The organism is Hylemonella sp. P2_B10 (assembly GCF_056404875.1).
In genome coordinates this window covers 56,384-169,779 of sequence record NZ_JBFUDE010000002.1, presented here as the reverse complement: position 1 = coordinate 169,779, position 113,396 = coordinate 56,384, and the positions used below count along the sequence as shown (strand labels likewise).

The window sequence follows — 113,396 nt, the reverse complement described above, 5'->3', positions numbered from 1 at the left end:
CGGTGAGCGAAATTGGTGCGCAGCTGGAACTGGCTGCCAACACGGTCAGCACCTACCGCGCGCGCATCCTGGAAAAAACCGGAACCAAGAACGATGTGGAGCTGGCCTTGTACGCGCAAAGGCACCCGGGCATGGCCTGATACGGCGGTTTTGTAGTGCTGGCCCTACACGGTCTGCACGAATGCTCAGTGATCTTCGGGCGCATGCCCCGGCCGGGCAAAACAGGCCCGGCCCTTGCGTTGCAGGGTGCATCCATTCACGAGGTGCCCCATGAGCAAACTGCCGCCGGCTGAAACAGTTTCCACGCACGACCCCTACAACGCGGACCGTCCGCTGATGCTGCGTTGCGGCTGTGGCCAGGACCATGCGCCCGCCGAACATGGTGCCGCCATGGCGCAGGCCGTACAGGATGAGGCCACCGCCTCGCGCGCTTTTGTCGAGGCCGCGCTGGTGAAGGCCTTGTTCCCGGTGGACGCCGTGCGCCGCAATTTCCTGCGTGCCGTGGGCGCCAACACCGCACGCGCGGCCATCGCCTCGCTGTTGCCGGTGGGCGCCCTGCAGGCCATGGCGCAGGAGCGCGGGCCGTTGGAGAAGAAGGACCTGAAGATTGGCTTCATTGCCATCACCTGCGCTTCGCCGCTGATCATGGCCGAACCGCTGGGCTTTTACCGCCAGCAGGGCCTGAATGTGCAGCTGAACAAGACCGCGGGCTGGGCGCTGATACGCGACAAGATGATCAACAAGGAGCACGACGCTTCGCATTTCCTGTCGCCCATGCCGCTGGCCATGAGCATGGGGCTGGGCTCCAACCCGGTGGCGATGAACGTGGCGGCGATACAGAACACCAACGGCCAGGCCATCACGCTGCACGTGAAGCACAAGGACAAGCGCGACCCGAAGCAGTGGAAGGGTTTCAAGTTCGCAGTGCCGTTCGAATACAGCATGCACAACTTCCTGCTGCGCTACTACCTGGCGGAAAACGGCATCAACCCGGACACCGACGTGCAGATCCGCGTCACGCCGCCGCCCGAGATGGTGGCCAACCTGCGCGCCGGCAACATCGACGGCTTCCTGGGGCCGGACCCGTTCAACCAGCGCGCGGTGTATGACGAGGTGGGTTTCATCCACATCCTGTCCAAGGAAATCTGGGACGGCCACCCTTGCTGTGCCTTCGGCGTCAGTGACGAGTTCATCCGCCAGAACCCCAACACCTTCGCCGCGCTGTACCGTGCCGTGCTGACAGCCTCGCAGATGGCCAGCGCGCCAAAGGACCGCGAGCTGATCGCCAAGGTGATCGCGCCCACCCAGTACCTGAACCAGCCCGAGGCGGTGCTGCAGCAGGTGCTGACCGGCAAGTTCGCCGACGGCCTGGGCAACATCAAGAATGTGCCGGACCGCGCCAATTTCGACCCCGTGCCCTGGCAGAGCATGGCGGTGTGGATGCTGACGCAGATGAAGCGCTGGGGCTATGTGAAGGGCGACGTCAACTACAAGCAGATCGCCGAGAAGGTGTTTCTGCTGACGGACGCCAAGAAGTACATGGCGCAGGTGGGCATGAAGCCACCGGAGGGGGCGTACAAGAAGTTCAAGGTGATGGGCAAGGAGTTTGACCCGGCCAAGCCCGAAGAGTACGCCAAGAGCTTTGCCATCAGCAAGATGGCCTGACCCGTCCACATGAAGTCCTTGAACGCCAAAGCGGCGCTGGTGTCGCTGCTGATCCTGCTGCTGCTCCTCGGCATCTGGCACGCTGCCACGCTGCCGGCGGCCGGCAGCGGGCCGGCATCGACCGCTGGCATGACGGCCGAGCAGATCGAGTACCAGAAGATGATGGGCAAGGACGTGGGCAGCGGCAAGACCACCGGCTTTCCCACGCTGGGCCAGATGGGCGCCACGATCTGGAAGCACGCCAGCAACCCGGTGTATGACAACGGGCCGAATGACAAGGGCATCCTGATCCAGTTGGCCTATTCGCTGGCGCGGGTGGCGTTGGGCTTTGGGTTGGCGGTGCTGGTGGCGGTGCCGCTGGGCTTTGTCATCGGCATGTCGCCGCTGCTGCGCCGTGCCTTCGACCCCTTCATCCAGATCTTGAAGCCCATCAGCCCGCTGGCCTGGATGCCGCTGGCGCTGTACACCATCAAGGACTCGACCATCAGCGGCATCTTCGTCATCTTCATCTGCTCGGTGTGGCCGATGTTGATCAACACCGCTTTCGGCGTCGCCTCGGTCAAGCGCGAGTGGCTGAACGTGGCGGCCACGCTGGAGGTGACACCGCTGCGCAAGGCCTTGCGCGTCATCCTGCCGGCGGCCGCGCCCACCATCCTGACCGGCATGCGCATCAGCATGGGCATTGCCTGGCTGGTCATCGTCGCGGCGGAGATGCTGGTGGGCGGCACCGGCATTGGCTACTTCGTGTGGAACGAGTGGAACAACCTGTCGCTGAGCAACGTGATCTTCGCCATCGGCGTCATCGGTGTCGTCGGCATGCTACTGGACATGGTGTTCGGCTACCTGCAACGGCTGGTCACCTACGCGGAATAGGGCGCTCAGGTATGCAAGACTTTCTCAAGGTAGAGCAGCTGGCCAAGGCCTTTGTGCCGGCCAAACCCGTGTTTGCCGATGTGTCGTTCACCATACAGCGTGGTGAATTCGTTTGCATCATTGGTCATTCGGGCTGTGGCAAGACCACCATCCTGAATGTGCTGGCCGGGCTGGACACGGCCAGCAGCGGCCACGTGATCATGGACGGCCGCGAGGTCCGCGGCCCCAGCCTGGAGCGCGGCGTGGTGTTCCAGAGCCACGCGCTGATGCCATGGCTCAGCGTGCGGCGCAACATCGCTTTTGCGGTGATTTCGCGCTGGTCAGAGTGGCCCGCGCCCAAGGTCAATGTGCACGTGGACAAGTTCATTGCGCTGGTGGGGCTGACGGCGGCGGCCGACAAGAAACCTGCCCAGTTGTCCGGCGGTATGAAGCAGCGGGTGGGCATTGCCCGCGCTTTCGCCACGCAGCCCAAGATGCTGCTGTTGGACGAGCCCTTCGGCGCGCTGGACGCGCTGACGCGCGGCACCATCCAGGACGAATTGATGGCCATCGTGCGCGACACCCAGCAAACGGTGTTCATGATCACCCACGACGTGGACGAGGCCATCCTGCTGGCCGACCGCATTGTGTTGATGGGCAACGGCGGTGAGACGGATGAGGGCTATGTACCCGGTGGTATCGCCGAGCTGGTGGTCAACCCCCTGCCCAAGAGCCGCAAGCGCGCCGAGCTGCACCACCTGGATGGTTACTACGCGCTGCGCAACCACATTGTCGATTTCCTAGTCAGCCGGGCGATGCCCGGACAGAACCAGGCGCATGCCTGAACACGCCTCAACCAACCACCCTTGCCAAGGAGCCAACATGAACCGCAACGACGTCACCGAAAAAATCATCACCGCCAAGGTGGCCAAAGGCATCACCTGGGAGTCAGTGGCCAAGAAGGTGGGCCAGTCCAAGGAATGGACCACCGCCGCCTGCCTGGGGCAGATGACCTTCACCGCCGCGCAAGCCAAGGTGGTGGGCAAGATTTTCGGCCTGAATGCCGAAGAACAGAAGTGGCTGCAGGTGGTGCCCTACAAGGGCTCGCTGCCCACCCCCGTGCCCACCGATCCGCTGATCTACCGCTGGTACGAGATCGTCAGCGTCTACGGCACGACGATCAAGGAACTGATCCACGAAGAGTTCGGCGACGGCATCATGAGCGCGATCGACTTCAGCATGGACATCCAGCGGCAGCCGGATCCGAAGGGGGATCGCGTCAATGTGGTGCTGTCGGGCAAGTTCCTTCCCTATAAGACCTACTGATACCCTACACAAGGGGAGCAGGTTCGCGGTGGCCAACGCCACTGGGGCGCATGGCTCCGTGAATGTCCTCCGGCCTGCGGCCTCCCCCTAATATTTCACTGCGCCATACGCCCCAGCGTCGTCGGCCGCGAGCTGGGCTGGCGTGCGCGATGTTGGCACGCCATGCTCTGCATCATGACGGTTTATTCAGCGTCAGATCGTTCCTCTTCTTTATTTGCTGCCGAAGATCGATGCGACCATTTTTTGCATCTTCAGCCGAGTTGAGGTTTCCATTGCCGCAAAACCAACCCTTGGAGAACCCCACGCTAAGAAGGTCCTCTGAATTCCACTGGAGAGCCTCGTCCACAGCCATCGCCCACTTCTTGTCGTCAGCCCGCATGAGCGTGCTGTCGCGCCCCTCCACAATCATGTACCAAACTATTCCGCGATCGCGGCGATTCTTGCAAGCCTCAATGTCAAGCATTAGCGCAATTCGGCCACTCGCATTCCATTTTCTGGCTTCGGCCAAATCAGTGTCCTTCAGTATCCACGACAAAAAGTAGCGCAAAGGAAATTCGGCTTTCGGCGCATTCGCCTTGAGCCAACTGAGGTTTTCTTCCTTGTATGAAGCACTCGTCAGTGTCGCAGGTGCTCCCTTGTATTCTGGAAACAGTTCATACATTATTTTTTCATAGTCATGTGCGGCCAGGAGTGAATCCAACCGTGCCACGCGGGGCGTTGTTTCTCCCGAAAAAGCACTGAAAGTACATAGGCCGCATACCAAGAAAAAGAAAGTGCGCAACAAGCGTTTCATTGAATTCTCTCCCTAGAAAAGTCGAATGTGTGAGGCTCGATGTTATCTGGAAGCATACTTCCCGTCGTCTGTGCGAACCTTGCCTGCGAGTCTGTGCAAGCGTCCTTCGTCAAATTCAGGACGAACGGAAGGGCTTGGCTGTCTGAAGTTGGTATTTTCGGTTTCACGAAAATCAGAAGCAGTGCGGTAGTTGGTGATTTGCGGAAGCGACCTGCATAGCGGGGAAGGAGCCAATCACCGGATGCCGCACTGCGTAGCCACGCAAAACGCAAACAAGAGCTAGATTGCCACCAACTCACGCACCCCATCCACGCGCATGTTCTTGCCCTGGCCAGCCGCGAGCACCGAGCCGCGCTCCATCACCACGTACTGGTCGGCCAGCTCCTCGGCGAAGTCGTAGTACTGCTCCACCAGCACGATGGCCATGTCGCCGCGGTTGGCGAGCATGCGGATCACCTTGCCGATGTCTTTGATGATGCTGGGCTGTATGCCCTCGGTGGGCTCGTCCAGCATCAGCAACTTGGGGCCGGCCGCCAGCGCGCGGGCGATGGCCAGTTGCTGCTGCTGGCCGCCCGACAGGTCGCCGCCGCGGCGTTTCAGCATTTGCTTCAGCACCGGGAACAGCTCGTACAGCTCTGCGGGGATGGGTGTAGCCGCGCTTTTGTAGGCCAGGCCCATCCGAAGGTTCTCTTCCACCGTCAGGCGGGCGAAGATCTCGCGGCCCTGCGGCACGAAGCCTATGCCGGCGCGGGCGCGCTCGTAGGGTGTGGCCTTGTGAATGGGGGCGCCATTGAATTCAATGCCGCCGCTTTTGATGGGCACCAGGCCCATCAGGGATTTCAGCAGCGTGGTCTTGCCGACGCCATTGCGGCCCAGCACCACGGTCACCTTGCCTGGCTCGGCGCGCAGGCTGACGTCGCGCAGGATGTGCGAGCCGCCGTAGTACTGGTTGATGTTCTTGACGTCCAACATGGCTTGTCTGCTCCGGGGCCTAGCGGCCCAGGTACACCTCGATCACGCGCTCGTCGGCCTGCACCTGGTCCAGCGTGCCCTGGGCCAGCACCGCGCCGTCGCACAGCACGGTGACAATTTCCGAGATGGTCTTGATGAAGCTCATGTCGTGTTCCACCACCATCAGCGAATGCTTGCCCTTCAGCGTCAGGAACAGCTCGGCGGTGCGCGCGGTCTCCTCGTCCGTCATGCCGGCCACCGGTTCGTCCAGCAGCAGCAGCTTCGGGTCCTGCATCAGCAGCATGCCGATCTCCAGCCATTGTTTCTGGCCGTGGCTCAACACGCCGGCCAGCGCGTTGACGCTGTCGCTCAGGTGGATGGTGTGCAGGATCTCGGCCAGGCGGTCGCTCTGCGCAGAATCCAGCTTGAAGAACATCGATGGCCGCACGGCCTTGTTGGTCTTCAGCGCCAGCTCCAGGTTTTCGAACACCGTCAGCTGCTCGAACACCGTGGGCTTCTGGAACTTGCGGCCTATGCCCATCTGGGCGATGTCGGCCTCCTTGTAGCGCAGCAGGTCGATGGTGCTGCCGAAGAACACGCTGCCGCTGTCGGGCCGCGTCTTGCCGGTGATGATGTCCATCATCGTCGTCTTGCCGGCGCCGTTGGGGCCGATGATGCAGCGCAACTCGCCAGGCGCAATGTCCAGCGACAGCTTGTTGATGGCCTTGAAGCCGTCGAAGCTGACGCTGACGTCTTCCAGGTACAGGATACGCCCGTGCGACACATCCACCTCGCCGGCATGGGCCACACGGCCATAGCCAGCAGCCCGGCCGCCTGATTCGGTTTTGCCCGTCTCGGCTTGCTCGTGCTGCGCCACGCGGCGCGCACCTTCCTCCATCAGCTCGGGCGTCATTTCTTGAGGCCCTTCAGCCGGCGAATCAACCCCACCACACCATCCGGCAGGAACAGCGTGACGGCGATGAACAGCGCACCGAGAAAATACAACCAGAACTCCGGCGCCACCACGGTCAGCCAACTCTTGGCGCCGTTGACGATGAAGGCGCCCACGATAGGCCCCACCAGCGTGGCGCGCCCGCCCACGGCCGCCCAGATGGCGATCTCGATGGAGCTGGCCGGGCTCATCTCGCCCGGGTTGATGATGCCCACCTGCGGTACATACAGCGCGCCGGCCACGCCGCACATCATGGCCGACAGGGTCCAGATGGTCAGCTTGTAGCCTATGGGGTTGTAGCCGCAGAACATCACCCGGCTTTCAGCGTCGCGTATGGCCTGCAGCACGCGGCCGAACTTGCTGGCCACCAGCCACTTGGCGGCCAGGAACAGGCCCAGCAGCACCAGCCCGGTCAGCACGAACAGCAGCATGCGCATGGCTGGCGTGGCGATCGGCACATTGAGTATCCGCTTGAAGTCGGTGAAGCCGTTGTTGCCACCAAAGCCAGTCTCGTTGCGGAAGAACAGCAGCATGGCGGCAAAGGTCAGCGCCTGCGTGATGATGGAAAAGTACACGCCCTTGATGCGCGAGCGGAAGGCGAAAAAGCCAAACACCAGCGCCACCAGCCCCGGCACCACCACGATCAGCAGCAGCGTGGCAATGAAGCTGTCGCTCAAGGCCCAGTGCCAGGGCAGGGTCTTCCAGTCCAGGAACACCATGAAGTCGGGCAGGTCGCTCTTGTAGTTGCCGTCGCGCCCGATCTGGCGCATCAGGTACATGCCCATGGCGTAGCCGCCCAGCGCGAAGAACACGCCATGGCCCAATGACAGGATGCCGGTGTAGCCCCAGATCAGGTCCATGGCCAGCGCGCAGATGGCGTAGCACATGATGCGCGCCAGCAGCGCCACCGCGTAGTCGCTCAGGTGCAGCACGCTGTCGGCTGGCACCACCAGGTTCAGCAGCGGCGCCAGGCCGCAGACGGTGATCAGCGCGATGGCAAAACCGGCCCAGCCGCTGCGGCTCATCAGCGGTTTGGGGGCGGGCAGAACGATGGGAGAAGGCGTGGCCGCTGCGGTATTCATGGTCATGCCTCCGCGCTGCGGCCCTTCATTGCGAAGATGCCTTGCGGGCGCTTCTGGATGAAGATGATGATCAGCACCAGCACCGCGATCTTGGCCAGCACGGCGCCGGCCCAGCCTTCGATGAACTTGTTCAGGATGCCCAGGCCCATGGCGGCATACACCGTGCCGGCCAGCTGGCCCACGCCGCCCAGCACCACCACCATGAACGAGTCCACGATGTAGCCCTGGCCCAGGTCCGGCCCGACGTTGCCGATCTGGCTCAAAGCGCAGCCGGCCAGGCCGGCGATGCCCGAGCCCAGCGCAAAGGCATAGGTGTCTATGCGCGCGGTGTTCACGCCCATGCAGGCGGCAATCGGCCGGTTTTGCGTCACGCCGCGCACGAACAGGCCCAACCGCGTCTTGGCGATCAGCCAGGCCACGCCCAGCAGCACCGCGAAGGCGAAGCCGACAATGACCAGCCGGTTGTAGGGCAGCGACAGGTTGCCCAGCACCTGCACGCCGCCGCTCATCCACACCGGGTTTTCCACGCTGACGTTCTGGGCGCCGAAGATGGAGCGCACCAGTTGCTGCAGCATCAGGCTGATGCCCCAGGTGGCCAGCAGGGTTTCCAGCGGCCGGCCATAAAGAAAACGGATCACGCTGCGCTCCAGCGCCGCGCCCATCAGCGCCGCTGCCAGGAAAGAGGCCGGCACCGCGCACACCAGGTACCAGCCGAAAGCGCTGGGAGGAAAGTATTTCTGAAACACGCCCTGCACCAGGTAGGTGGCGTAGGCGCCAATCATCATCAGCTCGCCATGGGCCATGTTGATGACGCCCATCAGCCCGTAGGTGATGGCCAGGCCCAGCGCCACCAGCAGCAGGATGGAGCCCAGGCTGATGCCGGAGAACACCGCACCCAGCTTGTCGCCCCAGGCCAAAGTGGCTTCCACATTGCGCAGCGTGGCTTCCATGGCGGACTTCACGTCGGGTTCGGTCTCCTGCTTCAGCCGCTCCAGCAATGCTGTCTTGGTGCTGGCGTTGCCGCTTTGCGCCAGCAGCTTGGCGGCTTCCAGCCGGCGCGTCTTGTCCGCGCTGTTGAGCAGGATGACGGCGCGCACCAGGCCCAGTTGCTCCTTCACCAGCGCGTCGTTTTCGGCCGCGTAGGCCTTCTCGATCAGCGGCAGCTTGGCCTCGTCGGTGTCGCTCTGCAGCGCCTTGATGGCCTCCAGGCGCGGCGCCTTGTCCTTGGAGAACAGCTTCAGCGCGGCCAGTGCCGAATCCAGTTCGCCGCGCATGCGGTTGTTGATGACCACGTCCTCGGCGTCGGCGGGCAGATTGACCGTGGCGCCGCTGACGGCGTCATAGGCCTTGTCGTCCTTGACGATCAGCACCTTGCCGTTTGCCAGCTTGACGGCGTCGTCAGCCAGCGCCTGGATGAAGGCGGCGGTGCGCTCGTCGGCGGTGGTGACGGCCTTGTTCAGCGCGGCGATGCGCGCGTCGGGCTCACCGGTGGCGATGGCCTGGGCCTCCTGCGGCGTCAGCGCCCGCACGGGTCCGGCCAGCAACAGCGTGGCTGCGGTCAGTGCGAGGGCAATGCGGCGTAACAGCATGGGCGGGGCAAGGAGGCCTTGGTGGGAAAGGTCGGCGTGAAGCCGTCGACAGGGTGGGCAAAGCCCGGCCCACCGGGCGGGCGCGCCGCCCGGCGCACCCAACCGGCAGGTGGATGGTGAGTTACTTCTTCACCGGCTCGTCAGGCTTCTTGTCGTTGCCTTCGATGTAGGGGCTCCACGGCTTGGCCTTGACCGGGCCGGGCGTCTTCCACACCACGTTGAACTGGCCGTCGGCCTTCACTTCGCCAATGAACACCGACTTGTGCAGGTGGTGGTTTTTCTCGTCCATCTTGGAGGTGATGCCCGAGGGTGCGGTGTAGGTCTGGCCGGCCATGGCGGCGATGACCTTGTCGACATCGGTGGACTTGGCCTTCTCCACCGCCTGCTTCCACATGTTGATGCCGATGTAGGTGGCTTCCATCGGGTCGTTGGTCAGCGGCTTGTCGGCGTTGGGCAGCTTCTTGGCCTTGGCGTAGTCGCTCCACTTCTTGATGAAGGCGGTGTTGGCCGGGCTCTTGATGGACATGAAGTAGTTCCACGCCGCCAGGTGGCCCACCAGCGGCTTGGTGTCCACGCCGCGCAGTTCTTCCTCACCCACCGAGAAGGCCACCACCGGCACGTCCTTGGCCTTCAGGCCGGCATTGCCCAGTTCCTTGTAGAAGGGCACATTGGAGTCGCCGTTGATGGTGGAGACCACCGCCGTCTTGCCGCCGGCCGAGAACTTCTTGATGTCGGCCACGATGGTCTGGTAATCGCTGTGGCCGAACGGGGTGTACTTCTCGTCGATGTCGGTGTCCTTCACGCCTTTGCTCTTCAGGTAGGCGCGCAGGATCTTGTTGGTGGTGCGGGGGTACACGTAGTCGGTGCCCAGCAGCACCCAGCGCTTGGCGCCGCCGCCTTCCTTGCTCATCAGGTAGTCCACCGCGGGGATGGCCTGCTGGTTGGGCGCCGCGCCGGTGTAGAACACGTTCTTGGACAGCTCTTCGCCCTCATACTGCACCGGGTAGAACAGCAGGCCGTTCAGCTCTTCCACCACCGGCAGCACCGATTTGCGCGAGACGGAGGTCCAGCAGCCGAAGATCACCGCCACCTTGTCCTGCGTCAGCAACTGCTTGGTCTTTTCGGCGAACAGCGGCCAGTTGGAGGCCGGATCCACCACCACGGCTTCCAGCTTCTTGCCCAGCACGCCGCCCTTGGCGTTGATTTCTTCAATGGCCATCAACACCGTGTCTTTCAGCACCGTCTCGGAAATGGCCATGGTGCCCGACAGGCTGTGGAGCACGCCCACTTTGATGGTGTCCTTGGCTTGGGCCCAGGCCCCGCCAACCATTCCAAAGCCCAAGGCCAGCGAGGCCGTGAGCGTCTTGATAGTGCCGCGACGATTCATGATGCGTTTTTCTCCAGGGTTATAACCGGATGGACACCGGGGATCACCCTGTAATGCAAAGGGCGTGCCAGTCGCTTCCATGGACCCTCCGCGCGGGTACCCGCCATCTTGTATGCAAGTTGGCGTACCAATGCGGCGTTGGCTTGAGGTGCCAACTCGGTGCATCATTGGGAACGACAATGCACCAACGATGGGCATTCTGGACAGTTGATAGCGCAGCAAGCTTGCTGGCCGCTGATGCCGCTGGTGCGCAGGCACGCCAGCTACATTCGCAAGATCAGGTCGTCATGGGATTCGGCGCAGCGGCAATCAGATGTATTCGAGCCCGCCTTGCAGGTACCCGGTCAGGTTGACATGGGTCTGGTTCTGCTGCGAAGCCGCCAACTGCGCCATCCACTGCGCTTGCGTGACGGTGTGGGCATCCAGCGGTGCCAGCAGGCTGGCCAGCGTGGCTGCATCGGGCAGGCTGCCGTACACGTTGTTGTAGACCCAGTTCACCAGCGACTTGTTGTCGGCGCCGCCGGCCAACGCGGACATGATGCCCACCGCGATCAGCAGGTTGGCGCCATCGGTCAGCGAAGCGCCGCTGTCAAAGAAGCCCAGGAACTTGCCGGCCCAGCCTTTGTCGCGCGGGAAGACCGGGCCCAGCGTGGCGGCCATCATCAGGATGGTCTCGCCGGCCGAGTCGCTGACGCCCAGGTCAAAGGCCAGCGTCTCATCGGCAAAGCGCAGGCGTTCGATGCTGAACAGGCTGTCGCTGCCATCTGGGCCCTTACCGTCGGCCACCGTGAAGCCGCCAGAGGTCTTGGTGATGGTGTAGCTGGCCTTGGCGCCGCTGTAGGCGGCGGTGTCCACGCCGCCACTGCCGTCCAGCGTGTCATTGCCCTGGCCGCCGGTGATCACGTTCTTCGCCGCGTTGCCTATCAAGGTGTCGTTGTACTTGGTGCCCAGCGCGTTTTCCAGCGTGGCGTCGAAGGCGATGGTCAGGTTGGCCAGCGCTTCGGCACCGCCTGCGGTCAGGCCCACATGGCTGTAGGCGCCGGGGCGCATGTCGGCGCGCACCGCGATGCTCAGCGCTGAAAAGTCCAGCGTGTCGGCGCCGCCATCGTCGACGATGTCTTGCACCACCTGGCCCGTGGCGTCGGTGAATTTGTAGGTGTTGTCCCCGGCCTGGTAGGCCTTGGTGCCGTACATGTAGCGCAGCGCCAGCATGTCATAGGGCATGAACCAGTTCTCGTTGATGTCCTGTACCGAGCCGCGGTAGCTCATGATGGAGTTGAAGAACCCGTCTTCGTTGACCCCCAGAAAATTGCCCACCGCCGCCGGGTTCGTGTTCTCTCCGGCGTTGTAGTTGCCCGGGTGTTGCAGACCCAGCGCATGCCCCAGCTCATGCACCAGGGTCTTCCATGCATAGGAGCCTGGCGTCTGGTTGTTGATGTAATTCAGCGCGATCCAGACGTCCGAGTCCTTGTCGTTGCCAGCGGCGTTCGGGTAGATTGCGTAGCCCGCGCTGTCCACCTGCTTGTTGTCGGAAAAGCGCATGTAGCCGGAAGCGTCCGACACTTCCTGGAAGGTGATGTTGACCTGCTGGGACAGCTGAGTCAGGATGGTCCGGGTCGCCGCCTTCTGTTCTTCGGTGAAGGGCTGCCACTGGCTGGCATCTTCGCCGGTGTACGAGTCCGGCTTGGTCTGCAGGAAGCTGTAGGTGACGGTGACGGATGAACCCGGCGCTGAACTGAAATTGAAACGGTTGTCAGCACCTCCCAGCAGCGCGTCGATGCGGTTGTCTCCGCTGTAGCGGCTGGCAATCACCGTATCGGCGTTGGCCGGCGGGTTCTGCTTGGCCACCAGGTCTGTGGTGGCGATGATGATGCTGATGCCGGTGGAGACCTGTACCGTGGTGGCCAGACGCGCGCTGATACCGCGGCCTGAGGCCGAGCTTTCCGCTTCCATGTTCGTCTCCGTTTGAAGTTGTATTCAGGGAGGCAATCAAACGGCAAAAGCCCTGCTTTGTCAATCGCGCCGACGCGGCGCCAGCGCGTGCACCAGAGCGGCCACCATGGCCAGGCTCCAGACGATCATGGCGCCTGAGGGCAGGTCCAGCGCCGAAGACAGCAGCAGGCCCAGTGCGTAGCCGCTGATGCCCACGCCATAGGCCAGCGCCAGACGGCGGCTGGTCGGGTGGTTGCGCGCACCCAGGCTGGGCACGATCAGCGTGGCAAACACCAGGTACACCCCCACCAACTGCACCGACACGGTGACCGCCAGCGCGAACAACAGATAAAAAGGCCGTGTGCCCAGCTGGCCACGCACCGCGAACCAGATGCCCAGGATGACCACGCTGACCGCCGCCGGTATCGCCAGCTGCGCATAGCTGACCCACAGAATCTGCCCGGCCAGCAGCTCGCGCAGGTGCTCGCCGCCGTGCGGGTTCTTGGCCAGCAGCAAGATGCCCAGCGTGGCCGCCAGCACGAAGACGACGCCGATCTGTGCCTCCTGCACCTCGGGCCATTTCTTCTCGGTCCAGCTCAGCAGCAGCGCGCCGGCCAGCGCTGCCAGGCCGGCAGCCAGCTGTATCTGCCAGCCGGTGGGGTCCACGTCCATCATGCCGGCGCCGATCACGCCCAGGGCTGCGATCTGCGCGATCGCCAGGTCGATGAAGACGATGCCCTTCCTGAGCACCTGTGCGCCCAGCGGCACGTGCGTGGCCAGCACCAGCAGGCCGGCCAGCATGGCGGGAGCGAGAATGCTCAGGTCGATGGCGTTCCAATTCACTTGGCGGCCTCCAGCAGCAAGGCCACGGTGGTGTCGAACAGGCCAAACAGGTCTAGCGTCTTGTCGCTGCCGCCGACCGTGAAGGGCAGGGCCACCGCCGTGATCTTGGCCTGGCCGGACAGCCATTGCGACGCGCGCGCGTCTTCATAGGCGGCGCGCACCACCAGCTTGGCCGGCTGCGCGGCCAGTTGGGCCTTCAGCTCGGTCAGGTGGCTCACGGTGGGCTCCACGCCCGGCTTGGCCTCCAGCGTGCCCACCTCTTTCACGCCCAGCCAGGACCACAGGTAGTCCATGTTCTTGTGGTGCGTCACCACCAGCATGCCCCGCAAGGGCTTGGCCTGTTGCTCCCACTTCTGCAGGGCGGCGCTCCAGCGGGTGGAGAACTGCGCCAGCCGATCCTGGTAGGTCTTGGCGTTGGCCGCATCCAGCTGGGCCAGGCGCGCGGCCATGGCGGTGGCCACCTTGGCGATGTTGCGCGGGTCTTGCTGGATGTGCGGGTTGCCCTGGGCGTGCACGTCGCCGTCGGCGCGGTCCAACCGGGTGGGCACTTCCAGCGCGGTGACGTAACGGCCGGCCTCGAAGTTGGCCGGTGCACCGGGCGCCAGCTTGGTGTTGCCCGATTGCTGGATCAGCACCGGCAACCAGCCGATTTCCAGCTCCATGCCGGTGCACACCAGCATGTCGGCATTGCGCACGCGGGCGATCAGGCTGGGGCGGGCCTCGATGCGGTGCGGGTCCTGCGCAGCTGTGGTGGCCGAGCTGGTGTTGACTTTGTCGCCGCCCAGTTCCTTGGCCAGTGCGGCCCATTCAGGTTCGCAGGCCACCACGTTGAGCGCCGCATGCGCGGGGGCCAGCACGGCCAACAGCAGCACCGGGAGCAGGTGTTTGATGGGTAGTTTGAAGGATGGGGTGTTCATCGCAGTGCCTTGTTTCAGAACGCATGGGCGCCGTGGGCGCCCAGGCTCATGATGTATTGCAGGTAGATCTGCCGGTCGCCACCGGCGGGGTTGCTCAGGTCATTGGCCCATTGCAGGCGAAAGCGGCTGAATTCGGAGGGCGAGTAGTCCAGCATCAGCGTGCTGCGCGTGGGCGTGGCGGCTTGCAGCAGTGGCAGGTCGGCAAACGAGAAGCCGGCCGCGCGGTCCAGCAGCGGCGTGCCGCTGCTGAGCCTGTCGTAGCGCGCGCCCACGCGCCACTGCGGCATGAACTGGTACACCGCCTGCAGGTACCAGCCGGTCTGCACGCTGTTGTAGCCGCTGTCCAGGTTGGCGCCGGCGGTATCAAAAGCCAGGCGGCCGTTTTCGGTGCGGCGGAAGTACTCGCCCTGCAGCTTGAAGTTGGTGCGCGTGCTGTTGCCGCCCGGCGCCCACTTGTAGACGCCGTCCACCGCCCAGATACTGCTGTCGCCGCTGAAGGCATTGGTCACCGGCTTGCCGGTCGCATCTGTATCGTCGTAGGGCCGGTCGTTCGCCGTGAAGCGCAGATAGGACAAGCCTACGCGGTAGCTGGCGTTGTCGCCAATGTCGTCCCCCAGGCGGGCGAACAGCGCGGTAGAGCCGGCGCTGTTGCGCCCGGTGTCACTGCCGGGGAAGCTGCGGCCGGAACCCATTTCCAGCCCCAGTTCGATGAACTTGTCGCTTGGCGCCAGCCAACGCAGTTGCACGCCATCGGTCTTGCTCTGGCCGCCGAAGAAGGCCTGGTAGGCCAGTGGCGCATCGACGAAATCCCAGGTGTGGGCGTGCTGGCTGTTCAGGTAGCCCCAGCCGGCCAGGAAGCGGCCGGCCTTCAGCGACAGGCCATTGGCCAGGCCCTGGCGCTCGATCACCGCTTCTTCCACGCTGACCTTGTCGTCGCCGGTCAGCGAAAACGTCAGGCGCCCCGAGAACGTGGGGTCGATGTTGGCCGACAGGCTGAGTTCGGACTCGCCCAACTGGAAGCCCCGGCTGCCCGGCCCGACCTCGCCGCCGGAGGGGATGAAACCCTGCAGTTTGTACTGCGCCGGATCGCGCGACAAGTTGGCAAAGCTGCCATTCAGGATCAGCGATATCGCCGGGTTGAAGGCGGCGATGCCCCCAGAAGCTGCCGCGCTTGCAGTTGGCGGGACGGACGGTTCGGTCGGAAATGCAGCTGCGGTGGCCGCTCTGGAAGCTGGAGCGGCGGCGGCCGGGGCCGGCGTTGCGGCCTGCATGTCCGCCAGGCGCTTTTCCAGCGCCTGGATGCGGGCTTCATAGGCCGCTTTGAGTTGCCGGATCTCTTGCTGGATCTGCTGCAGGTCGGGTGGCGCGTCGGCGGCATGGGCACTGTGGGCCGCAAGGCCTGCCAGGCCCAGCGCCAACATTGCAAAGGGGGAACGTTGCATGGGTATCCTGTTCGAAAAAGCTGACAAGCCGGCGCTTGAACGCCGGCGGAACAGGCCCGCCGTGCGGACCTGGCAAGGGGTCAGCTTCGGACAGGAGGGCCGCGCGCGAGGTGCGCGGCCAGGGATGCATCGGTCAGGTCAGTGGTGGATGCGACCAGCACCTCGCCGGCAAGGGGTGTCAGCAGCACCGCTGTGGCATGGCTGGGCGGCGCCGCGCCAAACTGGCTCAGCGACACGCACAGCTTGCACAACTGCTCGTGCATGGCCTTTTCCGGTTCGCCAGCCTGGCGGCTGGCCCCGGACTGGGCCTGCTGCTGGTGCACATAGCCGTGCACCAGCGCCAACTGCGTGGTCAGCAGCAGCGACCAGGCCAGCAACAGGGCGCGCAAGGGGCGTGTGAGCAGTTTCACGGCTGCTGAATTTAGCACAGCTGAGTATCCACTTCAGGGTATCCGCCGCAGGGGGTCAACTGCCACGCCGGTCCAGCACGGTCTGGATGGCCGTCCAGTCGTTGGCCAGCAGGTTCAGCTGGCTTGGCTTGTCCTGGTCCAGAACGCTGTAGTCCAGCGCCAGGAATTCCCGCACCAGGGCGTCATGGTTGTCCAGCAGGAACGTCGAACCAGGGTTCAGATGTTGCACCACCGCCAGGCCCGTGGGGGCGGTGGCGATGGTCTGGATGTCCAGATCCGGGCGGTGCTTCTTCAGCAGCAGGATCAACCGCCAGACATCACCACTCCAGTTGACGTCGCGCGGTTCGCGGCCGGCGGACTCGGCGTCCAGCGGGTAGCAGTCGTGGATCAGCAACACCGATTGGTCGAGGCAGCAGCGCTCCAGGTTGGCGAAGTCGCGCAGCGCGAATTCGAACTGGTGCATGCCGTCGATGAAACCCACATCCAGAGCCCGGTCGCCCAGGTCCGCCCGCAGGTCATGGGTGCTGAAGTAGTCGTCGCTGGTGGCTTTTACGACGCGCACGTGGGCGGGCAATTCGCCGCTGACCTTGGGGTCCGGGTCTATGCCCACGATGGCCTGCGCGGCGTTGGCCAGGCGCAGCGATTGTCCTTGAAAGATGCCGATCTCCACATAGGTGCGCGGCTTCAGGTACGCCAGCAGGCGCGACAGCACGGTGAAGTAATCGTCGCCGGGCAGTTCCAGCTGCGCGAGGACCTGGAAAACCGGCCCCGATGTCGGAGCGAGCTCCCTGGCCTTGATGCCATGTTGGCGCGCCCGTTCGGTGTCGCCCAGAGCCATCCAGCACAGGGTCAGCTCAAACTGGCACTCCACATCGTCAGGCAGCAGTGCGCTGGCCCGCTGCAGATCGGCGATGGCCAGGCGGGGGTGGTCCAGCAACCGGCGCGCTGCGCCGCGCAAACGCAGCACGGGAGCGTTGTTTGCATCGCGCGCCAGGGCGGCGTCCAGGATGCTCACCGCCTGCTCATACTGCGAGCCTGCCATCAACTGCTCCGCGAGCGCCAGGGCTTGCTGGCCCTGCCGGGCCTTGCCGCTGACGAGTGTTTTAAGCAGGTCAACGAGCATGCGTTCCTTGGCGGTGGCAAACGGCTTGCATCATACAAAGTCCGGTTGCCACGGGCATGCTTACTCGTAGTCGCTGACCGGCACGCAACTGCAGAACAGGTTGCGGTCGCCATACACGTTGTCCACCCGCCCCACAGGCGGCCAGTACTTCATCTGCTTCAGCGTCGCCAGCGGGAAGGCGCCGACTTCGCGTGTGTACGGCCGGTCCCAGGCATCGCCCAGCACGCTGGCCGCCGTGTGCGGCGCGTGCTTCAGCGGGTTGTTGTCCTGCGGCCATTCACCGCTTTCCACCTTGGCGATCTCGCCGCGGATGGCGATCATGGCGTTGATGAAGCGGTCCAGCTCGTCCAGCGTCTCGCTCTCGGTGGGCTCCACCATCAGCGTGCCGGGCACCGGGAAGCTCAGCGTGGGGGCGTGGAAGCCATAGTCCGCCAGCCGCTTGGCCACGTCCTCGGCGGAGATGCCATTGGCGCCGCCCGTGCTGTTCTTCAGCGGCCGCAGGTCCAGGATGCACTCGTGTGCCACGTGGCCATTCGCGCTGGCGTACAGCGTGGGGTAGTGGTCTTTCAGCCGCGCGGACACGTAGTTGGCAGCCAGGATGGCGGCTTCGGTGGCGCGCTGCAGGCCGTCGGCGCTCATCATGCGGCAGTACATCCAGCTGATGGGCAGCACCGCCGCGTTGCCCAGCGGCGCGGCCGACACCGCGCCCACGCGCTGGATGGTCTTGCCGTCGGCGCCGACGCCTTGCACCGCAATGCCGCCGGACGCATGGCCGGGCAGGAAGGGCACCAGGTCTTCCACCACACACACTGGGCCGACGCCGGGGCCGCCGCCGCCGTGCGGGATGCAGAAGGTCTTGTGCAGGTTCAGGTGGCTGACGTCGCCGCCGAACTCGCCGGGAGCTGCCACGCCCACCAGCGCGTTCATGTTGGCGCCGTCCACGTAAACGCGCCCGCCGTGGCTGTGTACCAACTGGCACAGTTCCTTGACCTGGGTTTCGAACACGCCGTGGGTGCTGGGGTAGGTGATCATCACCGCCGCCAGGTTGGCGCTGTGCTGTTCGCACTTGGCTTGCAGGTCGGCCAGGTCCACATTGCCCATGGCGTCGCAGGCCGTCACCACCACCTGCATGCCCACCATCTGCGCGCTGGCCGGGTTGGTGCCGTGCGCGCTGGAGGGGATCAAACAGATGTTGCGGTGGCCCTCGCCCTTGGACTGGTGGTAGGCCTGTATCACCAACAAGCCGGCGTACTCGCCCTGCGAGCCGGCATTGGGCTGCAGGCTGATGCCGGCGTAGCCTGTGGCCTGGCACAGCCAGGCGCGCAACTGCTCGTCCAGCAGTGCATAGCCTTCCAGCTGGTCGTGCGGGGCGAACGGGTGGATGTTGGCAAACTCGGGCCAGGTGATGGGGATCATCTCGCTGGTGGCGTTGAGCTTCATGGTGCAGCTGCCCAGCGGGATCATGCTGCGGTCCAGCGCCAGGTCCTTGTCGCTCAGGCGGCGGATGTAGCGCAGCATGCCGGTTTCACTGTGGTGCGTGTTGAACACCGGGTGCGTCAGGAAGGGGCTGGTGCGACGCAGGTGTTCGGGAATCAGGGGCTCCACGCCCTTGTCGAAATCGGCCACCTTGGGGATAGCCTGGCCGTACTTGGCGAAGAAACCCCACAGCTGCTCGATATCGGCGCGCGTGGTGGTCTCGTCCAGCGAGACCATCAGGTGGCCGGGGTAGCCGGTGTTCAGGTTCACATGCGCGGCGCGGGCATGGTCGGCTATTGCCGCGGTGCCGTCACCGGTCTTCACCGCCAGCGTGTCGAAGGCGCTGGGGCTGGCCAGCGTATAGCCCAGCTGTTGCAGGCCCTTGGCCAGGATGGCGGTGAAGCTGGCCACGCGCTGGGCAATGCGCGTCAGCCCCTGCGGGCCGTGGTAGACCGCGTACATGCTGGCCACCACGGCCGGCAGCACCTGGGCGGTGCAGATGTTGGAGGTGGCCTTCTCACGGCGAATGTGCTGCTCGCGCGTCTGCAAGGCGAGGCGATACGCCGGGTGGCCGTGTTCGTCGATGCTGACCCCCACCAGGCGACCGGGCAGCGAGCGCTTGAACTCATCGCGACAGGCCAGGTAGGCAGCGTGCGGACCGCCGTTGCACAGCGGCATGCCGAAGCGCTGCGTGGTGCCCAGCACAATGTCCGCGCCCCATTCACCCGGTGGCATCAGCAGCGTCAATGCCAACAGATCGGCGGCGACACACAGGGCGGCATTGTTCTTGTGGGCCTGCTCGGCCACTGCGCGCATGTCATGGATCATGCCGCTGGTGGACGGGTACTGGGCCAGCACGCCAAAGTAGTCGCCCTCGTTCATCAGGCCGGGGGCAAAGCCCACCTTGACCTCGATGCCCAGCGGCTTGGCGCGCGTCTGCACCACCTCGATGGTTTGCGGGTGGCAGTCACCGGCGACGATGAACACATTGCTCTTGCTCTTGACGCTGCGCTTGGCCAGCGTCATGGCCTCGGCGGCGGCGGTGGCCTCGTCCAGCATGGAGGCATTGGCAATCGGCATGCCGGTCAGATCGCACACCATGGTCTGGAAGTTCACCAGCGCCTCCATGCGGCCCTGGCTGATTTCGGCCTGGTAGGGCGTGTAGGCGGTGTACCAGGCAGGGTTTTCCAGGATGTTGCGCAGGATCACGCCAGGCGTGTGGGTGCCGTAGTAGCCCTGGCCGATGTAGCTCTTGAACACCTGGTTCTTGGCTGCAAGCGTCTTCAGTTCGGCCAGTGCGGCGGCCTCGGTCACGGCGGGCGGCAGGTCCATCTTGGCGGCGCGCGCAATGCTGCGCGGCACGATGCCGGCGATCAGCGCCTGGCGCGAGGCGGCGCCCACGGCTTTCAGCATCAGTTGCTCGTCGGCCTCGCTCAGGCCGATGTGGCGGGCGACGAATTCGTTGGCGTTTTCAAGCTCGGCCAGCGGCTTGGTGGAGGACATCAGCATGGTCTGTGACGAAAAAAGGTGGGGCGGAGGGAGGGCGTTTGCAAGGCCGGCGCAGCACAAGCCGCGCCCATGGCCGGTGTCAGACCGGGATCAGGAGTTCTTCTCGTATTCGGTATAGCGCGTCTCGTCCATCAGCGCCTCGGTCTCGGACGGGTTGGACAGCTTGACCTTGAAGAACCAGCCGGCACCCATGGGGTCGGAATTGGCCAGGCTGGGGTCGCTGCGCAGTGCCTCGTTGACCTCGGTCACCGTACCGGTGACGGGCATGTAGACGTCGGCGGCGGCCTTGACGGATTCCACCACGCCGGCCACATCCTTGGCCGCAAAGCTCTTGCCCACTTCGGGCAGGTCCACGAACACCACGTCGCCCAATGCATCCTGGGCGTGCTGGGTGATGCCCACGGTGGCGCTGTCGCCTTCAATCTTCAGCCATTCGTGGTCTTCGGTGAACTTGATCATGATGGGTGTGCTCCTTAGAAGAGGTGAAACAAAAGGGACGGATTAATGAATGCGGGCAGGGCTGGCTCAGCCCCGGTAATAGCGGGCGGGCAGGAAGGGCATGGCGGTCACTTCCATGGGCACGGGCTTGCCGCGCACGATGGCCATGACCTTGCTGCCCAGCGCGGCGAATTCCGGCGTCACATAGCCCATGGCCACCGGCTTGTCCACGCTGGGGCCCAGTAGGCCGCTGGTGACTTCACCGATGCGTTGGCCGTCCGGGCTCTGCAATTCGGTGTGGTCGCGCACCGGAATGCGCTCCAGCGCCACCAGGCCCACGCGTTTGCGCGGCAACGGCGCACCGTCCAGCTGGGCCAGCACCTTGGCCGCACCAGGGAAGCCGCCGGCACGTGCGCCACCGGTGCGGCGCACCTTTTGCATGGCCCAGTTCAGCGCGCCTTCCACCGGGGTTGTGGTGGTGTCGATGTCGTTGCCATACAGGCACAGGCCGGCTTCCAGCCGCAGTGAATTGCGCGCGCCCAGGCCTATGGGCTTGACTTCGGGCTGGGCCAGCAAGGCATTGGCCAGGGCCTCGGCATCGTCCTGGTGCACCGAGATCTCGAACCCATCTTCCCCGGTGTAGCCGCTGCGGGTGATGAAGCACGCAATCGGTGGCGCTGCGGCCACGGCAGCGTGGAAGGCGCCACCGGTCATGAACACCAGTTTTTCCACCCCGTGGCACAGACGCTGCAGCGCGGTGACCGCCTGCGGCCCCTGCAAGGCCAGCAGCGCCATCTCGGGCATGGGGATGACCTGGCAGCGCTGGCCGATGCGCTGCTGGATGTGTGCGATGTCCCCCACCTTGCAGGCGCCATTGACGATGACGAACAGGTCACCGCCGTTGGCGTAGTCGCGGTTGAAGAACATCAGGTCGTCGATGATGCCGCCGTCGTCGTTCAGCAGCAGGCCGTAGCGCTGCTTGCCGGGCGGCAGGTCGATCACGTCCACCGGGATCAGCGATTCCAGCGCGGCCGCCGCGTCCGCGCCCACCAGCCGCAGCTGGCCCATGTGCGAGACGTCAAACAGGCCGGCGGCCGCTCGGGTGTGCAGGTGTTCGGCCATCAGGCCGCTGGGGTATTGCACCGGCATGCTGTAGCCGGCAAAGGGCACCATGCGGGCGCCCAGCGACACATGCAGGTCGTGCAACGGGGTTTTCAGGAGGGTTTGTTGTTCGGTGGCGGACACGGGTGTGTGACTCCAGGGCAAGGGGCAGGCGAACCATCATGTTCCATGGCCGGCCAGTGTCCGCACCATGGGCTGCCCCCGCTGTCCGCTTTACCTGAGAGATTCGCCGCGCCGCCTTCAGCCGGCTGCGGTTTGCTCCTTCGGTGGACCAGATCGGGTCTGGCCTCTCTCCAGTGGGGAAACGTCGCCGGGCTCTCGCGCGGGGACGCTCGTCAGTCCTTTTGCCTGAGCGTTCAGACCGCTGCAATCAGCCGTCCTGCGCCTTCGGCGGCGGGTCCCCTGAGGGCCGCTCTCTCCTGACGGCATTCATTCTACATGCCGAGCCGCTGGCAGTCCTGAGCGAAGGTCGTGGGTGGACGACTTCACTGGGGTGGCCGGTCTGTGGTTGCCGACGCCGCTGGTGCGCGTGGCTACGCGGATGTCCCCCGGGCCTGCGGCCCTCCTCCTTGATTCCGCTCCGCCACACGCCCCAGCGACATCGGGGTCATCGGCTCGCGCAACGCTTGAATGCAGGAATACCGGCACGCAGACCAGGGTCCGAAGGATCAGGTCGTCATGGCGTTCAGCGTAGCGGCATCAAGGGGGAGGCCGAAGGCCGGAGGACAGCCGCGGAGCTGAGCGCCGTGGCGGCCTGATCAGCGAGGAAGGGCCAGTTCGGGTCGGCATGCTGCGGAGCCTCGTCGTGCAAGAAGCTTTACATGCTCCTGTTGCGATTTTCCCAACAAACCGGGGAAACCCCTGATGCAGATCGGAATTACGGTAGTTAATACTATTATTTGATCCGTCAGCAAGACGGGCACATCAACAGTGGTTCAGAGGAGGGGTGACATGGGCGGCACAAGCGGTATTTCCGGTGGCTGGGCGCTGGGCGCCATGGTGGTGGCGTTGGCGCTGGCGGGTTGCGGTAAGAAGGAAGAGCCCCCCGCCGCAGTCGACACCGCCTTCCAGAAGAAGCTGCAGGAACAGTTGCTGGATGCCAAACCCGGCAGCGTGGTGGACATCCCCGCCGGCACCTACCGGCTGGACCGCGGGCTTTCGCTGCGCGTCAACGGCGTCACAGTGCGTGGCGCCGGCATGGACAAGACCATCCTGTCGTTCAAGGGCCAGGTGGCCGGGCCCGAAGGCCTGCTGGTGTATGCCAATGATTTCACCATTGAGGGCCTGACCATTGAGGACTCCAAGGGCGATGGCCTGAAGATCAACGACGGCGAGAACATCGTGGTGCGCGGCGTGCGCGTGCGCTGGACCGGCGGCCCCAAGACCTCCAATGGCGCCTACGGCATCTACCCGGTGAAGACGCGCAATGTGCTGATCGAGGATTCGCAGGCGTTTGGGGCGTCTGATGCCGGCATCTACGTGGGCCAGTCCAACAACGTGGTGGTGCGGCGCTGCCGCGCCGAGCAGAACGTGGCCGGCATCGAGATCGAGAACACCATCAACGCCGACGTCTACGACAACGTGGCCACCGGCAACACCGGCGGCATCCTGGTGTTCAACATGCCCAATCTGTCGCAAAAGGGCTATGGCACGCGCGTCTACAAGAACAAGGTGGAGAAGAACAACCTGGCCAATTTCGGCGCCAAGGGCACGGCGGTGGCCAGCGTGCCTGCAGGCTCCGGCATGGTGGTGAATTCCAACTCCAAGGTGGAGTTTTTCGACAACGACATCACCCACAACCAGACTGCCAACATCATCATCTCCAGCTACTTCTCCACCGGCTACTACACCGAGAAGGGCGTGGAGCCGGGTTATGACCCGTACCCGCGCGCCATCAACATCTGGGACAACCGCTTTGCCGGTGGCGGCGACTCGCCCGACGGCCTGGACCTGAAGACGCTGAAGACCATGATGTTCGGCATCAATGGCCACTTCCCCGATGTCATCTGGGACGGCTATGTGGATGCCAAGAGCGCCAATGCCGCCGACGAGCGCCTGTGCGTGCGCAATGGCCCCAATGTGGCGGTGCTGAATGTGGACGGCCCCAACAAGTACAAGAACCCCAACGTGGGCACCACCGCCTTCCACTGCGACCTGCCGCGGCTGGCACCCGTGCAACTGAAACCCATGGCCAAAAGCTGACCCTGACACAGAGAGACGCGGACAAACATGCAGATGCGGTGGCATAGCGGCAGGCGGCTGGCGGCCGCCCTGCTGGTGATGGTGGTGGGGCTGGCGGGCTGCTCCCGGCAGCCGCAGGCGGTGAACTTTGTCGCCGAGGGCAAGCCGGAGCATTTGAGCGACTGGCATGTGGTGCAGGTGCAAGACAAGCGGCTGGTGTTGAACGCCGGCGTGCTGCCGTTTGACCTCAACACGCCCTTGTTCACTGACTATGCGCACAAGCTGCGCACGGTGTGGATGCCCCCCGGCAAGGCGGCCAGTTACAGCGCCACCGAGACTTTCGAGTTTCCGGTCGGCACCATCATCAGCAAGACTTTTTACTACCCCAAGGCCGGTGGCGACATGCAGGTGCTGCGCCAGACCTACGACGACAAGCAGAACTTTGCCGGCGAGGGGCTGGACCTGGACAAGGTGCGGCTGATAGAAACCCGCCTGCTGGTGCGCCGCGAAGCAGGCTGGGTGGCCATGCCGTATGTGTGGAACGAACAGCAGACCGAGGCCACGTTGGCGCGCACCGGCGACCGCACCGAGCTGGAGCTGGTGGCGGACGACGGCAAGCGGCAAAAAATCAGCTACGTGGTGCCCAACGAGAACCAGTGCGCCAGCTGCCACGTGACCAGCGTGAAAACTAAAGCCCTGCAGCCCATTGGCCCCAAGGCGCGCCACCTGAACCGCGACTACGCCTACGCGCGCGGCACCGAGAACCAATTGGCCAAGCTGGTGCGCGCCGGCTACCTGGGCGGCGTTCCCGCGGATGCGGTGCCGCGCGCCGCCAACTGGCGCGACACGGCGGCGCCACTGGCCGAGCGCGCGCGCGCCTACCTTGACATCAATTGCGCGCATTGCCACAGCCCCACCGGCCCGGCCAACACCACCGCGCTGACGCTGAACCCCTTCGTGCCCGCCGACCGCTCGGTGGGCCTGTGCAAGCCGCCGGTGGCCGCCGGCAAGGGCACCGGTGACCGCCTGTTCGGCATCGTGCCCGGCCAGGCGGATGCGTCCATCATGATCTACCGCGTGACCAGCAGCGAGGGCGGCGTGATGATGCCCGAGCTCGGTCGCACCAGCGTGCACACCGAAGGCGCCGCGCTGCTGAGCCAGTGGATCAACGCCATGTCTGGCGCCTGTACACCGCAAAAACCCCAGCCCTGAAACCACAACAACACCCCCAAGGAGCCCGCTGATGAAGAAGCCTCACCGCCATACCCAGACCCCTGTCGCCCTGGCCGCTGCCGCGGCATTGGCGGCGCTTTCGGCCTGCCCAGTCGCCTGGGGCCAGAGTGCACCGGCTTCACCGGCGGCGCTGGAAGCCGTGGTCGTCACCGGGCAAAGCCGCACGCAGGAGCTGCAAAGCGTGCCCATCGTCATCCAGGTGGTGACGCCGGACCAGATCCGGAAGCTGGGTGCCAGCAATGTGGCCGACCTGAACGGCTACATTCCCGGCCTTGACGTGGACGCACACCAGCCCACGCAGCCCAAGTTCACGCTGCGCGGCATTGGCAGCCAGGATTTCCTGATCGGCACCGACGCGCCGGTGGGTATCTATGTGGACGGTGTCTACACCGGCAAGACCGGCGGCGCGCTGCTGAACTTCAACGACCTCAAGCGGGTAGAGGTGCTGAAGGGACCACAGGGCACGCTGTTTGGCCGCAACAGCGCGGGCGGCGCCATCTCGGTGGTCACCAACGACCCCAGCGCCACCTTCGCCGCCAGCGGCCTGCTGCGCCTGGGCAACCACGGCACCCGCCACACCGAGCTGCTGCTGAACCAGCCGCTGAGCAGCGATTGGTCATTCCGCATGAGCGCGGTGAGCCAGTTCAGCGACGGCTGGCTCAGCGACGCCGTCACCGGTCAGAAATACGGCGGCGACCACGCCTGGGGCACCCGCATGGCGCTGCGTTGGAGCAACGCCGAGACCACCAGCGCCATCCTCTCCTGGGAGCATGAGGACCTGGACCAGCGCGCCCGCCCCGTCGTCGGCCTGCGCTCGTTTGACCCGGCGAAGTACATCGACCCGCGCACTGCGTCAGTGACCAGCGATGTGGCCGACAACCGCGAGGCGCGCACCTTCGACGGCGTGACGCTGCGCATCAAGCACACGCTGCCCTGGGCCGAGTTCAGTTCCACCACTGCCTGGCGGCGCTTCACCTCGGTCAACCGGCAAGACACCGACGGCACCAACAACATCGCCACCTACCTGGCCACCACCAATGCCGAGAGCAACACCTCCTGGCAGCAGGAGTTCAAGCTCAATGGCAGCAACGACAAGGTGGACTGGGTGGCGGGCCTGAGCTTCTTCTCGGAAAACGCCACGCAAAGCTCCGAGGTCAACACCAACACCGCATCGCTGGACACCTTCTATACCAACCTGTCTGGTGGGGAGCTGTTCCCCTTCGGCCAGATCACCGGCGCGGCGGCCATGCTGGGCATACCCGGCGTGAACCTGGTGGGCCTGCCCTGGCAGGAGACCATGTACAACACCGGCAACAACAAGGCTGCAGCGCTGTACGGTGACGCCATCTGGCACCTGTCGCCGGCCACCAACCTGACCTTCGGCGCGCGCTTCACGCGCGACGAAAAGACCTTCAGCTGGCGTTACCCGCAGCGCGTGGCCCCCGCGCTGGACGCGCAACTGAAGGCGCTGGCCGCGCTGGGCCTGTTCCAGGACCCGCAACTGGGAGCTTTGTACTACGGCATCCCGCAGCTGGGTTTCAACGGTGTTTCCAACAACGCGCCGCTGGTGCAGGGCGAGATCACCCGGCCCACCGCGCTGGAGGTGAAGAAGACCTGGAACAACATCAGCCCCCGCCTGGTGCTGGACCAGAAGCTGGACGCCAACACCATGGTCTACGGCTCCATCACCAAGGGTTACCAGGCCGGTGGCTTCACCGGCTTGAGCAGCGGCGGTGCCTACGAGCCCGAGTTCATCACCAACCTGGAGGTTGGCTTGAAAGGGCAGGTGGGCAGCTTGCAATACAGCGCTGCCCTGTACCACTACGACTTCAAGAACCTGCAGTCGCTGGAGCTGGTGGGCATAGGGGCTGACGGCTTTCCCAAGTACGTGACGCAGACCAGCGACCGCAAGGCCGACGGCCTGGACCTGGACCTGCAATGGCGGCCCACCGCCGGGCTGCGGCTGTACAGCGCCGTGGCGTACATCGACCAGCGCTATGCCAGCTACGTCTCCAACACCGGCGTGAAGCTGGACGGCCAGCCGGTGGGCACACCGACGTGGAACATCGCCGCCGGCGTGGACGCCAGCTGGGACGCCTGGGGCGGCAAGCTCAACGGCCTGTTGCAGGCCGCCTACGTGTCCGAAGTGCGTTGCAATGCGGACACCGTCACCCGCACCGACTGCCTGAAGACGCCCACGTTCTCCGTCGGCACCTCCACCACCCGGGTGGATGCGCGCATCGGCTGGGACAGCCCCAAACTGGCTGGCGGCGGCCGCTGGGGTGTGGCGCTGGTGGTCAACAACCTGCTGGACAAGCGCTATGTGTCGTTCGTGGAGAACACCATCACGCGGCCGCTGGGCGTGGCGTACTCCGAGACCACGGCGCCACGGCGGATTGGGCTGGAGTTCAGGGCGAGCATGTAAGCGCCACGCGTGGTCAGTAAGCACTCCACCGGTCATCCCACTCTTTGCTCATGTCGCGCCTATCGCGCTTGGTGGGCCGGCCGTGTTCCAGGCTCAGCGCCGGCTCCACGCCCTGGCGGCGTTGCTCGGCGGCCTGTTCGCGTTGCTGGATGCTCTCGGCGGTTTCTTCGTACAGAAGTTGCGCCGCCGGCGCGCCACCGCGTACGGCCGATATGCCGCGCACCTGCACCGTGCGGGTGATGGCGCCGTGGCGCAGGGCCACGGTGTCGCCCACTTTCAGCTCCTTGGCCGGCTTGGCGCTTTGGCCGTCCACCAGCACACGGCCCTTGCTGACCTCTTCCGCGGCCAGCGAGCGGGTTTTGTAGAAACGTGCGGCCCACAGCCACTTGTCGATGCGCAATCTGTCCATTGGCAACCATTTTGCATGTTTTCGGTGACGCTGGTTGCCGGCGTTCGTTAACATGGCGTGACCATGGTCACATCGCTGTCATCCAGGCCCACTGACGCCTTGCCGCGCGACGCGCAGAGCATTCTGGAGCTGACCGCGCGCTCCATGTTCGAGTTGTTCGCCAACGCCAGCGAGGGCATGCTGCTGGTGGACCGCAACGCGCGTGTGGTGTGGATCAATGAGCAGTACAAGCGCTTCCTGCCGGCGCTTGGCTTTCCGCGCGAGGAAGACTTTGTCGGCCACCCGGTGGCCAGCGTGGTGCAGAACACCCAGATGCACAAGGTGCTGGAGACCGGCAAACCCATCCTGATCGACCTGCTGACCAACCGCGCTGGCACCTTTGTGGTCAGCCGCATTCCGCTGCGCGACAGCGCGGGCGACGTCATAGGCGCCCTGGGCATTGTGCTGTTCGACCACGCCGAAACCACCTTGCAGCCGCTGATCAGCAAGTTCTCGCTGTTGCAGCGTGACCTGGAGGACGCACGCCGCGAGCTGGCGTTGCAGCGCACCGCCGGGCCGCGGCGGGCGGCCAAGTACACCTTTGCCAGCTTCATCGGCGTCAGCCCGGCTGCGGTGGAGGTCAAGCGCCAGGCGCGTCGGGCCGCGCAGTCGCCCAGCCCGGTGCTGCTGCTGGGAGAGACCGGCACCGGCAAGGAGCTGCTGGCGCACGCCATCCACGCCGCCTCGCGCCGGGCCGACGGGCCATTCGTGGGCGTCAACATCGCCGCTGTGCCCGAGACGCTGCTGGAGGCCGAGTTCTTCGGCGTGGTGCCCGGCGCCTTCACCGGCGCGGACAAGAAGGGGCGCGACGGCAAGTTCAAGCTGGCAGACGGCGGCACCTTGTTCCTGGACGAAATTGGCGACATGCCCCAGGGCCTGCAGGCCAAGCTGCTGCGCGCCTTGCAAGAGGGCGAGATTGAACCGCTGGGCTCCAACAAGCTGGTGCGCTTTGACGTGCGGGTGATCGCTGCCACCTCGCGTGACCTGGCCCGCATGGTGCAGCAGGGGCGCTTTCGCGAAGACCTGTTCTACCGCCTCAATGTGCTGCCCATACGCGTGCCGCCGCTGCGCGACCGACGCGCCGACATCCCGGCGCTGGTGGAGGTGCTGGGCGAGGACATGGCGCTGCGCGCCAGCGTGCCGCAGGCCGAAATCAGCGCTGACGCCATGGCCCTGCTGTCGGCCCAGCACTGGCGCGGCAACATCCGCGAGCTGCGCAACGTGCTGGAGCAGGCCGCCATGCTCAGCGATTCGGCGCAGGTGGGGGTGGGGGAGATAGAGGCGGTGTTGGCTGCCTCAGGGGTGGAGCGGGTGGAGTCTGCAGCGGCTGACCTGCCTGCGCCATCCGCCACGGGAGGGGCGTCTGCCGCAGCGCGCGCGCAGGCGTTGCGCCCCTTGGCCGAGCAGGTGGCTGAGCTGGAGCACCAAGCCATTGCGGCGGCGCTGGCTGCCTGCGGCGGCAACAAAGTGGCAGCCGCCAAGCTGCTGGGCATGTCGCGCGCCAAGCTGTATTCGCGCCTGAGCTAGGTCCCCACGCCCGGCGCGGGTTGGCCTTGCTGCACCAAGGGGCAGCATTGGCCTGTATAAGCTTCTCCGAAGTGCCTGAAAAAAATTCATATGTATCAATTTAATACACTTTATGTGTTTTATTCAGACAATCATTTCCTTTGAAGTTTTAAAAATCCAGCAAAATCAAAGCTCTTGTGTTTGGCACGACTTGTGCTGTTCAGCAAGCAAATAAAACTGGAGACATTCTCATGCAAAGACGCACCTGGGTCGCGCGCACCGCGCTGGCCGCTGCTGCCGTGGCGGCTAGTTCCCTGCTGGCACCCCTGGCCCATGCCCAATCGAAGGAAATCCGCGTGGCGCTGGTCTACAGCAAGACCGGCCCGCTGGAAGCCTATGGCAAGCAGACGCAGACTGGTTTCATGATGGGGCTGGACTACGCCACCAACGGCACCATGATGGTGGCCGGCAAAAAGCTGGTGGTGATTGAGAAAGACGACCAGGGCAAGCCCGACCTGGGCAAGTCGCAACTGGCCACCGCTTACTCTGACGACAAGGCCGATCTGGCTGTCGGTCCCACCGCTTCCGGCGTGGCGCTGGCCATGCTGCCGGTGGCCGAGGAATACAAAAAGATCCTGCTGGTGGAGCCCGCTGTGGCCGACTCCATCACCGGCGACAAGTGGAACAAGTACATCTTCCGCACCGGCCGCAACAGCTCGCAGGACGCCATCTCCAACGCCGTCGCCATCGACAAGCCAGGTGTGACCATCGCCACGCTGGCGCAGGACAACGCCTTTGGCAAGGACGGCGTCAAGGCCTTCAAGGACGCGGTGAAGAAAGCCAAGCTGGTGCACGAGGAATACCTGCCCGCCGCCACCACCGACTTCACCGCCGGTGCCCAGCGCCTGATCGACAAGCTGAAGGACCAGCCGGGCCGCAAGATCATCTGGATCGTCTGGGCCGGTGCCGGCAACCCGTTCAAGATTGTTGATCTGGACCTGAAGCGCTACGGCATCGAGATCGCCACCGGCGGCAACATCATGCCGGCGATGGCGTCTTACAAGAACCTGCCGGGCATGGAAGGCGCCACCTACTACTACTTCGGCATCCCGAAGAACCCGACCAACGAAGCCATGGTGGCACGCCACTACTCGCAGTTCAAGACGCCGCCGGACTTTTTCACTGCCGGTGGCTTCTCCGCTGCCATGGCCGTGGTCACGGCGCTGAACAACAGCAAGGGCGATGCGCGTGGCGACACGCTGATCAAGACCATGGAAGGCATGAGCTTTGACACGCCCAAGGGCAAGATGACCTTCCGCAAGGAAGACCACCAGGCGATGCAGAGCATGTACCACTTCAAGGTCAAGGTGGACCCGGCTTTCGCCTGGGGCGTGCCCGAGCTGGTGCGCGAGATCAAGGCGGAGGAGATGCAAGTCCCCATCCGCAACAAGCGCTAAAAACTCCGCGGCAATGCTGGAAACCAGGCAACTCACGGTCCGCTTCGGCGGACACGTGGCGGTGAATGCTGTCAGCTGCATTTTTGCACCCGGCACACTGACCGCCATCGTCGGCCCCAATGGCGCGGGCAAGACCACCTATTTCAACCTGATTTCCGGCCAGATCGCTGCCACCGGCGGCAGCGTGCTGCTCAACGGCCATGACCTGTCGGGCAAGAGCCCCTCGGCGCGCACCCGTGCCGGCCTGGGCCGCGCCTTCCAGCTGACCAACCTGTTCCCCAACCTCAGCGTGCTGGAAAACGTGCGCCTGGCGGTGCAGGCCGCGCAGCATGGCGCGCACCTGCGCGGCCTGAACCTGTGGAGCATCTGGAGCGACCACGCGGCGCTGACGCAGCGCGCCCAGGCCATCCTGGAGCAGGTCGCCATGACCGCGCAGGCCGATACGCCCGTGGCCAGCCTGCCGCATGGCGACCAGCGCAAGCTGGAAGTGGCGTTGTTGATGGCGCTGGAAAGCCAGGTGCTGATGTTCGATGAACCCACCGCCGGCATGAGTGCCGACGAGGCGCCGGTGGTGCTGAACCTGATACGCGAACTGAAGAAGGACAAAAGCAAGACCATCCTGCTGGTGGAGCACAAGATGGACGTGGTGCGCGAGCTGGCCGACCGCATCATCGTGCTGCACAACGGCTCGCTGGTGGCCGATGGCGAACCGGCCGAGGTGATTGCGTCGCCGATTGTTCAAGAAGCTTACCTCGGGGTGGCGCCAGCATGAGCGAGGCGTTGCTGACTCTGGAGGGCGTGCACACGCACATCGGCGCGTACCACATCCTGCACGGTGTGGACCTGGTGGTGCCCCGTGGCCAGCTGACCATGCTGTTGGGGCGCAACGGCGCCGGCAAGACCACCACGCTGCGCACCGTCATGGGCTTGTGGACGGCTTCCAAGGGCCGCATCCAGTTCGCCGGCCAGGACGTCACCCGCCTGCCCACACCGGCCATTGCCGGGCTGAACATCGCCTACGTGCCCGAGAACATGGGCATCTTCTCTGACCTTAGCGTCAAGGAGAACATGCTGCTGGCCGCGCGCAGTGCGCGCAACCTGGGGCAGATCGACGAGGCACGCCTGAAGTGGATCTTCTCGCTGTTCCCGGCGGTTGAGAAGTTCTGGAACCATCCCGCAGGCAAGTTGTCGGGCGGGCAAAAGCAGATGCTGGCGGTGGCGCGCGCCATCGTGGAGCCGCGCGAACTGTTGATCGTGGACGAGCCCAGCAAGGGCCTGGCGCCGGCCATCATCAACAACATGATTGACGCCTTCGCGCAACTGAAGGCCACTGGCACCACCATTTTGCTGGTGGAGCAGAACATCAATTTCGCCAAACGCCTGGGCGACCAGGTGGCGGTGATGGACAACGGCCGCGTGGTGCATGCCGGCAGCATGCGCGAACTGGCCGAGGACGAGGCTTTGCAGCAGTCGCTGCTGGGGTTGGCGCTGTGAGCTTGAAGCAACTCGACTTTGACTGGAAGCCACTGGCCTTGGTGCCGGCGCTGGCACTGCTGGTGCTGCCCTTTGTCGGCTCGCCTTCCACCTGGCTCACCTTGACGGTGGCTGGCCTGGCCATGGGCATGATCGTGTTCGTCATCGCCTCGGGCCTGACGCTGATCTTTGGCCTGATGGATGTGCTGAACTTCGGCCATGGCGTGTTCATCGCGCTGGGCGCCTTCCTGGCCACCACGGTGCTGGGCGCCATGGGCGACTGGACCAGTTCGGCGGAGATGTGGCGCAACCTGGTGGCGGTGTTCGCCGCCATGCTGGTGGCGATGGCGGTGGCCGGCGCCTTGGGCCTGGCCTTCGAGCGCTTCATCGTGCGCCCGGTCTATGGCCAGCATTTGAAGCAGATCCTGATCACCATGGGCGGCATGATCATCGGCGAAGAGCTGATCAAGGTCATCTGGGGTCCGCAGCAGATCCCGCTGCCACTGCCCGAGGCGCTGCGCGGCGCCTGGCTGCTGGGTGACGCGGCGGTGGAGAAATACCGCGTGGTGGCGGTGGTGGTGGGGCTGGTGGTGTTTGCCGTGCTGGCCTGGACGCTGGGCCGCACCAAGATCGGCCTGCTGATACGCGCCGGCGTGCAGGACCGCGAGATGGTGGAAGCTTTGGGCTACCGCATCCGCCGCCTGTTCATCGGTGTGTTCGTGGTCGGCAGCGCGCTGGCCGGGCTGGGCGGCGTGCTGTGGGGGCTGTACCAGCAAAACGTCATCCCGCAGATTGGCGCGCAGGTCAATGTGCTGATCTTCATCGTCATCATCATTGGGGGCCTGGGCTCGACCACCGGCGCGCTGGTGGGGGCGCTGCTGGTGGGGCTGCTGGCCAACTACACCGGGTTTCTGGTGCCGAAGGTGGCGCTCTTTTCCAACATTGCGCTGATGGTGGCGGTGCTGCTGTGGCGTCCGCAGGGCGTCTACCCTGTGACGAATCGATAGGCCGGCCATGCTCAAGCGCCTCCTCTCCAATGATTTTCCGCGCAGCCGCGTGCTGGCCGTGCTGCTGGTGGCGCTGCTGCTGGCGCTGGCCTTCGCACCCTTCATTTTTCCCGGCGTCAAGGCGCTGAACGTGGCCGCCAAGGTGCTGGTGTTCGTGGTGCTGGCGGCCAGTTTCGACCTGCTGCTGGGCTACACCGGCATCGTCAGCTTTGCCCACACCATGTTCTTCGGCCTGGGCGCCTATGGCGTGGCCATCGCCAGTACCCGGCTGGACGCCGGCTGGCTCAGCCTGGCCGTGGGGGTAGGCGGGGCACTGCTGCTGTCCTTCCTGCTGGCGCTGGCGGTGGGGCTGTCCTCGCTGCGGGTGCGCGCCATCTTCTTCGCCATGATCACGCTGGCCGTGGCCTCGGCTTTCCAGACGTTGGCCTCACAACTGTCTGAGCTGACTGGCGGTGAGGATGGGCTGAATTTCAAGGTGCCCGAGTTGCTGTCGCCCGGCACCCAGTTCGCCGAGGCCCCGTTCCTGGGCGTCACGCTGGACGGCCGCCTGCTGTGCTACTACCTGCTGTTCATGCTGGCCGTGCTGCTGCTGCTGGCGCTGCTGCGCATCGTCAATTCGCCGTTTGGCCGGGTGCTGCAAGCCATCCGCGAAAACGAGTTCCGGGCCGAGGCCATTGGGTACCGGGTGGTGGTCTACCGCACCACCTCCAGCATCCTGTCTGCGCTGTTCGCCTGCCTGGCCGGCGCCATGCTGGCACTCTGGCTGCGCTACAACGGGCCGGACACCAGCCTGTCCTTCGAGGTGATGCTGGACGTGCTGCTGATCGTGGTCATCGGTGGCATGGGCACCATCTATGGCGCCGCCATAGGTGCGGCCTTGTTCCTGGCCGCGCAGAGCTATTTGCAGGACTTGCTGCGCCTGGCCAGCGAGGCCACAGCCGGCTTGCCCTGGCTGGCTGCGCTGCTGTCGCCGGACCGCTGGCTGCTGTGGCTGGGCCTGCTGTTCGTGTTGTCGGTCTATTTCTTTCCCACAGGCGTGGTGGGCAGGCTGCGCGCGTCGCGCGCGAACGGGTGAACACGCCGATTCCTATTCCTATTCCCAAAAAACCAGGAGACAAGCATGAAAGACCGATTGACCATCCAGATGGCGTTACCCCTGACGCTGGTGGCCGCCGCGGCGCTGAGCGCCTGCGGCAGTGACAGCTCTTCGAGCCCACCAACCCAGCCGCCGACCCCGCCCGCCAACGTGATCCCCAGTGGCGTGACCCAACTGGGCGTCTCCATCTACTCGGCCACGGCACCCGCTGCCGGCACCACCGCCGCCACGCAGGACTTGCTGACCGGTGGCCTGGGCAAGACGGGCCTGGGTGCCGCTGCCGCGCCGGCCTACGCGAACCCGCTGGCGCCCACCGCGCTGGAGCTGCGCCGCAACGCGCTGTACTCGAACTACCGTGGCCTGGTGGATGCCTCCGCCGGTGGCGGCTTCGGCGTGCTGTACGGCCCCAATGTGGACAACAATTACAACGCCACCACCAACGAAGGCCTGATTCCCGGTCGCGAATACGTGGCTGTGCTGGACGACGGCACGGGCCGCAAGCGCGTCACCATGGCGGTGATGATCCCCGACAGCTTCAGCACCACGGCGCCTTGCCTGGTGCTGGGCCCGTCCTCCGGTTCGCGCGGCGTCTATGGCGCCATCGCCTCCGCCGGCGAGTGGGGCCTGAAGCACGGCTGCGCCGTGGCGCTGACCGATGCCGGCAAGGGCGTGGGCCTGTACGACATGATGGATGACAGCGTCAACAAGATCGATGGCACCCGCGCCAGCCAGACTGACGCTGGCACGTTGAGCCATTTCGCTGCCAACATCACCAGCGCTGCGCGCACCGCGTACAACGCGCTGTTTCCCAACCGGCTGGCTGTGAAACAGGCCCAGTCTCAGCAAAACCCGGAGAAGGACTGGGGCACCGACACCATCGCCTCGGCCGCCTACGCCACGTATGTGCTGAACGACCGCTACGGCACCGCGGCCAACCCCACGCCCTTCAACCAGTCCAACGTGCAGACCATCGCCGGTTCGGTGTCCAACGGCGGTGCCGCGGTGCTGCATGCGGCGCAGCAAGACGGCCTGGGCTACATCAAGGGCGTGGTGGCGGCAGAGCCCGTCACCCAACTTACCACCACCGCCGGCTACGGTGTGCAACTGGGCGGCGTGCCGGTGGGCGGTTACGGCAAGGGCCTGGCCGATTTCGTCACCTATTCCAACCTGTACCAGCCCTGCGCCGCGCTGGCGGCCGGCGCGGCGATGACGGAAGTGTCCGTCTTCAACTACATCGGCCTCACCGGCCTGACCGCGCGTGCCACGGCGCGCTGCGATGTGCTGGCCGCGAAGGGCCTGGTCAGCGGCGCGGATACCGCAGCACGTTCGGCCGATGCGCTGAACAAGCTGCGCAACTACGGCTGGACGCCGGACAACGACCAGATGCACAACGCCCACTACGCGTTGGGCAATGCACCCATCCTGGCGGCGATGTACCCGATGGCCTACGGCCGCTTCTCGGCCACCGACAACCTGTGCAACACCAGCTTTGCGCAAGTGGACGCCACCGGCGCGCCGGTGGCCGTGGCGGCCACCACCAAGGCCGCCAGCTTCGCGCTGGCCAACGGCACCGCCAACGGCACGCCGGCCACCGTGGTCTACAACGACTCGGTGGGTGGTGCCAAGGCCTGGCAGTTCGCGGTTTCGCCGTCCACCGGCGTGCAGGACTTCGGCCTGGACAATGCGCTGTGCCAGCGTGCGCTGGTGACCGGCGTGGACACTGTGACGGGTGCCGCGTTGACGGCCACCAGTGTGCCTACCGCTGCCCAGAGCGCTGCGGTGCGCGCCGGCATTGCCGAGGTGCAACTCAGCGGCACGCTGCGCAACCGGCCCACCATCGTGGTCGCTGGCCGCAGCGATGCGCTGGTGCCGGTGAACAACAACGCCCGTGCCTTCGTGGCCCGCAACAACGCGGTGGACGGTGCGGCCGGCATGACCAGGTACATCGAGGTCACGAACGCCCAGCACTTCGACAGCTTCAACTCGTTCTCGGGGTTCGACAACCGCTATGTGCCGCTGCATGTGTACTTCAACCGCGCCATGGATGCGATGTTTGCGCTGCTGAAGAGCAACACCGCCTTGCCGCCCAGCCAGGTCGTGCGTGCCACGCCGCGCGGCGGCGTGCCGGGTGCGGCGCCGGCCATCACGGCGGCCAATGTGCCGCCCATCGTGGCCAGTCCGGCGGCGGGCAACCAGATCGTGTTCAGCGGCACCTCCCTCAACGTGCCCAACTGAACGCGCTGCGCGGACGGAGCCTGCCATGACGCCCACTTCACATTACCTGACTTGCGCTGGCCGCGAGCTGCACTATGTGGAGTGGGGCGCCGAGCATGCCGACACGGTGATCGCCTGGCACGGCCTGGCGCGCACCGGGCGGGATATGGATGAGCTGGCCCAGCACCTGAGCAGCCGTTACCGGGTGATCTGCCCGGACACGGTGGGTCGGGGCCTGAGCCAGTGGAGCCCGGAGCCGCTCAGCGAGTACTGCCTGGCGTTCTACGCACGCCAGGCTGACGACCTGTGCCGGCAATTGGGCATTTCGCAGGCCCATTGGGTGGGCACCTCCATGGGCGGGGCCATAGGCACCGTCTGCGCTGGCGGGCTGCTGCAGCCGGCCATGAAAGCACGCATCAAGAGCCTGCTGCTGAATGACAACGGCCCGCGCCTGGCCGAAGCGGCGCTGGCGCGCATACGCGCCTATGCCGGCAACCCACCGGCTTTTGCCACCGTGCAGGAGCTGGAAGCTTTCTTCCGACAGATCTACAAGCCCTATGGCTGGTTGTCCGACGCCCAATGGCGGCGCCTGACGGAAACCTCCACCCGCCGTCTTGCGGACGGCCGTGTGACGCCGCATTACGACCCCGCCATGGTGCGTCAGTTCACCGACCACACGGACGACTACCTGATCTGGGAACACTACGATGCCGTGGATGTGCCGGTGCTGTGCCTGCGCGGTGTCGACTCCGACCTGCTGTTGCCCGACACCACGGCCGAGATGCTGACGCGCGGCCCCGGTGCCAGGGGGTTGACCCAGGTGGTGGAGATCGCCGGCTGCGGCCATGCGCCGGCGCTGAATGTGCCGGAACAACTGGACCTGGTGACGGCCTTCATCGACCGCTGCAACTGAGTGCTGCCGTGCCGGCCGAACGCGCCGGCAGCACACCGTGGCCAGCTATTGCTTGGCCCCCATCGTCAAGGCCGCTGCGCGTGACTGCGCCAGCGCCGCCTGGTCGGACGAGGTTTGCGTGTCCCAACCCGCCATGTGTTGCTCCGCGATGTCGCGCAACGCGCCAATCCATTCCGGGCTGTCGTTCAGGCAGGGGATGTAGTGGAATTCCTGGCCACCAGCGGCCAGGAAGGCCGCCTTGCCCTCCAGCGCAATTTCTTCCAGCGTCTCCAGGCAGTCGGCGGTGAAGCCGGGGCACACCACGTCCACCCGCGCTGTCTTGGCGCGGCCCAGCGCTTCCAGCGTGGGCTGGGTGTAGGGCTGCAGCCACTTGGCCTTGCCGAAACGGGACTGGAAGGTCACCGCATACTGCGCCGGCTTCAGCCCCAGTGCCTCGGCCAGCAGCCGGCCGGTCTTGTGGCACTCGCAGTGGTAGGGGTCGCCCAGCTCCAGCGTGCGCTGCGGCACACCGTGAAAGCTCATCACCAGCTTGTCCGGCCGGCCATGGGTTTGCCAGTAGTCGGTGATGCGCCGGGCCAGCGCGGCAATGTAGCCAGGGTGGTCGTGGTAGTGGTTGACGAAGCGCAGTTCCGGCACGTGGCGGGTGCGAGCGGCCCAGGCGTACACGGCATCGAACACGCTGGCGGTGGTGGTGCCAGAGTATTGTGGGTAGGCCGGCAGCACCAGCACACGGGTCACGCCCTGGGCTTTCAATTCGGACAGCTGCGCGGCGATGGCCGGGTTGCCATAGCGCATGGCGGGGCGAGCCATCACCTGGTGGCCGCGCTGGCCCAGCCAGCCGTGCAGCAACAGCGCCTGTTTCTCGGTCCAGACCTTCAGCGGCGAGCCTTCCTTGCTCCAGATGGCGGCGTATTTGGCGGCCGACTTGGCGGGCCGCACGCGCAGGATGATGCCGTGCAATATCAGCCACCACAGCGCCTTGGGGATTTCCACCACCCGCGCGTCGCTGAGGAACTCGGCCAGGTAGCGTCGCACGGCCGAAGGCGTGGGCGCGTCTGGCGTGCCCAGGTTGCAATACAGCACGGCGGTTCGACCAGCTTGGCCATGTGGCAGTGTGGGCTCTTTTTGGAATGTCATGGGGTATTCTCGTCGTATGTTTGAAGTATCCGCCATACGCGCCATCAGCCTGGACCTGGACGACACCCTGTGGCCCATTGGCCCCACCATCCTGCGGGCGGAGGAGGAGCTGGCGCAGTGGCTGGCCGGCCAGGCGCCGCGCACCGCCACCCTGCTGAGAGATGGCGCCCAGCGCCTGGCGCTGCGTGAACACGTGGTGCGCAGCCGGCCGGACATCGGGCATGACCTCAGCGCGCTGCGGCGCGAGTCCATACGCGAGGCGCTGCGACGCAGTGACGAGGACACGGCGCTGGCCGAGGCGGCTTTCGAAGTGTTTTTTGCCGCCCGCATGCGCGTGCAACTGTTTCCCGATGTGCTGGATGCGCTGGCGCGCTTGAGCGCGCGGTATCCCATCCTGGCGCTGTCCAATGGCAATGCCGACGTGCACCGGGTGGGCCTGGGTGCCTACTTCGCCCACAGCATCAGCGCGCGCGAGTGTGGTTTTGCCAAGCCCGATCCGCGCATCTTTCACCTTGCCGCCAACCGGTTGAGCCTGAAGCCCGAGCAGGTGCTGCATGTGGGCGACGACCCGGCGCTGGACGTGCTGGGCGCGCTCGACGCCGCCATGCCGGTGGTATGGGTCAACCGCGATGCGCGCAGTTGGCCGCACGATGCGCGGCCGCACCACACGGTGGGCGATTTGCACGGCTTGTGCCGGCTGCTTGCCGTCTGAGCGCGTTTGCCGCCACAATGGGTTGGCGCAATCCCAATGCCAACGAGAAGGAGGGGAGCAGCATGGTTTCGATGCGATGGCCGGGCGCCGCCGCCATCACCCTCGCCAGCCTGCTGGCGGCCTGCGCGCAGCCTGTGCCACGCGCGGGGCCGCCGGAGCCCCTGTGGCAGGATGAGGCGTTTGCCGCGCAGCCGGTCAGCGTGGGCAAAGCCGACCTGTTCCGGCTCGATGACGCCTTGCTCGCCGATCTGCGCTCGCCTGCCTTGCAGGCCAGCAGCGTGGAGCGGCGCATGGCCCATCTGGCGGCGTTGCTGTTCGAAGGCACCGCCCAACCGCTTGCCTACGGCAGCGGCGCCAGCACGCCGGCCGCGCAAACCTGGGCCAGCAAGCGCGGCGACTGCCTGTCACTGACGGTGCTGGCCTATGCCATGGCGCGCGAGTTGCGGCTGCCGGCGCAGATGCAGGAGGTGCCGGTGCCGCCGCTGTTCGACCGGCGCGGCGAACTGGACTACCTGGCCGGCCACGTGAACGTGTTCGTGCGCGGGCAACCGGCCACGGACCGCATCAACCCCGACTTGCTGGCGCGCGGGGCGGTGATCGACTTCGAGCCGCAAGCCGGTGTGGCGCGCGAGGGCAGGGCGCTCAGCGACGAGGCCATCCTGGCGCGCTTCTACAACAACCTGGGTGTGAGCCTGCTGGCGCGCGCCCGCTGGCCAGAGGCCTACGCCCACTTCAAGGCCGCGGCGCTGGCCGACCCGGCCTACCCCGCCACCTTCGGCAACCTGGCTTTGTTGTACCAGGAGCGGAATCTGGCCCCGCTGGCCGAGCGTGCCTGGCGGCATGCGGCCAGCCTGCATGATGATGGCGGCACCGCTGTGCGCGGCTTGCAGCGCCTGTTGCTGAGCCAGGGCCGGCAGGCCGAGGCGGCGGCGTTGGAGCCGGCGCTGCGCGCCAGGCAGCACAAGGACCCGTACTACTGGATTGGATTGGGCCTTGACCGCCTGCAGCACACCGACTACGCCGGCGCCGTCACCGCGCTGGAACGCGCCCAGACCATGGCCCAGGGCTTCGCCGAAGTGCACCATTACCTGGCGGTGGCCTACGCGCGCGACGGCCGGCCGGCCCAGGCACAGCGCCAGCTGGCGCTGCTGACCGCGCTGAACAGCAACGACCCTTACCTGCTGCCACTGGCCAGCAAGATTTCACGCATCAACGCAAACCGGCCCTGAATGCGGACATGGCTTGACCCGGGATATCCCCGGGTTTGACCTGGCCACGCGGCAGGCGGATACTGTGTGATGTGCCGGGGCGCAACCTGAGCGGTTCGCCCGCTTGACGGTGCTTGGGGTTGTTTTATGCGTTACATCACACACTCGTTGGTGGCCAGCCTGATGCTGGCCTTGTTGACCGCCTGCGCGCCCTTGCCGCAGCAGAAAGCGCAGCCTGTCAGCCTGTGGCGTGACCAGGCGTTTGACTATGACGCCAAGCTGGTCACGGTGGACAAGCAACGCTTGTTCGCGTTGCCACCGGCGCTGCTGGCCGATCTGCGCAACCCGGCCACGCAAAAGGGCACCACCAGCCGGCGCATGGCGCACCTGACGGACTTGCTGTTCGACCCCGTCACCCGCACCTTCTCCTACGGCGCCGGCGAGACCAGCACAGCCGCCGAAACCTGGCTGCACAAACGCGGCGACTGCCTGTCGCTGACCGTGCTGGCCTATGCCATCGCCCGTGAACTGGATCTGCCGGCACAGATGCAAGAGGTGCAGGTGCCGGTCATGGTGGACCGCCGGGGCGCGCTGGATTACCTGAATGGTCACGTCAACGTGTTCATCCGCGAGCTGACGCCAGAGGGGGTCTACACCTCCACCTTCCTGCGGCCGGGCACCATCATCGACTTCGAGCCGCAGTTGGCGGTCGCCCGCCTGGGCCAGGCCTTGACGGACGACGAGGTGCTGGCCCGCTACTACAACAACATCGCGGTGGACCACCTGGCGCGCAGCCAGTTCCCGCAGGCCTATGCCCATTTCAAGGCCGCCATCCAGACCGACCCCGGCTATGCGGCGGCGTTCAGCAACATGGCCCTGTTGTACCAACGCAAGGGCCTGGACACGGAAGCCGAGCAGTTGCTGCGCCATGCCGTCGGCGTCGCCCCGGACAGCAGCCCGCCGCTGCGCGCGCTGCACCGCATGCTGGTGCAGCAGGGGCGGCTGGAAGAGGCGGCGAAATACCACGAGCAACTGGTGGCGCGGCAGGAGAAAGACCCGTACTACTGGATTGGCCTGGGTATCGACCAGCTGAAAAAGGGCGAGTACGCGCGCGCGGTGTCCTCGCTGGAGCAGGCGCAGAAACTGGCCACCGGCTTTGTCGAAATCCATCGCAACTTGGCGGTGGCCTACTCGCGCGTGGGCAAGCAAGCCCAGGCGCAGAGCCAGTTGGCGGCGCTGAGTGAGTTGAACCGCACCGACCCCTACCTGCCGGCGCTGACCAACAAGCTGTCGCGCATCTCGGCCGGCAAGTTATAACCCCCAGGTCCGACACTGCGTGTCCGTCCTGGACAGGCCGATGACCAGAGGCCAATTACCTTGGTACGGCCCGGCAGCAAAACCGACTATTTGAACGCCGGCTCGTCCCACCAGGGGTAAAAATCCGGCATGTCGCCGGACACCGTGTTGGGATAGTGCGGCGGGCGTTTTTCAAAAAAGGCCGCAATGCCCTCGCGGGCGTCGGCCGACTGGCCGCGCGACTGGATGGCCCGGCTGTCCACACGGTGTGCGTCCATGGGGTGGGGTTGGCCAGCCATGCGCCACAGCATCTGGCGCGTCAGGGCCACCGACACCGGTGCGGCGTTGTCGGCAATCTCGCGTGCCAGTGCGCGCGCTGCCGGCAGCAGGTCTTCAGGCGCATGCAGCGAGCGCACCAGGCCGCGCTGCAGGGCTTCCTCGGCGTTGAACACACGGCCGGTGAAGCACCATTCCAGCGCCGTCTGCATGCCCACCAGCTTGGGCAGGAACCAGGTGGACGCCGCCTCGGGCGTGATGCCCCGGCGCGCGAACACGAAGCCAAAGCGCGCACCCGTGGACGCCAGCCGCATGTCCATCGGCAACTGCATGGTCATGCCAATGCCCACCGCGGCGCCGTTGATGGCGCCGATCACGGGCTTCAGGCTCTGGTAGATGCGCAACGTCACCATGCCGCCGCCGTCGCGGTACACGTCGCCCACCTTGTGCTCTTCGCGCGCGGCCGACTGCTGGGCCTTGTAGTCGAAAGTCTGGCCGCCGGACGACAGGTCGGCGCCGGCGCAAAAAGCCCGCCCCGCACCGGTGACGATGACGGCGCGCACCGCGTCGTCGGCGTCGCTGGCGTCGAAGGCGGCGATCAGCTCGTCGCGCATGCGCGCGTTGAAGGTGTTCATCTGGTCAGGGCGGTTCAGCGTGATGGTGGCAATGCCGTCCTCCACCGCATACAGCAGGGTCTGAAAGTCGTTCACAAGGGTCTCCGTGAAAGGGGTGTGTCGTTCGCCGCCCCAGTGTCGCCGCCGCCGCGCGGCGCGTCAGTCACGCGGGCGCCAGTTGCCCTGCGCTGCGCACCGCGCCTTCCAGCGTGGCGGGGTAGGGGCCGTCCACATAGTCGCCACAGGCCTGCAGGCCGGGAGCAACGCGGGTGGGTGGGCGCATCAGGCCCGGCGTGCAGGCGAAGGTGGCGCGCTTGTCCACCACCGTTTGCAGCGGCTTCACGGCCAGACCCAGCTGGACCTGGGCCTGGGCCACCACGGCGTCCTGCAAGGCGGCGCGCTCGTCCTGGCTGGCGCTGACCACGAAGGCCAGCACCCCGGCGGCGCTGTCCAATTGGCCACGGTCGAACACGAACTGGGCAGGCAGGGATGTGGTGGCGCGCAGCGCCAGCATGGGCTGGGCCAGCCGCGCGCCGGCCGCGTAGGCGTAAACGGTGGTGATGGCTTCGAAGTGCAGCGCACGGGTGGTCTGGCACCAGCTGGCAATCGACTGGCCCAGTTTTTCTGGAGCCGTGGCCTGGGTGCCTTCCAAGAGGTGCAGCGCATCGGTGCTCGAGGTGGCCAGCACCACCGCATCGAAGCCGGCCGCGCTGTCACCATTGAGTTGCCAGCCACCGGCCACCGCCTCCAGCCGGGTGACCCGCGCCCCCAGCCGCAGCTGGCCACCGTGCTGTTGCAGCCAGCGTGCGGCCGCCTCGGGCATCAGGGCCCCCAGGTCGACCTTGGGCAGCAGCAGGTTGGAGCCGCCTTGCATGCCGAACAAGGCGTCTTTCAGTACCCGCAGGAACACCTGGCCGCTGGCCTGAGGCGCCGGCGTGTTCAGCGCCGACACGCACAACGGCTCTATCAGCTCTTGCATCACCCGGGGTGTCAGGCGCTGGCACAGCTGGGCCACCGAGGTGGTGCTGTCGCAACGAAAGCCGGCCAGCTGCCAGCCCAGCGCGGCGCGCACCAGCGCCAGCTTGTCGCCCAGCCGCCAGCCGCGCGCACGGGCAATGCCGGCCAGTGCATCCAGCGGCGTGGGCCAGCGCGGCAGCGCCAGACCCTGGCCGTCCGGGAACTGCAGGCGCAACGGCAGGCGCAACAGCAGGTCTTGCGGCACCAGGCCCAGCCGGTGCATCAGCGCCAGCGTCTCGGTGTAGGCCCCTATCAGGATGTGCTGGCCATTGTCCAGCGTCACCGGCGTGCCGTCGGGCAGGTCTACCGTGAGTGCGCGGGCGCGGCCGCCCAACTGGCGCGCGCCTTCCCACAGCGTGACGGCATGGCCTTGTTCCTGCAGCCGCACGGCAGCAGCCAGGCCGCCCCAGCCGGCGCCTATGACTGCGATGCGCTTCGGGCCGGCAGCAGTCACGTCAAACTTTGCCCAGCGCCTGCACCCGCCAGGCCAGCCACAGCTTGCGCAGCGGCGTCAGGCTGGTGCGCTGGTGCAGCACCTGGAAGTCGTCACGCGTGATCTCGCCCAGCAGCGTGCGGTAGATGCTGGCCATCATCAGCCCGGGCTTTTGGGCCCGCCGGTCTTCCGGGGGCAGCAGCGCGAAGGCCTCGTCGTACAACGCCTGCGCGCGCTGGGCCTGGAAGCGCATCAACGCGGTGAAGCGGTCGGAGTAGGTGCGCTTGAGGATCTCATGGGCCTTGACGTCGAACTGCTGCAGCTCGTTGACGGGCAGGTAGATGCGCCCGCGCAGCGCGTCCTCGCCGACGTCGCGGATGATGTTGGTCAGCTGCAGCGCCAGGCCCAGCTTGTGGGCGTACTGTGTGGTCTGCGGGTTGCGCTGGCCAAAGATATTGGCCGCCACCTCGCCCACCACACCGGCCACCAGGTGGCAGTAGCGCTGCAGGGCGTGGAAGTCCAGGTAACGGGTCTGCTCCAGGTCCATCTGGCAGCCTTCTATCACCGCCAGCAGGTGGCGCTGTTCGATGCCGAAATCGGCGGCCAGCGGCATCAGCGCGCGCATCACCGGGTGGCTGGGCTGGCCGGCATAGGCTTTGCCCACCTCGCCCTGCCACCACGCCAGCTTGGTCTGCGCCACGCTGGGGTCCACCATTTCGTCCACCACATCGTCCACCTCGCGGCAGAAGGCATAAAAGGCGGTGATGGCTGCCCGCCGGGGCTTGGGCAGGAACAAAAAGGCGTAGTAAAAGCTGCTTCCCGAGGCGGCGGCTTTCTGCTGTACATACTGCTCGGGTGTCATGGGCAGGATTGTTACACCACTGGCGGCACTCCTTCTGCCGTTGTTCGGCGGTCAGCCGTTGACCAACACAAAAACCACCGGTTTGTCGCTGCGGGCCACCAGCACGAAACTGATCTTGGGCACGGCCATGGCCACGCAGGCCATGTAGGGCGGCGGGGGCAGGTCGATGTACTCCACGCGCAGCGCATCCTTCTGATCGATCAACCGCTTGATGCCAAAATTGTCACAGGCGCCTCCCCAACCCTGGGAGATGCCCAGCAGCATGTAGCGCGTGAAGTCGATGGTGGGCCGCTGCGGCTCGGGCAACTGCTGGCTGCGGTGAGATGCCCAGGCCTGGGCCCATTCCTGCTCCGTGCGCACCACGTAGTTGCTGATGGGCCAGTCCCCCGACATGCCATCGACCAGGGGGGTGAAGGGCGTGCAGGTCAGCGCCGGATTGACGGTGCAGCCCAGGCCGGCCAGTGTGCCCACCGAGACCAACTTGGCGCTCTGCTTGGGCAGCAGCGCACCCACGGTGCCGTCATCCGAGACGGCAATGAAATTGCCGCTGGCGGGGTAGTAGCGGAAAACGAAGCCATTGGAAGGCGTCGTGCTGACGTGGCCTGGAAACAGATCCGCCATGTGCGCCTCGGCCCAGTCCATCACCTGGTTCGCGCTGACCGTGGCCAGGCTGGGCGCAGGCGCCACCGCCTGGCTGAGGGGGGCGGTGGCTTGCAAAGCCTGCCGCTGCACGGCAGCCGGGGTGTTGGTATTGCCAGTGGAAGCGCCATCGCCACCGCCACCGCAAGCGGTGCACAGCGCGATGGTGGGCAGGATGGCAAGGGCCAGTTTCATGGTGAATTCTCCCCGGCGCGACATCGACCATTGCGCCTGTACTGAATGCTACGGCCTATTGGCCGCCGTGCTTGTGCTGCTGGTCACATGCGCAAGCACAGCCATGGCCCTACATGTTCACGGCGACGAAATACACCGGCTTGTCGGACCGCGGCACCGCCACGAAGCGGAGGATGGGCGAGATGATGGCAGCGCAGGACCGGTCGGGCTGGTACCAGAAACCATGTTCCACCCGCAGTGCCTGGTCCTCTTCGATCACGCGCAGGATGTTGAAGGCCCCGCAGTCCGTGCCCTCGCCCAGTGAGACGCCCAAGACCATGAAGCGGCTGAAATTGAACGTGGGCGGCGTAGGTGAGGCCAGCGCGTTCCAAGAGGCTGGTTTAAGGGCGGTCCAGACCTGTTCCCATTCAGCCTGGTTGCGCGCCACATACGTGCCGGCAGGCCAATAGCCTGACATGCTGGGCTGGAAGAACGGCGTTGTGGGCCGGCAAAACACCTTGTCGGTCAATTGGCAGAAAAACTGGCCCGCTGAGCCCAGGTACCAAGCCTGGCTGCGCTGGCTGGGCTGTAGCAGGGCGGTGGTGCCGTTGTCCATGATCAACAGATAGCTGTCGGTTTTCGGGTAGTGGCGGTAGACCAAGTTGGCGCCATTCCAGGTGCCTGGCAGTGTGGATGAATGGCCGCTGAACACGTCTGGCACCGTGCTTTCGGCCCAGTTCAGCAGCACCTCATTGCTGACGGCCGCCGCGCTCGGCACCGGGTTGCGCAACTGCACGCGCATGGCTGGGGAGGTGCGTGCGGCCTGCTGCGCAAGAAGAGACTCAATCGGCGCAAACGCAGGTTCCGTGGCGCGACTGCCGCCACCGCAACCGGCGCACAGGAATGCCGGCAGCGCGAGAAAAGCCAGCAGAGCGCCGGCGCCTGTTTGTTGCATTGTGTCTGCTCCCTGGCGCGCAGTCGTTGCGCGCGCCTGAAGGGATGTTAGGGCGCCTGCGGCGCGGCGCGTGTGTCGCCGGTCACATCCACAGCGCGCGCCACAGCACGACCGGCACATCCCAGGTCGTCAGCCTGGGCCGGGTATTGAGCGTGGCAAAGCCCATCGCCGCCACCTTGTCCAGAATGCGCAAGCCGCCTTGCACCACCAGCCGCAGTTCCCACCCCATGCGGCCGGGTATCTGGTGCACCAGCGGCGCGCCTTGCAGCATCATGTCGCGCGCTTCGGCCACGAGGTCGGCCACCAGCGCCGTGGTGGCTGGGGTAATGCGACGCGCCAGCAGGTTTTCACGCGGCACGCCATGCGCTTGCAAGGCGCTTTGTGGCACGTAATATCGCCCGCGTGGGATGTCCACGCTCAGGTCCTGCCAGAAGTTGATCAACTGCAGCGCGCTGCAGATCTGGTCACTGCGTTGCAGCGCGGTGGCATCGTTCACACCATACAGGTGCAGCAGCAGCCGGCCTATCGGGTTGGCCGAGCGGCGGCAGTAGTCCAGCAGTTCGGCGCGGTCGGCGTAGCCGGCCTGGTCGCGCGTCTTGCGCACGTCTTGCGCGAAAGCGTCGAGCAGGTCGGCCAGCAGGGGCACCGGCAGCTGAAACTGGCGCAGCATGGCGCCCAGCGGCGTGAACACCTGTGGCCAGCGCCCACTGTGCGGCTGGCCGGTGGCGGTGGCCATCAGGTCGGCCTGGTAGGTGGCCAGATCGTGCAAGCGCTGTTCGGCAGGGGCATCGCCTTCGTCGGCGATATCGTCCGCCGTGCGGGCGAAGTGGTAAATGGCGGCAATGGGTGGACGCAGGCGCGGCGGGCAAAGCACGGACGCCACGGGGAAATTTTCGTAGTGCTCAACCGGCGGTACGTGTACGGGCATTCGGCGATGTTAGCGGGCACCGCCGCAGCAGATCGCGACCACCCATCCGCTTTGCATTTCGTGAAAGCACCACTTGGCGGTAGGATCGCAGACTCGCCTGGGCTGCTTGACAGGCGGGCGGTAAATATACAGAATTACTAACCGTCCGGTCATTAACCAGTTTCCAACCAACGTCAGATTGGCCACGTCTACCATGCACAACACATTCTTTCGCGCAGGGGCCGTTTGCCTGGCCGCTGGCGTGCTGCTGGCGGCTTGCTCCAAGCCCGCACCCACCGAAGAGCCGGTGCGGGCTGTCAAGGTCATCACCGTCAGCGTGGACAATTTCCAGTCCGGCGCCGAGTTTGCGGGCGAGGTGCGTGCCCGCGTCGAATCGCAGCTTGGCTTTCGCGTCGCCGGCAAGATCACCCAGCGCAATGTGGAGGCGGGTCAGCGCGTGAAGGCCGGCCAGGTGCTGGCCAGCCTGGATCCGCAGGACTACCGGCTGGCCGCTGAAGCAGCGCGCTCCGCTGTCGCCGCCGCTGCCACCAACCGCAACCTGGCCGCCGCCGACCTGAAGCGCTACAAGGAACTGCTGGAGAAGAACTTCATCGCCGGTGCCGAGGTGGAGCGCCGCCAGGCCGCGCTGGACGCGGCCCAGTCGCAGCTGGAGCAGGCGCAGTCGCAATTGGCCTCGCAGCGCAACCAGGCTGGCTACACCAACCTGGTGGCTGATGTGTCGGGCGTCATCACCAATGTTTCGGCAGAGCCGGGTCAGGTGGTGGCCGCCGGCACGCCGGTGTTCCGCATCGCCCAGGACGGGCCGCGTGATGTCGTGTTCTCGGTGCCCGAAGACAAGCTGGCCGCCATCAAGGCCGGCTCCAGCGTGGACGTGCGCGTCTGGGCCGGCAAGGACATGATCAAAGGCACGGTGCGCGAGGTGGCGGCCAGTGCCGACCCGGTGACGCGCACCTTCCAGATCAAGGTGGCGCTGGATATCAAGGAGCCGCCGGCGCTGGGCACCACGGTCACCATCTACCCGGCGGCCTTCGCGCGCAGCGGCATGCAGGTGATGAAGCTGCCCACCACCGCCTTCAAGCAGGACGGCAAGACCTCCGCCGTCTGGGTGGTGGACCCCACCACGTTGACGCTCAAATCGCAGCCGGTGCAGATTGCCACTGCCGACGGCAATGAGGTGGTGGTCTCCGGTGGCCTGACGCCCGGCATGCTGGTGGTGGCAGCCGGCGTGCACGTGCTGCAGCCTGGCCAGAAGGTGACGATTTTCAAGGAGAAGGCTTCCGCTGCAGTGCAGACCGCACCGGTGGCGATACCGACTGCGCCCACAGCGCCCGCCGAACCGGCCGCGCCCGCCGCGCCATCCCGCCCTGCCTCGGCAGCCCAATAAGGCGGCGATGATGATCCAACCCAAACAGAGCTTCAACCTCTCCAAGTGGGCGCTCGAGCATTCGGCGCTGACGCGCTACCTGATGGTGGTGCTGATGGTGCTGGGCATGGTGGCCTACTTCCAGCTCGGCCAGGACGAAGACCCGCCGTTTGCCTTTCGCGTGATGGTGGTGCAGTCCTTCTGGCCCGGTGCCACGGCACAGCAGATGGCCGAGCAGGTGGCCGACAAGATAGAGCGCACCCTCCAGGAAGTGCCCTACGCCGACAAGATCCGCAGCTATTCCAAGCCTGGCGAGTCCCTGGTGATCTTTCAGCTGAAGGACAACTCGCGCCCTGGCGACGTGCCCGGCATCTGGTACACCGCGCGCAAGAAGATAGGCGACATGCGCTACACGCTGCCACCGGGCGTGCTGGGGCCGTTCTTCAATGACGATTTCGGCGATGTGTTTGGCACCATCTACGCGCTGGAGGCTGACGGCTTCACCAATGCCGAGGTCAAGGATTTTGCCGACGACGTGCGCCAACAGTTGTTGCGCGTGGCGGACGTCAACAAGGTGGACCTGTTTGGCGTGCAGGACGAGAAGCTCTACATCGAGATCTCGCAAAAGCGCCTTTCGCAGCTGGGCCTTGACATGAGCCAGGTGCTGAGCCAGTTGGCCCAGCAGAACGCCATCGAGGGCGCCGGTACCATACAAACGCCGCTGGACACGCTGCAGGTGCGGGTGATGGGCCAGTTCGACACCGTGGAGCAGTTGCGCGCCATGCCCATACGCGGCAGCACCGGCAACCAGATCAAGTTGGGCGATATCGCCAACATCGTGCGCGGCTACGTGGACCCGCCCGCGGTCAAGGTGCGCTACCAGGGCAAGCAGGTCATCGCCCTGGGCGTCTCCATGGCCAAGGGCGGTGACATCATCGCGCTGGGCAAGGCGCTCAAGCTGGCCACCGCCAACATCGAGGCCAAGCTGCCCGCCGGCATCAAGCTGGTGCAGTTGCAGGACCAGCCGAGCAATGTGAGCAACTCTGTCAACGAGTTCGTGCACGTGCTGATCGAGGCCATCGTCATCGTGCTGGCGGTCAGCTTCATTGCGCTGGGTTTCCACGCGCGCCAGGGCAAACTGCCCTGGTACAAGCGCTACTACATCGACATCCGCCCCGGCCTGGTGGTGGGGATCACCATTCCGCTGGTGCTGGCTGTCACCTTCCTGGGCATGTATTACTGGGGCATAGGCCTGCACAAGATATCGCTGGGCTCGCTGATCATTGCGCTGGGCCTGCTGGTGGACGACGCCATCATCGCGGTGGAAATGATGGTGCGCAAGATGGAGGAGGGCTACGACAAGGTGCGCGCCGCCACCTTCGCGTATGAGATCACCGCCATGCCCATGCTGACGGGCACGCTGATCACCGCCACCGGCTTCCTGCCGATCGGCATCGCCCGCTCGGTCACGGGTGAGTACACCTTCGCCATCTTTGCCGTCACTGTGCTGGCGCTGGTGCTGAGTTGGTTCGTCTCGGTGTACTTCGTGCCCTATCTGGGCACCATCCTGCTGCAAACGCCGCAACATCAGAAGAAAGCCGAGGCCGCCGCGGTGGCGGTGGCGGCCGGCGCCAAGCCGGCCGAGCAGTTGTCGGCCGACAACTTCGAGAAGACGGTGCGCGTCAGCGTGGCGTCACACGGCAAGAAGGCAGAGGCGCCGCACGAGAGTTTTGATTCGCCGTTCTACAACGTGTTCCGCCGCCTGGTGAACTGGTGCGTGCACTTTCGCTGGCTGACCATTGGCATCACCATCCTGATCTTCGTGCTGGGCATCCTTGGCATGGGCAAGGTGCAGCAGCAGTTCTTCCCGGACTCCAGCCGGCCGGAAATCATGATGGACATCTGGTTTCCCGAAGGCACCTCCATCGTCGCCAACGAAGAGGTCACCAAGCGGGTGGAAAAGCGCATGATGGCCGAGGCGGGGGTCAGCAGCGTCAGCACCTGGGTGGGTTCGGGCGTGCCACGCTTCTACCTGCCGCTGGACGTGGTGTTCCCACAGTCCAATGTGTCGCAACTCATCGTCTTGCCCAAGGACCTGAAGGTGCGTGAAAGCCTGCGCGTGAAGCTGCCGGCCATCATGGCGTCGGAATTCCCCGAGGTGCGCGCGCGTGTCAAGCTGCTGCCCAATGGGCCGCCGGTGGCCTACCCGGTGCAGTTCCGCGTGGTGGGGCCAGATCCTTCGGTGCTGCGCGAACGCGCTGATGAGGTGAAGGCCGCGCTGCGCGCCAATACCAACATGCGCGGCGTTAATGACAACTGGAACGAGTTCGTCAAGGTGATACGGCTGGAGGTGGATCAGGCCAAGGCGCGCGCGCTGGGTGTCACCAGCCAGTCCATCGCCCAGGCCTCGGCCACCATCCTGGGGGGCACCACGGTGGGCCAGTACCGCGACGGCGACAAGCTGATTGCCATCGTGCTGCGCCAGCCGCTGGAGGAGCGCAATGCCATCACCGACATCGGCAACGCCTACCTGCCCACCGCGAGCGGCCGCGCCATCCCGCTGACGCAGATCGCCAAGCCGGTGTTCGCCTGGGAACCGGGCGTGATGTGGCGAGAAAACCGCGACTACGCCATCACCGTGCAGGGCGATATTGTGGAAGGCCTGCAGGGCGCCACCGTCACCAACGAAATGTTGCCCGGCCTGAAAAAGCTGGAAGCGGGCTGGAAAGCCAAGGGCCTGACCGCCTATCGCATCGAAGTGGCCGGCGCCGTGGAGGAAAGCAGCAAGGGCTCGGCCTCCATCGCAGCGGGTGTGCCGTTGATGCTGTTTGTCACCTTCACGCTGCTGATGCTGCAATTGCACAGTTTCAGCCGTGCCATGCTGGTGTTCCTGACCGGGCCGCTGGGCATTGCCGGTGTGGCAGGTGCCTTGCTGCTGCTGGGCCGGCCCTTTGGCTTCGTCGCCTTGCTGGGCGTGATCGCGTTGATGGGCATGATCCAGCGCAACTCGGTGATCCTGATCGACCAGATCGAGCAGGACCGTGCCGCTGGCGTCGGCGCCTGGGACGCCATTGTCGAGTCCGCCGTGCGCCGCCTGCGCCCCATCGTGCTGACGGCCGCCGCCGCCGTGCTGGCGATGATCCCGCTGTCGCGCTCGGTGTTCTGGGGCCCGATGGCGGTGGCCATCATGGGCGGCTTGGTTGTCGCCACGGTGTTGACGCTGCTGGCCCTGCCTGCCATGTACGCGGCCTGGTTTGGCGTCAAGCGGGATACTGTCTAGCGCCAATCCTCCTGGCCCGTCCAGGCTGAGCCTGTCGAAGCCCCGGTCTTGCCCCGGGGCTTCTTCATTTGTGCGCTCGCCAACCGGACACATCTGGCGCGAGCTGAATTTACGGACCCGGGCAGGCGGCTTCGACAGGCTCAGCCCGAACGGAGGCGGGGGGTAGGGCCGGAAAACCCCCGCCAACAGGTTAAAATGGCGGGTTCACCGATTTCAGTGGGTGGTCAGCGCGCCCCGGCCCAGCCGGTGCGGCGTGATTGGCGCCTATTTTTTTGCTGCGCGGGTGGCGAAATTGGTAGACGCACCAGGTTTAGGTCCTGACGCCAGCAATGGTGTGGGGGTTCGAGTCCCCCCCCGCGCACCACGATGACCTGTTTTTGATTAGCTGCTAGAAGCCTTTTGTTGGAGTATCCCCATGGCTGTGAATGTTGTATCGCTTGACAAGCTGGAACGCAAGATGACGCTGACGCTGCCCGTCGCCGTCATCCAGAACGAGGTCGACGTGCGCCTGAAGAAGATCGCCCGCACCGTGAAGATGGACGGTTTCCGCCCCGGCAAGGTGCCCTTCAGCGTCGTGGCCCAGCGCTACGGCTATTCGGTGCACTACGAGGTGATGAACGACAAGGTGGKCGAGGCCTTTGCCGTCGCCGCCAACGAGGCCAAGCTGCGCGTGGCCGGCCAGCCGCGCATCACCGAGCGCGAGGTGGCTCCCACCGGCGAAATGGCGTTTGACGCCGTGTTCGAGGTTTATCCGGACGTCAAGCTGGGCGACCTGTCCACCGCGGAAGTGGAGCGCCTGGGCACCGAGGTGACCGACGCCGCCATCGACAAGACGCTGGACATCCTGCGCAAGCAGCGCCGCACCTTCTCGTTGCGCCCCCACAGCGAGGGCGCCCAGGACGGCGACCGCGTGACGGTGGACTTTGAAGGCAAGATCGACGGCGAACCCTTTGCCGGCGGCAAGGCCGACGACTTCCAGTTCCTGGTCGGTGACGGCCAGATGCTGAAGGAATTCGAAGCCGCCGTGCGCGGCATGAAGACCGGCGAGAGCAAGACCTTCCCGCTGGCCTTCCCTGCGGACTACCACGGCCAGGACGTGGCCGGCAAGTCGGCCGACTTCATGGTCACCGTGAAGAAGATCGAGGCCGCCCATCTGCCCGAGGTCAACGAGGCACTGGCCAAATCGCTGGGTATCGACAACCCCAGCGTGGAAGCGCTGCGCGCCGACATCAAGAAGAACCTGGAGCGTGAAGTCAAGTTCCGCCTGCTGGCCCGCAACAAGACCGCCGCCATGGACGCGCTGGTGGCCCAGGCCGAGCTGGACCTGCCCAAGTCCAGCGTGGCGGCCGAGCTGGACCGCATGATCGAAGGTGCCCGCGCCGACCTGAAGCAGCGCGGTGTCAAGGATGCCGACAAGGCGCCCATCCCCGAAGACCTGTTCCGCCCGCAGGCCGAGCGCCGCGTGCGTCTGGGCCTGGTGGTGGCCGAGCTGGTGCGTTCGCTGGACCTGGGTGCCAAGACCGAGCAGATCCGCGCCCATGTGGAAGAGCTGGCCGCCAGCTACGAAAAGCCGGCCGAGGTGGTGCGCTGGTACTACGGCGACAACCGTCGCATGGCCGAGGTGGAAGCGATTGTGATAGAAAACAACGTCACCGACTACGTGCTGTCCAAAGCCAAGATCGTTGAAAAGACGGTGTCTTTCGACGAGTTGATGGGGCAGAACTGAGCATCCTGAGCGTCCACAGCGCTTGACGGGCCGCCGCGCCCGGCCATGGGGCTTGTGCCGGGGCTTGCAGTCCCGGCAACAAGCCCCATTTGCTTGGCAAGCGCCCAACAGGGGCCTCGCGGTGGATAGCCCAGCGTGGATTTGTCCAGCCTGGCCCTTGGGGGCGCCATTTATTCGTTACAGTAGTGGGTAACCGGAGACCCTTTGATGAGTGCACTTGATATGCAAGGCCTGGGCATGATCCCCATGGTCATTGAGCAGTCCGGCCGCGGCGAGCGGTCGTATGACATTTATTCGCGCCTGTTGAAAGAGCGCGTGATTTTCCTGGTCGGTCCGGTGAACGACCAGACCGCCAACCTGGTGGTGGCGCAGTTGCTGTTCCTGGAGAGCGAGAACCCGGACAAGGACATCCACTTCTACATCAATTCCCCCGGTGGCTCGGTGACGGCCGGCATGGCGATCTACGACACCATGAACTTCATCAAGCCGGACGTCTCCACGCTGTGCACCGGCATGGCCGCCAGCATGGGTGCCTTCCTGCTGGCCTCGGGCGCCAAGGGCAAGCGCTTTGCGCTGCCCAATTCCAAGATCATGATCCACCAGCCTTCGGGCGGCAGCCAGGGCCAGGCGACCGAAATCGAGATCCAGGCGCGCGAGATCCTGAAGACGCGCGAGCAGCTGAACAAGATCCTGGCCGAGCGCACCGGCCAGCCGCTGGAGCGGATTGCCCGCGACACCGAGCGCGACTATTACATGTCGGCAGACGAGTCCAAGGATTACGGCCTGGTGGACCAGGTCATCGCCAAGCGCTCCTGAAATATTGCCCCACGGTCGCCCACTGCGTGTGGTTCCCTGCCCCCCGAGGGGGCCGCAAATTCCCTTGGGCGGCCCGGCGGGAATTTAAACCCCCGCACTCGTGGCGTGGCTTGGTGGCGACTTCTTGTTTTCACTTGGCGAAATCGCCTTGCATGCGGTGCCTCTTGTAACAAGAGGTGCCGTTTTTATTTGGTTATCATTGGTGAAACTCCCGTAAAGGCGTCTTCTACACATGGCCGAGAAAAAAGGCTCTTCCAGCGAAAAAACCCTGTACTGCTCTTTCTGCGGCAAGAGTCAGCACGAGGTCAAAAAGCTGATTGCGGGCCCCTCAGTGTTCGTCTGCGACGAATGCATTGAGTTGTGCAACGAGATCATCCGCGACGAATTGCCCGCGGGTGCCGACGTGCGCGACGCCAAGAGCGAGTTGCCCACCCCCAGCGAGATCAAGGTCAACCTGGACAACTACGTGATCGGCCAGGAGCCGGCCAAGCGCACGCTGGCGGTGGCGGTGTACAACCACTACAAGCGCCTGCGCCACAAGGAAAAGGCCAAGAAGGACGATGTCGAGCTGACCAAGAGCAACATCCTGCTGATCGGTCCCACCGGCTCCGGCAAGACGCTGCTGGCGCAGACGCTGGCACGCATGCTGGACGTGCCCTTCGTGATGGCCGACGCCACCACGCTGACCGAGGCCGGCTATGTCGGCGAGGACGTCGAGAACATCGTGCAAAAACTGCTGCAAAGCTGCAACTACGACATCGAGCGGGCGCAGCGCGGCATTGTCTACATCGACGAGATCGACAAGATCTCGCGCAAGTCCGACAACCCGTCCATCACCCGCGACGTCTCGGGCGAAGGCGTGCAGCAGGCGTTGCTGAAGCTGATCGAAGGCACCATGGCCAGCGTGCCGCCGCAGGGCGGGCGCAAGCACCCCAACCAGGACTTCGTGCAGATCGACACCACCAACATCCTGTTCATCTGCGGCGGCGCGTTCGCCGGGCTGGAAAAGGTCATCGAGGCGCGCACCGAATCCTCCGGCATCGGCTTTGGCGCCTCCGTGCGCAGCAAGCAGCAGCGCAGCCTGACCCAGGTCTTCAAGGACGTGGAGCCGGAAGACCTGATCAAGTTCGGCCTGATCCCCGAGCTGGTGGGCCGCATGCCGGTGGTCGCCACGCTGGACGAGCTGAGCGAGGACGCGCTGGTTGAAATTTTGACCGAGCCGAAGAACGCGCTGGTCAAGCAATACGCCAAGCTGCTGTTGATGGAAGGGGTGGATCTGGAAATCCGCCCGGCCGCGCTGAAGGCCATCGCCAGAAGGGCGCTGGCGCGCAAGACCGGCGCGCGCGGCCTGCGCTCCATCCTGGAAGTGGCGCTGATCGACACCATGTTCGACCTGCCCAACGCCAGCAACGTGGACAAGGTGGTGGTGGACGAGTCCACCATCGACGACAACAAGCCACCGCTGCTGGTGTACCGCGAGACGGCCAAGAAGGCCTGATAAGCGGCTGTTCGCACCGGCTTACCCGTGCAATCCAGGCCGACAGCTCCTTCAATAATGACTGCGGCTTGAAAAACCTGCATCACGGTCCATATTCATCAGGTAACTCAAAGGTTTTCCCATGTCCGGTCATACCCCCCTGCCTGCCACCCCTGTAGAGCTGCCACTGTTGCCCCTGCGCGATGTGGTGGTGTTCCCCCACATGGTGATCCCGCTGTTCGTCGGCCGGCCCAAGAGCATCAAGGCGCTGGAGTCGGCGATGGAGGCCGAGCGCCGCATCATGCTGGTGGCGCAAAAAGCCGCCGCCAAGGATGACCCGCTGGTCTCCGACATGTTCGACGTCGGCTGCGTATCCACCATCCTGCAGATGCTCAAGCTGCCCGACGGCACCGTCAAGGTGCTGGTGGAAGGCCAGCAGCGCGCCAAGGTCAACAAGATCGTCGAAGGCGAGGCGCACTTCTCCGCCAATGTGACGCCGTTGGACGCTGCCGAGGAAAGCGTCACCGGCGAGCGCCCCAGCGAAGTCGAAGCGCTGCGCCGTGCGGTGATGCAGCAGTTTGACCAGTACGTCAAGCTGAACAAGAAGATTCCGCCCGAAATCCTGACCTCCATCTCCAGCATCGACGACGCCGGCCGCCTGGCTGACACCATCGCCGCCCACCTGCCGCTCAAGCTCGACCAGAAGCAGGCCGTGCTGGATCTGGCCAGTGTGAAGGAGCGGCTGGAAAACCTGTTCGCGCAGATCGAGCGCGAGGTGGACATCCTGAACGTCGACAAGAAGATCCGCGGCCGCGTCAAGCGCCAGATGGAGAAGAACCAGCGCGACTTCTACCTCAACGAGCAGGTCAAGGCGATCCAGAAGGAGCTGGGCGAGGGTGAAGAGGGCGCCGACATCGAAGAGATCGAGAAGAAGATCAAGGCCGCCAAGATGCCCAAGGAGGCCTTGAAGAAGGCCGAGGCCGAGCTGAAAAAGCTCAAGCTGATGTCACCCATGTCGGCCGAGGCCACCGTGGTGCGCAACTACATCGACGTGCTGGTGGGCCTGCCCTGGGCCAGCAAGACCAAGATCAAGCACAACCTGGCAAACGCCGAAACCGTGCTGAATGAAGACCACTTCGGCCTGGACAAGGTCAAGGACCGCATCCTGGAATACCTCGCGGTGCAACAGCGCGTGGACAAGGTGAAGGCGCCCATCCTGTGCCTGGTGGGCCCCCCGGGCGTGGGCAAGACGTCCCTGGGCCAGTCCATCGCCAAGGCCACCGGCCGCAAGTACGTGCGCATGGCCCTGGGCGGCATGCGCGACGAGGCCGAGATCCGTGGCCACCGCCGCACCTACATCGGCGCCATGCCCGGCAAGGTGCTGCAGAGCCTGTCCAAGGTGGGCACGCGCAATCCGCTGTTCCTGCTGGACGAGATCGACAAGCTGGGCACCGATTTCCGCGGCGACCCCTCCAGCGCGCTGCTGGAGGTGCTGGACCCGGAGCAGAACCACACCTTTGGCGACCACTACGTCGAGGTGGACTTTGACCTCAGCGACGTGATGTTTGTCGCCACGTCCAACTCCATGAACATTCCCCCGGCCCTGCTGGACCGCATGGAAGTGATTCGACTGGCCGGTTACACCGAAGACGAAAAAACCAACATCGCCATCAAGTACCTGCTGCCCAAGCAGTTGAAGAACAACGGTGTGAAAGAGGCCGAACTGGACGTGACCGAGTCCGCCGTGCGTGACATCGTGCGCTACTACACCCGCGAAGCCGGCGTGCGCTCGCTGGAGCGCGAGCTGTCCAAGATCTGCCGCAAGGTGGTCAAGGGCCTGCAGCTGAAAAAGCTGGAGCCGCAGGTGAAGGTGACCGCCGACAACCTGAACGACTACCTGGGCGTGCGCAAATACACCTATGGCCGTGCTGAAGAGGGCAACCAGGTCGGCCAGGTGGTGGGTCTGGCCTGGACCGAGGTGGGCGGCGACCTGCTGACGATCGAAGCCGCCATCATGCCCGGCAAGGGCGTCATCACCCGCACTGGCTCGCTGGGCGATGTGATGAAGGAATCGGTCGAGGCCGCGCGCACCGTGGTGCGCAGCCGCTCGCGCCGCCTGGGCATCAAGGACGAGGTGTTCGAGAAGAGGGACATCCACATCCACGTGCCCGATGGCGCCACCCCCAAGGACGGCCCCAGCGCCGGCGCCGCCATGACCACGGCCTTTGTCTCCGCGCTCACCGGCATCCCGGTGCGCGGTGACGTGGCCATGACGGGCGAGATCACGCTGCGCGGCGAAGTCACCGCCATCGGTGGCCTGAAGGAAAAGCTGCTGGCCGCGCTGCGCGGCGGCATCAAGACGGTGCTGATCCCGGAAGAGAACGCCAAGGACCTGCAGGAGATCCCCGAGAACGTGAAGAACGGCCTGGAGATCGTGCCGGTGCGCTGGATAGACAAGGTGCTGGAAATCGCGCTGGAGCGCATGCCCGAGCCGCTGACGGAAGATGAGCAACCGGCCGTTGCGGCAGCTGATGCCACCACCGCTGCGGTTGCCTCGGCAGTCGTCGCGCCGGTGCCGGAAGCGATCAAGCATTGAGGTACAATAGGCGCACTGTGAAAGCAGTTTGAAGAGTGACTGGGATCCGATAAATTGGGTTTCAGAAATTTTTCAAGGCCTTGAAAGAGGCGCAAAAAATGCGCTATAATTGAAGGCTTGAAACGCGGGAATAGCTCAGTTGGTAGAGCGCAACCTTGCCAAGGTTGAGGTCGAGAGTTCGAGACTCTTTTCCCGCTCCAGATTTCGCAAAAAGGGAAGCCCAGGCTTCCCTTTTTTGTCAGAGCCGAATCTGGCGCGATAGCAAAGCGGTTATGCCCCGGATTGCAAATCCGGTTAGTCCGGTTCGACTCCGGATCGCGCCTCCAGAGCCTGCAATCAGAGCCCCGTCAACGCGAGTTGACGGGGCTTTTGTTTTGCATCATTGCCCCAGCGGGCGTCATTTCTTGCGCAGCGGTGAGTCGTGCGCGATCCCCCAGGACTTGTCGCCAGAGGGCGTGCTGTTGGGCGCATTCGCGGGCACCTGCTGCTTGGCCTGCTCCAACGCAGGGGAGTAGGCCGGCAGCGAATTGGCATACCACAGGGCGCCGCCTATGGCACCCACCATCACGCCCAGGCCCAGCACAATCTTCAGGGCACTGATCCACACCGCGAAACCACTCTCAGCGGCCATCATCATCACCTCCTTTTGTCCACTCTAATGCTTTCCGGGCCGAAATTCCAGGGGACAATAGAAGCCAGCGTGCCCGAGTGGTGAAATTGGTAGACACATCGGACTTAAAATCCGCCGCTTCGTGAAAACGGGCGTACCGGTTCGATTCCGGTCTCGGGCACCAATTGAGGCTCCGGTGTCGCCCCTTGGGGTCACGTGGGCTTGGGCTTCGCGTTGGCCTTCTTCTTCTCAAGCTCGTCGGCGAACGGGTCATCGTTGCTGTCCGCGGCGTCGCTCCATGACGGTTGCTGGGCGGCGCTCTTGGGCGGGAAAAACACCTGCCTGCGCGTGTTCTTGAAGTTGCCAGCCTTGAAGTAGGGGCGAATCCAGGCGCCGGTGGCGTCCAGTTCCAGCGGGTTTTTCTTGTTCCCCTTGTTGGCGGCGGCATTGGTCGCATCGCGGGCGTAGAAGTGCCGGAAGATGCGGTCGAACTCCGTCAGGTAGATGTCCGCGACCCGCGTATCTCCTCGTATCAGCAGCATGTTCTCGTCGTTGCTGATCAGCGAGCCCTTGGAGAAATTGGCCGAGCCGGAGCACACCAGCGGGTCGTCCGACAGCGGGTCGATCATCAGGAACTTGGAGTGCACGAAGAACACATGGCCACTGTTGACAGGGCGGGCCAGTTCCTCTTTCAGGAACCACTTTTCCAGCGGCGTTTTCGTGATCTCGGTCATGTGCGCGCCACCGAACGAGCTCTTGAGCTTGTCGAAATTCTTGCCCAGGATGGCGCCATTGGAAAAGGCCAGCCGTCCCTTGTTGGCTTTCTCGGCGGCCAGCACCTCCTGGCTGGGCGGGTCTTCCAGGATCACCAGCCGCAGGCAGCTGTCGGCCACGCTCAGGCCGGTGAGTATTTCCGGCGCCACATTGAAGGGGATGGTCATGACGGCGAGCGAGTTGGCGTCGTCCAGGCGCTGTGCATACCAGTCCAGCATGTTTTGCGCGAGGCGCGGGGAGAAGAAGGCGCTGGGCCGTGTGGCCGAAGGCGCGTTCGGCGGGTTGGGGGTCAACGCCATCGCCGACTTGACGGCATTGGACAGCGTGGGGTCGTCCTTCAGCGCCTCCCAGCAGGCCAGGTAGGTCTTGGCAACCACCGGGTTGGTTACCAGGTGGCCGACGTTCGTCTGCCCGAAGAAGCCGGTGCTGGTGAAATTGGTGGAGCCCGTCCACACGCATTGAGGCTTGCCGCCCTTGATCTTGACGATGAACTTGTTGTGCGGAATCTTGGTGCGTGTGCGCGGGAACAAAATCTGCACGGACTTGCCGTTGACCTTGGCCGTCTTGGTCAGCTTGGCGAGCTTGATGGCCTTGACGTTCGGGTCCTTCTCGCTCTTGGTGTCGTGGTAGACAATGCGCACGTCCACGCCGCGCTTGAGCGCCTCCTTCAGCGCGTTGAGCACGGGCGCGTAGGTGAACTCGTAGGCGCAGACCCGCAAGGCTTCGCCGGCCTGGGTCCCGTTGATCAGGTCCAGGCAGGCCTCGGCCAAGCCGCGGGACAGCCAGGCCACTTCCGGGTCCAGCAAGTGACCGTCGTCATCCAGCGCGTTGAACATGTCGTCGGTGATCTGCTTGTTCTGGAATTGGGCGGCCAGCGCATGGCTGGCGATGGCCCCCCGGTTGAACCAGATGCCATGCTTGCCGTCATTGGCCTTTTCTGTCTTGATCTCGAACTTGGCCGTGTAGCGCTCCGTCAGGTCGCCAGGCGTGCCGTACAGCGCGGCAATGGTGAACTGGTGCGTGGTGCCCGGCTCCAGCGTGTAGTCGGACCACAGGAAGGTCTGGAAAGGGTGCTCGCGGCTCGAGTAGGTGGCACCAGCCACCGGCGCGGGAACCAGGTCTGTGAAGTACTTGATCCCCGGCAGCCATTTGCCGGGCTTGCCGTCGCTGGCATGCTGGATGGCGAAGCCTTGCAGCCCCTGGAGGGCGTCGTCATCGATGTCCCAGGCCATCAGCACGACGCGGGTGCCTGAGATGGCGCGGACCGCAAACTTGCCGCTTTGTTTGGTGACACGCATCGCGTCCCCCTCGGTAGTGGATGTCGCCGCCAGCCTACAGGGCAGCCGCCAATGGGCAATCCCCCAAATGGTGGATGTTGCGCGCAACCAATCGGGCGCAGGCACGCTCAATGAGGCGGGGCACAATGGATCCCGGCCGCCGTCGGTCGCGGTTTTGCACGCCTTCCATCCTGTCCAACCTTGGGGCATCATTGCAGCATGCAGCGAACTCTTGTTGGCCTGGCGTTGCGCAGTCTGGGCTTGGCCCTGGCACTGCTGTGCTGTTGCCGTGCGCAAGCCGCCGACTGCGTGAAGACCGTGCGCTGGAACCCCGACAAGAGCACAACGGCCAAACTGCTGCCCGATGGCGTGGAGCCCAGCTTCAACCACGACATGGTGGTGGAGGTGCTGCGGCGCATGGGCTGTACGGCCCGCTTTGTCGGCATGCCCTGGGCACGTGCGCTGCTGGAGCTGGAAAACGGCCGTCTGGACGTGCTGCCCGGTGCTTTCGAGAGCGAGGAGCGCAAACGCTATGCGCTGTTCTCGGTGCCCGTGATGCGCTCGCCCAATGTGCTGTTTGCCAGCCGCGCCGCGGCCGACAAGTACAAGCTGGACAAGCTGGCCGACGTTACCGCCGCCGGCTTTCGCCTGGGTGCGCAGGTCGGCGTGTCCTACGGCCAGTCGTTTGACAAGCTGGCGGCTGAAGCGGCCTTCCACGCCCGCCTGGTGCCGGTTTCATCGCGCGAAAGCGCCTGGCAGATGATTCGGCTGGGCCGGCTCGATGGCCTGATTGCCGATGAAACGGTGGGATTGAACGAGATCCGCGAGCTCGGGCTGGACCAGGCCATCGTCAAGACCAGTGTGGTGGTGGCCAGTGACGCCAGCCGCGTGGCCTTCAGCAAGAAGACCATCAGCCCGCAGTTCGTGCGCGACTTTGATGCTGCGTTTGCCACACTGCTGCGCGATGGCACCTACAAGCGCTTGCGCGAACTGTATGTGCCCTGTGTGGTGGCGGTGGAAAAGCTGGGCTGCAAATAGTCAGCCGGCCGGGCGGACCAGCGCCGTTTCTGGCACAGTGGCACCATGTTGCCACCCTTGCGCCTGTTGAGCCCGCTGTTGTTGTGCGCCACCCTGCTGGCGCCCTGGACGGTGCAGGCGGGCCAGCGTTACCAGATCGACCCCCTGCACAGCTTCAGCAGCTTCGAGTACAGCCACTGGGGCTTGTCTTACCAGCGTGGGCGGTTTGACCGCACCAGCGGCAGCATAGAGCTGGACCTGGCCGAGCGCAGCGGCTCGGTGAGCCTGGAGATAGACGCCACCTCCATCAGCGCCGGCTCCGAGGCGTTCGACAAGGTGTTGCGTTCGGACAGCTTTTTCGACGTCGCGCAGTACCCCAGGATCAGCTTCAACTCCACCCGCCTGGTCTTCGTGGAAGACCAGCTCAAGCAGGTCGAAGGCCAGTTGACCATCAAGGACGTGACGCGCCCGGTCACCGTGGAGGTGACGCGCTTTGCCTGCCGCTTCATGATTGTCTACCTCAAGCGCGCCTGCGGCGCCAACGGGCAGGCTGCCATCCTGCGCAGCGACTACCACATGGGCGCTTACGCGCCCTTCGTCAGCGATGAGGTGACGCTGTATTTCAGCATCGAAGGCATTGCGCAGTAGGGGCGCCGGGAAGGGTGTTTCACGGGGCTGGCGGCGCCCGCATACCGTGGCACAATGGGTTCAGCGGGCTTGCGCCATGCGGCCCGCGCTGATGGATGACGGCTATGCCACGCTACAACGCCCCTTTTGAAATCCATGTGCACGGAGAAGTGCCGCTGCGCGCCGAAGTGAGCTTCGAGCAGGTGCAAGACGCCCTCAAGCCGCTGTGGAAATACGCCGGCGCCAAGTCGCTGGCCGACGGCGCCGGCAGCGCCTACGAGGACGAGCCGGGCATACAGTTCGACGACCAGGCGCACCTGTTGCAGATCTGCTGGACGGTGGCCGGTGATGAAGACTTCCGCCAATCGCTGGACGAGATGTGCATGAGCGTCAACGACCTGGCCGAGGCTGGCGCCGCCATCGAAGTCACTTTTTATGACGCCGAGTTCGACGAGGAAGACGAGCAGTCCGGCGCCGAGTCGCGCGACGATTTCCTGATGCTGTTCGTCGGCCCCGATCCGGCCGCCATCATGCAGGTGCAGCGCGATCTGCTGGTGCAGGACGTGGTCAACCTGATGGAGCGCCATTTCGACGGTTCCGAATTGGCCGGCGTGGTGACCGAGATCGACAAGCTGTTCAGCCAGCGGTTCGACACCCTGGTCAATTCGCTGGCCCTGGGCAAGCCGCCGCGCGGCGGCGGCCAGGGCGGTGTGGGCCACCCCGGAGGCCGCAAGCCACGCCACCTGCACTGACACCGGCACTGACGTCGCATTCACCGCCACCCCGAGTACCGCGCCGCCATGAACATGACCACCAGCGCCGCACTCGGCAACGCTGAAGCCCAGCGCGGCACTGCAGCCCCCGGTGGGCGCCCTGAAAAACTGCGCCTGGGCGACGTGCTGGTGCAGCAGCGGGTGATTTCCGCCGAGCAGCTGACGCAGATCCTCGATCAGCAGCGCCAGACCGGCAAGAAGATGGGGCGCATCCTCATCGAGACCGGCATCATCACCGAAGAGGCGTTAGCCAACGCGCTGGCGCGCCAGCTGCGCATCCCCTTCGTCAACCTGAAGACCTTCCCGTTCCGGGCCGACGTCGTCAAGCTGCTGCCCGAATCCGCCGCCCGACGTTTCCGCGCGTTGGCGCTGGAGGACAAGGGCGACAGTCTGCTGGTGGCGCTGGCCGACCCGCTGGACCTGTTCGCCTACGACGAGATCACCCGGCTGCTCAAGCGCACCATCGCCATCGCGGTGGCGCCTGAAAGCCACCTGCCGCTGGCCTTTGACCGCCTGTACCGCCGCACCGAGGAAATCAGCGGCCTGGCGCGCGCGGTCGAAAAAGACCTCGGCGATGCGGTGGACTTCGGCGAACTGTCGGCCACCGTGGGGCAGGAGGGCGCGCCCATCGTCAAGCTGCTGCAGACCATCTTCGAGGACGCCTCTCAGGTCGGGGCTTCCGACGTGCACATCGAGCCGCAAGAAGCCGGTCTGCAGATCCGCGTGCGGGTGGACGGCGTGTTGCAGACCCAGACCGAGGCCGACAAACGCATCGCCCCCGCGCTGGCCCAGCGCATCAAGCTGATGGCCGGGCTGGACATTTCCGAAAAGCGCCTGCCGCAGGACGGCCGCTTCAGCGTGCGGCTGCGCGACCAGACCATGGACGTGCGCCTGTCCACGCTGCCCTCGGCCTGGGGCGAGTCGGTGGTGATGCGCCTGCTGTCGCAGGGCGGTGGCGTGCGCAGCCTGGACCGCATCGGCATGCCGGCCCACATGCTGGCGCGCTTTCGCGAAATCCTGGGCCGCACCTCGGGCATGGTGCTGGTCACCGGCCCCACCGGTTCCGGCAAGACCACCACGCTGTACGCGGCCTTGAACGAGCTGAATTCCACCGAGCTGAAGGTCATCACCGTGGAAGACCCGGTGGAGTACCGCCTGCCGTCCATCACGCAGGTGCAGGTCAATGAGAAAATCGAGCTGAGCTTTGCCCGCGTGCTGCGCGCCTGCCTGCGCCAGGACCCGGACGTGATCCTGGTGGGCGAAATGCGCGACGCCGAAACGGCTGAGATTGGCCTGCGCGCCGCCATCACCGGCCACCTGGTGCTGTCCACGCTGCACACCCGTGACGCCATGAGCACGCCGTTTCGCCTGCTGGACATGGGCGTGCCGCCCTTCATGGTGGCCACATCGCTGCAGGCGGTGATTGCGCAGCGCCTGGTGCGGCTGAATTGTGACAGCTGCTTCGAGCCGCAGGCGCCCAACGCGCAAGAACTGGCCTGGCTGGAGAGCATGGTGGGCGAATCCGGCGCGGAAGGGATCACCCCCAAACGCGGACGCGGCTGCTCGGCCTGCAACGGCACCGGTTATACCGGCCGGCAGGGCGTGTACGAGCTGCTGGAAATGGACACCACGCTGACGCACGCCGCCACCCATTCCGACCCGGCCGCCTTCATGGCCGCCGCGCGCGAGCGCATGAAGGGCCACACGCTGGGTTTCCATGCGCTGGAGCTGGTGCGCCAGGGCAAGACCTCGATGGCCGAGGCCATGCGGGTCAGCCAGGACACCGATGACTAGTTCGGGCATCTTCTAGGCCATGGCGACGTATGGCTGGCGCGGGCGCAACGCCCGGGGCGAACTGGTCAAAGGGCAACTTGAGGCCATGACAGAGGCGTCGGTGGCCGACCAATTGCTGGCCATAGGCGTCACGCCGGTGCACATCGCGCCCGAGGAGTCGGTCGCCGAAAAGAAGAAGGCCGCCGGTGACTCGCTGCTGGCGCGCCTGAGCCGCAAGCCGGTCAACGACGAAGACGTGATGATCTTCTCGCGCCAGATGTACACGCTGGACAAGGCCGGCATCCCCATCCTGCGCGCGCTGGCAGGGCTGGAAGCCTCCACCGACAAGCCCGCCGTGGTGGAGATGCTGCAGGACATCCGTGCCAGCCTGGACCAGGGGCGCGAGCTGTCGGCCGCGCTGGCCCGTCACCCCGACGCCTTCAACGGTTTTTATGTCTCCATGATGCGCGTGGGCGAGATGACCGGGCGCCTGACCGAGGTGTTCCTGCGCCTGACGCAGCACATGGAATTCGAGCGTGACGTGCGCGAGCGCATCAAGCAGGCCATGCGCTACCCCAGCTTCGTGGTGATTGCCATGGTGGTGGCCGTGGCCATCATCAACATTTTCGTCATCCCCACTTTCGCCAAGGTGTTTGCCGGTTTCAACGCGCCGCTGCCGGCCATCACGCGCGGCTTGATCGGCTTGTCGAACTGGACGGTGCAGTGGTGGCCCCTGCTGCTGGCCCTGGCCGTCGGGGGTGTGGTGGCCGTGCGGGCCTACTTGCGCACACCCGATGGCCGCTACAAGTGGGACCGCAAGAAGCTGGAGCTGCCCATCGTCGGCCCCATCATCGTCAAGGCCACGCTGTCGCGCTTTGCGCGCAGCTTCGCGCTGTCCAGCCAGAGCGGTGTGCCCATCGTGCAGGCGCTCACCGTGGTGGCGCAGACGGTGGACAACACCTACATCGGCAGCCGGGTGGAGCAGATGCGCGACGGCATCGAGCGCGGCGAGAGCATCTCGCGCTGCGCCGCCGCCACCGGCGTGTTCACACCCGTGGTGCTGCAGATGATCGCCGTCGGCGAGGAAACCGGCGAGCTGGACAACCTGCTGTTCGAGATCGCCGGCATGTACGAGCGCGAGACCGACTACGCCATCAAGGGCCTGTCGGCCGCCATCGAGCCGGTGCTGCTGGTGCTGATCGCCGGGCTGGTGCTGTTGCTGGCGCTGGGCGTGTTCCTGCCGCTGTGGAACCTGGGCCAGGCGGCCATGGGGCGCGGGGGCGGGTAGTCAAGGCAGGTTGGTCGCAGCATGCCCCAGGACGACCTGCGCTCCGGCAACCACGCCCGGCAACTGCGGTTTGTCGAGTGGCTGCTGTTTGGCCTGTTGATGCTGGGCTTGGGCGGTGTGGCCTGGCAGCAAAGCCGCCAGCTGCAGGCGCAGGCCGAGCTGGTCAGCTTTCGCGCCACCGTGCGCGCGCTCAAGCAGGCGCTGGTGCTGGCGCAATTGCAGGGTGGCGCCAAACCCGCCGCCAACCCGTTTGAGTTGCTGGAGCGCAAGCCGCTGAACTACGCCGGTGCCATGCCCTTGGGACAGGCGGCGCAGACGCTGCAGGGTCAGTGGGCCTTTGATGCCGGCTGCAGCTGCCTGGTCTACCTGCCGCGCAATGACTGGGCGCTGCGCAATGCCAGTGGTGCACCCTGGGTGCTGCTGCAACTGGGCGGGCCGACTGGCCGGCCCAGTCTGGCTGCACGCGAGCCTTGCTCTTGGCTGGGCCAGCCGATGTTGTGACGGCTGCGGCCGAGGGGCAATGCGCGGGGCCGGTTCGATTTTGCCAAAGCCTGTCCAAAGTCAAGTTAGTTGTTTTTTTGTGAACATTATCACGTACTTGCACGCTAAAGCTCATGTGCAAACTGGCCGGGATGCTTAGAATGCGCAGAAGGCCGCGTTTTCGTTGGATCGTTGGGTGACGGCCTGCCATGCTTTTGGGCAATGTTCAATCGGCTATGACAAGACACAAAGGTGAACAAATGAAACAGCAGCAAAGTGGTTTCACGTTGATTGAGTTGGTGATGGTGATCGTGATCCTGGGCGTGCTGGCTGCCGTGGCGCTGCCCAAGTTTGTGGATCTGAAGAGTGATGCGCAAGCTGCCGCGTTGCAGGGCGTAGCTGGGGGCTTGTCTTCGGCATCGGCCATCAACTACGGCGGCTGCTCCGTCACCAGCCAGGTTGCGACCACCGGCAAGTGCGTCAAGGTCGCCAAGTGTTCCGACGTTGGCGCCTTGTTGCAGCCCGCCATCACGCTGACCACGGGACAAAGTTGCTCGCAACCGTTCTTGTCCTCGGACGCCACGGTCGCCACCAATGGTGCCACCCAGTCCTGCACCTTGAATTACGGCAGCGGAACCGGATGTCCTTCTGCTGGAACCGCCACCTTCACGATCATCGGTGCGGTCCTCCCCTGAGCGGGGAGTGTCGTCACCTGATGAAAGCTCTCGCCTCTTCATGCGCCCGCAAGGCTGGCTGTTGCCGGCCGCGAGCGGGTAGCCGTCTTTGGCAAGCCATGGGGGGCGGGCTGTGCTTGCTTCCGGTTCGCCCGGCAGCCTGCGGAAACTGACATGCGTTGGCCTTGGCAACGCCTGAAGTCCACAGAACCCCTCATTGTTTCTTGGTCCGCGCAGACGTTTGCTTTCGTGCAGGCCACGCCTGACGGCAACGGCTCGTTCCATGTCAAGCGCATGGGCGTGGAGCAGCAGGGCAATGACAGCAATGCGGATTTCGCCCGTCGGCTGGCCTCCAAGGGCTTGCGCGGGCACGCCGTGCGCGCCATGCTGCGCCCCGAGCAGTACCAGGTGCTGCAGATTCCCGCGCCGCAAGTCGCCCCGGAAGAACTGCGCTCAGCCGCGCGCTTCCAGATCCGCGACATGGTGGACGTGCACATGGACGACCTGACGCTGGACGTGATGCGTGTCGGCGACGAGGAGGTGCGCGCCAACAACCAGCTGTTCGTGGTGGCTTCCAACAACGCCGTGGTGCGCTCGGTGCTGGAGATGGGCGACGCACTTCACTGGGACTTGCAGGTCATCGACATCCAGGACACGGCCCAGCGCAACCTGCAGACCGCGCTGGCGCAACGCGCCGGCAAGCTGGAGCGCGCCGGTGCCGTGCTGTTCGTCGCCAACGACAAGCAGGCGCTGCTGACCATCTCGGCCAAGGAAGAGTTGTTCTACAGCCGGCGCATCGACCTCAGCCCCGGCTTCATGGAAGCGCGCTGGGGCGTGGTGGACTCTGGCCCCGGGCAGTCCGACGACCCGTTTGCCGACGTGCCCGAGTACGTGCCCAGCTACGCCGCCGCGCCGGCACCGGCGGCGGCACCGGTCGAGGACGACATCACGCAGCGCTTCATTGTCGAGCTGCAGCGTTCGCTGGACGTGTGGGACCGCACCTGGCCCAACCTGCCATTGGATGGCCTGGCCGTGCGCGCCGGCGCCCGTTCCGGCGAGATGGCCCAGTGGCTGAGCCGTGAACTGGGCCTGGGCGTGACGGCGCTGGACGCGAGTGCGCTGTTCCCCGGCTTTGACAAGGGCAGCGAGGAGGAGCAGGCGGCCTGCTTCCCCTTGCTGGGTGCCCTGCTGCGCAGCGAGACGCGCAAGCTCTGAGCGGTTGATGCCATGGCCCAGCAAATCAACCTTCGCACCCCCATCCTGCTGGCGCAGAAGAAATATTTCTCTGCCGACACCATGGCGGTATCGCTGGCGGTGTTCCTGCTGCTGGGCGGCGCGCTGTGCGCCTTCTGGGTGTGGTCACTCAATGCGTCGGCCAATGCCATGACGGTCACGCTGGCGAATTACGCGCGCGAGCGCGACAGCCTGCAAGCCGCCATCAAGGCGCGCCAGGACGCCGCGGCTCCTGCCGCCGCCGCGCTGAAGCAGGAGCTGCAATACCGCCGGGACGAATTGGCGGCCCGACAGGGCCTGTTGGGTGAGCTGACCAAGGGCCTGGCCAGCGCCGGCCACGGCCATGCCGCGCGGCTGCGGCTGGTGGCGCAGAGCATACCGGCGCAGGTGTGGGTCACCGCGCTGCTGGCCGACGACGCCAGGCTGGAGGTGCGTGGCTTCACGCTGGAGCCCGATGCGCTGAACGCCTGGGTGGCCGCGCTCGCCAGCGCGCCCCTGCTCAAGGGCCAGGCGCTGTCGGCGGTGAAGGTGGAGCGTGCCCGGCTGGAGCAGATGGGTGCCGGCGCCGCCGGGCCCACGCCGGCGCCGGCCGCGCTGGCAACCGCCAGCGCGCCGTTGCAACGCCCGGCCTGGGAATACACGCTGGTCAGCGCACTGGCGCCGGTGCCTGCGCCGGCCGCTTCGGGAGCCCGGCCATGAAGGCATGGTGGAAGCTGCAAGCCGGCCGTATCGATGCACTCAGCCTGCGCGAGCGGGCTTTCCTGTTCGTCTCGTGCATCCTGATTTTCCTGGCCCTGGCCGACACCCTGTGGCTGGCGCCAGCCCAGGTGCGGCAAAAGCAGGTGGCCGCCACGGTGCGCCAGCAGGAGGCCGAACTGCAGACGCTGCGCGACCTGCTGCGCAGCAGCATGCTGAGCCCCACGGGCGACTCCAACCAGACCGCCCGCGCAGAACTGGCCGCTGTGCAAGACCAGTTGGCCCAGGTGAGGGCGCAGATGGCGCAGGTGCCCATGTCGGACTCCACCGAGAGCCTGCACAAGGTGCTGGTGCAGTTCCTCAAGCGCTACGACGGCCTGACGCTGGTGCGCGCCGGCACGCTGAATTTCGACACCCCGGCGGCAGCGCCCGCCGCACCCGCTGCGAGGCCGGCTTCGGGTGCCGCCGCGCCGCTGCCCACGCTGGTGCGCACCGGCATGGAGTTGACGGTGAGCGGCTCCTACCAGGACCTGATGCGCTATGTGGAGACGCTGGAGCGCGCGCTGCCAGGCTTGCGTTGGGGCGCCATGTCGCTGAAGACCGACGCCGGCAAGCCGCAGTTGACCTTGCAGGTGTCGTTGGTGGGGGTGAAGTCATGAGGCGCCACGCCTGCCACGCCTGCCTGGCGCTGGCCCTGCTGTTGCCGGCCTGGCCGCTGGCGGCGCAGCAGCGCGACCCCACCCAGCCGCCGGCCGCCGCATCGCAGCCCGAGGCCGGTGGCGCCAATGGCGGCGCCGCCAGCGGGCGCAGCATGACGCTGATCGTGCGCGACGGCAAGCCCTACCTGGTGGTGGACACCCGGCTGTATGCCCAGGGCCAGATGGTGGGCAAGGCCAAGATCATGCGCATCACCGAGACCGAGGTGACCCTGCGCGAGAACGGGCAGACCACGGTGCTGCGTCCGTTCGAAGGCATACAGCGGCGCACGGTGCCTGCCGTGCCCGCCTGCGCGAGCAGCGCACCCAAGACGCGTGCCGCCAACAAAGGGGGGCCCGATGTTGCCTGCAGCAACACGAAACCTTGATGGCCCCATGCTTATGACTGACAATGACGTGTACATGACCGCCCCACGACCGCGCCCCGCCATGGCAGTGCCAGCAGGGGCGGGCTTTCCTCCGCGGCCGCAGGCTGCCTTCAGATTGCGGCTGGCGGCAAGCATGGGCCTGACGGCCGTGTTGTTGGGGCTGACCGGCTGTGCCGACCGGCCACTGCGCACGCCCGCGGTCGAAGACACCATACGCGCCGAACTGGCCGCGACCCCGCGGCCCACAGCCGCCGCCAGCGTGCCCGCACGCATCAGCGATGCGCTGGCCGAACCGGCTGTGCCGGCCGTGGCGCCGCCACCCGAGCCACGGCTGGACCTGCTGGTGAACAACGCCGCCGCGCGCGAGGTGTTCCTGGCCATCGTCGCCGACACCCGCTACAGCATGCTGATGCACCCCGATGTGGGCGGCACCATCTCGGTGACGCTGCGCGGCGTCACCGTGCAGGAGGCGCTGGAGGCGATACGCGACGTCTACGGCTACGATTTCAAGATCGATGGCCGGCGCATCACCGTGTACGCACCGTCGCTGCAGACGCGCATCTTCCAGGTCGACTATCTGCACGCGCTGCGCGTGGGCAGCAGCGACCTGCGGGTGACGCTGGGCGCCGGCAATCCGGGCGGTTCCGGCGGCTCCAGCACCAGTGCCAGCGCGCCGGCACCGTCGGGTGGCGGTGGCCCCAGCGGCGGCGCCGGCCAGCAGACCGAGAGCAGCCGTGTCTCCACCACCGCGCGCACCGATTTCTGGGCCGAACTGACCGAAGCCATCAAGGCCACCCTGGGCAACGGTGCCGGGCGCAGCGTGGTGGTCAGCCCGCTGGCCGGCATCCTGCAGGTGCGCGCCATGCCCGACGAGTTGCGCCAGGTGGAGAAATTCCTCGCCGCCGCCCGCCTGTCGGTGGAGCGCCAGGTGATGCTGGAGGCCAAGATCGTCGAGGTGGAGCTGCGCGACGGCTTCCAGAGCGGCATCGATTGGTCGGCGCTGCGCAACACCACCAAGTCCACCGGCGCCATCGGCATCGTTGGCGGCAGCGGCAGCAATGTGCTGGCCAGCGGCGTGACAGCCGGCCTGCCCGGCCTGAACCCCACCACGCCGCCGCTGGTGGCCGACAGCGTGTCGCTGCCGGCGGCAGGCGGTGGGCTGTTCGGGCTGGCCTTCGCCACCGATGGTTTCCAGGCGGTGCTGGGCTTCCTGGAGACGCGCGGCGACGTGCAGATCCTCTCCAGCCCGCGCATCGCCACGCTGAACAACCAGAAGGCGGTGTTCAAGGTCGGCTCGGACGATTACTTCGTCACCGGCGTCAGCTCCGGCAGCACCGCCACCGGCACCACCGGCAGCAGCGGCAGCACCACCACGATGCCGACGCTGACGCTGTCATCGTTCTTCTCCGGCATCGCGCTGGACGTGACACCGCAGATCGACAGCGGCAACACCATCACGCTGCATGTGCACCCGGCGGTGACCACGGTGACCGAGAAATCCAAGCAGATCGACCTGGGCACGCTGGGCAACTACAAGCTGCCGCTGGCCTCCAGCTCGGTCAACGAGTCCGACACCATGGTGCGCATCCAGGACGGCAACATCGTCGCCATCGGCGGGCTGATGCAGGCCGTCTCCAGCCGCGCCGGCTCGGGCCTGCCGGGCAGCACCGACGCCGGTGCCTGGGGTGCGCTGTTCGGCAACCGCGCCAACAGTGGCCGCAAAAAAGAGCTGGTGGTCTTGATCAAGCCCACCATCATCCGCAACGCCGCCGACTGGGAGCAGCAGACCCGGCGCGCGCGCAGCGCGCTGGACGACATGGACGTTGCCCGCAGCCGGGTGATACGGTTGGACGGCACGGCAGAGCCGGCCAAGCCCAAGGCTGCCCCAGCCCAGTGAGCACGCCATGTCCATGTACCTGCGGCATTTTTCCCTGCGCGAGGCGCCGTTTTCCATCACCCCGGACACGGCTTTCTTCTACCCGCATGAAGGCGCCCAGGCGGCGCTGAACACGCTGCTGGTGGCGTTGCGCAGCGGCGAAGGCTTCATCAAGATCGTCGGCGAAGTGGGTTGCGGCAAGACCGTGCTGTGCCGCCAGTTGCTGCGCATCCTGCATGGCGAATTCGTGACGGCCTACATTCCCAACCCCGACATGGGGCCGGACGACCTGCTGCTGGCACTGGCCGGCGAGTTGGACGTGTCAGTGCCCGAAAACGCCAGCCGCCATCAGGTGCTCAATGCCCTGCGTGATTGCCTGCTGAAGCACGCCCACAGCGGCCGCCGCGTGGTGGTGTGCATTGACGAGGCCCAGGCGGTGCCGCTGCGCACGGTGGAAAGCCTGCGCCTGTTGTCCAACCTGGAGACCGAGAAGCGCAAGCTGTTGCAGCTGGTGTTGCTGGGTCAGCCCGAGCTGGACGAAAAGCTGTCGCGCCCCGAGATACGCCAGCTGCTGCAGCGCATCACCTTCAGCGAGCACCTGGGGCCGATGGCGGCGCGCCGCGTGCCCAGTTACCTGGAATACCGGCTGGCCACGGCGGCGCTGAACGCGTCCACCGACGTGAAAGTGTTTGAGCCGGCCGCCGCAGTGCTGCTGGCGCGCTACAGCGCCGGCGTGCCCCGGCTGGTCAACGTGTTGGCGCACAAGTGCCTGATGCTGGCCTTTGGCGAGAACGAGCACCGCGTCAGCGCGCGCCACGTGCGCCTGGCCGCAGCTGACACGCCGGGCGTGAAGCGGCCAGAGAGCGGCTGGGTGCGGCTGCGCCGCCTGTTCTCGCGCCGGCCCGCCCAGGCGCCGCTGGCGCTGGACGCGCACTTGCAGGCGGCCATGCACGCCCGCCGGGACTCGACGGAAAGCCTGTCGTGAGCGTCATCAACAAGATGCTGCGCGACCTGGACAGTCGCCAGGCGCAAGGCACGGTGGCCGTGCCCGGCTCGGTCACCGGCATGACGCGTGGCACCTTCAGTGTGGACCCGGCTGACGGGCAAGGTCGCGCCGGCGGCAGGCCCCGCAGCCTGGTGGGGCTGTTGCTCGTGGCGCTGTTGTTGGCTATAGGCGCTGCTGCTGCGGCGTGGTGGTTTTTGTGGCGTGCGGTGCCAGTCCTGCCCCCGCAGGGGGTCGCGCCGGTGGCCCTGCCCATAGCCGCTGCTGCATCGGCACCCGCGCTGCCTGCCGCCTCATCAGCGGCCACCGCAGCCACGGTCTCGGCTTCAGCTCCGACCGCTGCGGTGTCGGCTGTCGCGACGGCCAGCGCGCCGCTGATTGTGCAGCCCGCTGCCTCAGCAGCACAAATCACCCCGCAGCCGGTGCCAACGGCGTCGGCGCCCGTGGTTGCGGCTGCCGTGCCTGCCGCCGTGGCGTCCCGGCCTACAGCTGGGGCTGTGCCCGCCATACCTGTGCCGCCCATGCCTGAGCCCGTGGCCGTGCCGGCGTCGCCCAAGGCCAGCGCCGCTGTGGCGGCTGCACCTGCAGTACCCACCTCCAGTGCTTCGGCGAAACCCGCTTCGGCGGCAACCCCTGCCAAACCTGCCTCCCCAATGGCTGCCACTGCCAGGCCCGCCCCTACCAAGCCAGAATCCGCAGCACTGGTGGCCGCAGCACCTGCTGCACGCTCGGCACAGGCCGCCGCCATGGAGACCTTGGCGCAGGCTCAAGGCCTGTGGAATGCCGGCTCACGTGAGCAGGCCCAGGAGACCTTGCGCGAGGCGGTGGCCGCTGCCGAACGCAGCAATCTGGCCGCCCAGCCCGGCGGCCTGGCCAGCTTTGTGATGCTGGTGCGCGAGCTGTGCCGCATGGAGCTGGCCGAAGGCCACACCGCGCAGGTGATGGCGCTGCTCACCAGGCTGGAGCCGGTACTGGCGGAGCAGGCCGACATCTGGGCCTTGCGCGGCAACGCCGCGCAGCGCCTGGGACGGCACCCTGAATCAGCCGCCGCCTATCTGGCCGCGCTGAAACTGCGCCCCGGCGAGCCGCGGTGGATGCTGGGCGCCGCCGTGTCACTGGCAGCGCAGGGCCAGACCACTGCCGCTGCCGAGTGGGCCGACAAGGCACGCGCCGCTGGCGTGGTCAGCCCCGAGGTGCTGAACTACCTGCGTCAGATGGGCGTGCCGCTGCGTTGACGAAGTCCAGTGCCGGACGTGGGGGCGATATTCATCAGCGGCGCGCGTACTGCGTCTTGCCAAACAGGATGTCGCGCGACTTGTCATCGGTCAGCTGTTGCCGTTGCGCCGCCAGCACCTGCACGCCGCGCTGCACCGCCGGCCGGGCGGCGATGAGGTCGAACCACTTCTTCAGGTGCGGGTAGTCGTCCAGTTCTACCCCCTGGTTCTTCCAGTTGCGCAACCATGGGAACGTGGCCATGTCGGCGATGGTGTACGCATCGCCGGCCAGCCAGGCGTGCTGCGACAACTGCTTGTCGATCACACCATACAGGCGCTTGGCCTCGTTGGTGTAGCGGTCGATGGCGTACGGCAGCTTCTCCGGCGCATACAGGCGGAAGTGGTGGTTCTGGCCCAGCATGGGCCCTACACCGCCCATCTGGAACATCAGCCACTGCAGCACCTCGTACTTGCCGCGGTCCGTGGCCGGCATGAACTTGCCGGCCTTGGCCGCCAGGTAGACCAGGATGGCGCCGGACTCGAACAGCGAGATCGGCTTGCCGTCCGGCCCATCGGGGTCCACCAGCGCGGGAATCTTGTTGTTGGGGCTGATCTTCAGAAACTCCGGCTTGAACTGATCACCCGCGCCGATGTTGACGGCATGCGCCTGCCAGTCGCGGCCCAGCTGGTAGCCGCATTCCTCCAGCATGATGTGGACCTTGTGGCCGTTGGGCGTGGCCCAGGAATAGACGTCGATCATGAGAGTGGCCCTTGGCTAGGTGGTTGAACGCCGGATGTGCCGGGGCAATGTAGCGCAGCGGCCGGTTTCTTGCTGGCCAGGGGAATTGCGCAATTGCGGGCATTTGGCTATCTGTGCATACTGGCGCGGCGTTCCCACCAGCCATCACCACAACAGGAGACCTCACCATGCGCTTTGCCACACCTCTCGCCATTGCCGCCGCCTTCGCCGCCGGCATCGCCTTCTCGCCACTGGCCCACCATCTGGTGCCCCAGGCCAACGCCCAGGCCGCACCGCTGATGCCAGCCATGATCGACCTGGCAGCGATGAAGCACGCCGAGCTGCCCACCACGCCCAACCCTGAGATGAACGCCAAGGCCCTGGTGGTCACTGACAGTGGCACCGTGGGCATCCAGTCTGGCAACGTGGCCAAGCACATCCACCCGAAGACCGATGAGATCCAGTACATCATCGAGGGCAGCGGCGCCATGTGGCTGGGTGGCGAGCGCAAGGAGTTCAAGGCCGGCACGCTGATCGTCATCCCCAAGGGCACGGCGCATGGCGGCACCATCGTCACCAGCGGACCGGTGAAGGCCATCGCCATCAAGCTGCCGCCGCAGGCGCGGGATGACGTGCAGTTTGTGAACTGAGGCTTGGCTCATTGGGAGCCGGCAACTGCCGGGTGATGGTTTGCCAGCTGCCGACGCCGATGGTGCGCGTGGCTACGCGGATGTCCCCCGGCCCTGCGGGCCTCCTCCTTGATTCCGCTCCGCCACGCGCCCCATCGACATCGGAGCCGTTGGCGGACGTGACGTTCCAATATCGGACACCGAACGCGGGCACGCCAAACGCGCGGCGCAAAAAAATTCGCCCCAAGCCCTTCGACAGGCTCAGGGCGAACGGATGTTTGCCTAAGGGGAGCGGGAAACTCAGGACCCGCGCGTGATCGGCATCTCCACTTCCTTCGGGTTGGGCGAGTACTTGCCCAGCTCCAGCTTGGCGATGGCATTGCGGTGCACCTCGTCCGGGCCGTCGGCGAAGCGCAGCGTGCGGGCGGATGCGTAGCCGTGGGCCAGCGGGAAGTCGTCGCTCATGCCGCCGCCGCCGTGCACCTGCATGGCCCAGTCGATCACGTCACAGGCCATGGTGGGTGCCACCACCTTGATCATGGCGATCTCGTTCTTGGCAAACTTGTTGCCGGCAATGTCCATCATCCAGGCCGCCTTCAGCGTCAGTAGGCGGGCCATGTCGATGCGGCAGCGCGCTTCGGCGATGCGTTCCTGCGTCACCGTCTGCGCGGCGATGGTCTTGCCGAAGGCCACGCGCGAGCTGGCGCGCTTGCACATCAATTCGAGTGCGCGCTCGGCCAGGCCGACCAGGCGCATGCAGTGGTGGATGCGTCCCGGGCCCAGGCGGCCTTGGGCGATCTCGAAACCGCGGCCTTCGCCCAGCAGGATGTTGCCCACCGGCACGCGCACGTTCTCAAACGTCATTTCCATGTGGCCGTGCGGGGCGTCGTCGTAGCCCAGCACGTTCAGCGGGCGCAGCACCGTGATGCCCTTGGTGTCCGCGGGCACGATGACCATGCTCTGCTGCGAATGGCGCGCCGCCTCGGGGTCGGTCTTGCCCATGGTGATGTAGACGGCGCAGCGCGGGTCGCCGGCACCGGATATCCACCACTTGCGGCCGTTGATCACGTAGTCGTCGCCCTGGCGCTCGATGCGGGTGGCGATGTTGGTGGCGTCACTGGAGGCCACGGCCGGCTCGGTCATGGCAAAGGCCGAGCGGATCTTGCCGTCCAGCAGCGGCTTGAGCCAGCGCGCCTTGATCTCTTCCGAGCCGTAACGGGCGATGGTCTCCATGTTGCCGGTGTCGGGTGCCGAGCAGTTGAACACCTCGCTGGACCAGATCACCCGGCCCATGATCTCGGCCAGCGGTGCGTATTCCTGGTTGGTCAGACCGGCGCCCTCGTAGCCGGAAGCCGCGGCGCTGTCCACCGGCAGGAACAGGTTCCACAGCCCTTGCGCCTGCGCCTTGGGCTTGAGCTTCTCGATGGTTTGCAGTGGCGTCCAGCGTTTGCCAGCGGCCGTATTGGCTTCCATCTCGGCCTTGTAGTCCTTCTCGGCCGGGTAGATGTAGTCGTCAAAAAACTTCAGCAGCTTGGCTTGCAGTTCCTTGGTCTTGGGGGAGTAGTCAAAATCCATCAGGTTCTCCGGTGTGTCTGTGTGTGGGGTGCAGTGTGGCGGGTTAGGGCGGGGCAGTCAGTCCCGCAGCGGACAACTGCGGGCCGCCGCTGTCGCGCAGGTATCAGTTGGCCTGTTCCGCAAACTTCCACGCCAGCTTGGCCATCGGCACCACGCCCGCCGCCGAGTTCTTGGCGTGCGCGCTGGAGGCGGTGCCATCCACCACCCGCTTGGCAATGCCTTGCAGGATGGCGGCGATGCGGAACATGTTGTAGGCCATGTAGAACTTCCAGTCGGCCGCCAGCGCCGCGGGTGTGGCCAGGCCGCTGCGTTCGCAGTAGCGGCGTATGTATTCGGCCTCGTCCGGAATGCCCAAAGCGGCAAAGTCCAGCCCACCGATGCCGCGGAACGAGCCAGGCGGGATGTGCCACGCCATGCAGTGGTAGCTGAAATCGGCCAGCGGGTGGCCCAGCGTGGACAACTCCCAGTCCAGCACGGCGATGACGCGCGGCTCGGTGGCGTGAAACATCAGGTTGTCCAGCCGGTAGTCGCCATGCACGATGCTGACCTTGGTCTCGTCCTTGGCGCTGGCCGGCATGTGCGCCGGCAACCATTCGATCAGCTTGTTCATCTCGGGGATGGGCTGGGTCTCGCTGGCCACGTACTGCTTGCTCCAGCGGCCGATCTGGCGCTCGAAATAGCTGCCCGGCTTGCCGTACCCAGCCAGGCCGCGCTCGGCGAACTTCACCGTGTGCAGCGCGGCGATGACGCGGTTCATCTCATCGTAAATGGCGCCGCGCTGCTCGCGGCTCAGGTCGGGCAGCGACTGGTCCCACAGCACCCGGCCCTGCATGAATTCCATCACGTAGAAGGCACGGCCTATCACCGACTCGTCCTCGCACAGGCAGTGCATCTTCGGCACCGGCACATCGGTGCCGTGCAGGCCCTTCATCACCGCGAATTCGCGTTCCACCGCGTGGGCCGAGGGCAGCAGCTTGGCCACCGGGCCGGGCTTGGCGCGCATCACATAGCTTTGCGTGGGCGTGATCAGCTTGTAGGTGGGGTTGGACTGGCCACCCTTGAACATCTCCAGCGTCAGCGGGCCTTGGAAGCCTTCCAGGTTCTTTTCCAGCCAGGCGCTCAAGGCACCCACATCAATCGCATGCTGCTCGGAGACGGCGCGGGTGCCGACGAAATGGTCGAAATCGCTCATGGGGTGGGGTGTCTCGCAGTAGTTGTTGTCGTCAGTTGTCGGATTCGATGATGCGCATCAATGCGTCGCGGCTGCGCACCACCAGGCCGCCGGGCTCGATGCGGATGGCGTCCTCGCGCTCCATGGACTTCAGCTCCTGGTTGACGCGCTGGCGCGAGGCGCCCAGCAACTGGGCCAGTTCCTCCTGCGCCAGGTGCAGGCCGATGCGGATTTCGCCGCCATCGCTCAGCGACGGCACGCCGTAGCTGCGCACCAGGTGCAGCAGCTGCTTGGCCAGCCGGGCGCGCAAGGGCAGGGTGTTCAAGTCCTCCACCAGGCCGTACAGCTGGCGGATGCGCCGCGCGTGCAGGCGCAACAGCGCGTCATACAGCTCCACGTGGTTGGCCAGGATTTTCTTGAAGTCGGCCCGCGCCACGCACAGCGCGGTGGTGTCGCCGTGGGCGTAGGAGTCGTGGGTGCGGCGGTCACCGTCGAAGATGGAGACGTCGCCGAACCAGATGCCCGGCTCCACATAGGTCAGCGTGATCTGCTTGCCCGAAATGGAGGTGGAGCTGACGCGCACCGCGCCCTTGGCGCAGGCGATCCATTCGTCGGCCGGGTCGCCGCGCGCGGCCAGCAGTTCGCCGTCGCGGTAGCGCTTGACGTAGGCGCAGCGCAGGATGTCGTGGCGCAACGAAGGCGACAGCGTGGAGAACCAGCGGCCCGAGTTGATGGCTTCGCGCTCTTCAATGGTCAGGATGGGATCGTCCATGCATCCATTGTCGCCGCCGAGACGGGGGCTTGTCACCGGGGTTGTCGCGTGCGTGTCATCCCGCCTCCGGCAGGGCGAAGCCTGTCGAAGCCCTGGCAGACTAAGCTGGCGCCCAACGTACGCGGCTGGCGAGCGCACCGGGCGTCCGTAGCCGGACTGCCTCCGGACCTCGCGCAGATGATGTTTGTGGTGCGCCATGCTGGCCGGCGTGACCGCCGTGGCTTGGGCGCGTGACTCTGTAGCATGCGTCGAATGCCTGCGGCAACCCGGCTACAGCCACCCGGTACGCCTGCGAGTCTTTGTTTTGCCCGATGCGCAACAGCCGGTGGATCGCCGCCTGATCCATGCTCGACGACGGTCCGCGCCGTCCAGCCGCCAAATATCCGGGGCTTGCCTTGAAAGTTTTTGACGGACTACTCTTTCACCAAACGCAAGTGCAGTGGCGGCGGAGCCTGGATATGAGGCGCCCCTGCTGAAGCAGGCCAGTTTGGCGGAATGCGATAAATGTTCTGAAGCTTCAAGTCGCCCACCATTGCTTCATGTAAAAAAAATCGATTGCCCTTTTCTGCAACCGTGACCACATCCACGGAATATTCTTCTTGCGCATTTTTCTTGTCAGTCGCTATTGCCAGAATACCTGCGGAAAAAGAGTAGCTCCGCCATGGCGTTGTGAGGCCGCCTGGCGCATCTTTTCGGGTAATGGCGTCCATGATTGAAGCTGCTGTTGCGTTGACCGGCGCGGTATTGGATGAGAACCACCCAATCTGGCCATCTGGAGTGACGGCCACGTACCTGTATCGATAGTAGCTGCCGCCACTGAAAATAATCTCCCAAACACCGGCAATGGCTTGATCGGACGCTCTTTGATAGACAAGCTTTGGCTTCCCTGGCTGGTTGTCGCCGTAAGCGTTGCCAACAGTAGCGCTCAACAGCAAGGCGATTGCCAAATGGGCTGATGCGAAGAGTCGCTTCATGGCTTTTGCGCAAAAGGACTATTCGTAGCTCGGCTTGCGCTTTTCCAGAAACGCCGCAATCCCCTCGCCGCCATTGGCATGGTGCAAATTGCGCACAAAGTGCCCGCGCTCCAGGTCCAGGTGATCCTGCATGCGCGCGTCCACCGCGTGGCTGACCAGTTGCTTGACGCTGCACAGCGCGTTGGGCGCGCGCTCATTGAGCTGCTGGGCCAGCTCCAGCGCCTGGGCCAGCGCCTGGCCGGCGGGGGTGACCTTATTGACCACCCCCAGCGTGTGCAGCCGCTCGGCGCCTATGCGTTCGCCGCACATCAGCAACTGGTTGACCAGCTGGCGCGGCAGTGCCTGGGCCAGGCTCCAGCTACCGCCGCCGTCGGGGGACAGGGCGACGCTGCTGTAGGCCATGACGAATACCGCGTTGTCGGCGGCGACGATGAAGTCGCAGGCCAGCGCCAGCGAGAAGCCGGCACCGGCTGCCGCGCCTTCCACGGCGGCGATGACCGGCTTGGGGTAGTCGCGCAGCGTGTGGATGAAGCCGTGCAGCAGGTCAATGCTTTGCGCCTGCACGTCGGGCGACAACTGGCGGTTGGCCTGCAGGCGTTGCAGGTTGCCGCCGGCGCAGAAGCTGGCGCCTTCGCCGGTGATGACGACGCTGCGTACGCCATGGTCCAGCTTGGCCTCGCGCAGCGCGGCCTGGCCCTGGGCGTAGATTTCTGGACCCAACGCGTTGCGCATTTCCGGGTTGCTGATGGTCAGCACCAGGGTGGCGCCTTCGCGGCGGCTCAACAGTTGCGGCGCGGCGGTGGCCATCACTCCTCCTCGTGCAGCAGGCTCAGGCCAATGGCGCCGCGCCGGCGCAGCCAGGGGCTGGGGCGGTAGCGCGGGTCACCGTAGACGGTCTGCATGTTGAACAGCACTTCCAGCACATTGGTGGGGCCATACAGGTTGCCCATGGCCAGCGGGCCCAACGGGTAGCCCAGGCCAAGGGTGACGGCCAGTTCCAGGTCTTTGGGGCTGCAAATGCCTTGCTGGCAGATGTCAGACGCGATGTTGACGATGGCTGCCACCACCCGCTGGGTGACGAAGCCGCCGCTGTCGCGGATCACGCTGACCGCCTTGCCGTCGCGCGCGAACAGTGCGTGGGCGGCGTTGCGCATGTCGGTGCGGGTGGCGGGGTTGGTGGCCAGCACGCGGCGCTTGGTGGCGGCGTCGTCCACCAGCATGTCGATGCCGACGGTGCGGGCCGGGTCCAGCCGTTCCACCACCGCCACGGTGGTGATGTCAAAGCCCAGTGGGGCCACCAGCGTCAGTGCCTGAGGGGATGGCGACTGGCCGGTCTCTATCTTGGCGCCCAGGTTTTTCAGCAATTGCAGCAGTTCGGCACGTCGCGCGGCGCGCGGCGACAGCCAGACCGGCGGCATGTCGGCCACTTGAGGCACCGGTGGCTCAGGCGGCACCTGGGCCTGGTTGTCCACATAGGGGTAGAAGCCCTCATTCGTCTTGCGGCCCAGCACGCCGCCGGCCAGGCGCTGCGCGGTGATGACGCTGGGGCGGTAACGCGGCTCCTCGAAATACTGGTGGTAGATGGATTCCATCACCGGGTGCGAAACATCCAGCGCGGTCAAATCCATCAGCTCGAACGGGCCCAGCTTGAAGCCGGCCTGGTCACGCAGGATGCGGTCCACGGTGGCGAAATCGGCCACGCCTTCACCGACGATGCGCAGCGCCTCGGTGCCGTAGCCGCGCCCGGCGTGGTTGACGATGAAGCCCGGCGTGTCCTGTGCGCGCACCGCCGTGTGGCCCATCTCGGCGGCATAGGCGCTCAGGCGCGCCGCCACGTCGGCCCCGGTCTTCAGGCCGGCGATCACTTCCACCACCTTCATCAGCGGCACCGGGTTGAAGAAGTGGAAGCCGGCAAAGCGCTGCGGCTGCTTCAACCCGGCCGCAATCGCCGTCACCGACAGCGACGAGGTGTTGCTGGCCAGCACCGCGTCGGCCGCCACGATGCCTTCCAGCTGGCCGAACAGCTCGCGCTTGACGGCCAGGTTTTCCACGATGGCCTCCACCACCAGGTCGCAGCCGGCCAGAGCGGCCAGCGCGTCCGCGCACTGCAGCCGCTCCTTGTACTGGCCGACCTGCTCGGCGCTGAGGCGGCCTTTTTCGGCCAGTTTGTCCCATTGCGAACAAATGGCCTGTTGAGCCTTTTGGGCGGCTTGCGGCTGCGTATCAAACAGCAGCACCTGGCTGCCGGCCTGGGCGGCGATCTGGGCGATGCCGCGGCCCATGGCGCCGGTGCCCACGACGGCGGTGTGTTGGAAGCTGGGTTTCATGGCCGTTATTATGACCATGCACCGGTCGCCGGCCGGCCCCCCGCGACTGTTGACATGGGTACAACACCTGAGGGCTGGCAGCGGCTTTTGGGGTATCCGCCAACGTAACTTGTACGGCAAATGGGTCACAATGCGCACTGGGTGCTCAAGGCCCCATGCGAGAATAAATTCAAATTTTGGAATGTCATCCTTGAAACTCAAAGCTACAGCGGTCGGGGTCGTCCTGCTTTGTGCCGCTCTGGACAGCTCGGCATTGACCCTGGGGCGGGTTCGCGGCGCGGCCTTGATCGGGCGGCCGCTGGATGTGACGGTTGCCGTGCAGCTGGAAGGCCCTGACGAGCAGGTTGCCAACCTGTGCTTCGATGCCGATGTGTTCCATGCCGACACCAAACAGGACGCCAGCCGCGTCAAGGTGACGGTGCAAGGCGGCGAAGGCGGCGCCGCCCAGGTGCGGGTGCTGTCCCAATCGGTGGTGGACGAGCCCATCGTCACTGTCTACCTGCGTGTCGGCTGCACCTCGCCCGTCACCCGCCGTTACGTGATGCTGGCTGACCTGCCCAGCGAGGTGGCCGCGCCTGTGGTGCCGCTGGTGGTGCCTGCGCCCACAGCCGCCCCTGCGCCGGCCCCGGTGGCTGTGGACAGGCTCAATGGCGCGCCGGTGGAGGCCCAGTCTGCTGCCCGGCCCACCGCCATTCTGAGGGCTGCGCCCTCGTCGGCGCCCGCACCGGCACCCCGGCCCAAGAAGCCGGTTGCACCCAAGGTGGCGCGCACCGAGCCGGTGCCGGCTCCCGCAGTGGCGGCTGCGCCGGCACCAGCCCCCGCCCCAGCCCCGGTGAAGGCGCCTGAACCCAAGCCGGCCGCATCCGCTGCCAAACCAGCAGCCAGCGCACCCGCTGCAGCGCCGGTGGCCGACAAGGCCAAGCCGGCGGCCGCGCCGGGTCAGGCGCGCCTGCGGCTGGATCCGCTGGAGTCGCTGGCCGAGCGCGTGGCCACACTGGAGGCCACCGCACCGGCCATCCCGGCTTCAGCGGCGGTGTCGGAAGATGCCGCCCGCGTGAAGAGCCTGGAGGGCGACGTCAAGGCGTTGCTGGCGCTGGCCACCAAGAACGAAACCAACCTGGCCGAGCTGCGCGCGCGGTTGGAAAAGGCCGAAACTGAGCGCTTCTCGGCGATCTGGATCTACGTGTTGGCCGCTCTGGTGCTGGCCTGCCTGGCCGCCATTGCCCTGATGTGGAGCCGCAGCAAGCGCGCCCCGGTCGAAGACCCGTCCGAGCGCTCCGACTGGTGGCGCGGCGCGCAGGCGCCTGCGCCATCCGCCGAGCAGTCCGCACGCCAGGCACTTGCGCCGGCGCCTGACACGGCAGCCCAGCACTCTGTGCCTGCGCAGGAGCCAGCACCGGCACCGGTGCCGGCCAAGCCAGGCCTGGCGCCATCGCTGCTGCAGTCCGAGTCCATGGATGAGGTGGATGTGAATCTGGTGGACATGGACGACTCCATGTTCGACAAGATGATGAAGGCCGCGGGCAACTACAAGAAGCCCGAGGTACAGCACAGCGCGCCCGCGCCCGATGGCACGCCGCGCCGTCTGGTGGACTCCGAGGAGTTGATGGACGTGCGCCAGCAGGCCGAGTTCTTCATCTCGCTGGGCCAGACCGACCAGGCCATCCAGGTGCTGGAAAAGCGCATCGCCAAGGGCGACTGCGGTCCGCTGATGTACCTGGAGCTGTTTGCCATCTTCCACAGCCGCAACCTGAAGACCGATTACCGCCAGCTGCGCGAGGAGTTCAACAAGCAGTTCAACGGCCGCGTGCCCGAGTTCGCCGCCTTCAAGGAAGAGGGCCGGGGCATAGAGTCCTACCCCAGCGTGTTTGCCCACATCGTGGCGTTGTGGCCGTCGGTCAAGGTGCTGGAAGTGATAGAGACCTGCATCTTCCGTGACCCCTGGGACGACCGCGACCAGGCCTTTGACCTGTACGCCTTCCGCGACCTGTTGCTGCTGTTCGCCATCGCCAAGGGCATTTCCGACGGCCAGTACGGCGACGCGCCGGTGTCGGCGCCGGCCCCGTTGCGGCCCTCGGAGATCCTGCAGCTCACGCCCAGCCATTTTGAAGAAGCCAAGTCGTACGATGCGACCGTTGCCTTTCGCGCCACGCCAGCCGCTCAGCCACCTGCGTCCCCGCCGGCCGCACCGCTGCCCGCCGTCCTGGACGTGCCGCTGGATTTGACGCTGGAGCCCCTGGAGGGCGATGACTTGCCCAAGCTGGACACCGGCCCGGAGTCGGAGTCGAAAGTGGATGTGGACCTGTCGGAGACCGAGCTGGGCACCATCTACGCACCGTCCTTCACGTCACCTGTACCTCTGTCGGCCAGTGGCGGTGTGTCCAAGCCCATGCCGGCGCTGGACATGCCCGCGATACCCGACGGCAAGGATGATGACGACATCCCCAGCCTGATGGACTTCGAGCTGCCGGAAGACCCGCCAGCGCCGCCGAAGCCCAAGTCCAGTTCCTGAGCCCAACGCCTGACACGCTGCCGGTGATCAGCCGGCTGGGTGCTCAGGTGGACTCTTCGCGCTGTGCCCGTGTGGCCAGCATGCTGACACCCAGCGCCAGCAGCAGGCTGGCCAGCCCGGCCCAGTGCAGGTTGGCCATCTGCCCGTGCGCAATCAGCCAGCCGCCGGTGCCGGCGCCCAGCGCCTGGCCGGCGTACATGGCCGAAGAATTCAGCGCGATGGAGCCGGAAGCCAGCGCCGGCGAGATTGCGAACAGCCGGGCCTGCTGCGCCGAATTGGACGAAAAGCAACCCAGCGCCCAGGGCACCACCACGATGGCCGCCAGCACCAGGCTGCTGCCCAGGGGCCACAGGGCCAGGCTCAGCGCCATGGAACACACGGCGATGAACACGGTGCGTGGCGCGCCCAGCTTGTCGATGCGCTGCGTGACCCAGAAATTGCCCAGGAAGCCGAAAGCGCCGAACCAGGCGAACATCAGGCTCAGCTGGGTGGGGGTGATGTTCAGCATCTGCTTGTAGTAGGGCGCGAAGTAGGAAAACAGCACGAACTGGCCGGCCGAATACAGCGCCGTGACGGCCACGCACAGCATCAGCGCGCGCGAGCGCAGCGTCTGGCCCCAGGCGGCGGCGGAAAACGCCGGCGGGCGCACGCCGTCGGGCGTCGCGCGCCAGACCCACATCGCGCTGACCAATGCCAGCACACCGATGGTGACGAAGGCGCTTTGCCAGCCCCAGGTGCCGCCTATCCACGAGCCCAGTGGCATGCCCAGCACCGAGGCCACCGACCAGCCCAGAAACACCAGTGTGATGGCGCGGCCGCGCTGCTCTGGCGGCACCAGCTGGCTGACGCACGAGGCCGCTTGCGGCGTGAAGATGGCTGGCGCCAGCACCGCGAACACGCGCACCACCATCAGCGGCCCGAAGGCAGGCATCAAGGCGCTGAGCAGGTGCAGCACGCCGTACCAGGCCATGGTCAGCGCCAGCAGACGGCGCCGGTCCCAGCCGGCCACCACGCTGGCCAGCAGCGGCGCACCCAGGCACATCACCAGCGCGGCGACCGAAATCAATTGCCCGGCCACCGGCACCGACACCGCCAGCGAGGTGCTGATGTCGTTGAGCGTGCCGGGCACCACCATCACCCCGCTGCCGATGACGAAATTGCCAAACAGAAAGGCCCAGATGGCGGCGGGCAGGGGCTGGCCGCTCCGCGCTTCGGTGGAGGCGCTCATCGGACGAGTATCAGCGGCGCACCTGCAGCGCGCCGGGGTTGACGATGTTGGTGGGCGTGCCTTTGATGAATGCCACCACGCTGTCAAATGCGGTGCCGAAATACAGCTCGTAGCTGTCTTGCTCCACATAGCCGATGTGCGGCGTGCAGATGCAGTTTTCCAGCCGCAACAGCGCGTGGCCTTGCAGGATGGGCTCGGTCTCGAACACATCCACCGCGGCCATGCCGGGACGGCCACGGTTGAGCGCGCTGATCAGCGCCTCGGGCTCGATCAACTCAGCGCGCGAGGTGTTGACCAGCAGCGCGGTGGGTTTCATGCGGCCCAGGTCTTCCAGCGTGACGATGCCACGCGTCTCGTCGTTGAGCCGCAGGTGCAGCGTCAGCACGTCGCATTGGGCGAAGAATTCCTCGCGGCTGGCGGCGGCCTGGTGGCCGTCCAGCACGGCACGCTCACGCGAGGGCTCGCGCCCCCAGACCATGATGTGCATGCCGAAAGCCTTGCCGTAGCCGGCCAGCAACTGGCCTATCTTGCCGTAGCCCCAGATGCCCAGCGTGTGACCCCGCAGCACGGTGCCGAGACCGAAATTCACGGGCATGGAGGCCGATTTCAGGCCCGACTGCTGCCAGGCGCCATGCTTCAGGTTGCCGATGTACTGCGGCAGGCGACGCACGGCGGCCATGATCAGCGCCCAGGTCAGCTCTGCCGGCGCCACCGGCGAGCCCGCGCCTTCGGCCACGGCGATGCCGCGCTCGGTGCAGGCGGCCACATCAATATGGCTGCCGACCTTGCCGGTCTGCACCACCAGCTTGAGCTTGGGCAGCTTCTCGATCAGCTGGCGGGTCAGGTGGGTGCGCTCGCGTATCAGCACGATGACGTCAGCGTCTTTCAGCCGCACCGCCAGCTGGCCCAGGCCTTTGACGGTGTTGGTGTAGACCTTGGCGGGGAAGGCATCCAGCTTGGTGGCGCATTCCAGCTTGCGCACCACATCCTGGTAGTCGTCAAGAATCACAATGTTCATGCTGCCATTGTGCCTTGGCTGTTGCAGTGGCCGCAGTGGCCGGGCAATTTATGCGCGTATTTGTTGCAACAACAGGTTGCTGCTGACCACGCGCGACAGCGTCACTTCAATGCAGGGTGGCTTCAGTGCAGCGTGGCTTCACGGGCGGCCAGGCGGTCCAGCTCGGCGCAGACATCGGCCATGCGACCGGAGATCACCATGCGGCCTGCACTGGCGCGGCTGGCACCGCGCTCCATCACATGCACCACGCGCAGCGGCCGCTGCGCGTCCACAGAGTGCAGCGGCCGCTGCACCCGGGCAGCAGGCTGGGCCAGCGCTGTCAGCCGCGCCGGGCGCCGGGCCATGGGTGGCAAGCCGGCGGCCTGGGTGGCCGGCAGCATGGCTGCGCGGGCCGGCTGGCGCGGACGCATGCCACTGCTGCTGCCGCCGGTGTGCATCAGCCGGCGCACCCACAGTTGCAGCGGTGCCAACAGGTCGGGGACGGCGAAGAAGGCGATGTTCATGGCAGGGCTCACATCAGCATGGTGTTGCGAATCAGGCCCACGGCCAGGCCCTCGATCTCGAAGGCTTCGCCGGGCTCGACGACGATGGTCTGGTAGTCCGGGTTTTCCGGGTGCAACTCGATCACGTCCTTGTTGCGGCGGAAACGCTTGACGGTGACTTCCTCGCCCAGCCGGGCGACGACGATCTGGCCGTTCTTGGCGTCTTTGGTGGCCTGCACGGCCAGCAGGTCGCCGTCCATGATGCCGGCGTCGCGCATGGACATGCCGCGCACGCGCAGCAGGTAGTCGGGCTTGCGCTGGAACAGGCTGTTTTCCACGTAGTACGTCTGGTCCACATGTTCCTGCGCGAGAATGGGCGAGCCCGCAGCCACGCGGCCCACCAGGGGCAGGGCCAGTTGTTGCACGATGTTTTGCAGGCCGTTCGAGAATTGTTGGATGCGCGACTCATTGATGGAGCGCAGTGTTTCGCTGCGCAGGCGGATGCCGCGCGAGGTGCCGCTGACCAGTTCGATGACGCCCTTGCGGGCCAAGGCCTGCAGATGTTCTTCTGCCGCGTTGGCCGACTTGAAGCCCAGTTCGCGGGCGATTTCGGCCCGCGTGGGTGGCGCGCCGGTTTGCGCGACGGCCTGCTGTATCAGGTCCAGAATCTGCTGCTGGCGGGCGGTGAGTTTGGGGCTCTCAAGCATGGCGACTCCTTGGGGCGAACTGGGTGCACTGAGGGTGCGGTAACTGTTTCAATATCCAGTAGATGTATTTTTAACCAGTTTTTGGCGAATTGCAAGTGATGGAACAAAAAAACCAGAAAAAGCTGGTGTTGCTGGGCACCGGCGGCACCATTGCCGGCCGTGCCGACAGCGCCGCCGATGGCGTGGGCTACACAGCGGCGCAACTGGGCGTGCAGCAGTTGCTGGCCGGCCTGCCGCTGGCGCAAAGCGTGGCGGTGCAGGCCGAGCAGGTGGCCCAGGTGGACAGCAAGGACATGGGCTTTGCCATCTGGCAGCAATTGGCCGAGCGCGTGCGCTTGCACCTGGCGCGCGCCGAGGTTGATGGCGTGCTCATTACCCATGGCACCGACACGCTGGAAGAGACAGCCTATTTTCTGCACCGCTTGTTGGCGCCCGCCAAACCGGTGGTGCTGACCTGCGCGATGCGCCCGGCCACCGCCGTGATGCCCGATGGCCCGCAGAACCTGCTGGATGCGCTGACCGTGGCGGCCGACGCCAGCGCCCGCGGCGTCTCGGTCGTGTGTGCCGGCGTGGTGCACAGCGCGTTGGACGTGCAGAAGATCCATACCTACCGGCTGGACGCCTTCAGTTCCGGCGACGCCGGGCCGCTGGGTTATGTGGAGGAGGGGGCGGTGCGCTGGCTGCGCCCGGCGCCGCCGGCCACGGCCTGGCTGCCAGCCCAGTCCGCTGTGCCTGCGCTATGGCCGCGGGTGGAGATCGTGCTGAACCACGTGGGTGGCAGCGGCGGCGTTGTGGACGCGCTGCTGGCCCAACACCTGAGCCCGCTGCGGCAGGAGCCTGCGCTGGCCGGTCTGGTGGTCGCGGGCACGGGCAACGGCACTCTGCATGCTGGCCTGCAGGCGGCGCTGTTGCGTGCGCAGGCGGCCGGGGTGCGCGTGGTGCGCGCCAGCCGCTGCCCGCTGGGCCGCGTATTGGCCACGCCGCAGGATGTGTTTGCCGACTCCGAGGGTTTGTCGAGCGTCAAGGCGCGCATCGCCTTGATGCTTGATTTGGCGCGCTGAGCGGCCGCCGGCCGGCGTTCAGCGGCGTTTCAACGGCTACCGCGCGGCCTCAGGAGGCCAGAGCGGCAAACACCCTGCTGGTGATCTCGTCCACGCTGCCCATGCCGCTGATGGCGCGGTATTGAGGCGCGTTGGTGGCGTCGTTCTTGGCCCAGTTGGCGTAGTAGTCCACCAGCGGGCGGGTCTGGGCGCTGTAGACGTCCAGGCGCTTCTTCACGGTTTCTTCCTTGTCGTCGTCGCGCTGTATCAGCGGCTCACCGGTGACATCGTCCTTGCCTTCCACCTTGGGCGGGTTGAACTTGACGTGGTAGGTGCGGCCCGAGGCCGGGTGTGAGCGGCGCCCGCTCATGCGTTCGATGATGGCCTCAAACGGCACGTCGATCTCCAGCACGTGGTCGATCTTGACGCCGGCCGACTTCATGGCGTCGGCTTGCGGGATGGTGCGCGGAAATCCGTCGAACAGGAAACCCTTGGCGCAATCCGGTTGGGCGATGCGCTCCTTCACCAGGTTGATGATCAGGTCGTCGCTGACCAGGGCGCCGGCATCCATCACCGCCTTGGCCTGCAGGCCAAGCGGCGTGCCGGCCTTGACGGCGGCGCGCAGCATGTCGCCGGTGGAGATCTGGGGAATCCCGAATTTCTGGCAGATGAAGGTGGCCTGCGTGCCTTTGCCCGCGCCCGGCGCGCCTAACAGAATCAGTCTCATGGGTGCCCTCGTTTTCTATCGGTCTCTGCCGCGTGGCGCTGCCCTGTGCGGTGCGCACCACGTCGGTGAATGTGGAGAATTCCCCTGGAGAATAGCATGCGAAAGCCCCGCTTCGCTTACGGGGTTGGCGCGCTCATGACAGGAACAAGTTACGTACCCGTTCCAAATCTTCTGGCGTGTCCACGCCCGGCCCGGGCGCCTGGGCCGCGATGTGCACCGCGATGCGGTGGCCATGCCACAGCGCACGCAATTGCTCCAGTGCTTCCAGTTGCTCCACCGGCGCCGGCGCCAGTCGCGGGAACTGGCGCAGGAAGCCGACCCGGTAGCCATAGATGCCGATGTGACGCAGCGGCGCCGGCTCGGGCAGGGCGCTGATGCCTTGCGCAAAGCCATCGCGCCACCAGGCAATGGGCGCACGGCTGAAATACAGCGCCAGCTGTTGGGCATCCAGCACCACTTTCACTACATTCGGGTTGGTGAAATCGGCCAGGCTGTTGATGGCGTGGGCGGCGGTGCTCATGCTGGCCTGGGGGCGGTCCTGCAGCAGTTGCGCCACAGCGCTGACCAGGGCCGGGTCCATCAGCGGCTCGTCACCCTGCACATTGACTACGGTGTCGTTGTCGGCCAGCTTCAGCAGCGCGCAGGCTTCGGCCAGGCGGTCGCTGCCACTGGGGTGGTCGTCGCGCGTCAGCAGCGCCTGCACGCCGTGCTCGGCGCAGGCCTGCACGATCAGCGGGCTGTCGGCCGCCACCACCACGCGGCTGGCCTGGCCGCTGTGCACCAGGCCCATCACGCGTTGCGCCACCCGCACCACCATGGGCCTGCCTGCAATGTCGGCCAGCGGTTTGTGGGGCAGGCGGGTGGAGGCCAGCCGCGCCGGGATCAGGACTGTGAACGCCATGCCACTGCCTCAGAGACCCAGTTCTTCGTCGGTCAGCGTGCGCGCCTCGCTCTCCAGCATGACGGGGATGCCGTCGAGCACCGGGTAAGCCAGCCGCGCGCTGCGCGAGACCAGCTCCTGCTTTTCGCGGTCGTATTCCAGTGGCCCTTTGGTCACCGGGCAGACCAGCAGTTCAAGAAGTCGTGTGTCCATGCGGGGATGATAACTTTGTGCCCAACAGCGGGCTCAACCGCGCATCCAGCGCTTGCCAGAAAGCGGGCTCCGGCGCGAAGGCCAGCGGCACCGCCCAGGCACGCGGCTGGTTGGTCCACAGTTTGACCGCGTCCTTCTCGGTGCACAGCAGCGTGTAGGGCTGGTCTTGCGGCGGCTGCCATTCGGCGAAGTCGAAGTGGTCGGGCAGGGCTTGTGTGTGCGCCAGCACCAGGCCTTGGGCACGCAGCATGGCGAAGAACGCCTGGGGCTGGGCGATCGCGGCCACGGCCAGCAGCGGGCCCTGCGCGGCCAGGGCGGCCAGCGGCAAGCGGTTGCCATCGGCCTGCACCGCATGGCCGGCCAAGCGGCGCTGCGCGGTGTAGCCGGTAAAGGCGGGTTGACTGCCGGTATGCAGCACCAGGTCCACGGGGCGTGGCCAAGGTTCACGTAGCGGGCCTGCCGGCAGCAGCCAGCCGTTGCCGACCCCCCGATTGTCGAACGCGCAAATTTCGATGTCGCGCTGCAGCGCCATGTGCTGCAGGCCGTCGTCGCAGACCAGCACGTTCACCCGCGGATGGCGTGCCAGCAGCGCCAGTGCGGCATCGGCCCGGTAGGGCGCCACAAACACCGGTGCACCCGTGGCGCGCTGGATCAGCGCCGGCTCATCGCCGACCTGTTGCACATCCGAGTTCGCCAGCACCTCGCGGCAGTCGCTGGTATGGCGGCCGTAGCCGCGCGACACCACGCCGGGGTGTCGGCCCTGCGCCAGCAGGTGCTGCACCAGGGCGATGACCAGGGGGGTCTTGCCCGAGCCACCGGCCACCACGTTGCCCACCACCACCACCGGCACCCGCACGCGGGTGGCGCGCAGCAGCCCCAGCCGGTACAGGCCGCGGCGCAAGGCCACCAGGGCACGGTACAGCAGGGACAGGGGCCACAGCAGCCGGGCCAGCGGGCCGCCCGATTGCCAGGCCTGTTGCAGGGCCTGTTGCACGCTGGAAGACATGCCGAGAAGAGCGAGGAAGGGGGAAGGAAGGCCGCCAGGCAGCAGCTACCTGGTGCGCGCCTGTGCCGACGACTGTGTGGCGAAGGTGATTTGCACCAGGCCGCTGCGCCGTGCCGCCTCCATCACCGAGATCACCGCCTGGTGGCGCGCGCTGGCGTCGGCGCTGATGATGACCACGGTGTCCTTGCCGGCCTTGGCGCCCTGGGTCAGCGCGTCTGACAGCGCCTCCAGCCCACGGCCTATCACGGGGATGCCAGCCACGGTGTAGCCGCCGTCGGCGCTGACCGTGACGATGACTTCCTTCGGGTAGTCGCGCTGCGCGTCCACGTCGGCCACCGGCAGCTTCAGTTGCATCTCGGTGAACTTGCTGTAGGTGGTGGACAGCATCAGGAAGATCAGCACCACCAGCAGCACGTCGATGAAGGGGATCAGGTTGATCTCGGGCTCGTCGCCACGCCGGCGTTGGCGGAAGTTCATGGCGTCGTCTTGCGCAGCGCGATCAGGTGGCGGGCCAGCCGGTCGGAGGCCAGTTCCAGTGCCAGCAGGTAGGCGTCCACCCTGGCGCGGAAGTAGCGCCAGAAGATCAGCGAGGGGATGGCCACGATCAGGCCGAAGGCGGTGTTGTACAAGGCCACCGAGATGCCGTGCGCCAGCAGTGCCGGGTTGCCACCGGTGGCGCCACCGGCGGGCGACTGCGAACCGAAGATCTCGATCATGCCCACCACCGTGCCGAACAGGCCCATCAGTGGCGCCACCGAGGCGATGGTGGCCAGGGCCGCCAGGTAACGCTCCAGCCGGTGCGCCACCACGCGGCCGCTGGCTTCCATGGTGGCGCGCAGGTCCTCCTCGCTGCAGCGGGCGTTGGCATTGACGGCGCGAAAGCCGCTGGCCAGCACCTCGCCCAGCGCGGAATTCTTCTCCAGCAGGGTCACCACGTCCGGTGCCGGCACCGCCAGGCGCGACACGCCAAGCGCCTCGTCCAGCAGTTTGGGTGGCGCCACCTTGGCGGTCTTCAGGCTGATGAAGCGCTCGATGATCAGCGCCAATGCCAGTACCGAACAGGCAATCAAGGGCCAGATCGGCCAGCCCGCAGCTTGTATGATTGAAAACAAGTAGTCTCTCCGCGCAGATGGAAATGCCACGCGATTATGGCCTAGGGAACCTGCAGGCCCGCGCACAAGTTATGCCCCTGTTTTGCGGCAGTGGCGTGGCCGCTACTGGTCGMGCGTCGGCCCGGGTTCCCATGCTGGTACAGATCAGGACCGTCACCCACAGAATGTGTGGATAACTTTGTGAAGAACTATGCTCACAAGCCCGCGCAAGCCGCATCCACGCGGGGTCGTGACAGATCGATGACAAATAAGGCAATTAAAAATCCAATGAAATCAATGCTCTTTCACGAAAACCCGTGGGTTTGTGACCTATTGCACATGGGCAGCCAGCATTCATGCGGTCTGTGGAGTAAATGCGCCCGCCAGGCCCGGCTGGCGCGGGTTTTGGCACATGGCTGAGGGCTCGGCACCGGCTGTTGCGCAGGCCGTGGCGGCGCGCGTGTGGCCGGTTGGCGCGTTGTGCCGGGCGGTGGCCGATGCACTGGAGGCACGCTTCAACCCGGTCACCGTGCGCGGCGAGATTTCCAGCTTTTCCCGCGCCACCAGCGGCCACTGTTACTTTTCGCTGAAGGACGAGCAGGGCCAGTTGCGCTGCGCCATGTTCCGCCGCGCCGCCGGCATGCTGGCCTTTGCACCGCGTGACGGCGAACTGGTGGAGGTGCGCGGCCGCCTGGGTGTGTACGAGCCGCGCGGCGACTTGCAACTGGTGGTCGAGTCCATGAGCCGGGCCGGGCAGGGCACCCTGTTTGAGGAATTCCTGCGCCTGAAGGCCAAGCTGGAGGCCGAGGGGCTGTTTGATGCCGCGCGCAAGCGCGCGCTACCGTTGATGCCGCGCGCCATCGGCGTGGTGACGTCACTGGGCGCGGCGGCGTTGCATGATGTGGTCAGCGCCTTGCAGCGCCGGGTGCCGCACCTGCCGGTGATCGTGGCGCCGGCTTCCGTGCAGGGCACGGGGGCGCCCAAGGAGCTGGCACAGGCGCTGGCCAGTCTGGCGCGCCAGCCGCAGGTGGAGGTGATCCTGCTGGTGCGCGGTGGCGGTGCCATCGAAGACCTGTGGGCCTTCAATGACGAGCAACTGGCCCGGGCCATCGTCCAGTGTCCGGTGCCGGTGGTCAGCGGTGTGGGCCACGAAACCGATTTCACCATTGCCGACTTCGTGGCCGACGTGCGTGCGCCCACCCCCACCGCCGCTGCCGAACTGGTGGCGCAGCCGCGCGAGGTTTGGCTGGGCGCGCTGGCGCTGGCCGGCGAGCGACTGCAGGATGCACTGGCCCGCCGGCTGGACGTGCAGGCCCAGCGGCTCGATCTGGTGGCCAACCGGCTGGGCCGGCCCTCCGGCCTGGTGGGGCGCCACCGGCTGCGGCTGGCCGCGCAGGGGCAGCGCCTGCAGTTTGCGCTGAAGGCTGGCTTTGCATTGAAAGCCGCCCAGTGGGCGCGTGTGCGTGAGCAGCTTCCTGCGCGCCAGCAGCGCGACGGCGAGCGCCGCCAGGAGCGGCTGGCGCGCGCCGCTTTGCGCCTGGGCCTGCTGGATCCCAGCCTGGTGCTGCAGCGCGGCTATGCCTGGCTCACCGACGAGCAAGGCCAGGCCATCACCCGCGCGGCCGGCACGCGCGTGGGCCAGCCGGTGCGGGCCACCCTTGCTGACGGCACGGTTGATCTGACCGTGTCACCGCCGCGCCTGCTTTAGTTACCTACAATCACCCCGGTTGCTTAACCTTTACCCATCAAGAAGAGAGGAATTCATGGAACACACCCTGCCCGCGCTGCCTTACGCGCTGGATGCCCTGGCCCCGCATTACTCCAAGGAAACGCTGGAGTTTCACCACGGCAAGCACCACAACGCCTATGTGGTGAACCTGAACAACCTGCAAAAGGGCACCGAGTTTGAGAGCATGTCGCTGGAAGACATCATCAAGAAGTCCAGCGGCGGCATCTACAACAACTCCGCCCAGATCTGGAACCACACCTTCTTCTGGAACTGCATGAAGCCCAACGGCGGCGGCGAGCCCACCGGTGCGCTGGCCGCGGCCATCAACGCCAAGTGGGGCAGCTACGCCGCCTTCCGTGAAGCCTTCGTCAAGTCCGCCGTGGGCAACTTTGGTTCCGGCTGGACCTGGCTGGTGAAGAAGGCCGACGGCTCGGTGGACATCGTCAACATGGGCCCGGCCGGCACGCCGCTGACCACCGCCGACAAGGCGCTGTTCACCGTCGACGTGTGGGAGCATGCCTACTACATCGACTACCGCAACCTGCGCCCCAAGTTCGTCGAGACCTTCCTGGACAAGCTGGCCAACTGGGGTTTTGCCGAGAGCAATTTCGCCTGAGCGAACTCTCCCATAACGAAAAAGCCGGCTGCGAGCCGGCTTTTTTGTTGGCGAGCTAAGTACGCGGTGGGCGAAGGGATGTTTTGCCGCCGCTATTTCGTAAATGGTTCCCCGCCCAGCTTGAAGCCCGCTTTCAGGCCTTTCTTGGCGAACCAGCCCAGGTTCATTTCCAGCACATAGCGCACCGGCTTGGTGGAGCAGTGCGAGTCCAGCGTCTGTGGCTTCATGTCGACCAGGTTGACGATGGTGCCGTCATCGGCGACGAAGGCCGCCGTCAGCGGCAGCAGCGTGTTCTTCATCCAGAAGCACTGCTGGCTGGGCTGGTCGAAGATGAACAGCATGCCCTCGTGCTGTGGCATCTCCTTGCGGAACATCAGGCCCCTGGCCTGCTGCTCAGGGGTGGTGGCCAACTGGGTGTCGATCTGGAACATGCCGGCTGTCAGCTTGGTGCGCGGCAGCGTCAATTGGGGGGCATCCTGGGCCAGCACGGCCAGCTGGGTGGACAACAGGGCCAACCACAGGAGCAGGGAGCGGAACAACTTCGTCATGGCTGAATTGTGCGTCAGCAGGGATGCTGCGGTGTTGCGCGCGGGTAAACGGCGGCAACGGGAGAAACAAGGTGGTGCGCAGGGGCCTGGGCTCGGTACCAACAAAAATGCCCGCAAAAGCGGGCATTTCTTCGCGAAGAGGCAAGAATTACTTCTTGGCTTCTTCCTTCTTGGCGGCGGAAGCAGCGGAAGCGGCGGGCTTGGCAGCCTTGGCTTCTTCCTTCTTGGCAGGAGCGTCAGCGGCGAAGGCGGTGCCAGCGGCAAACAGACCAGCGATCAGAGCAGCGATGAGCTTGTTCATTTGTAGATTTCCTTAAACTTGATAAACGTGATTTTCGAAAATCCCGTCCGGAAATACCGGAAGGGCACCCAGACAACGCACCCAATGGCGGGTCGGTTGACCCAATCCAGTTAGGGCAATCCCTAGAGTGCGCAGAGTATATTCGAAGTGATCCAAGCGACCCCCGGAAACCGGCCTAAAGTGCATTTAGACCGCAAAAAGACAACAAAAAAGCCCGCCGAAGCGGGCTTTTCGTGACGCGGGGGTCGTTGCTTACTTGGAAGCGGCAGCAGCGGGCTTCTCAGCCTTGGCCTTCTTGGCCTTCTTTTCAGCCTTGGGGGCCGAAGCGTCAGCAGCGGGCTTCTCAGCCTTGGCCTTCTTGGCCTTCTTGGCGGGCTTGGCTTCAGCAGCAGGCTTGGCTTCTTCCTTCTTGGCTTCCATGGCCGGCTTGGCGGCGGGAGCGGCAGCAGCAGCCGGGGCAGCGGCTTGCGCGAAAGCGCCAGCGGCAAACAGACCAGCAACCAGGGCAGCGATGAGCTTGTTCATTTTGAATTTCCTTGAAGAATAACGTTATTTCGAAAATTTTCCCTTCCATGATCTGGAAGGCTCTCCCGTAACGGCGGGGGCTTACGGCCGGTTGACAGGGCGGACAAGTTTTTTAAAGCTAGAATCGAAAAGCACTTCCCAAACCGCCCGCTGACTGTATGGCTTGCGGCGGTTTTGGGCGATTCCCGCGCTCGCTATCCGCAGCTTTCGCACTCTTTGGAGACGTTTTCAACATGTATCAGCACATCAAGGTGCCCTCAGAAGGCCAGAAAATCACCGTCAACGCGGACATGTCACTGAATGTGCCTGACCAGCCCATCATTCCGTACATCGAAGGCGACGGCACCGGCCTGGACATCACCCCGGTGATGCTGAAGGTGGTCGACGCGGCCGTGGCCAAGGCCTACGGCGGCAAGAAGAAGATCCACTGGATGGAGGTCTACGCCGGTGAAAAGTCCACCAAGGTGTATGGCCCGGACGTTTGGCTGCCCGAAGAAACCTTGAGCGCCGTGCGTGACTACGTGGTCTCCATCAAGGGTCCGCTGACCACCCCGGTGGGCGGTGGCATCCGCTCGCTGAACGTGGCCCTGCGCCAGGAACTGGACTTGTACGTCTGCCTGCGCCCCATCCAATACTTCAAGGGCGTGCCGTCGCCGGTCAAGGAACCCGAAAAGACCAACATGGTGATCTTCCGCGAAAACTCGGAAGACATCTATGCCGGCATCGAGTTCGAAGCCGAGAGCGACAAGGCCAAGAAGCTGATCAAGTTCCTGCAGGAAGAGTTCGGCGTCAAGAAAATCCGCTTCCCCAACACCTCGGGCATCGGCATCAAGCCGGTGTCGCGCGAAGGCACCGAGCGCCTGGTGCGCAAGGCCTTGCAGTACGCCATCGACAACGACAAGCCCAGCGTGACCATCGTGCACAAGGGCAACATCATGAAGTACACCGAAGGTGGCTTCCGTGACTGGGCCTATGGCCTGGCGCAAAAGGAATTCGGTGCCGAGCTGATCGACGGCGGCCCGTGGTGCAAGATGAAGAACCCGAAGACCGGCAAGGACATCGTCGTCAAGGACAGCATTGCCGACGCCTTCCTGCAGCAAATCCTGCTGCGCCCGGCCGAGTACAGCGTGATCGCCACGCTGAACCTGAACGGCGACTACGTGTCCGACGCGCTGGCCGCCCAAGTGGGCGGCATTGGCATCGCCCCCGGCGCCAACCTGAGCGACACCGTGGCCATGTTCGAAGCCACCCATGGCACCGCGCCCAAGTACGCCGGCAAGGACTACGTGAACCCGGGTTCCGAAATCCTGTCCGCCGAGATGATGCTGCGCCACATGGGCTGGACGGCCGCGGCCGACCTGATCATCAGCTCGATGGAAAAGTCCATCCTGAGCAAGAAAGTCACTTATGACTTCGCGCGCCTGATGGATGGCGCCACCCAGGTCAGCTGCTCCGGCTTCGGCCAGGTGATGATCGACAACATGTGAGCGCCCGGCCGCGCGGCGCCTGGCGCTGCCAATGGCTGAGCAATGTCGCATGCAAAAAAGCCGCCCGGCCGCAAGGCCTGGCGGCTTTGTCTTTGCCGGCCAATATCTTGGCACAGTGTGGTCACGGTTGTCCGGAATTTTTTGGCATTCTCGTTGCTTGAATGTCAGAAATTCGTCACCAATTGCACATCATCCAGCAGCGTCATGGTGCGACGCATAAAATGATTTGATGGCAACGAAAACTCCAAAGCTACCCCCCACGCCGCCCGTGAGCCCGCCGGACTCCGACGGCGGCGGCTCGGTGGTGCTGGAGCGCAAGACGCAGAAGGTCAAGCCACCGCAGATGTACCAGGTGGTGATGTTGAACGACGACTACACCCCGATGGAATTCGTGGTGGTGATCATCCAGGAGTTTTTCAGCAAGGATCTGGAAACCGCCACCCAGATCATGCTGAAGATCCATCTGGACGGCCGGGGGGTCTGCGGCGTGTATTCCAAGGACGTTGCGGCGACCAAGGTCGACCAGGTGCTTGATGCAGCGCACAAGGCGGGTCATCCGCTGAAATGCGTCAGCGAGCCGGTGGAAATCTGAACGGAATCAACGAACAGGAGGGTGGGGAAACCTGACTGACACAAAAGTACTCGATGACTGCAGGATGACGGACCGGAAAACGGATTAAAGTAGTACTCAGCCGCAAGGCAAATTGCAAGGCAAAGGAAATCACATGATTGCCCAGGAATTGGAAGTCAGCTTGCACATGGCGTTCGTTGAAGCGCGCCAGCAGCGTCACGAGTTCATCACCGTGGAGCACTTGTTGCTCGCCTTGCTGGACAACCCGAGCGCGGCGGAGGTGTTGCGGGCCTGCTCGGCCAACATCGACGATCTGCGCAAGTCGCTGTCGAACTTCATCAAGGACAACACACCGCAGGTGGCAGGCACCGACGACGTGGACACGCAACCCACGCTGGGCTTCCAGCGCGTGATCCAGCGCGCCATCATGCACGTGCAGTCCACCGGCAGCGGCAAGAAGGAAGTCACCGGCGCCAATGTGCTGGTGGCCATCTTTGGCGAGAAAGACTCGCACGCCGTCTATTACCTGCACCAGCAGGGCGTGACGCGCCTGGACGTGGTCAACTTCATCGCCCACGGCATCAAGAAGAACGACGCCCCCGATCCGGCCAAGGCCAACGAGAGCCAGCCTGAGAGCGAGGAGCAGGGCGGCGAGAAGAACGAGAAAGCCTCGCCGCTGGAGCAGTACACGCAAAACCTGAACCAGCTGGCCAAGGACGGCAAGATCGACCCGCTGATCGGCCGCGAGTACGAGGTCGAGCGCGTCATCCAGATCCTGTGCCGCCGCCGCAAGAACAACCCGCTGCTGGTGGGTGAGGCCGGCGTGGGCAAGACCGCCATTGCCGAGGGCCTGGCCTGGCGCATCACGCAAAAGGACGTGCCCGAGATCCTGGGCGACTCCGTGGTGTACTCACTGGACATGGGCGCGCTGCTGGCCGGCACCAAGTACCGTGGCGATTTCGAGCAGCGCCTGAAGGGCGTGCTCAAATCCCTGAAGGACAAGCCCAATGCCGTCTTGTTCATCGACGAGATCCACACGCTGATCGGCGCCGGTGCGGCCTCGGGCGGCACGCTGGACGCGTCCAACCTGCTCAAGCCGGGCCTGAGCTCTGGCGCGCTGAAGTGCATTGGCGCCACCACCTTCACCGAATACCGGGGCATCTTCGAAAAAGACGCTGCGTTGTCGCGCCGCTTCCAGAAGGTCGACGTGGTGGAACCCACCATCGAGCAGACGGTGGAAATCTTGAAGGGCCTCAAATCCCGCTTCGAGGAGCATCACAGCGTCAAGTTCGCCGTCGCCGCGTTGCAGGCCGCCGCCGAGCTGAGCGCCAAGTACATCAATGACCGCCACCTGCCCGACAAGGCGATCGACGTCATTGACGAGGCTGGCGCCGCCCAACGCATCCTGCCGCCGTCCAAGCGCAAGAAGACCATCAGCAAGGCTGAGGTGGAAGAGATCGTGGCCAAGATCGCCCGCATTCCCCCGGCCAACGTGTCCAATGACGACCGTGGCAAGCTCAAGACGCTGGAGCGCGACCTGAAGAACGTGGTGTTCGGGCAGGACAAGGCGCTGGATGTGCTGTCCTCCGCCGTCAAGATGGCACGTTCTGGTCTGGGCAAGGGCGACAAGCCGATCGGCTCCTTCCTGTTCAGCGGCCCCACCGGCGTGGGCAAGACCGAAGCGGCCAAGCAACTGGCCTACATCATGGGCATAGACCTGATCCGCTTCGACATGAGCGAGTACATGGAGCAGCACGCGGTGAGCCGCCTGATCGGCGCGCCCCCCGGCTACGTGGGGTTCGACCAGGGCGGCTTGTTGACCGAGGCCATCACCAAGAAGCCCCATTGCGTGCTGTTGCTGGACGAGATCGAGAAGGCCCACCCGGCCATCTTCAACGTGCTGCTGCAGGTGATGGACCACGGCACGCTGACCGACAACAATGGCCGCAAGGCGGACTTCCGCAATGTGATCATCGTCATGACCACCAACGCTGGTGCCGAGGCCATGAACAAGGCCGTGATGGGCTTCACCACGGTGAAGGAAGCGGGCGACGAGGCGGCTGACATCAAGCGCCTGTTCACGCCCGAGTTCCGCAACCGGCTGGATGCCACCGTCAGCTTCAAGGCGCTGGACGAGCAGGTCATCCTGCGCGTGGTCGACAAGTTCCTGCTGCAACTGGAAACGCAGTTGGCCGACAAGAAGGTGGACGTGACCTTCACCGACAAGCTGCGCAAGCATCTGGCGAAGAAGGGTTTCGACCCGCTGATGGGCGCGCGCCCCATGCAGCGCCTGATCCAGGACACCATACGCCGCGCGCTGGCCGACGAGCTGCTGTTTGGCCGTCTGACGGAAGGTGGCCGCCTGACGGTGGACCTGGACGACAAGGACGAGGTGACGCTGGACATCCAGCCCCTGCCCAAGAAAGAGGGCAAGGCCAAGCCGGAGGAAGCCACGGCCACTGGCGGCTGATTCGCCTGACACAGCGCCTGCGCCAGATCAACGGGATGCCCACGGGCATCCCGTTTTGTTGTGTGCCCGGTTTTGTCGCTTATGCTAGGGCAGCAGCTTTTTTGCCATGCCAGGTCTCCTCCCCTCTGTGTTGACGTGCTCCCGTGCCCGCTGGTTGTCCGGCTTGCTGCTGGCGCTGGCGCTGACCGGCTGCAAGACCGCGCCCCCGGTCCAACTGGCGCCGGTGCAGCCGCTGCCGCCGGTGGTGGCGCCCCCGGCGGTCAAGCGACCGCCTTTGGTGGGCCTGGCGCTTGGCGGCGGTGCGGCGCGCGGCTTTGCCCACATCGGCGTCATCCAAGTGCTGGAAGAGGCTGGCATCCATCCCAACCTGGTGGTGGGCACGTCCGCCGGCAGCCTGGTGGCGGCGCTGTATGCCAGCGGCAAGAGTGGCGCGCAACTGCTGCAGGTGGCGCAAACCATGGACGAAGCCGCCCTGGCCGACTGGACGCTGCAGATCTTCAGCCGCGGTGCCCTGCGCGGCGAGGCGCTGGCGCGCTACGTCAACACCCAGGTCGGCGGGCGCAACATCGAGGCCATGCCATTGCCGCTGGGCATTGTCGCCACCGACTTGCACAGCGGCCAGGGCATGCTGTTCCAGCGCGGCAATGCCGGGCTGGCGGTGCGTGCCTCCAGCGCCGTGCCGGCAGTGTTTCAGCCGGTCAAGATTGGTGAGCGCGAGTATGTGGACGGCGGCCTGGTGTCGCCGGTGCCGGTGCTGTATGCGCGCCAGATGGGCGCCGAACTGGTGGTGGCGGTGGACATCTCCAGTCCGCCTGAAGGCAGCGTGCCGGTTGATACGCTGGACATCCTGATGCAGACCTTCAGCATCATGAGCAAAAGCATCAACCGCTACGAGCTGCGCGACGCTGACGTGGTGGTGCGCCCGGCGCTGCTGGGCATTGCCAGCGCCGACTTCAGCTCGCGCAAGCGCGCCATCGAGGCTGGCCGCCAGGCCATGCTGCAGGCGCTGCCGCAATTGCGCGCGGCGGTCGAGGCCAAATCCAGGTAGTGCCGAGTGGTCGCTGTTGGCAGCGATTCACCTGCTCATGGCTTGCCCGCGTCTGCTGCCGGCTTGTCCATCAGAAACTGCAAGGCGCCGTACAGCATGACGCTGGCGCCGAACATTTCCAGAAACTCCTCGCAGGCAACCTCGACGACATACAGCCCCGGCGTGTCGCCACCCCTGAGGTATTGGTAGCTCAGCGCCTCCAAACCCACCGCGCCAACCAGTATCACGCCGAAGCCCCCCAGCATCAGCAAGCTCGCACGCCTGTAACGCGTGAGCATGATGGCGACGGAGCGCAAATTGGCCCACAGCAACAGCAAACCCAGCACCGCGTAGGGCAGCATCCACAAGCCATGCCCACCCTTGAAGCCCGGGGCTGAGCGCGTCTTTTTCAGCAATGCGCCGATTCTTTCGTGGATGGAGGCCGCCTCATCGGCAGACAAGAAAAGGAAGCCGGCGCCAACCAGCAGGATGAAACGGGGTGACAGCCCGTGCGCCACATCAGGCTGCCTGGCCTTGAGCATGAAGACCAGGCCTACCAGCGCCAGTTGCAAGGCAGAGAACCAGTCGGGAATGGTTTGCTCCGCGTCCAGATCAAACAGACTGTGCAGCGTCCAGATGGGCATGCCCAATGCGTTGTCGAGCGCATAGATGGCGACCAGCAGCAATTCGAATCCCAGCAGCCAGATCAGCAGCTTTTTGGCGTCCTTTACTTCAAGGTCGAAACTCAAGCGCATGGACAAAAATTCTAGGCCAAGCTGCCCAGCTTGAAAATAGCCAGGCGTTGCGTAGAAGTGGCTTTTCGCCGTTTTCATTGCTAGAGTAGGCGTTTGCACTTTTCTCACCAACCGTTCAGGAGAACGCTCATGGGCGCCCGCCTTCTCACATCCTTTCTGCTTTTGACGGCTTGGCTGATGCTGGCGCCAGCGGCCATGGCCCAGACGTCACCATCGTCCAGCCTGCCCCCCATCTCGGCCGCAGACGAGGCCGCCATACGCGCCGCCACGCTGGACTACGTGGAAGGCTGGTACGAAGGCAGCGGCGAGCGCATGGCGCGCGCGTTGCACCCCGAGCTGGTCAAGCGCATCGTACCCACCCACCCCAAGACCGGCAAGCAGGTGATCAGCGGCATGGGGGCCAGCTCGTTGATCAACGGCGCCGCTGGCGGCGGCGGCAAGGACACGCCCAAGGAGCGGCAGATCAAAAACATCACCATCTTCACCGTCTACGGCAACGTGGCCGTGGTGCAGGCCGAGATGTCGGACTGGTTTGACCACATGCAGCTGGCCAAGGTGGACGGGCAGTGGAAGATCGTCAACGTGCTGTGGGTGATGAAGCCCAAGGCTTCCTGATGCGCCGGGTCGCTCAGACCGCACTGCTGGTGGTTGCGCTGGCCGTCGCGGCGTACTGGTTCTGGTCGCCCTACCTGGTCATTCGCCAGATCCAGGCTGCCGCACAGAACGGCGATGCGCAGGCCTTCAATGACCGCGTGGACTACCCCCGGCTGCGCGACAGCCTGAAGATGCAGATGTCGTCCCTGGTGGCGGACAAGCTGGGCCGGCCCGACCCCGGTAACCCATTGACCGCGCTGGGTGGCGTGTTGGGTTTGGCGGTGGTCGACACGGTGGTGGACGCCATCGTGCGCCCGGACGTGATGATGCTGGGCCTGCGCAGCGGCAAGTTCGCGCCGCCCTCGCGCCAAGCCGAAGCCCGGCCCGGCGCGCTTCCCCAGCCGCAGCCACTGGCTCCAGAATGGGCCTACGAGCGCATGGGCCTGAACAAGCTGGTGGCGTACCAAAGTCGCGCCGGCGTGGCCGATGAGACCGGCGTGGGCATCGTGTTCGAGCGCAGCGGCTTTGCCAACTGGAAGTTGACCGACGTCCGGCTTCCTGCGGCCAAGCCCTGATTCTGGCGCGCCAAAAAAAGGCCCCGTCTTGCAACGAGGCCTTGAAGGGATCCCTGAACCAGTAAAGGTTTCGAAAGGACCCGAGGAGACAACGGGTAGAGAAGAAGCGGTTTCAGGTCTTCTTCAGCAGTCTGTTACTGGCGGCTAGTATCTCAGGGTTTTCCCTTGTTGTATAGAGTTGCAGCTCCAAAACAAGGTCAAAGAACCGATTTTTGCCGCCAGTTGCCCGCTCAGCGCTTCTTGGCTGCGCTGGTGGAAGTCTTGGCAGCGTTCACGGCCGTGGAGGCCAGCACGTTGAAGTTGGTTTCGGCCACGTCGGAAGCTTGCTTCACGGCCTTTTGCACCGACTCCAGCGCATTGTTGGCGGCGGCCACGGCGCTCTTCATCACGGCCACGGCGGTTTCAGAACCGGCGGGGGCGTTCTTGGCGGCGTTGTCCACCAGCGTCATGAACTTCTTCTGGGCGTCAGAGGCCTGGGCTTCGAAGTTCTTGGTGAACTCGGCGCCAGAGCTGGAGGCGATGTCGTACAGATGACGGCTGTAAGCAGCGGTCTTTTCAGCCAGCGGCTGGAACAGGCTGGATTGCAGAGCCAGCAGTTCTTGCACGTCCTTCACGCCCATCACGGACTTGGTGTGCTCGCCGGCTTCGGCCAGGGCAGCCTTGGAAGCGTTGATGTTCAGGTCGACAATCTTTTCCACGCCTTCAAAGGCCTTGGTGGTCAAGCCAAACAGGGTTTCAACATTGGCCTTGTTCGAAGCCATCACTTGTTCAACGGTCAGCATATTCATTTCTCCAGATAGGTTGGGTTGTGGGTACACATATCTGCGCCGAAACCGGCCCACTCGTTTCAAGCCTTGTCATGTTGCAGTGCAGCATAGAACAAATTATAAGGATGAATGATGACAATGCAAGGACTTTTTGCTGCGACGCAGCAATTTAGGTGGGCGTTTCTAAATCGAGGTGAAACAGGGTGCAACAAGCAGCGGCGGGGGCGCTTGCCAGGGTGCTGGCAGAATCAACCGCCATGGCCGATATACCCACACCTGCAACACCCGCACCCAAACCGCAGCCGCGCCCGCGCGCCGACTACAAGGTCTTTCGTCCCATCACCACCCGCTGGATGGACAACGACGCTTATGGCCACGTGAACAACGTGGTGTACTACAGCTGGTTCGACACCGCCGTCAACGCCCACCTGATAGAGCAGGGCGCGCTGGACGTGGCACTCAGCCCCACCATCGGCCTGGTGATAGAGACCCAGTGCAACTACTTCGCGCCGCTGGCTTTCCCGCAGGCGGTGGAGGCCGGTATCCGCGTGGCCAGGTTGGGCAACTCCAGCGTGCGCTACGAGGTGGGCCTGTTTGCGCAGGGCGCCCCCGACACGGCGGCGCATGGCCATTTTGTTCACGTGTATGTGGACCGCGAAACCCGCCGCCCGGTGACGGTGCCGGCGCCCTTGCGCATTGTTCTGGAGCGTTTGACATGAGCGACAACACCCGGGCCGCCAGCGTGGACGAGGCCATCACCTCGCGCATGTCGGTGCGCGCCTTCACCAGCCAGCCGGTGCCGCGCGAGACCATTGCCGAACTGCTGCAAGTGGCCAGCCGCGCGCCGTCGGGCACCAACACCCAGCCCTGGCGCGTCTACGTGCTGCAGGGTGCCAGCCGCGACACGCTGGTGCAAAAGGTGTGCGCCGCACACGACGCCATTTACGCCAACCCGGCGCTGGCCGCCGAGTACCGCGAGGCCTACGACTACTACCCGGAGAAATGGGTCAGCCCCTACATCGACCGGCGGCGCGAAAACGGCTGGAGCCTGTATGGCCTGCTGGGCATCACCAAGGGTGACAAGGACAAGATGCATGCCCAGCACCAGCGCAATTTCCGCTTCTTCGACGCTCCGGTGGGTTTCATGTTCACGCTGGAGCGGGTGATGGGCCGGGGCTCGCTGGTGGACTATGGCATGTTCATGCAAAGCCTCATGGTGGCGGCGCGCGCGCGCGGCCTGCACACCTGCCCGCAGGCGGCCTGGAACGGTTTTGCCAACATCATCCTGCCGCACATCGGTGCCGGGCCGGATGAGATGCTGGTGTGCGGCATGTCGCTGGGCTATGCCGACCCCAGCCATGTGGTCAATGGCTTCCACACGCCACGCGAGCCGGTGACGGCGTTCACCAAGTGGCTGGACTGACGGTGCCTGCACAGCGGCGGCGCGGCTGAATGGCGCCATGAACGTCGCCGGCCTGTCCGCCTGGTGGGGCCTGCCATTTGCCGGCATGCTGCTGTCCATCGCGCTGGGGCCGTTGCTGGCGCCCAATTTCTGGCACCACCACTACGGCAAGCTCACCGCGTTGTGGGCGCTGGCCTTTCTGCTGCCCTGCGGTCTGCTGCTGGGCCCTGGCGTGGCGGCCGGCAGTTTCGCGCACGCGCTGGTGGAGGAATACATCCCCTTCATCGTCTTGCTGACGGCCTTGTACGTGGTGGCCGGCGGCATCCACATCCGCGGCAACCTGCACGGCAGCCCGTGGCTGAACACTGGACTGCTGGGTGTGGGGGCTGTGCTGGCCAGCCTGATGGGCACCACCGGTGCGTCCATGCTGCTGCTGCGCCCGCTGCTGCGTGCCAATGACAACCGGCGCCACCAGGCCCATGTGGTGGTGTTCTTCATCTTCATCGTCTCCAACGCGGGCGGGGTGCTGACGCCGCTGGGCGACCCGCCGCTGTTCCTGGGTTTCCTGCGCGGGGTGGACTTTTTCTGGACCGTGCGCCATCTGCTGCCCGAGGCGCTGTTCCTCAACGGCAGCCTGTTGGCGATCTTCTTCGCGCTCGACATTTGGTACTACCGCAAGGAGGGTGTGCTGGCGCATGACCCGACGCCGGACACCCGGGGCTTCGGCTTTGACGGCGCCCGCAATTTCGCCCTGCTGGCCGCCATCCTGGGCCTGGTGCTGCTCAGCGGCTTGTGGAAGCCGGGTGTCGTGTTCCGTCTGGCCGGCGTGGAGGTGGGGCTCCCGGGCCTGGTGCGCGACACTGGGCTGGTGGCGGTGGCGCTGCTGTCATGGAAGATCACCCCCCGCCAGGTGCATGCGGCAAACCAGTTCGCGTGGGCGCCCATGGTCGAAGTGGCCAAGCTGTTTGCCGGCATCTTCCTCACCATTGCGCCGGTCATCGCCATGCTGCGTGCTGGCGCGCACGGGCCGTTTGCGGCCGTGGTCGCGGCCGTCACCCGGCCCGACGGCCAGCCCGATACGGCCATGTACTTCTGGACCACCGGCCTGCTCAGCAGCTTCCTGGACAACGCGCCCACCTACCTGGTGTTCTTCAATACCGCGGGTGGTGACCCGGTGGTGCTGATGGCCGCCAACGCTGCCACGCTGGCGGCCATATCGGCCGGCGCGGTGTTCATGGGCGCAAACAGTTATATTGGCAATGCGCCCAACCTGATGGTCAAGGCCATTGCCGAGCAGCGCGGCGTGGCCATGCCCGGTTTCTTCGGCTATATGGCCTGGTCGGGCGCGGTGCTGCTGCCCTTGTTCATCATCATGACTTTCATCTGGTTCAGGTAGACAACCCATGAGCAAACCCAAGATCCTGGTGGCGCGCGCCACCTTTCCCGAAGTGATAGAGCGCCTGTCGCAGCACTTCGACGTCAGCCACAACCAGACCGACGAGGCCTGGACCAAGGCGCAACTGACCGAAAAACTCAAAGGCCAGCAGGGCGCCTTCACCACCGGCGGCGAGCGCATCGACGGAGAGGTGCTGGCGGCCTGCCCCGGCCTGAAGATCTGCGCCAACATGGCCGTGGGCTTCAACAACTTCGACGTCGACGCCATGACCGCCGCCGGCGTGCTGGGCACCAACGCGCCCGACGTGCTGACCGAGACCACCGCTGACTTCGGCTTCGCGCTCATCATGGCCACCGCGCGGCGCGTGACCGAGAGCGAGCATTTCCTGCGCGCCGGCAAGTGGGGGCGTTGGAGCTACGACATGTTTGCCGGCTCCGATGTGCATGGCGCCACGCTGGGCATCCTGGGCATGGGCCGCATCGGCCAAGGCATAGCCAGGCGCGGCGCGCACGGTTTCGGCATGAACGTGATCTACCACAACCGCTCCAAGCTGGACCCGGCCCTTGAGGCTGCCTGCAAGGCGCGCTACGTGTCCAAGGAAGAGCTGCTGAAGACGGCGGACCACCTGATCCTGGTGCTGCCGTATTCGCCGGCTTCGCACCATGCCATAGGCGCGGCCGAGATCGCGCTGATGAAGCCTACCGCCACGCTGGTCAACATCGCACGCGGCGGCATCGTCGATGACGCCGCCTTGGCCGTGGCCTTGCGCGAGCGCCGCATTGCCGCCGCCGGGCTGGACGTGTTCGAAGGCGAGCCCAAAGTGCACCCGGACCTGTTGACCGTGCCCAATGTGGTGCTGACGCCGCACATCGCCAGCGCCACCTTGCCCACGCGGCTGGCCATGGCCAACCTGGCAGCCGACAACCTGATTTCATTCCTCATTGAAGGCAAGGCGCTGACACCCATCAACCCCGCTGTGCTGAGCAAGGCCTGAACCCATTTTGCGCCGACAATCGGAGCAAAGGGGATTTCGGCTTTGAATGACATGGTTGCATGGGCGGCGGTGCTGCTGGGCGTGGTGAATCTGGGCGTGCTGCTGTGGCTGGCACAGCGCGGCCGGGGTGGGGATGAACAGGCCGTGCAGGAGCAGAACGCCAAGCTGCTGACCGCCATGCTGGACAGCGTCGACAAGCTGGAGCGCGAGTTGCGCCGCGAGCTGGGTGACGGCGCCCGCGCTTCGCGTCAGGAACTGGCGCAGAGCTTCACCGCTTTTCAACAAAGCGTGGTGCAGCAAAGCGGCGAGGCGCTGCGCACGCAGAACACGCAGATGGACGCCTTTGGCGGCCAGCTGGCACAACTGCAGAAGTCGCTGGGTGACACCTTGACCACGCAGCTGCAAAACCTCAGCGAGGCCAATGCCCGGCGCATGACCGAGGTGCGCGGCACGCTGGAGGCGCAGCTGGCGCAACTGCAGCAGAGCAATGCCGCCAAGCTGGACGAGATGCGCGCCACCGTGGACGAGAAGCTGCAGACCACCTTGCAGGCCCGGCTGGGCGAGAGCTTCAAACAGGTGGCCGACCGGCTGGACCAGGTGCACAAGGGCCTGGGCGAAATGCAGACGCTGGCGCAAGGCGTGGGTGACCTGAAGCACTTGCTGACCAATGTGAAGACACGTGGCATGTTTGGCGAGGCCCAGTTGGCCAGCCTGTTGGAACAGGTGCTGGTGGTCGACCAGTACGCGGCCCAGGTGGCGACGCGCCCGGGCAGCAAGAACACGGTGGATTTCGCCATCAAGCTGCCCGGCAAGTCGATCGACGGCACGCCGCTGTGGCTGCCCATCGATGCCAAGTTTCCCAATGAGGACTACGAGCGCCTGCTGGACGCGCAAGGCCGGGCCGACGCCGTCGGCGCCGAGATCGCTGGCAAGGCACTGGAACTGCGCATACGGCTTGAAGCCAAGTCCATTGCAGAAAAATACATCGAGCCGCCGCACACCACCGACTTCGCCATCCTGTTCCTGCCCACCGAGGGCCTGTACGCCGAGGTGCTGCGCCGCCCGGGGCTGATGGAGGCGCTGCAGCGCGACCACCGCATCACGCTGGCCGGCCCCACCACCTTGCTGGCCATGCTGAGTTCGCTGCAAATGGGTTTTCGCACGCTGGCGCTGGAGAAGCGCTCCAGCGAGGTGTGGCAGGTGCTGGGCGCGGTGAAGACCGAGTTCGGCAAGTTCGGCGACGTGCTGGCCAAGGTCAAGTCGCAGACGCAGACCGTGCTCAACACGTTGGAAAACGCCGAGCAGCGCAGCCGCGTGATGGGCCGCACGCTGCGTCAGGTGGAGGCGCTGCCGGAGGAGCAGTCCAAGGCCTTGCTGCCGCTGGACAAGGACGGGGAAGAGGGCATGCTGTGAGTGGCGGCGGGGCGTCGGTAGCGCCCGAGCACAGCGCCAGGCGTTCCGAGTTGGCGCGCCTGGTGTCCGCACAGGTCTGCCTGCACGCCACCATGGCCGGCATGCGCATGGCCACGCCGCTGCTGGCGCTGAAGGCCGGCTACAGTACGCTGGCGGTGGGGCTGCTGCTGGCGCTGTTTTCAGTGACGCAGGTGTTCCTGGCGCTGCCGGCTGGCCGCTATGCCGACCGCCACGGCCTGGTGCGGCCGGTGGGCTTCAGCGTGGCGGCGGCCATGCTGGGTGCCGGCCTGGCTTTCATTTTTCCCTACGTGCCGGTGCTGTGCGCCAGTGCGTTGCTGACCGGCGGCGCCGCCGGCGTCACGGTGATCGCGCTGCAGCGCCATGTGGGCCGGGCGGCGGCTGACGCCACTGATTTGAAACGGGTGTTCAGCTGGCTGGCCATCGGACCGGCGGTGTCCAACTTCGTCGGCCCCTTGCTGGCCGGCGTGCTGATCGACCACGCCGGCATCTGGCTGGGCGGCAGCATGGGTGACACCAACGGCTTTCGCGCCGCCTTCCTGGCCATGGCGCTGCTGCCGCTGCTGACCTGGTACTGGGTGCGCACGGCGCACGAGTTGCCACCGGTGGAATTGCAGCCGCAGCGCAGCCGCTGGCAAGCGCTGGACCTGTTGCGAGACCCCATGATGCGCCGGCTGATGATCGTCAACTGGATACTGTCGGCCTGCTGGGACACCCACACCTTCGTGCTGCCGGTGCTGGGCGTGGAGCGCGGCTTCAGCGCCTCGGTGATTGGTGCCATCCTGGGCGGCTTCGCGGTGGCCGCCGCTGCGGTGCGGGTGCTGATCCCGGTGGTGGCCGCGCACCTGCATGAGTGGGTGGTGGTGACCGGTGCCATGCTGATGACGGCGCTGTGTTTTGCCGTCTACCCGTTCCTGCACACCCCCTGGTCCATGGGCCTGTTTTCGGTGCTGCTGGGCCTGGCCCTGGGCTGCGTGCAGCCCATGCTGATGAGCACGCTGCACCAGATCACACCTGAGGCGCGCCATGGCGAGGCGCTGGGCCTGCGGCTGATGGCGCTGAACGCTTCCAGCGTGGCCATGCCTTTCCTGTTTGGCAGCGCCGGCGCGGTGGTGGGCATATCGCTGGTGTTCTGGTGCATGGGCACCGCAGTGGGCCTGGGGGCCCAGCAGGCCTGGCGGCTGCGTCCGCAGGCGCACCACCCGGCGCCCGGCTGAGGCCTGAGTCGCCGCCGGGCCGCCCCAAGGCGACTGCGGCCCCCCTCGGGCGCCACTACTCCCGTGGCAGCTGGTAGTGCTCGCGTACCACGTCCCAGGCCGCCTGCGGGTCGTCCACATGGGCGATCAGGCCCAGGTCCTCGGGGGAGACCACGCCTTCTTCCACCAGCATGTCGAAGTTGATCAGCCGCTTCCAGTAGTCGGAGCCGTACAGCACGATGGGCACCGGC

The 113,396-nt window shown here is 65.4% G+C and carries 104 protein-coding genes, 4 tRNA genes and 2 riboswitches (2 of these 110 running past the window's edge); of the genes, 60 read left to right on the top strand and 48 right to left on the bottom strand.

The window, feature by feature from the left end; translation table 11 throughout:
- The 5 genes from AC1DX2_RS08625 to cynS form a co-directional block, all read left to right on the top strand.
- Positions 1-140, top strand: the final stretch of a protein-coding gene (locus AC1DX2_RS08625) for a response regulator (protein ID WP_477195923.1). It extends 499 nt beyond the left edge of the window; the window shows 140 of its 639 coding nt (coding positions 500-639); its start codon lies off the left edge, out of view; it ends in the stop codon at positions 138-140.
- A 130-nt stretch (positions 141-270) separates the two neighbouring features.
- Positions 271-1,665: a CmpA/NrtA family ABC transporter substrate-binding protein gene (locus tag AC1DX2_RS08620; RefSeq protein ID WP_477195922.1), complete on the top strand. Its 1,395-nt coding sequence runs from the start codon at positions 271-273 to the stop codon at positions 1,663-1,665.
- 9 nt (positions 1,666-1,674) lie between these two features.
- On the top strand, positions 1,675-2,538 hold the full coding sequence (gene ntrB, locus AC1DX2_RS08615; RefSeq protein ID WP_477195921.1) for a nitrate ABC transporter permease: 864 nt from the start codon (positions 1,675-1,677) through the stop codon (positions 2,536-2,538).
- An 11-nt stretch (positions 2,539-2,549) separates the two neighbouring features.
- Positions 2,550-3,362 (top strand): ABC transporter ATP-binding protein, encoded by an 813-nt coding sequence (locus AC1DX2_RS08610; RefSeq protein WP_477195920.1) that lies wholly within the window; start codon positions 2,550-2,552, stop codon positions 3,360-3,362.
- A 37-nt stretch (positions 3,363-3,399) separates the two neighbouring features.
- Entirely contained in the window at positions 3,400-3,843 is a 444-nt protein-coding gene (cynS, locus tag AC1DX2_RS08605) for a cyanase (RefSeq protein WP_477195919.1), read from the top strand.
- Positions 3,844-4,015: 172 nt separating this feature from the next.
- Here the strand turns inward: cynS and AC1DX2_RS08600 are convergent, their stop codons facing one another.
- The 15 genes from AC1DX2_RS08600 to gcvT form a co-directional block, all read right to left on the bottom strand.
- Complete coding sequence (locus AC1DX2_RS08600; protein WP_477195918.1) at positions 4,016-4,636, bottom strand: hypothetical protein; 621 nt, start codon at positions 4,634-4,636, stop codon at positions 4,016-4,018.
- A 279-nt stretch (positions 4,637-4,915) separates the two neighbouring features.
- Positions 4,916-5,608 (bottom strand): urea ABC transporter ATP-binding subunit UrtE, encoded by a 693-nt coding sequence (gene urtE / locus AC1DX2_RS08595; protein WP_477195917.1) that lies wholly within the window; start codon positions 5,606-5,608, stop codon positions 4,916-4,918.
- Positions 5,609-5,627: 19 nt separating this feature from the next.
- Positions 5,628-6,500 (bottom strand): urea ABC transporter ATP-binding protein UrtD, encoded by an 873-nt coding sequence (gene urtD / locus AC1DX2_RS08590; RefSeq protein ID WP_477195916.1) that lies wholly within the window; start codon positions 6,498-6,500, stop codon positions 5,628-5,630.
- Positions 6,497-7,621 carry an urea ABC transporter permease subunit UrtC gene (gene urtC / locus AC1DX2_RS08585; RefSeq protein ID WP_477195915.1) on the bottom strand — a complete coding sequence of 375 codons (1,125 nt, stop codon included), beginning with the start codon at positions 7,619-7,621 and terminating at the stop codon, positions 6,497-6,499. Before urtC ends, urtD begins: the two co-directional genes overlap by 4 nt.
- A gap of 2 nt (positions 7,622-7,623) precedes the next feature.
- Positions 7,624-9,210, bottom strand: a complete 1,587-nt coding sequence (gene urtB / locus AC1DX2_RS08580; protein WP_477195914.1) for an urea ABC transporter permease subunit UrtB — start codon at positions 9,208-9,210, stop codon at positions 7,624-7,626.
- Positions 9,211-9,331: 121 nt separating this feature from the next.
- The gene (gene urtA / locus AC1DX2_RS08575) at positions 9,332-10,597 is read right to left on the bottom strand and encodes an urea ABC transporter substrate-binding protein (RefSeq protein WP_477195913.1); all 1,266 of its coding nucleotides are present in this window, start codon (positions 10,595-10,597) and stop codon (positions 9,332-9,334) included.
- A 309-nt stretch (positions 10,598-10,906) separates the two neighbouring features.
- The gene (locus AC1DX2_RS08570; protein ID WP_477195912.1) at positions 10,907-12,550 is read right to left on the bottom strand and encodes a M10 family metallopeptidase C-terminal domain-containing protein; all 1,644 of its coding nucleotides are present in this window, start codon (positions 12,548-12,550) and stop codon (positions 10,907-10,909) included.
- A gap of 60 nt (positions 12,551-12,610) precedes the next feature.
- Positions 12,611-13,372 carry a metal ABC transporter permease gene (locus AC1DX2_RS08565; protein WP_477195911.1) on the bottom strand — a complete coding sequence of 254 codons (762 nt, stop codon included), beginning with the start codon at positions 13,370-13,372 and terminating at the stop codon, positions 12,611-12,613.
- A complete protein-coding gene (locus AC1DX2_RS08560; RefSeq protein ID WP_477195910.1) occupies positions 13,369-14,289 on the bottom strand; it encodes a metal ABC transporter substrate-binding protein in 921 nt (306 codons plus the stop codon). Before AC1DX2_RS08560 ends, AC1DX2_RS08565 begins: the two co-directional genes overlap by 4 nt.
- 14 nt (positions 14,290-14,303) lie before the next feature.
- Positions 14,304-15,731 carry a hypothetical protein gene (locus AC1DX2_RS08555; protein WP_477195909.1) on the bottom strand — a complete coding sequence of 476 codons (1,428 nt, stop codon included), beginning with the start codon at positions 15,729-15,731 and terminating at the stop codon, positions 14,304-14,306.
- A gap of 80 nt (positions 15,732-15,811) precedes the next feature.
- Positions 15,812-16,141 carry a hypothetical protein gene (locus tag AC1DX2_RS08550; RefSeq protein WP_477195908.1) on the bottom strand — a complete coding sequence of 110 codons (330 nt, stop codon included), beginning with the start codon at positions 16,139-16,141 and terminating at the stop codon, positions 15,812-15,814.
- A 55-nt stretch (positions 16,142-16,196) separates the two neighbouring features.
- Positions 16,197-17,264, bottom strand: a complete 1,068-nt coding sequence (locus AC1DX2_RS08545; RefSeq protein ID WP_477195907.1) for a class I SAM-dependent methyltransferase — start codon at positions 17,262-17,264, stop codon at positions 16,197-16,199.
- A 60-nt stretch (positions 17,265-17,324) separates the two neighbouring features.
- The gene (gene gcvP, locus AC1DX2_RS08540; protein WP_477195906.1) at positions 17,325-20,249 is read right to left on the bottom strand and encodes an aminomethyl-transferring glycine dehydrogenase; all 2,925 of its coding nucleotides are present in this window, start codon (positions 20,247-20,249) and stop codon (positions 17,325-17,327) included.
- A 90-nt stretch (positions 20,250-20,339) separates the two neighbouring features.
- On the bottom strand, positions 20,340-20,711 hold the full coding sequence (gcvH, locus tag AC1DX2_RS08535; RefSeq protein WP_477196657.1) for a glycine cleavage system protein GcvH: 372 nt from the start codon (positions 20,709-20,711) through the stop codon (positions 20,340-20,342).
- A 63-nt stretch (positions 20,712-20,774) separates the two neighbouring features.
- Complete coding sequence (gcvT, locus tag AC1DX2_RS08530) at positions 20,775-21,932, bottom strand: glycine cleavage system aminomethyltransferase GcvT (protein WP_477195905.1); 1,158 nt, start codon at positions 21,930-21,932, stop codon at positions 20,775-20,777.
- Between the two features lie 71 nt (positions 21,933-22,003).
- A riboswitch (glycine riboswitch) is annotated at positions 22,004-22,116 on the bottom strand.
- Between the two features lie 19 nt (positions 22,117-22,135).
- Positions 22,136-22,241: riboswitch (glycine riboswitch) on the bottom strand.
- Between the two features lie 519 nt (positions 22,242-22,760).
- Here gcvT and AC1DX2_RS08525 point away from each other — a divergent pair.
- From AC1DX2_RS08525 to AC1DX2_RS08515, 3 genes are read left to right on the top strand one after another with little or no spacing between them, the layout of a single operon-like run.
- Positions 22,761-24,011, top strand: a complete 1,251-nt coding sequence (locus tag AC1DX2_RS08525; RefSeq protein ID WP_477195904.1) for a parallel beta-helix domain-containing protein — start codon at positions 22,761-22,763, stop codon at positions 24,009-24,011.
- Positions 24,012-24,044: 33 nt separating this feature from the next.
- Complete coding sequence (locus tag AC1DX2_RS08520; RefSeq protein WP_477195903.1) at positions 24,045-25,202, top strand: SO2930 family diheme c-type cytochrome; 1,158 nt, start codon at positions 24,045-24,047, stop codon at positions 25,200-25,202.
- A gap of 31 nt (positions 25,203-25,233) precedes the next feature.
- A complete protein-coding gene (locus AC1DX2_RS08515) occupies positions 25,234-27,648 on the top strand; it encodes a TonB-dependent receptor (protein ID WP_477195902.1) in 2,415 nt (804 codons plus the stop codon).
- Positions 27,649-27,661: 13 nt separating this feature from the next.
- On the opposite strand, the gene AC1DX2_RS08510 is transcribed toward AC1DX2_RS08515, so the two are convergent.
- The gene (locus AC1DX2_RS08510; RefSeq protein ID WP_477195901.1) at positions 27,662-28,057 is read right to left on the bottom strand and encodes an RNA-binding S4 domain-containing protein; all 396 of its coding nucleotides are present in this window, start codon (positions 28,055-28,057) and stop codon (positions 27,662-27,664) included.
- Between the two features lie 63 nt (positions 28,058-28,120).
- Here AC1DX2_RS08510 and AC1DX2_RS08505 point away from each other — a divergent pair, with 63 nt between their 5' ends.
- The 8 genes from AC1DX2_RS08505 (at position 28,121) to AC1DX2_RS08470 (ending at position 37,762) form a co-directional block, all read left to right on the top strand.
- Positions 28,121-29,623: a sigma-54 interaction domain-containing protein gene (locus tag AC1DX2_RS08505; RefSeq protein WP_477195900.1), complete on the top strand. Its 1,503-nt coding sequence runs from the start codon at positions 28,121-28,123 to the stop codon at positions 29,621-29,623.
- Between the two features lie 230 nt (positions 29,624-29,853).
- A complete protein-coding gene (locus tag AC1DX2_RS08500; protein WP_477195899.1) occupies positions 29,854-31,059 on the top strand; it encodes a substrate-binding domain-containing protein in 1,206 nt (401 codons plus the stop codon).
- A gap of 13 nt (positions 31,060-31,072) precedes the next feature.
- Positions 31,073-31,831 carry an ABC transporter ATP-binding protein gene (locus AC1DX2_RS08495; RefSeq protein ID WP_477195898.1) on the top strand — a complete coding sequence of 253 codons (759 nt, stop codon included), beginning with the start codon at positions 31,073-31,075 and terminating at the stop codon, positions 31,829-31,831.
- Positions 31,828-32,553 (top strand): ABC transporter ATP-binding protein, encoded by a 726-nt coding sequence (locus tag AC1DX2_RS08490; RefSeq protein WP_477195897.1) that lies wholly within the window; start codon positions 31,828-31,830, stop codon positions 32,551-32,553. Before AC1DX2_RS08495 ends, AC1DX2_RS08490 begins: the two co-directional genes overlap by 4 nt.
- Before the next feature lie 2 nt (positions 32,554-32,555).
- Positions 32,556-33,539 (top strand): branched-chain amino acid ABC transporter permease, encoded by a 984-nt coding sequence (locus AC1DX2_RS08485; RefSeq protein ID WP_477196656.1) that lies wholly within the window; start codon positions 32,556-32,558, stop codon positions 33,537-33,539.
- Between the two features lie 7 nt (positions 33,540-33,546).
- Positions 33,547-34,614 carry a branched-chain amino acid ABC transporter permease gene (locus tag AC1DX2_RS08480; RefSeq protein WP_477195896.1) on the top strand — a complete coding sequence of 356 codons (1,068 nt, stop codon included), beginning with the start codon at positions 33,547-33,549 and terminating at the stop codon, positions 34,612-34,614.
- A gap of 45 nt (positions 34,615-34,659) precedes the next feature.
- Positions 34,660-36,870, top strand: coding sequence for a 3-hydroxybutyrate oligomer hydrolase family protein (locus AC1DX2_RS08475; RefSeq protein ID WP_477195895.1), 2,211 nt, complete (start codon positions 34,660-34,662; stop codon positions 36,868-36,870).
- A 25-nt stretch (positions 36,871-36,895) separates the two neighbouring features.
- On the top strand, positions 36,896-37,762 hold the full coding sequence (locus AC1DX2_RS08470) for an alpha/beta fold hydrolase (protein WP_477195894.1): 867 nt from the start codon (positions 36,896-36,898) through the stop codon (positions 37,760-37,762).
- 45 nt (positions 37,763-37,807) lie between these two features.
- Here AC1DX2_RS08470 and hemH read toward each other — a convergent pair whose 3' ends face one another.
- A complete protein-coding gene (gene hemH / locus AC1DX2_RS08465) occupies positions 37,808-38,899 on the bottom strand; it encodes a ferrochelatase (protein ID WP_477195893.1) in 1,092 nt (363 codons plus the stop codon).
- A gap of 16 nt (positions 38,900-38,915) precedes the next feature.
- On the opposite strand from hemH, the gene AC1DX2_RS08460 reads away from it, so the two are divergent.
- The 3 genes from AC1DX2_RS08460 (at position 38,916) to AC1DX2_RS08450 (ending at position 42,136) form a co-directional block, all read left to right on the top strand.
- A complete protein-coding gene (locus AC1DX2_RS08460; protein ID WP_477195892.1) occupies positions 38,916-39,611 on the top strand; it encodes an HAD family hydrolase in 696 nt (231 codons plus the stop codon).
- Between the two features lie 62 nt (positions 39,612-39,673).
- Complete coding sequence (locus AC1DX2_RS08455; RefSeq protein ID WP_477195891.1) at positions 39,674-40,840, top strand: tetratricopeptide repeat protein; 1,167 nt, start codon at positions 39,674-39,676, stop codon at positions 40,838-40,840.
- Positions 40,841-40,966: 126 nt separating this feature from the next.
- Positions 40,967-42,136, top strand: a complete 1,170-nt coding sequence (locus AC1DX2_RS08450) for a tetratricopeptide repeat protein (RefSeq protein WP_477195890.1) — start codon at positions 40,967-40,969, stop codon at positions 42,134-42,136.
- A gap of 86 nt (positions 42,137-42,222) precedes the next feature.
- Here AC1DX2_RS08450 and AC1DX2_RS08445 read toward each other — a convergent pair whose 3' ends face one another.
- The 6 genes from AC1DX2_RS08445 to hpnC all read right to left on the bottom strand — a co-directional run bounded on the left by AC1DX2_RS08445 (position 42,223) and on the right by hpnC (position 48,013).
- Positions 42,223-43,101 (bottom strand): crotonase/enoyl-CoA hydratase family protein, encoded by an 879-nt coding sequence (locus AC1DX2_RS08445; protein ID WP_477195889.1) that lies wholly within the window; start codon positions 43,099-43,101, stop codon positions 42,223-42,225.
- A gap of 67 nt (positions 43,102-43,168) precedes the next feature.
- Entirely contained in the window at positions 43,169-44,476 is a 1,308-nt protein-coding gene (gene hpnE, locus AC1DX2_RS08440; RefSeq protein WP_477195888.1) for a hydroxysqualene dehydroxylase HpnE, read from the bottom strand.
- Between the two features lies 1 nt (position 44,477).
- Positions 44,478-45,317, bottom strand: coding sequence for a presqualene diphosphate synthase HpnD (gene hpnD / locus AC1DX2_RS08435; protein ID WP_477195887.1), 840 nt, complete (start codon positions 45,315-45,317; stop codon positions 44,478-44,480).
- Positions 45,318-45,368: 51 nt separating this feature from the next.
- Positions 45,369-46,151, bottom strand: a complete 783-nt coding sequence (locus AC1DX2_RS08430; protein ID WP_477195886.1) for a hypothetical protein — start codon at positions 46,149-46,151, stop codon at positions 45,369-45,371.
- 109 nt (positions 46,152-46,260) lie between these two features.
- On the bottom strand, positions 46,261-47,085 hold the full coding sequence (locus AC1DX2_RS08425; protein WP_477195885.1) for a hypothetical protein: 825 nt from the start codon (positions 47,083-47,085) through the stop codon (positions 46,261-46,263).
- An 82-nt stretch (positions 47,086-47,167) separates the two neighbouring features.
- Entirely contained in the window at positions 47,168-48,013 is an 846-nt protein-coding gene (gene hpnC, locus AC1DX2_RS08420; protein ID WP_477195884.1) for a squalene synthase HpnC, read from the bottom strand.
- Between the two features lie 193 nt (positions 48,014-48,206).
- Here hpnC and AC1DX2_RS08415 point away from each other — a divergent pair, with 193 nt between their 5' ends.
- The 9 genes from AC1DX2_RS08415 (at position 48,207) to AC1DX2_RS08375 (ending at position 59,597) form a co-directional block, all read left to right on the top strand.
- Complete coding sequence (locus tag AC1DX2_RS08415; protein ID WP_477195883.1) at positions 48,207-49,397, top strand: efflux RND transporter periplasmic adaptor subunit; 1,191 nt, start codon at positions 48,207-48,209, stop codon at positions 49,395-49,397.
- Positions 49,398-49,407: 10 nt separating this feature from the next.
- The gene (locus AC1DX2_RS08410) at positions 49,408-52,656 is read left to right on the top strand and encodes an efflux RND transporter permease subunit (protein WP_477195882.1); all 3,249 of its coding nucleotides are present in this window, start codon (positions 49,408-49,410) and stop codon (positions 52,654-52,656) included.
- A 277-nt stretch (positions 52,657-52,933) separates the two neighbouring features.
- Positions 52,934-53,020 (top strand) — tRNA-Leu (locus tag AC1DX2_RS08405).
- 51 nt (positions 53,021-53,071) lie between these two features.
- Complete coding sequence (tig, locus tag AC1DX2_RS08400; RefSeq protein ID WP_477195881.1) at positions 53,072-54,382, top strand: trigger factor; 1,311 nt, start codon at positions 53,072-53,074, stop codon at positions 54,380-54,382.
- 207 nt (positions 54,383-54,589) lie between these two features.
- Positions 54,590-55,198 (top strand): ATP-dependent Clp endopeptidase proteolytic subunit ClpP, encoded by a 609-nt coding sequence (gene clpP / locus AC1DX2_RS08395; RefSeq protein WP_477195880.1) that lies wholly within the window; start codon positions 54,590-54,592, stop codon positions 55,196-55,198.
- 232 nt (positions 55,199-55,430) lie between these two features.
- Positions 55,431-56,696, top strand: coding sequence for an ATP-dependent Clp protease ATP-binding subunit ClpX (gene clpX, locus AC1DX2_RS08390; RefSeq protein WP_477195879.1), 1,266 nt, complete (start codon positions 55,431-55,433; stop codon positions 56,694-56,696).
- Between the two features lie 121 nt (positions 56,697-56,817).
- Positions 56,818-59,271: an endopeptidase La gene (gene lon / locus AC1DX2_RS08385; protein ID WP_477195878.1), complete on the top strand. Its 2,454-nt coding sequence runs from the start codon at positions 56,818-56,820 to the stop codon at positions 59,269-59,271.
- Positions 59,272-59,395: 124 nt separating this feature from the next.
- Positions 59,396-59,471 (top strand) — tRNA-Gly (locus AC1DX2_RS08380).
- A gap of 52 nt (positions 59,472-59,523) precedes the next feature.
- Positions 59,524-59,597 (top strand) — tRNA-Cys (locus tag AC1DX2_RS08375).
- Between the two features lie 71 nt (positions 59,598-59,668).
- Here the strand turns inward: AC1DX2_RS08375 and AC1DX2_RS08370 are convergent.
- Positions 59,669-59,902 (bottom strand): hypothetical protein, encoded by a 234-nt coding sequence (locus AC1DX2_RS08370; protein ID WP_477195877.1) that lies wholly within the window; start codon positions 59,900-59,902, stop codon positions 59,669-59,671.
- A 71-nt stretch (positions 59,903-59,973) separates the two neighbouring features.
- Here AC1DX2_RS08370 and AC1DX2_RS08365 point away from each other — a divergent pair.
- Positions 59,974-60,065 (top strand) — tRNA-Leu (locus AC1DX2_RS08365).
- A 28-nt stretch (positions 60,066-60,093) separates the two neighbouring features.
- Here the strand turns inward: AC1DX2_RS08365 and AC1DX2_RS08360 are convergent.
- Positions 60,094-61,953, bottom strand: a complete 1,860-nt coding sequence (locus AC1DX2_RS08360; protein WP_477195876.1) for a phospholipase D-like domain-containing protein — start codon at positions 61,951-61,953, stop codon at positions 60,094-60,096.
- Between the two features lie 198 nt (positions 61,954-62,151).
- On the opposite strand from AC1DX2_RS08360, the gene AC1DX2_RS08355 reads away from it, so the two are divergent.
- From AC1DX2_RS08355 to AC1DX2_RS08290, 14 genes are all read left to right on the top strand, one after another.
- Positions 62,152-62,970 carry a substrate-binding periplasmic protein gene (locus tag AC1DX2_RS08355; RefSeq protein WP_477195875.1) on the top strand — a complete coding sequence of 273 codons (819 nt, stop codon included), beginning with the start codon at positions 62,152-62,154 and terminating at the stop codon, positions 62,968-62,970.
- Positions 62,971-63,015: 45 nt separating this feature from the next.
- The gene (locus AC1DX2_RS08350) at positions 63,016-63,597 is read left to right on the top strand and encodes a YceI family protein (RefSeq protein WP_477195874.1); all 582 of its coding nucleotides are present in this window, start codon (positions 63,016-63,018) and stop codon (positions 63,595-63,597) included.
- 104 nt (positions 63,598-63,701) lie between these two features.
- Positions 63,702-64,328 carry a DUF6806 family protein gene (locus AC1DX2_RS08345; RefSeq protein WP_477195873.1) on the top strand — a complete coding sequence of 209 codons (627 nt, stop codon included), beginning with the start codon at positions 63,702-63,704 and terminating at the stop codon, positions 64,326-64,328.
- A 54-nt stretch (positions 64,329-64,382) separates the two neighbouring features.
- Positions 64,383-66,143, top strand: coding sequence for a GspE/PulE family protein (locus AC1DX2_RS08340; RefSeq protein ID WP_477196655.1), 1,761 nt, complete (start codon positions 64,383-64,385; stop codon positions 66,141-66,143).
- Between the two features lie 19 nt (positions 66,144-66,162).
- Complete coding sequence (locus AC1DX2_RS08335) at positions 66,163-67,410, top strand: type II secretion system F family protein (protein ID WP_477195872.1); 1,248 nt, start codon at positions 66,163-66,165, stop codon at positions 67,408-67,410.
- 21 nt (positions 67,411-67,431) lie between these two features.
- Positions 67,432-67,911, top strand: a complete 480-nt coding sequence (locus AC1DX2_RS08330; RefSeq protein ID WP_477195871.1) for a hypothetical protein — start codon at positions 67,432-67,434, stop codon at positions 67,909-67,911.
- Positions 67,912-68,150: 239 nt separating this feature from the next.
- Entirely contained in the window at positions 68,151-68,585 is a 435-nt protein-coding gene (locus AC1DX2_RS08325; RefSeq protein ID WP_477195870.1) for a type II secretion system protein, read from the top strand.
- A gap of 153 nt (positions 68,586-68,738) precedes the next feature.
- On the top strand, positions 68,739-69,779 hold the full coding sequence (locus AC1DX2_RS08320; protein ID WP_477195869.1) for a hypothetical protein: 1,041 nt from the start codon (positions 68,739-68,741) through the stop codon (positions 69,777-69,779).
- 12 nt (positions 69,780-69,791) lie between these two features.
- Positions 69,792-70,496 (top strand): PilN domain-containing protein, encoded by a 705-nt coding sequence (locus AC1DX2_RS08315; RefSeq protein ID WP_477195868.1) that lies wholly within the window; start codon positions 69,792-69,794, stop codon positions 70,494-70,496.
- Positions 70,493-71,152, top strand: coding sequence for a hypothetical protein (locus AC1DX2_RS08310; RefSeq protein WP_477195867.1), 660 nt, complete (start codon positions 70,493-70,495; stop codon positions 71,150-71,152). Before AC1DX2_RS08315 ends, AC1DX2_RS08310 begins: the two co-directional genes overlap by 4 nt.
- Positions 71,149-71,577 (top strand): hypothetical protein, encoded by a 429-nt coding sequence (locus tag AC1DX2_RS08305; protein ID WP_477195866.1) that lies wholly within the window; start codon positions 71,149-71,151, stop codon positions 71,575-71,577. Before AC1DX2_RS08310 ends, AC1DX2_RS08305 begins: the two co-directional genes overlap by 4 nt.
- A gap of 133 nt (positions 71,578-71,710) precedes the next feature.
- Positions 71,711-73,474, top strand: a complete 1,764-nt coding sequence (locus AC1DX2_RS08300) for a secretin N-terminal domain-containing protein (protein ID WP_477195865.1) — start codon at positions 71,711-71,713, stop codon at positions 73,472-73,474.
- A gap of 7 nt (positions 73,475-73,481) precedes the next feature.
- Positions 73,482-74,438, top strand: a complete 957-nt coding sequence (locus AC1DX2_RS08295) for an ExeA family protein (RefSeq protein WP_477195864.1) — start codon at positions 73,482-73,484, stop codon at positions 74,436-74,438.
- Positions 74,435-75,691, top strand: a complete 1,257-nt coding sequence (locus AC1DX2_RS08290) for a tetratricopeptide repeat protein (protein ID WP_477195863.1) — start codon at positions 74,435-74,437, stop codon at positions 75,689-75,691. Before AC1DX2_RS08295 ends, AC1DX2_RS08290 begins: the two co-directional genes overlap by 4 nt.
- Positions 75,692-75,725: 34 nt before the next feature.
- Here the strand turns inward: AC1DX2_RS08290 and AC1DX2_RS08285 are convergent, their stop codons facing one another.
- The gene (locus AC1DX2_RS08285) at positions 75,726-76,430 is read right to left on the bottom strand and encodes a glutathione binding-like protein (protein WP_477195862.1); all 705 of its coding nucleotides are present in this window, start codon (positions 76,428-76,430) and stop codon (positions 75,726-75,728) included.
- A gap of 167 nt (positions 76,431-76,597) precedes the next feature.
- Here AC1DX2_RS08285 and AC1DX2_RS08280 point away from each other — a divergent pair, with 167 nt between their 5' ends.
- Complete coding sequence (locus AC1DX2_RS08280) at positions 76,598-77,059, top strand: cupin domain-containing protein (RefSeq protein WP_477195861.1); 462 nt, start codon at positions 76,598-76,600, stop codon at positions 77,057-77,059.
- A 279-nt stretch (positions 77,060-77,338) separates the two neighbouring features.
- Here AC1DX2_RS08280 and AC1DX2_RS08275 read toward each other — a convergent pair whose 3' ends face one another.
- The 6 genes from AC1DX2_RS08275 to AC1DX2_RS08250 all read right to left on the bottom strand — a co-directional run bounded on the left by AC1DX2_RS08275 (position 77,339) and on the right by AC1DX2_RS08250 (position 83,857).
- On the bottom strand, positions 77,339-78,613 hold the full coding sequence (locus tag AC1DX2_RS08275; protein ID WP_477195860.1) for an acyl-CoA dehydrogenase family protein: 1,275 nt from the start codon (positions 78,611-78,613) through the stop codon (positions 77,339-77,341).
- Between the two features lie 103 nt (positions 78,614-78,716).
- A complete protein-coding gene (locus AC1DX2_RS08270; protein WP_477195859.1) occupies positions 78,717-79,805 on the bottom strand; it encodes a phosphotransferase in 1,089 nt (362 codons plus the stop codon).
- 31 nt (positions 79,806-79,836) lie between these two features.
- Positions 79,837-80,556, bottom strand: coding sequence for a Crp/Fnr family transcriptional regulator (locus AC1DX2_RS08265; protein ID WP_477195858.1), 720 nt, complete (start codon positions 80,554-80,556; stop codon positions 79,837-79,839).
- Positions 80,557-80,969: 413 nt separating this feature from the next.
- Positions 80,970-81,530, bottom strand: coding sequence for a hypothetical protein (locus AC1DX2_RS08260; RefSeq protein ID WP_477195857.1), 561 nt, complete (start codon positions 81,528-81,530; stop codon positions 80,970-80,972).
- A gap of 18 nt (positions 81,531-81,548) precedes the next feature.
- A complete protein-coding gene (locus AC1DX2_RS08255) occupies positions 81,549-82,337 on the bottom strand; it encodes an oxepin-CoA hydrolase, alternative type (RefSeq protein WP_477195856.1) in 789 nt (262 codons plus the stop codon).
- On the bottom strand, positions 82,337-83,857 hold the full coding sequence (locus AC1DX2_RS08250) for a 3-hydroxyacyl-CoA dehydrogenase (RefSeq protein ID WP_477195855.1): 1,521 nt from the start codon (positions 83,855-83,857) through the stop codon (positions 82,337-82,339). Before AC1DX2_RS08250 ends, AC1DX2_RS08255 begins: the two co-directional genes overlap by 1 nt.
- 190 nt (positions 83,858-84,047) lie before the next feature.
- Between AC1DX2_RS08250 and AC1DX2_RS08245 the strand changes: the two genes are divergently transcribed.
- Positions 84,048-86,369, top strand: a complete 2,322-nt coding sequence (locus tag AC1DX2_RS08245; RefSeq protein WP_477195854.1) for a hypothetical protein — start codon at positions 84,048-84,050, stop codon at positions 86,367-86,369.
- A gap of 43 nt (positions 86,370-86,412) precedes the next feature.
- On the opposite strand, the gene AC1DX2_RS08240 is transcribed toward AC1DX2_RS08245, so the two are convergent.
- The 4 genes from AC1DX2_RS08240 to lexA form a co-directional block, all read right to left on the bottom strand.
- Positions 86,413-87,597 carry an MFS transporter gene (locus tag AC1DX2_RS08240; protein ID WP_477195853.1) on the bottom strand — a complete coding sequence of 395 codons (1,185 nt, stop codon included), beginning with the start codon at positions 87,595-87,597 and terminating at the stop codon, positions 86,413-86,415.
- 10 nt (positions 87,598-87,607) lie between these two features.
- The gene (locus AC1DX2_RS08235; RefSeq protein ID WP_477195852.1) at positions 87,608-88,615 is read right to left on the bottom strand and encodes a D-2-hydroxyacid dehydrogenase family protein; all 1,008 of its coding nucleotides are present in this window, start codon (positions 88,613-88,615) and stop codon (positions 87,608-87,610) included.
- A gap of 122 nt (positions 88,616-88,737) precedes the next feature.
- Positions 88,738-89,118 carry a hypothetical protein gene (locus tag AC1DX2_RS08230; protein ID WP_477195851.1) on the bottom strand — a complete coding sequence of 127 codons (381 nt, stop codon included), beginning with the start codon at positions 89,116-89,118 and terminating at the stop codon, positions 88,738-88,740.
- A gap of 8 nt (positions 89,119-89,126) precedes the next feature.
- A complete protein-coding gene (gene lexA, locus AC1DX2_RS08225; RefSeq protein WP_477195850.1) occupies positions 89,127-89,804 on the bottom strand; it encodes a transcriptional repressor LexA in 678 nt (225 codons plus the stop codon).
- 98 nt (positions 89,805-89,902) lie between these two features.
- On the opposite strand from lexA, the gene AC1DX2_RS08220 reads away from it, so the two are divergent.
- Positions 89,903-90,865, top strand: coding sequence for an asparaginase (locus AC1DX2_RS08220; RefSeq protein WP_477195849.1), 963 nt, complete (start codon positions 89,903-89,905; stop codon positions 90,863-90,865).
- Between the two features lie 49 nt (positions 90,866-90,914).
- Here the strand turns inward: AC1DX2_RS08220 and adk are convergent, their stop codons facing one another.
- The 6 genes from adk to AC1DX2_RS08190 form a co-directional block, all read right to left on the bottom strand.
- The gene (gene adk, locus AC1DX2_RS08215) at positions 90,915-91,571 is read right to left on the bottom strand and encodes an adenylate kinase (protein WP_477195848.1); all 657 of its coding nucleotides are present in this window, start codon (positions 91,569-91,571) and stop codon (positions 90,915-90,917) included.
- 133 nt (positions 91,572-91,704) lie between these two features.
- On the bottom strand, positions 91,705-92,472 hold the full coding sequence (kdsB, locus tag AC1DX2_RS08210; protein WP_477195847.1) for a 3-deoxy-manno-octulosonate cytidylyltransferase: 768 nt from the start codon (positions 92,470-92,472) through the stop codon (positions 91,705-91,707).
- A gap of 9 nt (positions 92,473-92,481) precedes the next feature.
- Positions 92,482-92,664 (bottom strand): Trm112 family protein, encoded by a 183-nt coding sequence (locus tag AC1DX2_RS08205; protein ID WP_477195846.1) that lies wholly within the window; start codon positions 92,662-92,664, stop codon positions 92,482-92,484.
- Positions 92,645-93,670 carry a tetraacyldisaccharide 4'-kinase gene (gene lpxK / locus AC1DX2_RS08200; protein WP_477195845.1) on the bottom strand — a complete coding sequence of 342 codons (1,026 nt, stop codon included), beginning with the start codon at positions 93,668-93,670 and terminating at the stop codon, positions 92,645-92,647. Before lpxK ends, AC1DX2_RS08205 begins: the two co-directional genes overlap by 20 nt.
- 45 nt (positions 93,671-93,715) lie before the next feature.
- Entirely contained in the window at positions 93,716-94,147 is a 432-nt protein-coding gene (locus tag AC1DX2_RS08195) for an ExbD/TolR family protein (protein ID WP_477195844.1), read from the bottom strand.
- Positions 94,144-94,782: a MotA/TolQ/ExbB proton channel family protein gene (locus tag AC1DX2_RS08190; protein ID WP_477195843.1), complete on the bottom strand. Its 639-nt coding sequence runs from the start codon at positions 94,780-94,782 to the stop codon at positions 94,144-94,146. Before AC1DX2_RS08190 ends, AC1DX2_RS08195 begins: the two co-directional genes overlap by 4 nt.
- Positions 94,783-95,173: 391 nt before the next feature.
- Here AC1DX2_RS08190 and xseA point away from each other — a divergent pair, with 391 nt between their 5' ends.
- Together xseA and AC1DX2_RS08180 are read left to right on the top strand one after the other, a co-directional pair.
- Entirely contained in the window at positions 95,174-96,469 is a 1,296-nt protein-coding gene (gene xseA, locus AC1DX2_RS08185; RefSeq protein ID WP_477195842.1) for an exodeoxyribonuclease VII large subunit, read from the top strand.
- A gap of 55 nt (positions 96,470-96,524) precedes the next feature.
- A complete protein-coding gene (locus AC1DX2_RS08180) occupies positions 96,525-97,106 on the top strand; it encodes a superoxide dismutase (protein WP_477195841.1) in 582 nt (193 codons plus the stop codon).
- 92 nt (positions 97,107-97,198) lie between these two features.
- On the opposite strand, the gene AC1DX2_RS08175 is transcribed toward AC1DX2_RS08180, so the two are convergent.
- From AC1DX2_RS08175 to AC1DX2_RS08165, 3 genes are all read right to left on the bottom strand, one after another.
- On the bottom strand, positions 97,199-97,654 hold the full coding sequence (locus tag AC1DX2_RS08175) for a DUF192 domain-containing protein (RefSeq protein ID WP_477195840.1): 456 nt from the start codon (positions 97,652-97,654) through the stop codon (positions 97,199-97,201).
- A gap of 148 nt (positions 97,655-97,802) precedes the next feature.
- Entirely contained in the window at positions 97,803-97,955 is a 153-nt protein-coding gene (locus AC1DX2_RS08170) for a hypothetical protein (protein WP_477195839.1), read from the bottom strand.
- Positions 97,956-98,207: 252 nt separating this feature from the next.
- Positions 98,208-98,480 carry a hypothetical protein gene (locus AC1DX2_RS08165; RefSeq protein WP_477195838.1) on the bottom strand — a complete coding sequence of 91 codons (273 nt, stop codon included), beginning with the start codon at positions 98,478-98,480 and terminating at the stop codon, positions 98,208-98,210.
- 233 nt (positions 98,481-98,713) lie between these two features.
- On the opposite strand from AC1DX2_RS08165, the gene icd reads away from it, so the two are divergent.
- The 4 genes from icd (at position 98,714) to AC1DX2_RS08145 (ending at position 104,056) form a co-directional block, all read left to right on the top strand.
- Positions 98,714-99,967 carry an NADP-dependent isocitrate dehydrogenase gene (gene icd / locus AC1DX2_RS08160; protein ID WP_477195837.1) on the top strand — a complete coding sequence of 418 codons (1,254 nt, stop codon included), beginning with the start codon at positions 98,714-98,716 and terminating at the stop codon, positions 99,965-99,967.
- A 229-nt stretch (positions 99,968-100,196) separates the two neighbouring features.
- Positions 100,197-100,559 carry an ATP-dependent Clp protease adapter ClpS gene (clpS, locus tag AC1DX2_RS08155; protein WP_477195836.1) on the top strand — a complete coding sequence of 121 codons (363 nt, stop codon included), beginning with the start codon at positions 100,197-100,199 and terminating at the stop codon, positions 100,557-100,559.
- Between the two features lie 133 nt (positions 100,560-100,692).
- A complete protein-coding gene (gene clpA, locus AC1DX2_RS08150; protein WP_477195835.1) occupies positions 100,693-103,008 on the top strand; it encodes an ATP-dependent Clp protease ATP-binding subunit ClpA in 2,316 nt (771 codons plus the stop codon).
- Between the two features lie 106 nt (positions 103,009-103,114).
- Complete coding sequence (locus AC1DX2_RS08145; RefSeq protein WP_477195834.1) at positions 103,115-104,056, top strand: patatin-like phospholipase family protein; 942 nt, start codon at positions 103,115-103,117, stop codon at positions 104,054-104,056.
- Positions 104,057-104,091: 35 nt separating this feature from the next.
- Here the strand turns inward: AC1DX2_RS08145 and AC1DX2_RS08140 are convergent, their stop codons facing one another.
- Positions 104,092-104,898 carry a hypothetical protein gene (locus tag AC1DX2_RS08140; RefSeq protein WP_477195833.1) on the bottom strand — a complete coding sequence of 269 codons (807 nt, stop codon included), beginning with the start codon at positions 104,896-104,898 and terminating at the stop codon, positions 104,092-104,094.
- 21 nt (positions 104,899-104,919) lie between these two features.
- Here AC1DX2_RS08140 and AC1DX2_RS08135 point away from each other — a divergent pair, with 21 nt between their 5' ends.
- Entirely contained in the window at positions 104,920-105,405 is a 486-nt protein-coding gene (locus AC1DX2_RS08135) for a nuclear transport factor 2 family protein (RefSeq protein WP_477195832.1), read from the top strand.
- On the top strand, positions 105,405-105,959 hold the full coding sequence (locus AC1DX2_RS08130; protein WP_477195831.1) for a DUF2939 domain-containing protein: 555 nt from the start codon (positions 105,405-105,407) through the stop codon (positions 105,957-105,959). Before AC1DX2_RS08135 ends, AC1DX2_RS08130 begins: the two co-directional genes overlap by 1 nt.
- A 230-nt stretch (positions 105,960-106,189) precedes the next feature.
- On the opposite strand, the gene AC1DX2_RS08125 is transcribed toward AC1DX2_RS08130, so the two are convergent.
- Positions 106,190-106,741 (bottom strand): phasin family protein, encoded by a 552-nt coding sequence (locus AC1DX2_RS08125; protein WP_477195830.1) that lies wholly within the window; start codon positions 106,739-106,741, stop codon positions 106,190-106,192.
- A gap of 242 nt (positions 106,742-106,983) precedes the next feature.
- On the opposite strand from AC1DX2_RS08125, the gene AC1DX2_RS08120 reads away from it, so the two are divergent.
- From AC1DX2_RS08120 to AC1DX2_RS08095, 6 genes are read left to right on the top strand one after another with little or no spacing between them, the layout of a single operon-like run.
- Positions 106,984-107,445, top strand: a complete 462-nt coding sequence (locus tag AC1DX2_RS08120; protein ID WP_477195829.1) for an acyl-CoA thioesterase — start codon at positions 106,984-106,986, stop codon at positions 107,443-107,445.
- Positions 107,442-108,149, top strand: a complete 708-nt coding sequence (locus AC1DX2_RS08115; protein WP_477195828.1) for a nitroreductase — start codon at positions 107,442-107,444, stop codon at positions 108,147-108,149. The genes AC1DX2_RS08120 and AC1DX2_RS08115 overlap by 4 nt, the downstream gene beginning before the upstream one ends.
- A 37-nt stretch (positions 108,150-108,186) precedes the next feature.
- The gene (locus tag AC1DX2_RS08110) at positions 108,187-109,524 is read left to right on the top strand and encodes a sodium:proton antiporter (protein WP_477195827.1); all 1,338 of its coding nucleotides are present in this window, start codon (positions 108,187-108,189) and stop codon (positions 109,522-109,524) included.
- A gap of 7 nt (positions 109,525-109,531) precedes the next feature.
- Positions 109,532-110,518: a 2-hydroxyacid dehydrogenase gene (locus AC1DX2_RS08105; protein WP_477195826.1), complete on the top strand. Its 987-nt coding sequence runs from the start codon at positions 109,532-109,534 to the stop codon at positions 110,516-110,518.
- Between the two features lie 51 nt (positions 110,519-110,569).
- Complete coding sequence (locus tag AC1DX2_RS08100; protein WP_477195825.1) at positions 110,570-111,931, top strand: DNA recombination protein RmuC; 1,362 nt, start codon at positions 110,570-110,572, stop codon at positions 111,929-111,931.
- On the top strand, positions 111,928-113,166 hold the full coding sequence (locus AC1DX2_RS08095) for an MFS transporter (protein ID WP_477195824.1): 1,239 nt from the start codon (positions 111,928-111,930) through the stop codon (positions 113,164-113,166). Before AC1DX2_RS08100 ends, AC1DX2_RS08095 begins: the two co-directional genes overlap by 4 nt.
- 55 nt (positions 113,167-113,221) lie before the next feature.
- On the opposite strand, the gene AC1DX2_RS08090 is transcribed toward AC1DX2_RS08095, so the two are convergent.
- Positions 113,222-113,396, bottom strand: the 3' end of a protein-coding gene (locus AC1DX2_RS08090; RefSeq protein ID WP_477195823.1) for an LOG family protein. It continues 698 nt past the right edge of the window; 175 of the gene's 873 nt are visible here — the last part of the coding sequence; the start codon falls outside the window, past its right edge; its stop codon occupies positions 113,222-113,224.

Coding starts and splice junctions, on each gene's coding strand:
- AC1DX2_RS08620 (WP_477195922.1), top strand. CDS start 271: ATGAGCAAACTGCCGCCGGCTGAAACAGTTTCCACGCACGACCCCTAC.
- ntrB (WP_477195921.1), top strand. CDS start 1,675: ATGAAGTCCTTGAACGCCAAAGCGGCGCTGGTGTCGCTGCTGATCCTG.
- AC1DX2_RS08610 (WP_477195920.1), top strand. CDS start 2,550: ATGCAAGACTTTCTCAAGGTAGAGCAGCTGGCCAAGGCCTTTGTGCCG.
- cynS (WP_477195919.1), top strand. CDS start 3,400: ATGAACCGCAACGACGTCACCGAAAAAATCATCACCGCCAAGGTGGCC.
- AC1DX2_RS08600 (WP_477195918.1), bottom strand. CDS start 4,636: ATGAAACGCTTGTTGCGCACTTTCTTTTTCTTGGTATGCGGCCTATGT.
- urtE (WP_477195917.1), bottom strand. CDS start 5,608: ATGTTGGACGTCAAGAACATCAACCAGTACTACGGCGGCTCGCACATC.
- urtD (WP_477195916.1), bottom strand. CDS start 6,500: ATGACGCCCGAGCTGATGGAGGAAGGTGCGCGCCGCGTGGCGCAGCAC.
- urtC (WP_477195915.1), bottom strand. CDS start 7,621: ATGAATACCGCAGCGGCCACGCCTTCTCCCATCGTTCTGCCCGCCCCC.
- urtB (WP_477195914.1), bottom strand. CDS start 9,210: ATGCTGTTACGCCGCATTGCCCTCGCACTGACCGCAGCCACGCTGTTG.
- urtA (WP_477195913.1), bottom strand. CDS start 10,597: ATGAATCGTCGCGGCACTATCAAGACGCTCACGGCCTCGCTGGCCTTG.
- AC1DX2_RS08570 (WP_477195912.1), bottom strand. CDS start 12,550: ATGGAAGCGGAAAGCTCGGCCTCAGGCCGCGGTATCAGCGCGCGTCTG.
- AC1DX2_RS08560 (WP_477195910.1), bottom strand. CDS start 14,289: ATGAACACCCCATCCTTCAAACTACCCATCAAACACCTGCTCCCGGTG.
- AC1DX2_RS08555 (WP_477195909.1), bottom strand. CDS start 15,731: ATGCAACGTTCCCCCTTTGCAATGTTGGCGCTGGGCCTGGCAGGCCTT.
- AC1DX2_RS08545 (WP_477195907.1), bottom strand. CDS start 17,264: ATGCTCGTTGACCTGCTTAAAACACTCGTCAGCGGCAAGGCCCGGCAG.
- gcvP (WP_477195906.1), bottom strand. CDS start 20,249: ATGCTGATGTCCTCCACCAAGCCGCTGGCCGAGCTTGAAAACGCCAAC.
- AC1DX2_RS08525 (WP_477195904.1), top strand. CDS start 22,761: ATGGGCGGCACAAGCGGTATTTCCGGTGGCTGGGCGCTGGGCGCCATG.
- AC1DX2_RS08520 (WP_477195903.1), top strand. CDS start 24,045: ATGCGGTGGCATAGCGGCAGGCGGCTGGCGGCCGCCCTGCTGGTGATG.
- AC1DX2_RS08515 (WP_477195902.1), top strand. CDS start 25,234: ATGAAGAAGCCTCACCGCCATACCCAGACCCCTGTCGCCCTGGCCGCT.
- AC1DX2_RS08510 (WP_477195901.1), bottom strand. CDS start 28,057: ATGGACAGATTGCGCATCGACAAGTGGCTGTGGGCCGCACGTTTCTAC.
- AC1DX2_RS08505 (WP_477195900.1), top strand. CDS start 28,121: ATGGTCACATCGCTGTCATCCAGGCCCACTGACGCCTTGCCGCGCGAC.
- AC1DX2_RS08500 (WP_477195899.1), top strand. CDS start 29,854: ATGCAAAGACGCACCTGGGTCGCGCGCACCGCGCTGGCCGCTGCTGCC.
- AC1DX2_RS08495 (WP_477195898.1), top strand. CDS start 31,073: ATGCTGGAAACCAGGCAACTCACGGTCCGCTTCGGCGGACACGTGGCG.
- AC1DX2_RS08490 (WP_477195897.1), top strand. CDS start 31,828: ATGAGCGAGGCGTTGCTGACTCTGGAGGGCGTGCACACGCACATCGGC.
- AC1DX2_RS08480 (WP_477195896.1), top strand. CDS start 33,547: ATGCTCAAGCGCCTCCTCTCCAATGATTTTCCGCGCAGCCGCGTGCTG.
- AC1DX2_RS08475 (WP_477195895.1), top strand. CDS start 34,660: ATGAAAGACCGATTGACCATCCAGATGGCGTTACCCCTGACGCTGGTG.
- AC1DX2_RS08470 (WP_477195894.1), top strand. CDS start 36,896: ATGACGCCCACTTCACATTACCTGACTTGCGCTGGCCGCGAGCTGCAC.
- hemH (WP_477195893.1), bottom strand. CDS start 38,899: ATGACATTCCAAAAAGAGCCCACACTGCCACATGGCCAAGCTGGTCGA.
- AC1DX2_RS08460 (WP_477195892.1), top strand. CDS start 38,916: ATGTTTGAAGTATCCGCCATACGCGCCATCAGCCTGGACCTGGACGAC.
- AC1DX2_RS08455 (WP_477195891.1), top strand. CDS start 39,674: ATGGTTTCGATGCGATGGCCGGGCGCCGCCGCCATCACCCTCGCCAGC.
- AC1DX2_RS08450 (WP_477195890.1), top strand. CDS start 40,967: ATGCGTTACATCACACACTCGTTGGTGGCCAGCCTGATGCTGGCCTTG.
- hpnD (WP_477195887.1), bottom strand. CDS start 45,317: ATGACACCCGAGCAGTATGTACAGCAGAAAGCCGCCGCCTCGGGAAGC.
- AC1DX2_RS08430 (WP_477195886.1), bottom strand. CDS start 46,151: ATGAAACTGGCCCTTGCCATCCTGCCCACCATCGCGCTGTGCACCGCT.
- AC1DX2_RS08425 (WP_477195885.1), bottom strand. CDS start 47,085: ATGCAACAAACAGGCGCCGGCGCTCTGCTGGCTTTTCTCGCGCTGCCG.
- hpnC (WP_477195884.1), bottom strand. CDS start 48,013: ATGCCCGTACACGTACCGCCGGTTGAGCACTACGAAAATTTCCCCGTG.
- AC1DX2_RS08415 (WP_477195883.1), top strand. CDS start 48,207: ATGCACAACACATTCTTTCGCGCAGGGGCCGTTTGCCTGGCCGCTGGC.
- AC1DX2_RS08410 (WP_477195882.1), top strand. CDS start 49,408: ATGATCCAACCCAAACAGAGCTTCAACCTCTCCAAGTGGGCGCTCGAG.
- clpP (WP_477195880.1), top strand. CDS start 54,590: ATGAGTGCACTTGATATGCAAGGCCTGGGCATGATCCCCATGGTCATT.
- clpX (WP_477195879.1), top strand. CDS start 55,431: ATGGCCGAGAAAAAAGGCTCTTCCAGCGAAAAAACCCTGTACTGCTCT.
- lon (WP_477195878.1), top strand. CDS start 56,818: ATGTCCGGTCATACCCCCCTGCCTGCCACCCCTGTAGAGCTGCCACTG.
- AC1DX2_RS08370 (WP_477195877.1), bottom strand. CDS start 59,902: ATGGCCGCTGAGAGTGGTTTCGCGGTGTGGATCAGTGCCCTGAAGATT.
- AC1DX2_RS08360 (WP_477195876.1), bottom strand. CDS start 61,953: ATGCGTGTCACCAAACAAAGCGGCAAGTTTGCGGTCCGCGCCATCTCA.
- AC1DX2_RS08355 (WP_477195875.1), top strand. CDS start 62,152: ATGCAGCGAACTCTTGTTGGCCTGGCGTTGCGCAGTCTGGGCTTGGCC.
- AC1DX2_RS08350 (WP_477195874.1), top strand. CDS start 63,016: ATGTTGCCACCCTTGCGCCTGTTGAGCCCGCTGTTGTTGTGCGCCACC.
- AC1DX2_RS08345 (WP_477195873.1), top strand. CDS start 63,702: ATGCCACGCTACAACGCCCCTTTTGAAATCCATGTGCACGGAGAAGTG.
- AC1DX2_RS08340 (WP_477196655.1), top strand. CDS start 64,383: ATGACCACCAGCGCCGCACTCGGCAACGCTGAAGCCCAGCGCGGCACT.
- AC1DX2_RS08335 (WP_477195872.1), top strand. CDS start 66,163: ATGGCGACGTATGGCTGGCGCGGGCGCAACGCCCGGGGCGAACTGGTC.
- AC1DX2_RS08330 (WP_477195871.1), top strand. CDS start 67,432: ATGCCCCAGGACGACCTGCGCTCCGGCAACCACGCCCGGCAACTGCGG.
- AC1DX2_RS08325 (WP_477195870.1), top strand. CDS start 68,151: ATGAAACAGCAGCAAAGTGGTTTCACGTTGATTGAGTTGGTGATGGTG.
- AC1DX2_RS08320 (WP_477195869.1), top strand. CDS start 68,739: ATGCGTTGGCCTTGGCAACGCCTGAAGTCCACAGAACCCCTCATTGTT.
- AC1DX2_RS08315 (WP_477195868.1), top strand. CDS start 69,792: ATGGCCCAGCAAATCAACCTTCGCACCCCCATCCTGCTGGCGCAGAAG.
- AC1DX2_RS08310 (WP_477195867.1), top strand. CDS start 70,493: ATGAAGGCATGGTGGAAGCTGCAAGCCGGCCGTATCGATGCACTCAGC.
- AC1DX2_RS08305 (WP_477195866.1), top strand. CDS start 71,149: ATGAGGCGCCACGCCTGCCACGCCTGCCTGGCGCTGGCCCTGCTGTTG.
- AC1DX2_RS08300 (WP_477195865.1), top strand. CDS start 71,711: ATGGGCCTGACGGCCGTGTTGTTGGGGCTGACCGGCTGTGCCGACCGG.
- AC1DX2_RS08295 (WP_477195864.1), top strand. CDS start 73,482: ATGTCCATGTACCTGCGGCATTTTTCCCTGCGCGAGGCGCCGTTTTCC.
- AC1DX2_RS08285 (WP_477195862.1), bottom strand. CDS start 76,430: ATGATCGACGTCTATTCCTGGGCCACGCCCAACGGCCACAAGGTCCAC.
- AC1DX2_RS08280 (WP_477195861.1), top strand. CDS start 76,598: ATGCGCTTTGCCACACCTCTCGCCATTGCCGCCGCCTTCGCCGCCGGC.
- AC1DX2_RS08275 (WP_477195860.1), bottom strand. CDS start 78,613: ATGGATTTTGACTACTCCCCCAAGACCAAGGAACTGCAAGCCAAGCTG.
- AC1DX2_RS08270 (WP_477195859.1), bottom strand. CDS start 79,805: ATGAGCGATTTCGACCATTTCGTCGGCACCCGCGCCGTCTCCGAGCAG.
- AC1DX2_RS08265 (WP_477195858.1), bottom strand. CDS start 80,556: ATGGACGATCCCATCCTGACCATTGAAGAGCGCGAAGCCATCAACTCG.
- AC1DX2_RS08260 (WP_477195857.1), bottom strand. CDS start 81,530: ATGAAGCGACTCTTCGCATCAGCCCATTTGGCAATCGCCTTGCTGTTG.
- AC1DX2_RS08255 (WP_477195856.1), bottom strand. CDS start 82,337: ATGGCCACCGCCGCGCCGCAACTGTTGAGCCGCCGCGAAGGCGCCACC.
- AC1DX2_RS08250 (WP_477195855.1), bottom strand. CDS start 83,857: ATGAAACCCAGCTTCCAACACACCGCCGTCGTGGGCACCGGCGCCATG.
- AC1DX2_RS08240 (WP_477195853.1), bottom strand. CDS start 87,597: ATGAGCGCCTCCACCGAAGCGCGGAGCGGCCAGCCCCTGCCCGCCGCC.
- AC1DX2_RS08235 (WP_477195852.1), bottom strand. CDS start 88,615: ATGAACATTGTGATTCTTGACGACTACCAGGATGTGGTGCGCAAGCTG.
- AC1DX2_RS08230 (WP_477195851.1), bottom strand. CDS start 89,118: ATGAACATCGCCTTCTTCGCCGTCCCCGACCTGTTGGCACCGCTGCAA.
- lexA (WP_477195850.1), bottom strand. CDS start 89,804: ATGCTTGAGAGCCCCAAACTCACCGCCCGCCAGCAGCAGATTCTGGAC.
- AC1DX2_RS08220 (WP_477195849.1), top strand. CDS start 89,903: ATGGAACAAAAAAACCAGAAAAAGCTGGTGTTGCTGGGCACCGGCGGC.
- adk (WP_477195848.1), bottom strand. CDS start 91,571: ATGAGACTGATTCTGTTAGGCGCGCCGGGCGCGGGCAAAGGCACGCAG.
- kdsB (WP_477195847.1), bottom strand. CDS start 92,472: ATGGCGTTCACAGTCCTGATCCCGGCGCGGCTGGCCTCCACCCGCCTG.
- AC1DX2_RS08205 (WP_477195846.1), bottom strand. CDS start 92,664: ATGGACACACGACTTCTTGAACTGCTGGTCTGCCCGGTGACCAAAGGG.
- lpxK (WP_477195845.1), bottom strand. CDS start 93,670: ATGTCTTCCAGCGTGCAACAGGCCCTGCAACAGGCCTGGCAATCGGGC.
- AC1DX2_RS08195 (WP_477195844.1), bottom strand. CDS start 94,147: ATGAACTTCCGCCAACGCCGGCGTGGCGACGAGCCCGAGATCAACCTG.
- xseA (WP_477195842.1), top strand. CDS start 95,174: ATGGCTGAGGGCTCGGCACCGGCTGTTGCGCAGGCCGTGGCGGCGCGC.
- AC1DX2_RS08180 (WP_477195841.1), top strand. CDS start 96,525: ATGGAACACACCCTGCCCGCGCTGCCTTACGCGCTGGATGCCCTGGCC.
- AC1DX2_RS08175 (WP_477195840.1), bottom strand. CDS start 97,654: ATGACGAAGTTGTTCCGCTCCCTGCTCCTGTGGTTGGCCCTGTTGTCC.
- AC1DX2_RS08170 (WP_477195839.1), bottom strand. CDS start 97,955: ATGAACAAGCTCATCGCTGCTCTGATCGCTGGTCTGTTTGCCGCTGGC.
- AC1DX2_RS08165 (WP_477195838.1), bottom strand. CDS start 98,480: ATGAACAAGCTCATCGCTGCCCTGGTTGCTGGTCTGTTTGCCGCTGGC.
- icd (WP_477195837.1), top strand. CDS start 98,714: ATGTATCAGCACATCAAGGTGCCCTCAGAAGGCCAGAAAATCACCGTC.
- clpS (WP_477195836.1), top strand. CDS start 100,197: ATGGCAACGAAAACTCCAAAGCTACCCCCCACGCCGCCCGTGAGCCCG.
- clpA (WP_477195835.1), top strand. CDS start 100,693: ATGATTGCCCAGGAATTGGAAGTCAGCTTGCACATGGCGTTCGTTGAA.
- AC1DX2_RS08145 (WP_477195834.1), top strand. CDS start 103,115: ATGCCAGGTCTCCTCCCCTCTGTGTTGACGTGCTCCCGTGCCCGCTGG.
- AC1DX2_RS08135 (WP_477195832.1), top strand. CDS start 104,920: ATGGGCGCCCGCCTTCTCACATCCTTTCTGCTTTTGACGGCTTGGCTG.
- AC1DX2_RS08130 (WP_477195831.1), top strand. CDS start 105,405: ATGCGCCGGGTCGCTCAGACCGCACTGCTGGTGGTTGCGCTGGCCGTC.
- AC1DX2_RS08125 (WP_477195830.1), bottom strand. CDS start 106,741: ATGCTGACCGTTGAACAAGTGATGGCTTCGAACAAGGCCAATGTTGAA.
- AC1DX2_RS08120 (WP_477195829.1), top strand. CDS start 106,984: ATGGCCGATATACCCACACCTGCAACACCCGCACCCAAACCGCAGCCG.
- AC1DX2_RS08115 (WP_477195828.1), top strand. CDS start 107,442: ATGAGCGACAACACCCGGGCCGCCAGCGTGGACGAGGCCATCACCTCG.
- AC1DX2_RS08110 (WP_477195827.1), top strand. CDS start 108,187: ATGAACGTCGCCGGCCTGTCCGCCTGGTGGGGCCTGCCATTTGCCGGC.
- AC1DX2_RS08105 (WP_477195826.1), top strand. CDS start 109,532: ATGAGCAAACCCAAGATCCTGGTGGCGCGCGCCACCTTTCCCGAAGTG.
- AC1DX2_RS08100 (WP_477195825.1), top strand. CDS start 110,570: ATGGTTGCATGGGCGGCGGTGCTGCTGGGCGTGGTGAATCTGGGCGTG.